99 protein-coding genes, 5 tRNA genes and 1 other RNA gene (2 of these 105 cut by a window edge) are annotated in these 115,343 nt (G+C 60.3%); 73 read left to right on the plus strand and 32 right to left on the minus strand.

Translation table 11 applies throughout. From position 1 onward, the window contains the following. From I6E58_RS07605 to I6E58_RS07615, 3 genes are all read left to right on the plus strand, one after another. Positions 1–16, plus strand: partial view of an ABC transporter ATP-binding protein gene (locus I6E58_RS07605; RefSeq protein WP_197131911.1) — the 3' portion only. It extends 827 nt beyond the left edge of the window; the window shows 16 of its 843 coding nt (coding positions 828–843); the start codon falls outside the window, past its left edge; its stop codon occupies positions 14–16. 155 nt (positions 17–171) lie between these two features. Continuing rightward, a complete protein-coding gene (locus tag I6E58_RS07610) occupies positions 172–675 on the plus strand; it encodes a DUF3145 domain-containing protein (RefSeq protein ID WP_129071550.1) in 504 nt (167 codons plus the stop codon). Positions 676–1,086: 411 nt separating this feature from the next. Then, on the plus strand, positions 1,087–1,827 hold the full coding sequence (locus I6E58_RS07615) for an SDR family oxidoreductase (protein ID WP_197131913.1): 741 nt from the start codon (positions 1,087–1,089) through the stop codon (positions 1,825–1,827). Between the two features lie 147 nt (positions 1,828–1,974). Here the strand turns inward: I6E58_RS07615 and I6E58_RS07620 are convergent, their stop codons facing one another. From I6E58_RS07620 to aceE, 6 genes are all read right to left on the minus strand, one after another. Next, positions 1,975–3,210, minus strand: coding sequence for a beta-ketoacyl synthase (locus I6E58_RS07620; RefSeq protein ID WP_129071548.1), 1,236 nt, complete (start codon positions 3,208–3,210; stop codon positions 1,975–1,977). A 113-nt stretch (positions 3,211–3,323) separates the two neighbouring features. Further along, positions 3,324–3,572: an acyl carrier protein gene (locus I6E58_RS07625; RefSeq protein WP_129071547.1), complete on the minus strand. Its 249-nt coding sequence runs from the start codon at positions 3,570–3,572 to the stop codon at positions 3,324–3,326. Between the two features lie 69 nt (positions 3,573–3,641). Then, positions 3,642–4,646 carry a beta-ketoacyl-ACP synthase III gene (locus I6E58_RS07630; protein ID WP_197131915.1) on the minus strand — a complete coding sequence of 335 codons (1,005 nt, stop codon included), beginning with the start codon at positions 4,644–4,646 and terminating at the stop codon, positions 3,642–3,644. Further along, positions 4,643–5,563: an ACP S-malonyltransferase gene (locus tag I6E58_RS07635; protein ID WP_197131918.1), complete on the minus strand. Its 921-nt coding sequence runs from the start codon at positions 5,561–5,563 to the stop codon at positions 4,643–4,645. The genes I6E58_RS07630 and I6E58_RS07635 overlap by 4 nt, the downstream gene beginning before the upstream one ends. Before the next feature lie 93 nt (positions 5,564–5,656). Then, positions 5,657–6,805 carry a CdaR family transcriptional regulator gene (locus I6E58_RS07640; protein WP_231595171.1) on the minus strand — a complete coding sequence of 383 codons (1,149 nt, stop codon included), beginning with the start codon at positions 6,803–6,805 and terminating at the stop codon, positions 5,657–5,659. Positions 6,806–6,856: 51 nt separating this feature from the next. After that, positions 6,857–9,583, minus strand: coding sequence for a pyruvate dehydrogenase (acetyl-transferring), homodimeric type (aceE, locus tag I6E58_RS07645; protein WP_197131921.1), 2,727 nt, complete (start codon positions 9,581–9,583; stop codon positions 6,857–6,859). 177 nt (positions 9,584–9,760) lie between these two features. Between aceE and I6E58_RS07650 the strand changes: the two genes are divergently transcribed. The 6 genes from I6E58_RS07650 to rnpB all read left to right on the plus strand — a co-directional run bounded on the left by I6E58_RS07650 (position 9,761) and on the right by rnpB (position 19,221). Further along, positions 9,761–10,234: a redoxin domain-containing protein gene (locus I6E58_RS07650; protein WP_197131923.1), complete on the plus strand. Its 474-nt coding sequence runs from the start codon at positions 9,761–9,763 to the stop codon at positions 10,232–10,234. 78 nt (positions 10,235–10,312) lie between these two features. Further along, positions 10,313–10,385: transfer RNA gene (locus I6E58_RS07655), tRNA-Val, on the plus strand. Between the two features lie 192 nt (positions 10,386–10,577). Continuing rightward, positions 10,578–17,219, plus strand: coding sequence for a cytosine permease (locus tag I6E58_RS07660; protein ID WP_197131925.1), 6,642 nt, complete (start codon positions 10,578–10,580; stop codon positions 17,217–17,219). A gap of 9 nt (positions 17,220–17,228) precedes the next feature. Next, positions 17,229–18,047: a Nif3-like dinuclear metal center hexameric protein gene (locus I6E58_RS07665; RefSeq protein WP_197131927.1), complete on the plus strand. Its 819-nt coding sequence runs from the start codon at positions 17,229–17,231 to the stop codon at positions 18,045–18,047. A 30-nt stretch (positions 18,048–18,077) separates the two neighbouring features. Beyond that, positions 18,078–18,818 carry a zinc ribbon domain-containing protein gene (locus tag I6E58_RS07670; protein ID WP_197131929.1) on the plus strand — a complete coding sequence of 247 codons (741 nt, stop codon included), beginning with the start codon at positions 18,078–18,080 and terminating at the stop codon, positions 18,816–18,818. Positions 18,819–18,850: 32 nt separating this feature from the next. After that, positions 18,851–19,221: RNase P RNA component class A (gene rnpB / locus I6E58_RS07675), an RNA gene on the plus strand. A 72-nt stretch (positions 19,222–19,293) separates the two neighbouring features. Here the strand turns inward: rnpB and I6E58_RS07680 are convergent. From I6E58_RS07680 to map, 3 genes are read right to left on the minus strand one after another with little or no spacing between them, the layout of a single operon-like run. Continuing rightward, positions 19,294–20,004, minus strand: a complete 711-nt coding sequence (locus I6E58_RS07680) for a VIT family protein (protein WP_197131932.1) — start codon at positions 20,002–20,004, stop codon at positions 19,294–19,296. 2 nt (positions 20,005–20,006) lie between these two features. Further along, a complete protein-coding gene (gene ppgK / locus I6E58_RS07685; RefSeq protein ID WP_197131934.1) occupies positions 20,007–20,753 on the minus strand; it encodes a polyphosphate--glucose phosphotransferase in 747 nt (248 codons plus the stop codon). 54 nt (positions 20,754–20,807) lie between these two features. After that, positions 20,808–21,674 (minus strand): type I methionyl aminopeptidase, encoded by an 867-nt coding sequence (map, locus tag I6E58_RS07690; protein WP_197131937.1) that lies wholly within the window; start codon positions 21,672–21,674, stop codon positions 20,808–20,810. Between the two features lie 49 nt (positions 21,675–21,723). On the opposite strand from map, the gene I6E58_RS07695 reads away from it, so the two are divergent. Beyond that, positions 21,724–21,891 (plus strand): methionine aminopeptidase, encoded by a 168-nt coding sequence (locus I6E58_RS07695; protein WP_129071535.1) that lies wholly within the window; start codon positions 21,724–21,726, stop codon positions 21,889–21,891. Between the two features lie 92 nt (positions 21,892–21,983). Here I6E58_RS07695 and gdhA read toward each other — a convergent pair whose 3' ends face one another. Both gdhA and panB read right to left on the minus strand, forming a co-directional pair. Continuing rightward, positions 21,984–23,333, minus strand: coding sequence for an NADP-specific glutamate dehydrogenase (gdhA, locus tag I6E58_RS07700; RefSeq protein WP_197131940.1), 1,350 nt, complete (start codon positions 23,331–23,333; stop codon positions 21,984–21,986). A gap of 45 nt (positions 23,334–23,378) precedes the next feature. Beyond that, the gene (panB, locus tag I6E58_RS07705) at positions 23,379–24,209 is read right to left on the minus strand and encodes a 3-methyl-2-oxobutanoate hydroxymethyltransferase (protein WP_197131943.1); all 831 of its coding nucleotides are present in this window, start codon (positions 24,207–24,209) and stop codon (positions 23,379–23,381) included. A 151-nt stretch (positions 24,210–24,360) separates the two neighbouring features. Between panB and I6E58_RS07710 the strand changes: the two genes are divergently transcribed. Together I6E58_RS07710 and I6E58_RS07715 are read left to right on the plus strand one after the other, a co-directional pair. Further along, on the plus strand, positions 24,361–25,698 hold the full coding sequence (locus tag I6E58_RS07710) for a glutamine synthetase family protein (protein ID WP_129073476.1): 1,338 nt from the start codon (positions 24,361–24,363) through the stop codon (positions 25,696–25,698). Between the two features lie 16 nt (positions 25,699–25,714). Beyond that, positions 25,715–28,648 carry a bifunctional [glutamine synthetase] adenylyltransferase/[glutamine synthetase]-adenylyl-L-tyrosine phosphorylase gene (locus I6E58_RS07715; RefSeq protein ID WP_197131946.1) on the plus strand — a complete coding sequence of 978 codons (2,934 nt, stop codon included), beginning with the start codon at positions 25,715–25,717 and terminating at the stop codon, positions 28,646–28,648. A gap of 146 nt (positions 28,649–28,794) precedes the next feature. Here the strand turns inward: I6E58_RS07715 and glnA are convergent, their stop codons facing one another. Then, positions 28,795–30,231: a type I glutamate--ammonia ligase gene (gene glnA, locus I6E58_RS07720; protein WP_197131948.1), complete on the minus strand. Its 1,437-nt coding sequence runs from the start codon at positions 30,229–30,231 to the stop codon at positions 28,795–28,797. A 137-nt stretch (positions 30,232–30,368) separates the two neighbouring features. Between glnA and I6E58_RS07725 the strand changes: the two genes are divergently transcribed. After that, positions 30,369–30,773, plus strand: a complete 405-nt coding sequence (locus I6E58_RS07725) for an RDD family protein (protein WP_197131950.1) — start codon at positions 30,369–30,371, stop codon at positions 30,771–30,773. A gap of 175 nt (positions 30,774–30,948) precedes the next feature. On the opposite strand, the gene I6E58_RS07730 is transcribed toward I6E58_RS07725, so the two are convergent. Continuing rightward, positions 30,949–31,665 (minus strand): DUF4191 domain-containing protein, encoded by a 717-nt coding sequence (locus tag I6E58_RS07730; protein ID WP_197131951.1) that lies wholly within the window; start codon positions 31,663–31,665, stop codon positions 30,949–30,951. A gap of 177 nt (positions 31,666–31,842) precedes the next feature. Between I6E58_RS07730 and I6E58_RS07735 the strand changes: the two genes are divergently transcribed. Beyond that, positions 31,843–33,345 carry a hypothetical protein gene (locus I6E58_RS07735; RefSeq protein ID WP_197131953.1) on the plus strand — a complete coding sequence of 501 codons (1,503 nt, stop codon included), beginning with the start codon at positions 31,843–31,845 and terminating at the stop codon, positions 33,343–33,345. Between the two features lie 11 nt (positions 33,346–33,356). On the opposite strand, the gene I6E58_RS07740 is transcribed toward I6E58_RS07735, so the two are convergent. The 3 genes from I6E58_RS07740 to I6E58_RS07750 all read right to left on the minus strand — a co-directional run bounded on the left by I6E58_RS07740 (position 33,357) and on the right by I6E58_RS07750 (position 38,066). Continuing rightward, on the minus strand, positions 33,357–35,045 hold the full coding sequence (locus tag I6E58_RS07740) for a 2-oxo acid dehydrogenase subunit E2 (protein ID WP_197131955.1): 1,689 nt from the start codon (positions 35,043–35,045) through the stop codon (positions 33,357–33,359). Between the two features lie 60 nt (positions 35,046–35,105). Continuing rightward, complete coding sequence (gene lpdA / locus I6E58_RS07745) at positions 35,106–36,479, minus strand: dihydrolipoyl dehydrogenase (protein WP_197131957.1); 1,374 nt, start codon at positions 36,477–36,479, stop codon at positions 35,106–35,108. 99 nt (positions 36,480–36,578) lie between these two features. Next, the gene (locus I6E58_RS07750; RefSeq protein WP_231595172.1) at positions 36,579–38,066 is read right to left on the minus strand and encodes a leucyl aminopeptidase; all 1,488 of its coding nucleotides are present in this window, start codon (positions 38,064–38,066) and stop codon (positions 36,579–36,581) included. 101 nt (positions 38,067–38,167) lie between these two features. On the opposite strand from I6E58_RS07750, the gene I6E58_RS07755 reads away from it, so the two are divergent. The 3 genes from I6E58_RS07755 (at position 38,168) to I6E58_RS07765 (ending at position 41,364) form a co-directional block, all read left to right on the plus strand. Continuing rightward, on the plus strand, positions 38,168–39,103 hold the full coding sequence (locus tag I6E58_RS07755; protein ID WP_129071525.1) for a proteasome assembly chaperone family protein: 936 nt from the start codon (positions 38,168–38,170) through the stop codon (positions 39,101–39,103). Positions 39,104–39,329: 226 nt separating this feature from the next. Continuing rightward, positions 39,330–40,658, plus strand: a complete 1,329-nt coding sequence (locus tag I6E58_RS07760) for an RNA polymerase sigma factor (protein WP_129071524.1) — start codon at positions 39,330–39,332, stop codon at positions 40,656–40,658. 7 nt (positions 40,659–40,665) lie between these two features. Continuing rightward, positions 40,666–41,364, plus strand: coding sequence for a coenzyme F420-0:L-glutamate ligase (locus tag I6E58_RS07765; RefSeq protein WP_129071523.1), 699 nt, complete (start codon positions 40,666–40,668; stop codon positions 41,362–41,364). A 31-nt stretch (positions 41,365–41,395) separates the two neighbouring features. On the opposite strand, the gene I6E58_RS07770 is transcribed toward I6E58_RS07765, so the two are convergent. Both I6E58_RS07770 and I6E58_RS07775 read right to left on the minus strand, forming a co-directional pair. Then, a complete protein-coding gene (locus tag I6E58_RS07770) occupies positions 41,396–42,397 on the minus strand; it encodes a sugar-transfer associated ATP-grasp domain-containing protein (RefSeq protein ID WP_197131959.1) in 1,002 nt (333 codons plus the stop codon). A 72-nt stretch (positions 42,398–42,469) separates the two neighbouring features. Then, positions 42,470–42,688 carry a hypothetical protein gene (locus I6E58_RS07775; protein WP_197131962.1) on the minus strand — a complete coding sequence of 73 codons (219 nt, stop codon included), beginning with the start codon at positions 42,686–42,688 and terminating at the stop codon, positions 42,470–42,472. Between the two features lie 218 nt (positions 42,689–42,906). On the opposite strand from I6E58_RS07775, the gene I6E58_RS07780 reads away from it, so the two are divergent. Then, the gene (locus I6E58_RS07780) at positions 42,907–44,985 is read left to right on the plus strand and encodes a type IIA DNA topoisomerase subunit B (RefSeq protein WP_197131965.1); all 2,079 of its coding nucleotides are present in this window, start codon (positions 42,907–42,909) and stop codon (positions 44,983–44,985) included. Positions 44,986–45,123: 138 nt separating this feature from the next. Here the strand turns inward: I6E58_RS07780 and I6E58_RS07785 are convergent, their stop codons facing one another. Continuing rightward, entirely contained in the window at positions 45,124–47,583 is a 2,460-nt protein-coding gene (locus I6E58_RS07785) for a DNA topoisomerase (ATP-hydrolyzing) subunit A (protein ID WP_197131968.1), read from the minus strand. A gap of 99 nt (positions 47,584–47,682) precedes the next feature. On the opposite strand from I6E58_RS07785, the gene I6E58_RS07790 reads away from it, so the two are divergent. Continuing rightward, positions 47,683–48,735: an alkaline phosphatase family protein gene (locus tag I6E58_RS07790; protein WP_231595173.1), complete on the plus strand. Its 1,053-nt coding sequence runs from the start codon at positions 47,683–47,685 to the stop codon at positions 48,733–48,735. A 63-nt stretch (positions 48,736–48,798) separates the two neighbouring features. On the opposite strand, the gene sepH is transcribed toward I6E58_RS07790, so the two are convergent. After that, complete coding sequence (sepH, locus tag I6E58_RS07795) at positions 48,799–49,806, minus strand: septation protein SepH (RefSeq protein WP_197131975.1); 1,008 nt, start codon at positions 49,804–49,806, stop codon at positions 48,799–48,801. A gap of 200 nt (positions 49,807–50,006) precedes the next feature. On the opposite strand from sepH, the gene I6E58_RS07800 reads away from it, so the two are divergent. Next, positions 50,007–50,300, plus strand: a complete 294-nt coding sequence (locus I6E58_RS07800; protein ID WP_100389298.1) for a DUF4193 domain-containing protein — start codon at positions 50,007–50,009, stop codon at positions 50,298–50,300. On the opposite strand, the gene I6E58_RS07805 is transcribed toward I6E58_RS07800, so the two are convergent. Next, the gene (locus I6E58_RS07805; protein ID WP_197131978.1) at positions 50,275–50,730 is read right to left on the minus strand and encodes a DUF3093 domain-containing protein; all 456 of its coding nucleotides are present in this window, start codon (positions 50,728–50,730) and stop codon (positions 50,275–50,277) included. The genes I6E58_RS07800 and I6E58_RS07805 overlap by 26 nt on opposite strands. Before the next feature lie 69 nt (positions 50,731–50,799). Between I6E58_RS07805 and dut the strand changes: the two genes are divergently transcribed. From dut to dxs, 5 genes are all read left to right on the plus strand, one after another. After that, positions 50,800–51,264 (plus strand): dUTP diphosphatase, encoded by a 465-nt coding sequence (gene dut, locus I6E58_RS07810; protein WP_197131981.1) that lies wholly within the window; start codon positions 50,800–50,802, stop codon positions 51,262–51,264. Then, positions 51,261–51,869 carry a DUF3710 domain-containing protein gene (locus tag I6E58_RS07815; RefSeq protein ID WP_197131984.1) on the plus strand — a complete coding sequence of 203 codons (609 nt, stop codon included), beginning with the start codon at positions 51,261–51,263 and terminating at the stop codon, positions 51,867–51,869. Before dut ends, I6E58_RS07815 begins: the two co-directional genes overlap by 4 nt. Next, positions 51,866–52,597: a DUF3159 domain-containing protein gene (locus I6E58_RS07820; RefSeq protein ID WP_197131987.1), complete on the plus strand. Its 732-nt coding sequence runs from the start codon at positions 51,866–51,868 to the stop codon at positions 52,595–52,597. Before I6E58_RS07815 ends, I6E58_RS07820 begins: the two co-directional genes overlap by 4 nt. Before the next feature lie 181 nt (positions 52,598–52,778). Then, positions 52,779–55,595 carry an aconitate hydratase AcnA gene (gene acnA, locus I6E58_RS07825; RefSeq protein ID WP_307842029.1) on the plus strand — a complete coding sequence of 939 codons (2,817 nt, stop codon included), beginning with the start codon at positions 52,779–52,781 and terminating at the stop codon, positions 55,593–55,595. A 142-nt stretch (positions 55,596–55,737) separates the two neighbouring features. Then, positions 55,738–57,684, plus strand: coding sequence for a 1-deoxy-D-xylulose-5-phosphate synthase (dxs, locus tag I6E58_RS07830; protein ID WP_197131992.1), 1,947 nt, complete (start codon positions 55,738–55,740; stop codon positions 57,682–57,684). Between the two features lie 104 nt (positions 57,685–57,788). Here the strand turns inward: dxs and I6E58_RS07835 are convergent, their stop codons facing one another. The 4 genes from I6E58_RS07835 to I6E58_RS07850 all read right to left on the minus strand — a co-directional run bounded on the left by I6E58_RS07835 (position 57,789) and on the right by I6E58_RS07850 (position 63,037). Further along, positions 57,789–59,912 (minus strand): 3-hydroxyacyl-CoA dehydrogenase NAD-binding domain-containing protein, encoded by a 2,124-nt coding sequence (locus I6E58_RS07835; protein WP_197131994.1) that lies wholly within the window; start codon positions 59,910–59,912, stop codon positions 57,789–57,791. Between the two features lie 2 nt (positions 59,913–59,914). After that, positions 59,915–61,111, minus strand: coding sequence for a thiolase family protein (locus I6E58_RS07840; RefSeq protein WP_129071509.1), 1,197 nt, complete (start codon positions 61,109–61,111; stop codon positions 59,915–59,917). A 77-nt stretch (positions 61,112–61,188) separates the two neighbouring features. Continuing rightward, a complete protein-coding gene (locus I6E58_RS07845; protein WP_197131996.1) occupies positions 61,189–62,448 on the minus strand; it encodes an HRDC domain-containing protein in 1,260 nt (419 codons plus the stop codon). Next, a complete protein-coding gene (locus I6E58_RS07850; RefSeq protein ID WP_197131998.1) occupies positions 62,441–63,037 on the minus strand; it encodes a DUF3000 domain-containing protein in 597 nt (198 codons plus the stop codon). Before I6E58_RS07850 ends, I6E58_RS07845 begins: the two co-directional genes overlap by 8 nt. A 78-nt stretch (positions 63,038–63,115) precedes the next feature. Between I6E58_RS07850 and I6E58_RS07855 the strand changes: the two genes are divergently transcribed. Beyond that, positions 63,116–64,312 (plus strand): S9 family peptidase, encoded by a 1,197-nt coding sequence (locus tag I6E58_RS07855; protein ID WP_197132000.1) that lies wholly within the window; start codon positions 63,116–63,118, stop codon positions 64,310–64,312. Positions 64,313–64,352: 40 nt separating this feature from the next. Here the strand turns inward: I6E58_RS07855 and I6E58_RS07860 are convergent, their stop codons facing one another. Both I6E58_RS07860 and I6E58_RS07865 read right to left on the minus strand, forming a co-directional pair. Next, complete coding sequence (locus tag I6E58_RS07860; RefSeq protein ID WP_129071505.1) at positions 64,353–64,790, minus strand: SufE family protein; 438 nt, start codon at positions 64,788–64,790, stop codon at positions 64,353–64,355. A 9-nt stretch (positions 64,791–64,799) separates the two neighbouring features. Further along, the gene (locus tag I6E58_RS07865) at positions 64,800–65,699 is read right to left on the minus strand and encodes a sulfurtransferase (RefSeq protein WP_197132002.1); all 900 of its coding nucleotides are present in this window, start codon (positions 65,697–65,699) and stop codon (positions 64,800–64,802) included. A gap of 138 nt (positions 65,700–65,837) precedes the next feature. Between I6E58_RS07865 and zapE the strand changes: the two genes are divergently transcribed. Next, positions 65,838–66,848: a cell division protein ZapE gene (gene zapE / locus I6E58_RS07870; RefSeq protein ID WP_197132005.1), complete on the plus strand. Its 1,011-nt coding sequence runs from the start codon at positions 65,838–65,840 to the stop codon at positions 66,846–66,848. Positions 66,849–66,936: 88 nt separating this feature from the next. Then, positions 66,937–68,016: an ammonium transporter gene (locus tag I6E58_RS07875; protein WP_197132008.1), complete on the plus strand. Its 1,080-nt coding sequence runs from the start codon at positions 66,937–66,939 to the stop codon at positions 68,014–68,016. Here the strand turns inward: I6E58_RS07875 and I6E58_RS07880 are convergent. Beyond that, entirely contained in the window at positions 67,936–68,769 is an 834-nt protein-coding gene (locus tag I6E58_RS07880) for an EI24 domain-containing protein (protein WP_197132011.1), read from the minus strand. The genes I6E58_RS07875 and I6E58_RS07880 overlap by 81 nt on opposite strands. Positions 68,770–68,846: 77 nt before the next feature. Further along, positions 68,847–68,922 (minus strand) — tRNA-Val (locus tag I6E58_RS07885). Positions 68,923–69,039: 117 nt separating this feature from the next. On the opposite strand from I6E58_RS07885, the gene I6E58_RS07890 reads away from it, so the two are divergent. The 18 genes from I6E58_RS07890 (at position 69,040) to I6E58_RS07975 (ending at position 86,011) form a co-directional block, all read left to right on the plus strand. Beyond that, positions 69,040–69,111: transfer RNA gene (locus I6E58_RS07890), tRNA-Gly, on the plus strand. A 40-nt stretch (positions 69,112–69,151) separates the two neighbouring features. Further along, a tRNA-Cys gene (locus tag I6E58_RS07895) sits at positions 69,152–69,222 on the plus strand. A 41-nt stretch (positions 69,223–69,263) separates the two neighbouring features. Beyond that, a tRNA-Val gene (locus tag I6E58_RS07900) sits at positions 69,264–69,335 on the plus strand. A 120-nt stretch (positions 69,336–69,455) separates the two neighbouring features. Beyond that, positions 69,456–71,300, plus strand: coding sequence for a glycosyltransferase (locus I6E58_RS07905; RefSeq protein ID WP_307842032.1), 1,845 nt, complete (start codon positions 69,456–69,458; stop codon positions 71,298–71,300). After that, positions 71,293–72,447: a hypothetical protein gene (locus I6E58_RS07910; RefSeq protein WP_197132014.1), complete on the plus strand. Its 1,155-nt coding sequence runs from the start codon at positions 71,293–71,295 to the stop codon at positions 72,445–72,447. The genes I6E58_RS07905 and I6E58_RS07910 overlap by 8 nt, the downstream gene beginning before the upstream one ends. A gap of 95 nt (positions 72,448–72,542) precedes the next feature. Then, complete coding sequence (gene thrS / locus I6E58_RS07915; protein ID WP_231595444.1) at positions 72,543–74,456, plus strand: threonine--tRNA ligase; 1,914 nt, start codon at positions 72,543–72,545, stop codon at positions 74,454–74,456. Positions 74,457–74,459: 3 nt separating this feature from the next. Continuing rightward, positions 74,460–75,023: an HIT domain-containing protein gene (locus I6E58_RS07920; protein WP_197132020.1), complete on the plus strand. Its 564-nt coding sequence runs from the start codon at positions 74,460–74,462 to the stop codon at positions 75,021–75,023. Between the two features lie 50 nt (positions 75,024–75,073). Further along, complete coding sequence (gene pdxS, locus I6E58_RS07925; RefSeq protein WP_197132023.1) at positions 75,074–75,976, plus strand: pyridoxal 5'-phosphate synthase lyase subunit PdxS; 903 nt, start codon at positions 75,074–75,076, stop codon at positions 75,974–75,976. Next, positions 75,966–76,577: a pyridoxal 5'-phosphate synthase glutaminase subunit PdxT gene (gene pdxT / locus I6E58_RS07930; protein WP_197132025.1), complete on the plus strand. Its 612-nt coding sequence runs from the start codon at positions 75,966–75,968 to the stop codon at positions 76,575–76,577. Before pdxS ends, pdxT begins: the two co-directional genes overlap by 11 nt. 18 nt (positions 76,578–76,595) lie before the next feature. Continuing rightward, positions 76,596–77,210, plus strand: coding sequence for a hypothetical protein (locus tag I6E58_RS07935; RefSeq protein WP_197132027.1), 615 nt, complete (start codon positions 76,596–76,598; stop codon positions 77,208–77,210). Positions 77,211–77,261: 51 nt separating this feature from the next. Beyond that, positions 77,262–78,020: a YebC/PmpR family DNA-binding transcriptional regulator gene (locus I6E58_RS07940; RefSeq protein ID WP_197132029.1), complete on the plus strand. Its 759-nt coding sequence runs from the start codon at positions 77,262–77,264 to the stop codon at positions 78,018–78,020. A 9-nt stretch (positions 78,021–78,029) separates the two neighbouring features. Beyond that, on the plus strand, positions 78,030–78,659 hold the full coding sequence (locus tag I6E58_RS07945) for a crossover junction endodeoxyribonuclease RuvC (protein WP_197132941.1): 630 nt from the start codon (positions 78,030–78,032) through the stop codon (positions 78,657–78,659). Further along, positions 78,656–79,273, plus strand: a complete 618-nt coding sequence (gene ruvA / locus I6E58_RS07950) for a Holliday junction branch migration protein RuvA (RefSeq protein ID WP_197132031.1) — start codon at positions 78,656–78,658, stop codon at positions 79,271–79,273. The genes I6E58_RS07945 and ruvA overlap by 4 nt, the downstream gene beginning before the upstream one ends. Then, on the plus strand, positions 79,273–80,307 hold the full coding sequence (ruvB, locus tag I6E58_RS07955) for a Holliday junction branch migration DNA helicase RuvB (RefSeq protein WP_129071492.1): 1,035 nt from the start codon (positions 79,273–79,275) through the stop codon (positions 80,305–80,307). The genes ruvA and ruvB overlap by 1 nt, the downstream gene beginning before the upstream one ends. 64 nt (positions 80,308–80,371) lie before the next feature. Next, positions 80,372–80,791 carry a preprotein translocase subunit YajC gene (yajC, locus tag I6E58_RS07960; RefSeq protein ID WP_197132033.1) on the plus strand — a complete coding sequence of 140 codons (420 nt, stop codon included), beginning with the start codon at positions 80,372–80,374 and terminating at the stop codon, positions 80,789–80,791. Positions 80,792–80,899: 108 nt separating this feature from the next. Then, on the plus strand, positions 80,900–82,636 hold the full coding sequence (secD, locus tag I6E58_RS07965) for a protein translocase subunit SecD (RefSeq protein WP_197132035.1): 1,737 nt from the start codon (positions 80,900–80,902) through the stop codon (positions 82,634–82,636). Next, on the plus strand, positions 82,636–83,652 hold the full coding sequence (secF, locus tag I6E58_RS07970) for a protein translocase subunit SecF (protein ID WP_129071489.1): 1,017 nt from the start codon (positions 82,636–82,638) through the stop codon (positions 83,650–83,652). The genes secD and secF overlap by 1 nt, the downstream gene beginning before the upstream one ends. A gap of 112 nt (positions 83,653–83,764) precedes the next feature. Beyond that, the gene (locus I6E58_RS07975) at positions 83,765–86,011 is read left to right on the plus strand and encodes a bifunctional (p)ppGpp synthetase/guanosine-3',5'-bis(diphosphate) 3'-pyrophosphohydrolase (RefSeq protein ID WP_197132038.1); all 2,247 of its coding nucleotides are present in this window, start codon (positions 83,765–83,767) and stop codon (positions 86,009–86,011) included. A 7-nt stretch (positions 86,012–86,018) separates the two neighbouring features. Here I6E58_RS07975 and I6E58_RS07980 read toward each other — a convergent pair whose 3' ends face one another. From I6E58_RS07980 to I6E58_RS07990, 3 genes are all read right to left on the minus strand, one after another. Beyond that, positions 86,019–86,582 (minus strand): hypothetical protein, encoded by a 564-nt coding sequence (locus I6E58_RS07980; protein ID WP_197132041.1) that lies wholly within the window; start codon positions 86,580–86,582, stop codon positions 86,019–86,021. Between the two features lie 82 nt (positions 86,583–86,664). Then, positions 86,665–87,894: a DUF349 domain-containing protein gene (locus tag I6E58_RS07985; RefSeq protein ID WP_197132044.1), complete on the minus strand. Its 1,230-nt coding sequence runs from the start codon at positions 87,892–87,894 to the stop codon at positions 86,665–86,667. An 83-nt stretch (positions 87,895–87,977) separates the two neighbouring features. Then, positions 87,978–88,772 (minus strand): peptidylprolyl isomerase, encoded by a 795-nt coding sequence (locus tag I6E58_RS07990; RefSeq protein ID WP_197132046.1) that lies wholly within the window; start codon positions 88,770–88,772, stop codon positions 87,978–87,980. Between the two features lie 152 nt (positions 88,773–88,924). Here I6E58_RS07990 and I6E58_RS07995 point away from each other — a divergent pair, with 152 nt between their 5' ends. From I6E58_RS07995 to coaBC, 27 genes are all read left to right on the plus strand, one after another. Further along, entirely contained in the window at positions 88,925–90,256 is a 1,332-nt protein-coding gene (locus I6E58_RS07995; protein ID WP_129071484.1) for a replication-associated recombination protein A, read from the plus strand. A 253-nt stretch (positions 90,257–90,509) separates the two neighbouring features. Beyond that, the gene (rpsD, locus tag I6E58_RS08000) at positions 90,510–91,139 is read left to right on the plus strand and encodes a 30S ribosomal protein S4 (RefSeq protein WP_010202678.1); all 630 of its coding nucleotides are present in this window, start codon (positions 90,510–90,512) and stop codon (positions 91,137–91,139) included. Positions 91,140–91,256: 117 nt separating this feature from the next. After that, positions 91,257–91,619 (plus strand): DUF948 domain-containing protein, encoded by a 363-nt coding sequence (locus I6E58_RS08005; protein ID WP_129071483.1) that lies wholly within the window; start codon positions 91,257–91,259, stop codon positions 91,617–91,619. Positions 91,620–91,676: 57 nt separating this feature from the next. Beyond that, on the plus strand, positions 91,677–91,901 hold the full coding sequence (locus I6E58_RS08010) for a hypothetical protein (RefSeq protein ID WP_129071482.1): 225 nt from the start codon (positions 91,677–91,679) through the stop codon (positions 91,899–91,901). A gap of 50 nt (positions 91,902–91,951) precedes the next feature. Continuing rightward, positions 91,952–94,606 (plus strand): alanine--tRNA ligase, encoded by a 2,655-nt coding sequence (gene alaS, locus I6E58_RS08015; protein ID WP_197132048.1) that lies wholly within the window; start codon positions 91,952–91,954, stop codon positions 94,604–94,606. Positions 94,607–94,609: 3 nt separating this feature from the next. Continuing rightward, positions 94,610–95,071: a Holliday junction resolvase RuvX gene (ruvX, locus tag I6E58_RS08020; RefSeq protein ID WP_129071480.1), complete on the plus strand. Its 462-nt coding sequence runs from the start codon at positions 94,610–94,612 to the stop codon at positions 95,069–95,071. 3 nt (positions 95,072–95,074) lie between these two features. Beyond that, positions 95,075–96,586 carry an endolytic transglycosylase MltG gene (mltG, locus tag I6E58_RS08025; RefSeq protein WP_197132050.1) on the plus strand — a complete coding sequence of 504 codons (1,512 nt, stop codon included), beginning with the start codon at positions 95,075–95,077 and terminating at the stop codon, positions 96,584–96,586. Then, complete coding sequence (locus I6E58_RS08030; protein ID WP_307842033.1) at positions 96,550–97,464, plus strand: shikimate dehydrogenase; 915 nt, start codon at positions 96,550–96,552, stop codon at positions 97,462–97,464. The genes mltG and I6E58_RS08030 overlap by 37 nt, the downstream gene beginning before the upstream one ends. A gap of 43 nt (positions 97,465–97,507) precedes the next feature. Beyond that, positions 97,508–98,713, plus strand: coding sequence for a chorismate synthase (aroC, locus tag I6E58_RS08035; RefSeq protein ID WP_197132066.1), 1,206 nt, complete (start codon positions 97,508–97,510; stop codon positions 98,711–98,713). After that, positions 98,703–99,212, plus strand: coding sequence for a shikimate kinase (locus I6E58_RS08040; protein ID WP_100388923.1), 510 nt, complete (start codon positions 98,703–98,705; stop codon positions 99,210–99,212). Before aroC ends, I6E58_RS08040 begins: the two co-directional genes overlap by 11 nt. Then, complete coding sequence (gene aroB, locus I6E58_RS08045; RefSeq protein ID WP_197132068.1) at positions 99,209–100,285, plus strand: 3-dehydroquinate synthase; 1,077 nt, start codon at positions 99,209–99,211, stop codon at positions 100,283–100,285. The genes I6E58_RS08040 and aroB overlap by 4 nt, the downstream gene beginning before the upstream one ends. 26 nt (positions 100,286–100,311) lie before the next feature. Next, positions 100,312–100,767: a type II 3-dehydroquinate dehydratase gene (locus I6E58_RS08050; RefSeq protein WP_197132070.1), complete on the plus strand. Its 456-nt coding sequence runs from the start codon at positions 100,312–100,314 to the stop codon at positions 100,765–100,767. Between the two features lie 71 nt (positions 100,768–100,838). Continuing rightward, a complete protein-coding gene (efp, locus tag I6E58_RS08055; protein WP_197132072.1) occupies positions 100,839–101,402 on the plus strand; it encodes an elongation factor P in 564 nt (187 codons plus the stop codon). Further along, complete coding sequence (nusB, locus tag I6E58_RS08060; protein ID WP_197132074.1) at positions 101,403–101,816, plus strand: transcription antitermination factor NusB; 414 nt, start codon at positions 101,403–101,405, stop codon at positions 101,814–101,816. It begins immediately after the preceding gene. A 91-nt stretch (positions 101,817–101,907) separates the two neighbouring features. After that, positions 101,908–102,729 (plus strand): ABC transporter ATP-binding protein, encoded by an 822-nt coding sequence (locus I6E58_RS08065; RefSeq protein WP_197132076.1) that lies wholly within the window; start codon positions 101,908–101,910, stop codon positions 102,727–102,729. Positions 102,730–102,777: 48 nt separating this feature from the next. Next, a complete protein-coding gene (locus I6E58_RS08070) occupies positions 102,778–103,818 on the plus strand; it encodes an aliphatic sulfonate ABC transporter substrate-binding protein (protein WP_197132079.1) in 1,041 nt (346 codons plus the stop codon). Continuing rightward, positions 103,805–104,656, plus strand: coding sequence for an ABC transporter permease (locus tag I6E58_RS08075; RefSeq protein ID WP_307842034.1), 852 nt, complete (start codon positions 103,805–103,807; stop codon positions 104,654–104,656). Before I6E58_RS08070 ends, I6E58_RS08075 begins: the two co-directional genes overlap by 14 nt. Positions 104,657–104,756: 100 nt before the next feature. Then, positions 104,757–105,284 (plus strand): bifunctional pyr operon transcriptional regulator/uracil phosphoribosyltransferase PyrR, encoded by a 528-nt coding sequence (gene pyrR / locus I6E58_RS08080; protein WP_197132085.1) that lies wholly within the window; start codon positions 104,757–104,759, stop codon positions 105,282–105,284. Beyond that, entirely contained in the window at positions 105,281–106,228 is a 948-nt protein-coding gene (locus I6E58_RS08085) for an aspartate carbamoyltransferase catalytic subunit (protein WP_197132088.1), read from the plus strand. The genes pyrR and I6E58_RS08085 overlap by 4 nt, the downstream gene beginning before the upstream one ends. A gap of 58 nt (positions 106,229–106,286) precedes the next feature. Further along, the gene (locus I6E58_RS08090; protein ID WP_197132091.1) at positions 106,287–107,612 is read left to right on the plus strand and encodes a dihydroorotase; all 1,326 of its coding nucleotides are present in this window, start codon (positions 106,287–106,289) and stop codon (positions 107,610–107,612) included. Next, positions 107,605–108,099 (plus strand): hypothetical protein, encoded by a 495-nt coding sequence (locus I6E58_RS08095; RefSeq protein WP_197132094.1) that lies wholly within the window; start codon positions 107,605–107,607, stop codon positions 108,097–108,099. Before I6E58_RS08090 ends, I6E58_RS08095 begins: the two co-directional genes overlap by 8 nt. Further along, positions 108,096–109,235, plus strand: coding sequence for a glutamine-hydrolyzing carbamoyl-phosphate synthase small subunit (gene carA, locus I6E58_RS08100; protein ID WP_197132103.1), 1,140 nt, complete (start codon positions 108,096–108,098; stop codon positions 109,233–109,235). The genes I6E58_RS08095 and carA overlap by 4 nt, the downstream gene beginning before the upstream one ends. Beyond that, positions 109,235–112,549 (plus strand): carbamoyl-phosphate synthase large subunit, encoded by a 3,315-nt coding sequence (gene carB / locus I6E58_RS08105; RefSeq protein WP_197132117.1) that lies wholly within the window; start codon positions 109,235–109,237, stop codon positions 112,547–112,549. The genes carA and carB overlap by 1 nt, the downstream gene beginning before the upstream one ends. Then, positions 112,542–113,384: an orotidine-5'-phosphate decarboxylase gene (gene pyrF, locus I6E58_RS08110; protein ID WP_197132119.1), complete on the plus strand. Its 843-nt coding sequence runs from the start codon at positions 112,542–112,544 to the stop codon at positions 113,382–113,384. Before carB ends, pyrF begins: the two co-directional genes overlap by 8 nt. Then, a complete protein-coding gene (gene gmk / locus I6E58_RS08115; protein ID WP_197132121.1) occupies positions 113,384–114,313 on the plus strand; it encodes a guanylate kinase in 930 nt (309 codons plus the stop codon). Before pyrF ends, gmk begins: the two co-directional genes overlap by 1 nt. Then, positions 114,306–114,566 carry a DNA-directed RNA polymerase subunit omega gene (rpoZ, locus tag I6E58_RS08120; protein ID WP_009772249.1) on the plus strand — a complete coding sequence of 87 codons (261 nt, stop codon included), beginning with the start codon at positions 114,306–114,308 and terminating at the stop codon, positions 114,564–114,566. The genes gmk and rpoZ overlap by 8 nt, the downstream gene beginning before the upstream one ends. A gap of 11 nt (positions 114,567–114,577) precedes the next feature. After that, positions 114,578–115,343, plus strand: the 5' portion of a protein-coding gene (gene coaBC, locus I6E58_RS08125; protein WP_197132123.1) for a bifunctional phosphopantothenoylcysteine decarboxylase/phosphopantothenate--cysteine ligase CoaBC. 434 nt of this gene lie beyond the right edge of the window; 766 of the gene's 1,200 nt are visible here — the first part of the coding sequence; its start codon is at positions 114,578–114,580; the stop codon falls past the right edge of the window.

The raw sequence follows: 115,343 nt of genomic DNA on the forward strand, positions 1-115,343 counted from the left end.
TCTCAACCGGCTCTAATCGGCACAAATGTAGTTACATGCTTGTATTTTCTTGGATTTGTCAGGGATAATGTCCCCAAGCGGTTCGCCGCACAATTTAATAGCTTGACGTGCTGTCACAGGTACCGTTCGTGGGTCGATGGGGAAGTCGCACCCAAACGGAACGGAGATATCGTGACTGCACATAACGCTCGCGGAGTGCTCTACGTGCACTCTGCTCCTCGCGCGCTCTGCCCACACATCGAGTGGGCTGCTGGTCGCGCTCTTGAACGTGCCGTGAACTTCGATTGGGATAACCAACCGGTGCTCAGGGGATCGCAACGTGCCGAGTTTTACTGGGAAGGCCCGCAAGGCTCCGGTGCGGTACTCGCTGCGGCGCTTCGTGGCTGGGAACATCTCCGTTTCGAGGTGACCGAAGACCCCAGCCCCGGTTCCGATGGTGGTCGTTGGATGCACACGCCCGATCTTGGGATCTTCTTCGCGCAGACCGACAGCGTCGGCAATATGGTGATCCCCGAAGATCGTTTGCGCTACGCGATGGAAGCTGCTGGTTCTGATGCGTTCGAACTGCATCGCGAACTCCGTTTGGCTCTCGGCCAAGCCTGGGACGACGAGCTTGAGTCGTTCCGTCACGCCAGTCAAGACTCTGCAGTTGTGTGGCTTCACAAGGTAGGTTGATCATGATTTCCGAACGCACGCACACTCCTGAAGTAGCGGTTGACACGCGGATTCCACTGATTGAGTGGCAAGACTGTACCGACGTGGTTTTTGACGGTCGCGACTCGCCATTTGATGGTGAGTGCACCCTTCACGACGGATGCCGCTCCATTCTCTGAAGCGCTCCATTCTCTGAAGCGCTACCTCTTCTGGACTCAGCACTTTCGTATCAGCGCTAAAACAGCTATCTGCACATTTGTGTTGCTGTTTGTTCGCTGCGAGCGTGGCGCTCAGGTCGCATGCAGCGAACTCCCGGAGTAGCGTTGAGGCGTGGCCGGAAGTATTCGGGCACGGTTGCCACAATGGGCCGTCCTCGGGTCCTCGGACTATCTCCTTCCGGCTGAAACCAATTCAGTATTTGGAAGGAACACCATGTCTCGCTTTGACGGAAAAGTAGTTCTCATTAGCGGCGGCGCCCGCGGAATGGGCGAATCGCACAGTCGGGCTGTAGTCGCTGAGGGCGGCAAGGTTGTCATCACTGACGTCCTCGACGCCGAAGGCAAGGCGTTGGCGGATGAGCTGGGCGCGAACGCGGTTTACGCCCACCTCGATGTCACCAACGAAGAAGAGTGGAACGCGGCTGTGAAGCTTGCGGTCGACACCTTCGGTGGCCTCAACGTGCTCATCAACAACGCCGGCATCGTGAATTTCGGAACCCTGGATGGGTACACCGAGAAGGATTGGTCGCTGATTATCGGCATCAATCTCACCGGATCGTTCCTCGGCATTCGCGCGGCGGCTCCCGAACTCGTCAAGAACGAGACCTCGGCCATCGTGAACATCTCGTCGACCGCCGGCATGCAGGGCTTCGCCGCGCTACACGGCTACACGGCATCCAAGTTCGGACTCCGTGGTCTCACGAAGTCAGTTGCGATGGAGCTCGGCCCGCAGGGTGTTCGCGTGAACTCGGTACACCCCGGAAACATTCGTACGCCGATGACTGACGGTCTGGGCATCGACGAGACTCGCACCCCGATCCCTCGCTTGGGCGAAGCAGAAGAGGTCACCAAGATGGTGCTCTTCCTCGCCAGCGAAGACTCGAGCTACTCGACCGGCTCTGAATTCATCATCGACGGTGGAGTGCTCGCCGGCGAAGGCGCAGTGCCTCAGTAACCAACGCGCTGTAGCGGCGTGGGCACGGAGAAATCGTCTCTCGCCTCATCACACTCGTTAAGGACACATCGCCCGCCTCGATCTCATGATCGGGCGGGCGATGTTTCGTTATGCGCTCATAGGCATAGCCGCCGAGTGCGACGGAGCTTAGACCGAACGGAATGCTGCAACCGCGTTGTGGCCACCAAAGCCGAACGAGTTGCTGATCGCCAGCTGGGGACCTGAGCCGAGGTCGCGGGGCGTCGTCACGACGTCCAGCGGAATCGCGGGGTCCTGGTTGGTGAGGTTGATCGTCGGGGGAGCCGTGCGGTGGTGGAGAGCCAGGACCGTGAAGATAGCCTCGAGTGCTCCTGTGCCGCCCAAGAGGTGCCCGGTGGCGCCCTTAGTGGCTGAGACGGGGATGTTCGGCAGGTGGTCGCCGAAGATGCGCAGAAGCGCCTTGTACTCGGCGATGTCACCGACTGGTGTGCTCGTCGCGTGAGCGTTGATGTGGGTCACGTCTTCTGGCGTTGCTCCGGCAGCGTCGAGAGCGTCGCGCACAGCGCGTGCTGCGGCGGTTCCCTCGGGGTCGGGAGCCGTGATGTGGAACGAGTCACTCGTCACAGCGCCGCCAGCGAGTTCGGCGTAGATGCGAGCGCCGCGGGCGAGGGCGTGTTCTTCAGTCTCGAGAACGAGCGTTGCCGCTCCTTCACCCAGTACGAAGCCGTCGCGAGAAACGTCATATGGGCGTGATGCCGTCGCCGGATCGTCATTACGCTTCGAGAGTGCCTGCATCGAGGCGAAGGCGGCGATGGGAAGTGGGTGAACCACCGCTTCCGTTCCGCCGGCGATTACGACATCCGCAAGCCCGGCCTGAAGGTGGGCGTAGGCGTTAGCGAGCGCTTCGGTGCTGGAAGCGCAGGCCGAGACGTCGGTGCGAGCGTATGCACGCGACGGAATGGCCATGCTGATCGCGGCTGCAGCGGCGTTGGGCATGAGCATCGGAATCGTCATGGGTAGAACGCGACGCGGTCCCTTTTCGCGCAGGGTGTCCCACGCATCGAGGAGAGTCCAGAGTCCACCGATACCGGTGGAGTAGTCAACACCGATTCGTTCGGGGTCGACATCGGGTGAACCCGCGTCGGCCCAAGCTTCACGGGCAGAGATCAGAGCGAACTGGCTTGAGGGGTCGAGACGCTTGTACTCAACGCGTTCGAGAACCTCTTCAGGGCGCACTTTGGCCTGTGCAGCAAAGGTTACGGGGAGCGAATAGGTTTCTACCCATTCCTGCTCGAGAGAGCGGGCTCCCGATTCGCCAGCGAGAAGGGCGTTCCACGACTCGGTCGCGGTTCCGCCGATGGGCGTAGTGGCACCGATACCGGTGACAACGATCTTTTTGGTCATTTCACGTTCCTTTTGAGTGCATGGCTCAGAAAGCCCGCGAACGGCAGGCTTCTGGAGTGCTGCGCGGAGGCCAACCGCAACGAGTGCGGTTGGCCGTCCACGTCGAGCGGGTGTTACGCCTGAGCGGCGGTGATGAAGCTCACTGCGTCACCGACGGTCTTGAGGTTCTTGACCTCTTCGTCGGGGATCTTGACGTCGAACTTCTCTTCAGCGTTGACAACGATCGTCATCATCGAGATCGAGTCGATGTCGAGGTCATCGGTGAACGACTTGCCCATTTCAACAGTGTCGGTCGCAATGCCGGTCTCGTCGTTGATGAGCTCAGCCAATCCGGCCATAACTTCTTCAGTGGACAGTGCCATATTTTTTCTCCTTGGGATGTGAAATAACCGTTAGCCAGTGTAGGCCAGCAGCAGTGATTCTGAGGGGTACTACGGCAGAACGATTACTTGCGCGCCGAAGACGAGGCCCGCTCCGAAACCGATTTGAAGGGCGAGGCCGCCGCTCAGTTCGGGGTTCTCTTCAAGTAGACGGTGAGTCGCGAGCGGGATGGATGCAGCTGAGGAGTTGCCCATCTCGGCGACATCGCGGGCGATCACAACAGACTCGGGCAGCTTGAGCTGCTTCGCGAACTCGTCGATGATGCGCATGTTGGCCTGGTGGGGGATGAAGGCAGCGAGGTCGTCTGCGGTGATTCCCGCAACATCCAATGCTTCCTTCGCAACCTTAGCCATGTCCCACACTGCCCAGCGGAAGACTGTCTGGCCTTCTTGGCGCAGCGTTGGCCAGGCAGCATCACCTTCGCGGAAGTCGACGAGTGTCGCATTCATCTTGATGGCGTCAGCTTTCGAGCCATCCGAGCCCCACACGGGTGCGGAGATGCCGGGGGTGTCGCTTGGGCCAATGACAACTGCGCCCGCGCCGTCGGCGAGGAGGAAGGAAATGCTGCGGTCGGTGGGGTCAACGATGTCAGAGAGCTTCTCGGCGCCGATGACAAGGGCGTACTTGGCGGCACCCGAACGAATAAGGGCGTCGGCCTGCGTCACGGCGTAGCTGAAGCCAGCGCAGGCAGCGTTGATGTCGTAGGCCGCTGCAGGGTTAGCGCCCACACGGTCCGCTACGACGGCGGACATTGATGGCGTCTGCAGAACGTTGCTGATCGTCGCAATGATGACGAGGTCAATCTCGGCGGGGTCAATCCCTGACTTCTCGATCGCTTCGCGAGCGGCATCGGTAGCGAGATCGACCGCAAGAATGCCCGCTGATGCACGACGACGAGTGATCATGCCGGTGCGCTGCTGAATCCACTCGTCGCTCGAGTCGATCGCTTCAACGAGCTGGTTGTTGTCAACGACGAGGTCACCGCGGGCAGCGCCGTAGCTGTAAATCTTGGTGAACTGTGACCCGGTGGATTGGGTGAGGGTGGGTGCGGTCATGCGTTGGCCTCCATCAGGTCAAATGCTGCGGATAGATCGTCTGGGGTCTTGACAGCCACGGCAGGAATTCCGCGGAGGCCACGCTTGGCGAGGCCGGTTAGCGCGCCTGCTGGCGCAAGTTCGATGATGCCCGTGACTCCCGCATCCGCCAAGGAGTTCATGGTGAGATCCCAGCGAACCGGCGAGGAGACCTGACCGACGAGGAGATCAACGAAATGAGATCCGCTTTCGACGAGCGAACCATCGCGGTTCGTGTAGATCGGCAGTGATGGATCGTGCGCCGTGAGGCCAGCGGCGACTGTCTCAAGGTGAGCGACCGCGGGTTGCATGTAGCGGGTATGGAACGCGCCTGCGACCTGAAGCGGCACAACGCGGGTTCCCTTGAGCGGTTCTGCGGAGAGCGCGGCTAGCGCGTCAAGCGCTCCCGCGACGACGATCTGGCCGCCACCGTTGAAGTTCGCTGGTTGAAGGCCCAACTCGTCGAGACGCTCTAGGAGGGCAGCTTCGTCTCCGCCGATCACCGCGGACATTCCGGTGGTCTCTAAGGCAGCAGCGGCCGCCATGGCTGATCCGCGCTGCACGACAAAGCGCATCGCATCGTCTTCGGAAAGGATGCCGGCAGCCGCTGCCGCCGTGATCTCGCCCACGGAGTGACCCGCGACAGCACCAATGTGCTTGCGGCGGTCTCCGGCAGTCAGTGCGCTGAGCGTGAGAAGTCCCGCAGCGACGATAAGCGGCTGAGCTACTGCGGTATCGCGGATCGTGTCGGCATCAGACGTGGTGCCGTGGGCGATCAGATCAATGCCAGCCGCTTCGGAGATCGCGCCGAGCTGCTCGCGCAGGGCGGGGTCTTCGAGCCAAGGCTCGAGAAAACCGGGGGTCTGGGAGCCCTGTCCGGGCGCTACTACAACAATCACTTTGCTAGTCTGCCAATCTTTCGTCGGAATCGCTTGGATGACCCCACCAAAGCTCGACGGGATCGTTGTGTGAACTCACCAAAGGACGGAACGTTAGCGGGTGCGTCCAGGCTCGGGATCAGAAATTGAACCCACGATGAGGGCCGCCTGCAAGATCAACGCTTCGCGCGCTCCGGTCGCATCCCAGCCGATGACTTCGCTGACTCGCTTCAAGCGGTAACGAACGGTGTTGGGGTGCACAAACAGTTCCCGCGCAGTGGCCTCGAGCGACCGCCCGTTGTCGAGGTAGCACCACAACGTCGTGAGGAGGTCAGTGGAGTGAGCCTGAAGCGGTTTGTAGATCTTGTTGATGAGAGTGGAGCGCGCGAGGGGATCTCCTGCGAAAGCGCGTTCCGGTAACAGATCGTTCGCCAACGTCGGCCGGGGAGCGTTGCGCCACGAGCGCGCCACTGCGAAACCGGCTAGAGCTGCTTTAGCGCTCTTGGAGGCATCGACAAGGCTCGGCACTTCAGGGCCGAGCACGAGATGGCCGCTACCAAAGCCAGGCTCGAGTTGCTCCGCGATCGTAATGAAGGGTAGAGGTTGGTCGTCTTCGGCCTTCTCCGAGCGTGGAGCCGCACGGCCGATGACGAGCACCAGCCGAGAGCCTTGCACGCCAATGAGAACGTCGGCGTCGAGGTGACGCGCGGTACGACGCAATTGGTCGACGTCGAGCATGCGTGGGGAGGTGCCCACGAGCACGCAAACCTCGCCGTGACCGTTCCAGCCCAGAGCCGCAATGCGGCTCGGGAGTTCGTTGTCGTACTCACCGCTGAGGATCGAGTCGACGACGAGAGCCTCGAGACGTGCATCCCACAGTCCGCGCGCTTCAGCAGCGCGAGCGTACACATCGGCGGCAGCGAATGCGACCTCGCGCGAGTACAACAGAATCGCTTCGCGAAGTACGTCATCGTCAGCCTTGACTCGCGCTTCAACAACTTCGACCGCAATGCGGATGAGCTGCAAAGTTTGGAGCAACGACACCGACCGCAAAAGCTCGCGGGGGGCCGCGCCGAAAACGTCGGCCGCGATCCACGGGGTAGAAGTGGGGTCTTCAAACCAGCTAATGAAGCTGGTAATTCCGGCCTGAGCGACGAGCCCAACGGCGGAACGCCGCCCTGGTGGGATTTCTCCGTACCAGGGCAGCGTGTCCTCAAGACGCTTGAGCGTCGCCGTCGATAGTTCGCCCGAGATAACACGCAACCAAGCGAGCGTTTGCGCCTTGGTCTTCTGTACCGGGGGAATTGTTTTTGCCTAGCTTTCGCCGCCGGCAGAACCGGTGGTACCAGCGTTGACGTCGTGGAGGTCGTACTGCTCAATTGCTTGAGAAAGCACAGCCGGGTCCATCTCGCCGCGCTTTACGAGCGACTGCAAGGTGCGAACAACCAGCGAGTGGCTGTCGATCTTGAAGAAGCGACGGGCAGCTGCGCGGGTGTCCGAGAAACCGAAGTCGTCGGCACCCAAGGTCGCAAAGTCACCGGGAACAAAAGCACGAATTTGGTCGGGGACCGCGTGCATGAAGTCAGTTACGGCGACAAATGGTCCCTTAGCATCCGCGAGCTTCGTCGTCAGATAAGGAACACGAGCTTCTTCGTTGGGGTGGAGGAAGTTGTGTTCTTCTACAGCAAGCCCCTCGCGACGCAGCTCAGTCCAGGATGTGACTGACCACACGTCAGCGGCAACGCCCCAGTCCGTAGCCAGAATCTGCTGAGCTTCGAGAGCCCAGGGAACGGCCACGCCTGACGCCATCAACTGTGCCCGCGGGCCAGTGATAGTCGGCGATGACAGGTGATAGATGCCCTTAAGCGCGCCCTCAACATCGAAGTTCTCGGGCTCAGCGGGCTGAACGAGAGGCTCGTTGTACAAGGTGAGGTAGTACATAACGTTGGGGTCTTCGTGCTTGCCGCCATACATGCGTTCGATACCGGCGCGCACAATGTGGCCCAGTTCGTAGCCGTAGGCAGCGTCATAGCTGATGACCGCAGGATTGGTGGATGCCAACAGAATCGAGTGTCCGTCAGCGTGCTGCAGACCTTCACCTGTCAGTGTCGTACGACCGGCCGTCGCTCCCATGATGAAGCCGCGCGCCATCTGGTCGCCAGCAGCCCACATGGCATCGCCCGTGCGCTGGAACCCAAACATCGAGTAGAAGACATATACCGGAATCAACGGTTCGCCGTGAGTCGCGTACGAGGTGCCAACCGCGGTAAACGCCGCGAAGGCGCCCGCCTCGTTGATGCCGACGTGCACGATCTGACCCTGCGGGCTCTCCTTGTAGGCCAGCAACTGCTCGCGGTCTACCGAGGTGTAGTGCTGCCCGGCCGGGTTGTAAATCTTGGCGGTCGGGAAGTACGCGTCCATGCCGAACGTGCGTGCCTCATCCGGAATGATCGGCACGATGCGGTTACCGATCGACTTATCGCGCAGGAGGTCTTTCAGCAGACGAGCGAACGCCATGGTGGTGGCGATCTCTTGCTTTCCGGAACCCCTTTTGACGATGTCGTAGGTCTTCGCTTCGGGAAGCTCGATCTGCGTGTACTTGCTGCGACGCTCGGGAACGTAGCCACCGAGCTCGCGGCGACGCTCCTGAAGGTACTGGATGCCCTCGTCGTCGTTACCGGGGTGGTAGAACGGCGGCTGGTAGGGATCAGCTTCGAGCGCAGCATCCGTAATCGGAATGTGCATCTCATCGCGGAACTGCTTGAGATTAGCAAGCGTCATCTTCTTCATCTGGTGGGTCGCGTTGCGCCCCTCGAAGCTGGGACCGAGGCCGTAGCCCTTGACCGTCTTCGCCAAGATGACCGTCGGCTGGCCCTTGTGCTCACTCGCAGCCTTGAAAGCGGCGTAAACCTTGCGGTAATCGTGGCCACCGCGCTTGAGGTTCCAGACCTGGTCGTCGCTCAGGTGCTCGACCATCTTCAGCGTGCGGGGGTCGCGGCCGAAGAAGTTTTCGCGAACGTAGGCTCCAGACTCAGCCTTGTAGGTCTGGTAATCGCCATCGGGCGTGCGGTTCATGAGGTCGCGCAGGGCACCCTCATGGTCGTTGGCGAGCAGGTCGTCCCACTCGCGGCCCCAAATGACCTTGATGACGTTCCAGCCGGCACCGCGGAAGAAGCTCTCGAGCTCTTGAACGATCTTGCCGTTGCCGCGAACAGGGCCGTCTAGGCGCTGCAGGTTGCAGTTGATGACGAAGTTGAGGTTGTCGAGCTTTTCGTTGGCGGCCCATTGCAGGGCTCCGCGGCTTTCAACCTCATCCATCTCGCCGTCGCCAAGGAATGCCCAGACTTGCTTATCGGAGACATCCTTGATGCCGCGGTTGCTGATGTACTTGTTGTTCTGAGCCTGGTAGATCGCGTTGATCGGGCCGAGGCCCATCGAAACCGTCGGGAACTGCCAGAACTCGGGCATGAGCCGCGGGTGCGGGTAGCTCGAAATACCGTTCGGAGCCTGCGACTTCTCTTGGCGGAAGCCCAGAAGCTGGTTCTCGCTCAGGCGACCTTCGAGGAAGGCGCGGGCGTACATGCCGGGGGAGGCGTGACCCTGATAGAAGATCTGGTCTCCACCGCTCTCGTGGTCTGCGCCACGGAAGAAGTGGTTGTGGCCTACTTCGTAAAGCGCGGCAGACGACGCGTACGTCGAAATGTGACCGCCAACGCCGACGCCGGGGCGTTGCGCGCGGTGCACCGTGATTGCGGCGTTCCACCGGATCCACGCGCGGTAGCGACGTTCAAGCTTTTCGTCGCCGGGGAACTCGGGTTCATCATCCTTAGCGATGGTGTTGATGTAGTCCGTAGTCGGAACCATCGGGACACCAAGGTGCAAATCTTTGGAACGCTTGAGAAGACTGAGCATGATCTCGCGACCGCGCTCGTGTCCTTGTGCTGCAACGAGGGAGTCGAGTGATTCGTTCCACTCGGCGGTCTCCTCCGGGTCCTTGTCGGTGTTGGTTACCGAGTATGGGTCCTGGTCGTTTACCGTCACCGTTGACCTCTTTCGTGTAGAGAACAGAGTCGTGCGAGTCGAGGCACTACCGGGTTGCGGATGTGATGGGATCGACTACGCCCACCGATTCTAGTTGTCGAATGCGGCAAGATTCGAACCGGGGCTTTTTCTCCCGTAAACACAGGGCATTCGCTCAGTTTTCACGAAAGGTTGTGTATGTCGATTACGCCGGGGACGCGTGCGCCAAGCTTTGTGTTGCGCAATCAGCACGGCCAATCGATCGATTCGCGGGAACTTTTGACTCGTCGCGCCGTTCTGGTCGTGTTTCTGCCGTTGGCTTTCTCTCCTGTGTGCTCTCAAGAGCTTGTCCAACTCGATGACTGGCATGATGTGGCGGCCAGTGCCGGGGTCGAAGTCGTCGTGATTTCGGTGGATTCTGCCGCCACACTGCGAGCCTGGTCCGATGCCGAGGGCATCAGTCTCTCGCTGCTCTCAGATTTCTGGCCCCACGGCGCAGTCGCGCAATCATTCGGAGTTTTTCTCGACGAGAAGGGCTTTGCCCGCCGGTCGAGCTTTTTGATTGATATCAACGGAATTGTCCGCGACGTCATCTCGTCTCAATTGGGCGAGCCGCGCCAGTTTGCTGACTACCAGCGGGCAATCGAGCGGCTTTCATCTGAGCGTCGCTGACCGTTTGAGGGTGGGTGTGCAACCGCCGCTCAAATCCCGTGTAGCATTATCGAGCGCCGCTTCGCATTGCGTCGCTGCGGGCCTTTAGCTCAGCTGGTAGAGCGCCACGTTTACACCGTGGATGTCATCGGTTCGATCCCGGTAGGGCCCACCGCAACAGAAAACCCCCGTCACCGACGGGGGTTTTCTGCGTCCCGGCCTTGATCCGTCGTGCAGCACGGTCGCCTCGAACCCGCACGGCGTTAAGAGTTCCGCTCGGATCGCGAACCAATTTGTTGGGGTAACTGTGCTAATAACGGCTAGTCATACCCGCAAAGCATTGGTCTCACCTTAGAGTTTGTCTATGGCATTCCACGACGACGTTGACGACGCGAACGGTGCGAACGACGAAACGTCTTCAAATCATGAGTTCGATCTACTTTTCCCGCAGGCTGCATCCACGAAAAATTCCGATGCAGATCCGGCTGACAACCTGAGCGATGACGGTCGAGTCGACCTCAGCGAGGCCTCAGCCGACGGCATTATCGATCTCGATGCTGCCCTCAACGAAGAGCTAATCGACCCCGTCTCGACAAGTGACGGCTCAGAGGCACCAACCGCCAACACGCCACTTGGTGCGCCCTTCGATTTGAACGAAGAATTTCAGCGCTCTGACATTGCAGATGCGCTCAGCCAAGGAATGCCTCCCTGGGCGATGGCGCCAGCACCAGATCCCGCTCAAGCGGTCCCGCAACTCGATGCTCCCGAGTCACCAGAGATTTTGGATGCGCCCGTGAATGCTGAGGAGCCAGCTGCTGATGCCTCAGCCACTGCTTCGCCGGACGACGACGACCCTTACCGAATTCCTGCCGACTACACCACGCCCGACTTCTTTGCTTCGCGCATTTCTCGTCGGCGGACTCCCGCTGAGGCGGAAACAGAGAACGCGGCCGCGGCGGCCGCGGAACTCGCGGCCCTTGAGGAAGAAGCCATCGCGGCGGTTGACGCCACTGATGAGCAAGAGCCGTCGGGTGGTGCTTTCGACCTGAGTGCGGCCTCGACAGACGACGAGGCGTTCAGCTTTGAGTCACTTTTCGCGCCTGATGAGCCTCAAGCCACAGCGCCCACCGCTCCAGCATCGGCTGATGACTTCGATGAGACGATGTGGGCGACTCCTTCTTCTGAGGTCGCTGGCGATGCGTCCAGTTCAGATGAGGCAGCATCCGACGCCCCCGCGAATCACATTTGGAAACTTGGACCGCTCGAGCCTGAGGTAGGAACGCCTACCGCAACCGCAGCGCCGGCACCGGCGCCGGCCGAGCCGACGACGCCCAGCGAGCTCTCGGTCGATGACGCCGCTGCGCTTCCTGTTGAAGCGGTTGTTGAGGGTGCGCCGATGTGGAACCTTGATAGCAAGGAAACGCCCGCGGCCAACGAAGTGCCCCACCTTGGCCTCGATGGGCTTTTGTCACTCGACGCCGAGGAGCCGGCCGTTGCGGTCGAAGAAGCCGAGGCGGACGGAGACGCTGTCAACGCCGAAGGGCCTGTAGACGCCGTTGAGCACGATGGTGCAGATATCGCTCCCGTAGCCGACAACGCCGACAACGCCGACAACCACGACGGCGCCCCAGCGGATGCTTCCGCCGAGGTCGACGAGGCCGCAGCGGAGTCGCCGCTCGTCGAAAGTGTTTCGGCCTTCGACCTCGACGCCGCGTTCCGAGAAGCGAATAATCCTGCGACCTCGCTCGAATCCAGTGATGCTGATGCCGTCGAGGACGCTGTTGACTCCACCGCAGACGGTGTGGATTCCGAGGCCCCGGTCTTTGACTCTGCTGCAGCGGTCGAGAGCGGCGACGCCGATTTTGACTTCGTCGCTGCCTTCGCTGACGACTCCCGAGAAGAGGCAACCGCCGAGACCGTCGATGAATCCGCCGAGAGCGTCGATGAACCGAGCTCTCCTGCTACGGATACGTCGAGTTCGTTCAGCGTCGACGAGCCCGCCGATGACGCCCCGTTCGATTCCGTCGTGAATTTCTTCGCGGCACATGCCCCTGCACCGGCGACTCCTGCGCCCGGCGATGAGGCCCACGACGACCTCGACGCGCTCTCGCAATCCACACCACCTCTCGCCTCGGAGAATGAAGCCGCCGATGAGGATGCGTTGGAGTCCGATCGTGCTCTCGAGGAATCTCCAGACGTAACCGCGACCACACCGCCGCTTGCCCCATGGTCATTGAGCGCAGAGAACGCGATCGATGCGGATGAGGACATCGCGTCCGCCCTGAGTGTGGACGAAGAGTCGGTGCAGCACCATCTCCCTGACTCTGAGACCGTGGAACCGGTCGCGGCTAATTCCGTTAGCGACGATGAGGCCAGCGCCTTCCTTTCGCTTCCTCCAGAAAGCGCTGCCGCAGCAACGACGGACGCCGACACTGTGCATCCCGCTGAGTCCGAGAGTGTCGCTCCGGATGCTGCGGCTAGCCAGCCCGATGAACCAAGTGACTCAACGGATTCGGCTGCTGATTTAGACTTCCCGCTGCCCTCGTTCACCGCGCCAGCGGTCAGTGAAGAACCGGCCGATGTCGTGGCTGACGTGGCTGACAACGCTGACACGGCTGACGTGGCTGACACGGCTGGCATCGCTGATACCGCTGATACTGCTGGCATCGCTGACACGGCTGACACGGCTGACGTGGCTGACAACGCTGACACGGCTGACGTAGCTGACACAATGGCGGAGGATACAGCCCCTCCCGTAGTTTTCGAGTCGCCGTTCGCCCCGCGTCAGTCTTTCTTTGCTCCGTCGCCTGACGCCCCAGCTCCTCGCATCGAGGACCTGTTCCCGGCCGCTGAGGATGCTTCACCAGCCGAAGAGTCGCTCCCCGCCGCTCCGTTCGTTTCCAGCTTCGCTCCGCGGATGCCCGCAGCGCCGGCTGCTCCAGCAGCAGATGAAGCGATCGAGTTTCCGTCCTCCGAGTTCACGTCGGGTGTTGATGAGGCGTCGATGGTTGACGACGAGTCGACCATCGATGATGCTACGTCGGACGTTGACGTACCCGTCGCGGCCAGTACGCCATCCGCAGAAGACGAGGCGCCGACTGCCGGCGAACCCGCGGCTGAGATCTCGATCGAATCCGACGCGAGCGCTGCTGCCAGCGACGGAGATGACGCGCCCACTCCGCCCACTCGCCGCTCTATGGCCGACGAAGAATTGTTGACCTGGGCGGATAATCCCGCGAACCAGTCGACGGGAACCCTTAGCGTTATCGAAGTTCTCGAAGCGCAGTTGCGTCTGCGCGAAGAAGAAGCGCGCGAATATCGGGAGTGGGAGACCACCTTCCGTTCGCGTGGCGGTCCCGTTGCTGATCAGGTCATCGATCAAGTGCGTTCGGAGTTTGCCGACGTCGTCGACGGCAGCGTACCTGCTGCGGCGACCGGGCTTACCGCTGATGTTCCTGCTGCCAAGGACGCGCCGGAAGAGTTCGCTAGTGCTGCCCACGCCCCAGCCAGCGCCGGTGAAGCGCCTCTCGAAAGTGCAGCGGCGCCTGTGAACGCTGAGGCCGCTGAAGTGGCTGAGACTCGTGCTGTTGCCGAGGTTCCCGAGGTCGAAGAAATCCCTGCTGTCGCAGAGGCGCCTGAGATCGCAGAGGCGCCTGAGATCGCTGATGATCTGGATGCCGCCGAGGCTTCAGAGATCGCCGACGAACCTGAGGTTGCTGACCTTCTCCAGGTTCCTGCGGTTGCAGAGACTCCAGAGGTTGCTGACGAACCCGAGATTGCTGAAACTCCTGAGGTTACCGACGTGCCTGAGGTTACCGACGTGCCTGAGGTTGCTGACGTGCCTGAGGTTGCCAAGGCAGCTCAATTGCCCGCGTGGGATGTTCCGCCGCCCAGCGAGTCGTGGTCGCCTCCGGCCGATTTCGAAGACGAGATTCCGTTCGCTGCACACTCGGACCTGACGGGCGCGATCACGCTGCCCGTCATTGATGAGACCGCGGATGTCGAGGCCGCGACCGCGACCGCAAAAACTGCGGACTTTGCAGCAGCCACATCATCCTCCCTGACCGCAGACCGCGCTGACGCTGACGCTGACGCTGAAACTGGCACCGATCCTGTCGTCGATGCAGACGTCGAGGTAGAACCAACTCCCGAGGTCGAGGTGGCAGCCGTCGTTCCCGCCGCGGAGGAGTCCTCACTCGAGCTCGAGCCCGAGCTGCAGGTCAGCGAGGAACACGCTGCGCCCGCACCGTTATTTGATCCTGCATCCGGGTTGTTGAGCTTCAGTAGCGCAGCCCCAGAGGTTGCCGTGGCACCAGAAACGCAGGAAGCACCTGAGTCGCTTCAGGTGTCAGCAGCGTCAGAACTGCCGGAATCAACCGAGGTGCTGGAAACTGAAGCTCCGGCTTCAGACATCAGGGCAGAAGAAAGCGCAGCGTCGGCCGAATCAGACGGTGAAGCGCCCGCCGTTGCTGACGAGCCGACTCCTGCGCCGTTAGCATTCGAGGACCCCTTCGCGGCAGCGGCAGCGCCGGCGCCTTCGGCTCCCGCCGAGCCCGTCAGCTTCGCGGGACAGGCAGCTCCGGAGTTTCCTGCCGATGAAGACGGCGACTACGACGAACTGCCGTTTGCACCGCCGGCTCTCGTGCAGCCCGATGTGGCGCCACGCGTGCCGCGGGCTAATCTCGACGAGCAAGTCTCCTTCGGCGATTTCGGATTCGCTCCGCCCCCCGCTGATGTTTCGCCCGTAGACCTTCCTGAAGCGTCCGCTGACGAGGAGCAAATCGCCGCTCCCTTCGCCTTCGACCTCAGCGCCGACACTCACCTGCCCGACGCGTCAGCAGCCGATGGCGCTGGTTCGTTCGCTGCAGCAACTGAGGCCGATGAAATCCCGGCCCCCGCCAACGACGATGAGCTCGCTGAGGCAATCGATCCTGCGGTCGAACCGACTCCCGACGTCGCGACTGAGGCTGCTCCGGCGTTCAGCTTTGCGTCGACAGAGAACCCTCACTATGTTGCCTCCTCGCCGATCGACTTCGACGACCTGCTCAAGGCTGACGGCCTTGACGATGCCGACGTAGACGCCGATGAGCCTGAGACTGATCCCCTGCTTGCATTGTTGGCTAACGCCGCCCCGCCGATGCAGGGTGATCCTCTTTCCGAGCTTCAGACCGGTTCGATCGCGGTCAATCAGGTCACCTTCGAAGCAGAGTCTGATGACGCGGTCGATGACAGCGATCGCCTGACCTATTCGACGGATCTCTCCGCGGACGTCAGCGACGCTCCCGCCGCGAATTCAGTCCTTGATGACGACGAGATTCCATTCGCGACTGGTGCCCTAGGCGCAGCCGCGGCGGGAACCGTTGCTGCCGCTGCGTTGACCTCGCAGCCAGGCCCTGCGACCGAGGCAGCGCCGTTCCTCGTGCCCGCTGACGCTCCAGTTGCTGCGGAGGCTGCTCCGGCGCCCTCAGTTCCGCAGCCTGTAGCGCTCTCAACCGCCGTTGTTGCTCAACAGCCGCTCGGACTCGATGAAGTTGCGCCCACCGCTCAGAAGGTTTTCAGCCTCGAAGAGAGTGGTCTCGAGCCGACTCCCGTTGACCGTCGAATTGGCCACGCAGCTCGTCTATTCTGGCTGTGGTTCGCTGCCAATTCCTCGATCGTAAGTTTGGGGTTGGGAGCCGCCGTCTTCGCGGTAGGCATGAGCCTGCGCCAGTCGATCGTGGCTATCTTGGCCGGAGTGGCGCTGTCGTTCATTCCTCTGGGGCTCACAACCCTCGCGGGGAAGCGTAGTGGTCAGCCGACCATGGTGGTTTCTCGAGCATCCTTCGGAGTACTAGGCAATATCGCACCGTCAGTAGTAGCTCTCATCGCTCGCCTCTTCTGGGGTGCAGTCCTGCTTTGGGTTTTGGCCTCATCCGTCGCGATTGTTCTTGTCGGGTCCGGCCTGAACGGTGCGTTGGGTGACCGCCAACTTCTGCTCATCGCCCTTGCTCTGTCGTTCTTGGTCGCACTCGTCATCGCATTCGCCGGGTATCCACTCTTCGCGCGCATCCAGCTCATCCTGAGCATCATTTCGGGAGTTCTCGTCGTCGGCCTCATCGGCTTCACGGCGCAGTACATCGATATCTCTCAGGCGCTCACGACCCCCGACGGCTCGTGGTTGCTCACGATCACCGGCGCCGTGCTCGTATTCAGCTTCCTCGGCCTCGTCTGGGCGTACAGCGGTGCTGACATCGCCCGCTACCAGCGTCCGTCCTCGAGCGGTGGTGCTTCGATGCTCTCCGCTACGTTCGGCGCTGCGCTGCCCGCGTTCGCACTGATCGCTTACGGTGCGCTTCTCGCCGCATCCGACCCGGCGATTGCGCGTGGATTCTTGGCATCGCCGCTCGATACGCTGATGCTTCTGTTGCCTAGTTGGTACCCGATTCCGCTGCTTCTCGCAGCGGCGTTGAGCCTGCTTTCTGGCATCACCCTGAGTCTCTACTCGGGCGGGTTCGCCTTGCAAGCGATCGGTGTGCGCGTTCCCCGTCAATGGTCGATCGTGATCGTTGCCGTACTGCTCGGTGCTCTCGCCATCCTCTTCGCGTTCGGCGTCAATGGAGGGATCAACGAACTGTTCCGGGATGTTGCGACGACTCTCGCGGTGCCTACCGCAGCGTGGGCCGGCATCTTTGCGTCGGAGACTATGATCCGCACTCGCAAGCTGGACAGCGCAGCATTGCTTTCCCGCGGTGGTGTTTACGGCGATGTGCGCTGGGTCAACCTCAGCGCTTTCGTCGTGATCTCTGTGATCGGCTTCGCGCTCACCAGCGCGACGATCAGCTGGCTCTCGTGGCAGGGCTACGGCTTCACCGCTCTCGGTGTAGACCTCACCTCTGAACTCGCCGGAACTGACCTGGGCGTTCTTGTTGCTCTCGGGCTCGGACTCCTGACACCGCTCGCAGCGGGCATCCCGGCCATCCGTCGTCAAGAGGCTGAGCAAGCTGAGCGCGCTCCGCGTCCCGCCTAGACTGACAGCGTGTCTACTACTGTCGCTCACGTTATTGCCGCGGCTGAACAGCTCTGGCCCGTTTCTGGTGCCGAAGCGTGGGATGCCGTGGGCCTCGTCTCCGGTGACCTCGAGGCTCCGATGTCAACGATTTCACTCGCTGTTGACGCGGTTCTCGATACCGTCGACGAGGCAATTCACGCCGGCGCCGACATGCTCATCACGCACCACCCTCTCTTACTGCGGGGCGTTACTTCGGTCGCCAGCGACCGCTACAAAGGTGCGGTGCTCACCAAGCTGATCCGGGCCGAGTGCGCTCTGCTCGCTGCCCACACCAATGCGGATGTCGTAGAAACCGGAACATCAGGTCGCTTCGCCACCAAGCTGGGTTTGTCTTCCATCGCACCCATCGTCGCTGGCGAAACTCCGGATCGTGGCATCGGCCGCACGGGTCAACTGCCGCAGGCGATGACTCTCGGTCGTCTCGCTCGCCTCATTGGTGAGATTTTGCCCCCGACCGCAACAGGCATCCGTGTTGCCGGTGATTTCGACCAACTGGTTAACTCCGTGGCATTGTGCGGGGGAGCGGGTGACGCATACTTGAACGACCCGGCCGTGTTGGCGTCGGATGTGTACATCACTAGTGACCTGCGCCATCATCCGGCCTCTGAGGCTCGCGAGAATGCTCGGTTGCAGAACGGCCCGGCACTGATCGATGTGTCGCATTGGGCGAGCGAATGGTTGTGGCTTGACGCCGCGGCTGACGAACTGCGCGCTCTACTGCCCGACGTAACAATTACGGTGAGCGAACTGCGCACTGACCCTTGGGATTTTGCGGTTGTGCAGTAAGCGCACCGTTAGACAGAAAGAAGCATGACTATGGCGTTGACCGCTAGCCCCGCTGACCAAGCTTTACTCCTCGATCTACAGGCCTTCGACACGAAGATTGCCCAGTTGGAGCACCGCGCTAAGAAGCTTCCCGAGCACGAGCAGCTTTCGGAGCTTAAAAAGCACCGTGACAAGCTTCAATTGTCGATTCTTGAAGAGCGTGGAATCAAAGAAGACATCGAACTTGAGATGAGCCGCATCGAGTCGGACGTCAAGGTTGTTGAGGCGCGCATCGCGCGTGATACCGCACGCCTCGATGCGAGTTCCTCGCCGAAAGACGTTGCTGCCCTCGAACAGGAGCTCACGGCCTTGCGCACGCGGCTCAGCAACCTCGAAGACATTGAGCTCGCCGTGATGGAGAAGCTCGAAGCGCAGCAGAAGGTTGTCGACAACCTACTCGAGCAGGGCGGAAACCTTACAACTCAGGCGGCCGAGCTCGAAGCTAGCCGTGACGAGGCTCTCGCTGTGGTGGAAGCTGAACTCGGCACGACACGCACGGGGCGCACGGCACTTCAGGCCACGATCCCGGCAGACCTACTCGCGCTGTACGAACGTCAGCGTGAGCGTTATGGTGTCGGCGCCTCGATGCTGCGCGGTGGAGTGTCGCTAGCGTCCGGCGTGAAATTGCTGGAGAACGAAATGCAAGAGATTCGTGCGGCCGCTCCCGATGCCGTCATTATGTGCGCCAGCAGCGAGGGCATTCTCGTACGTACGAACGAGTCGGGACTCTAAGCGCTTCCTGAACGCTAAGCTAGACCGTTGAATGGGTCGGCAAGACGGTCGCGTTATCCGCAAGGATACCGAGGAACGTCCGGGCTCCGTAGAGCAGGATGGTGGGTAACACCCACCCGGGGTAACCCGCGAGAACAGTGCAACAGAAAGTAGACCGCCACAGATTTCGATCTGGGGTAAGGGTGAAACGGTGGTGTAAGAGACCACCAGCGGCCGGGGTGACTCGGTCGGCTAGGTAAACCTCGTCCGGAGCAAGATCAGACAGAAGACGCTAAGGCTGCTCGCCGAGTCTTCGGGTAGATCGCTAGAGGTGTGCGGCAACGTACATCGTAGATAGATGACCGTCCAGCACGGGATTTCGGTCCCGCGTGAACAGAACCCGGCGTACTAGCCGGCCCATTCCTTCATTTCAGCCCCATGACGTGTGTACCAGCGCAACGCATCCGTACGGCACACGCATCGCCAGGGTTGGCGGCTAGACGAGGCCGCTTGTTCCGAGCAGCGTGCCGATCACGAATGTGGTGATGAGCGCGAGTGCTCCGCCGATCACGATGCGCAGCGTAGGCCGCACCCAGTTATTGCCGCCGACCCGTGCCGAGAGCGCACCCGTGATGACGAGTGCCGTCAGTACCGCTACGAACGTAGCAAGAACTCGAATCGGTTCGGGAGCGATCAGAATCGCGGCCAACGGCAGCACACCGCCCACCGTGAACGCGAGAGCGGATGCCCCGGCTGCTTGCCAGGCACTCACGACGTCATGCTCGGTGATGCCGAGTTCTGCTTCGAGGTGCGCCGCCAGTGCGTCGTGCTTCGTGAGTTCTTCGGCGACCTGCTGAGCAGTAGCAGCGCTGATGCCCTTGGCTTCATAGATTGCGGCCAATTCGGCCAACTCTTCCTCGGGCATTTCCGCGAGCTCACGGCGCTCTTTCTCAATCAGAGCACGCTGGCTATCGCTCTGGCTGCTCACGCTCACGTACTCGCCCAGAGCCATCGAGATTGCCCCGCCGACGAGCCCGGCGACGCCGGCAGTGATGAGCGGCGCGATGGCGGATGTCGCACCAGCGACGCCCACGACGATGGCCGCGACCGAGACGATGCCATCATTCGCGCCGAGAACACCCGCGCGCAACCAGTTCAAGCGGCCCGCGAAATCGCCGGAGTGGGGCTCGTTGGCGTGGAAGCTCATCCCTACTCCTTAACGGCGAGGGCGGCGGCGCCCATGATCCCGGCGTTGTTCCGCAACTTCGCGGGAATGATGGGAGTGTTTAGCTTCAGCAGCGGCAAAAACTTCTCGTGACTCTTAGAAACGCCACCGCCAACGAGGATGAGGTCGGGGGAGAAGAGCAGCTCGAGGTGCGAGTAGTAGCGCTGCAGCCGTTTCGCCCAAGCCCTCCAGCTCAGTCGGCGACGTTCCTTTGCGGCGAACGATGCGCCTTTTTCTGCATCGCGACCGCCGATCAGCAGATGGCCGAGCTCGGAGTTCGGAACCAGCGTTCCGTTGTAGATCAGCGCACTGCCGATTCCCGTGCCCAGGGTGGTGAGCAGCACGAGACCGGGGACGCCTTTGGCGGCGCCGTAGCGAACCTCAGCAACTCCAGCGGCATCCGCATCATTGACGAAGTGGATGTCGCGACCGAGCGCTTTCTCGAACAGCTTCTCCGCGTCGAGCCCGATCCAATCTTTGGAAATGTTGGCGGCAGACATCGTCTTGCCGTTGCGAACGATGGCAGGAAAGCACACGCCAACCGGCATATCTTCGGGAATGCCACCGAGCTTTTCAATCAGCTCGACGACGACATCGACGATGGCAGCGGGTTTACCCGACTTCGGAGTCGCGATTTTCACCCGCTCGCTCACGAGTTTTCCGGTATCGGTATCGACTATGGCCCCTTTGATTCCGGTGCCGCCGATGTCGATTCCCAGTGCCTGAGTCATAGTGTCTACTTTCGCGTGCGGAGAGTTGAGTCAGATTTTATGCGAGCTAGCTCGTTAGGGGAGCGTCAGAATCTCGGTGCCGCGCTCAGTGACAACCATGGTGTGTTCGAACTGAGCGGTCAAGCTCTTGTCACGGGTGGTGACCGTCCAGTCGTCTGCCCAGAGATCCCATTCGTGAGTTCCCAGCGTCAGCATGGGTTCAATCGTGAAGACCATGCCCACTTCGATCACATCGTCAAACTGCGGAGCGGAGTCATAGTGGGGGATGATGAGGCCCGAGTGGAACGCAGCGCCAACTCCGTGGCCGGTGAAATCTCGAACGACGCCATAGCCGAAACGCTTCGCGTACGACTCGATCGCACGGCCGATTACGTTGACTTGACGGCCTGGTGCCACGGCCTTGATGCCGCGGTTGAGGGCTTCCTGAGTGCGCTCGACGAGGTTGCGGGCGTCCTCCGACACGTTTCCGACGAGGAACGTCTTATTGAGGTCACCGTGCATGCCGTCTTTGTAGGCAGTGATGTCGATGTTGATGATGTCGCCATCCTCGAGCACCGTGTCATCGGGGATTCCGTGACAGATCACTTCATTGATGCTGGAGCAGCACGACTTCGGGAACCCGCGGTAACCGAGAGTGGAGGGGTAGGCGTCGCGCTCGACCATGTACTGGTGGGCGATTACATCGAGTTCTGCCGTCGTGATGCCGGGACGGATGGAGGCGCCCACCGCTTCGACAGCGCCGGCAGCGATCTTTCCGGAGGCACGGATACGGTCGACCTCTTCAGCGCTATAGATGTCCGACCCGGTGAACGGGCGTGGCGCCGTCTTGCCGACGTACTCCGGTCGAGTTATCGACTTCGGCACAGCGAGTTGAGGTGGGATTACTCCCGGAACGAGGTGACCAGAATTATCCCGAGGCATTGCTCTAGTCTACCGGCGTAGTCTTACCGCGAACGAAAGGACGAACCACATGGAGCAATGGTGGTACAACCACAAGACTGGTGAAGTCGAAGAGGGGCCGCAATCATTGGCGGTCGATCGCGACGGGCCGTTCGACACGCGCGCTGAAGCTGAACGCGCTCCGCAGATTATTGCTGAGCGCGCGCGCAAGTGGGCTGACGAGGAGTCTGACGCCTAGAGCTTGTTTCAGCGGGCTGCGGCGTCGAACTGCTAGTCCGACGCCGCAGGGAGATCAAGCGCCCCAAGAAGATCAGGCGCCGCAAGAAAGATCTAGATGACTCCTTGCGCAAGCATCGCGTCGGCGACTCGCTTGAAACCGGCAGCGTTGGCACCGACGACATAGTCACCGGGGCGGCCGTAGAATTCCGCAGCCTCCCACGCGGAGGCGTGGACGCCACGCATGATCTCGTGCAGTTTGTCTTCGCTGGAGCTAAAGTCCCAGCGTTGGCGGGCTGCATTCTGGCTCATCTCGAGCGCTGACGTAGCTACGCCGCCAGCATTGGCGGCCTTACCGGGCGCGAACAACACATCTGCAGCTTGGAAGGTCTCAACTGCATCCGGAGTGCACGGCATGTTGGCGCCTTCTGCCACCAGTTGGAGACCGTTGTTCAGCAGAGTATGGGCGTCGGTGAGGGTGAGTTCATTTTGTGTGGCGCACGGAAAAGCCAGCTCGCCCGGCACATCCCACACGGAACCTCCCGTGACGTATCGCGCTGACGGGCGCCGTAGCGCGTACTCAGAGATGCGTGCGCGCTCAACCTCTTTCAGCTGTTTGAGCAGTTCCAAGTCGATGCCGCCCTCATCGATAATGTAGCCGCCGGAATCAGACGCGGTGATGGGCTTCGCCCCGAGCTGCTGAAGCTTCTCGATGGCGTAGATCGCGACGTTCCCCGAGCCAGAAACAATCGCTCGTTTTCCTTCCACGCTGTCTTTTCTGACACCCAGCATTTCTTGGGCGAAGAAGACGGTGCCGTAACCTGTCGCTTCAGTGCGAACCTCGGCGCCGCCCCACTGGATGCCCTTGCCGGTGAACATTCCAGATTCGTGGCGGTTGGTGAGTCGACGGTATTGGCCGAATAGAAAGCCGATCTCTCGGGCGCCCACGCCCATATCGCCCGCGGGTACATCGGTGTGCTCGCCGAGGTGTCGGTACAGCTCGCTCATGAAGCTCTGGCAGAAACGCATAACTTCGGCATCAGACTTGCCGTGGGGATCGAAATCTGAGCCTCCCTTTGCGCCGCCGATTCCCTGACCGGTCAGCGCATTCTTGAAGATCTGTTCGAACCCGAGGAATTTAACGATTCCGAGGTTCACGCTGGGGTGGAAACGCAATCCGCCCTTATAGGGCCCCAGAGCCGAATTAAACTGCACTCGAAACCCGCGATTGACGCGCACGGTGCCCGCGTCATCATGCCACGGTACGCGGAACATGATCTGGCGCTCAGGTTCCACCAGTCGCTCCACAATTCCGGCGTCGACGAATTCAGGGTGGTTCTCAAGCACGGGAGCGATGGACTCAAGCACCTCATGAAGTGCTTGGTGAAAGACCGGCTCGTGAGCGTTGCGCGCAATCGCGTCGTTATAGATCACTCGGAGGGCAGGGGAAAGTGACGAGGTCATTCAGGGCTTTCTCGATAGTGGTGAATCTAGAAAAAGGGTTGTGCCCTAGTAAGAGTGGTCCTCGGTCGGATAAGAGCCGGAGGCCACATCGGCGCGGTATTCGTCTACCGCGCCCGCGAGCGTCGCACGCAAGTCGGCGTATTTTTTGACAAATTTGGGGATGCGTCCCTTAGTCAGGCCAGCCCAGTCCGTCCAGACTAGGAGCTGTCCATCCACGTGCGGACCGGCGCCGACACCGATCGTCGGAATCGTGAGCGCTTCGGTGATCTTGGCTGCGGCATCCGCGGGAACCATTTCGAGCACGACCGCGAAGGCGCCCGCCTCTTCAACGGCGAGTGCATCCGCGAGCAATTGCTCGAAGCCGTCGCCTCGGCCTTGGATGACGTGTCCGCCGAGGCCATGTTCGCTCTGCGGTGTGAAGCCGATGTGAGCCATCAGGGGGATGCCGGCATCCACGATGCGTCGGATTTGCTCAGCGCTGCGCACTCCGCCTTCAAGCTTGACGGCGTGGGCTCCGGTCTCTTTCATGAAGCGGAACGCTGTGTGCAGCGCCTCGTCGGGGCCAGTTTCGTAGGAACCGAAAGGCATATCCGCGACGACAAAGGCACGCGTGACCGCTCCAGCAACAGCGCGAGTGAGAGGGATGAGGTCATCGATGCTCACCGGCAGCGTGGTGTCGTAGCCGTAGACGTTGTTGCCGGCAGAGTCGCCGACGAGAAGGAAGTCGATTCCGGATTCGTCGAAGATGCCGGCGGTCAGCTGGTCGTAACTCGTGAGCCCGACGATCTTGATCCCGTTCTCTTTCGCCGTCTGAAAATGGCGAGTGCGAACTCGTTTGAGCTTGGCTTGGGCCTCAGCGGCGGCGGGGTCAGTCATAGCCGCAAGTCTAACGACACTGGCGCTCGGTTCAATTGGGCTATTGCGGCGGCGAGTGCGCTGCAGAGAAGCCCCGGAGCAAGTAGCCTTAGAGCGGCAGAATCGATGTCGCAATTTCGCGGCAGGGCACGGATCGAGGAACTCAATGTCAATGGATAAGCAGCGCGATTTCGTTCTTCGTACGATTGAAGAGCGTGGCATCAAATTCGTCCGCCTCTGGTTTACGGATGTCGTGGGCACGCTCAAGAGCGTCGCTGTTGCTCCCGCAGAGATCGAGGGGGCCTTTGCTGAGGGCCTCGGCTTCGACGGTTCCGCCATCGAAGGCTTCACACGTGCTTATGAAGCAGACATGCTCGCGCACCCCGATCCCACTACTTTCCAGATTCTCCCGTGGCGTGGCGAGATCGATCCCACGGCTCGCATGTTCTGCGACATTACGACGCCCGACGGCCAGCCGGCAGCATCCGACCCTCGTAACGTGCTCAAGCGCACGTTGGAGAAGGCAGCCGAGCGCGGCTTTACGTTCTACACCCACCCGGAGATCGAGTTCTACTTGCTCAAGTCGAGCAAGCTCAAGAAGGGTCGCCCTGAGCCCGTTGACTCGGCAGGGTTCTTTGACAATGTTCCTGGCGGAACGGCCCACGACTTCCGTCGCCGTTCGGTGCGGATGCTCGAAGACCTCGGCATCTCGGTGGAGTTCAGCCACCACGAGTCCGGCCCCGGTCAGAACGAGATCGACCTACGCTACGCAGATGCCCTCACGACTGCTGACAACATCATGACCTTCCGCACCGTGATCAAAGAGGTCGCGATCGAGCAGGGTGTCTACGCGACATTTATGCCCAAGCCAATGTCGGGCCAACCCGGTTCGGGAATGCATACCCACATGTCACTCTTCGAGGGCGACCAGAACGCGTTCTACGACGCTAGCGGTCACTACCAGTTGTCGAAGGTCGGTCGTCAGTTCATGGCGGGTGTGCTCAAGCATGCTCCCGAAATCACGGCCGTCACCAACCAGTTCGTGAACTCGTACAAGCGTCTCTGGGGCGGCGACGAAGCTCCGAGCTTCGTTACGTGGGGCCACAACAACCGTTCCGCTCTCGTGCGCGTGCCGTTGTACAAGCCGGGCAAGGGTCAGAGCGCTCGTATCGAGTACCGCGCTCTTGACTCCGCGGCTAACCCGTACCTTGCTTACTCGTTGTTGCTCGCCGCAGGCCTCAAGGGCATCGAAGAAGGGTACGAGCTTCCCCTCGAAGCCGAGGATGCCGTGGGCGATCTCTCCGATCACGAGCGCCGCGCGCTCGGTTACGAGCAACTGCCGTCGAACCTCAACCACGCGCTGAGCATCATGGAGAACTCCGAACTCGTTGCCGAAACGCTGGGGGAGCAGGTCTTCAACTTCGTGCTGCTCAACAAGCGTCGCGAGTGGAAGGAATACCGCGCTCAGGTAACCCCGTACGAGCTCGAGAGCAGCCTAGAGATTCTCTAGACTCCGCGGTCACGTTATGTCGACGACTACCTACACTCTGACCGAACTTGCCAAGCTGGGCTTTCTCGAGCTCAGCGAGGCACGAGAACGCCTTGTTGCCCTCGATCGGCCAGAAGTGCCGGCCGCGTTGTTCTCCCGAGCGGCTGATCCCGATCAAGCGCTGCGCTTTGTCCTTGAGCTATCGGAGTCGGCTCCGCAACAGTTGGCGCCGCTCTTGCAGAACGACGATGCTGCGATTCGACTGGTGCAGGTCTTGGGCGCGTCATCCGGTCTTGGCGACTTTCTAGCTCGTCATCCCTCTGAACTCGACGCGATGTGCGTGCCGATTACGGCGCCAGCATCGCCCGAAGAATATGTCGAATCTCTCACCGCCGTCACGCGCGAACTCGCAGAAGAAGAAGCATGGGTCGCTCTGCGCGTTCGCTACCGTCGTGAGCTGACGAAGATCACGGCCTGGGATCTCTCTCAGGACGATCCGCTCGCTGCCGTCGACCGCGTGGCCATGGCTCTCGCCGACCTTGCCGGAGCCGCGCTTGAAGCCTCGCTTTCCGTCGCCCGTCGTTCAGTCAACTTTCCAGAGGCAGATGTCGCCGCAACCCGTATCGCCATCATCGGCATGGGTAAGGCGGGGGCGCGCGAACTGAATTATGTGTCGGATGTCGACGTCATCTTCGTAACGGAACCCGACGGCATCAGCGCCGACCGTGCGGTCACCATCGCAACGCCGCTCGCAGTGCAGACAATTCGTGGCATCCAAGACCTCACTATTGAGCCGGCACTGTGGGAGGTCGACACTAACCTCCGCCCCGAGGGTAAAGACGGCGCGCTCGTGCGCACCCTCGACTCTCACCTGGCTTATTACGACCGCTGGGCCGAGAGTTGGGAGTTTCAGGCACTCCTCAAAGCGCGTCCACTCGCGGGTGACCGCGAGCTTGGCGGCCGCTACATCGACGGTGTTTCGCCGCTCGTCTGGTCTAGTGCCTCTCGTGAAAACTTCGTGGCGTCGGTGCAGCGCATGCGCGAACGGGTCACCGAGAACATTCCACCCCACGAGCGTGATGTTCAGCTCAAGCTCGGCCCCGGCGGTCTGCGCGATATCGAGTTCACGGTGCAACTGCTGCAACTGGTGCACGGACAGAATGACGAAGAGGTTCGTCAAACCTCAAGCCTTCGAGCCCTCATCGCTCTGGCGGAGCACGGCTACATCGGGCGCATTGAGGCGGGCGAGTTCGCGCGAGACTATCGCTTCCTTCGTCTTCTTGAGCACCGCATTCAGTTGTCCAAGCTGCGTCGAACCCACCTCATGCCTCGCGACCCTGACGACTTGCGGGTACTCGCACGCGCCACCGGCATCGCTAAGAATGCCGCTGACCTCACCGAGCAGTGGCAGCGCACGAAGATCGCGGTGCGCCGGCTGCACGAGCGACTCTTCTATCGTCCGCTTCTCTCAGCCGTCGCGGCACTTCCCGAAGACGGCTTGGCGCTCTCGAGTGAGCAGGCTGCGGCGCGCCTTGCCGCGATCGGCTTCCTGGATCCCAAAGGTGCTCTCGCGCATATTGCGGCGCTTACCGGTGGAGTTTCGCGACGTGCCACGATTCAGCGCACCCTCCTGCCCGTCATGCTTCAATGGTTCTCCGAAGGCGCCGACCCTGATTACGGGTTACTCGCGTTCCGTCGGCTGAGCGACGCGCTCGGCGAGGCCTACTGGTTTTTGCGGATGCTGCGGGATTCGTCGGGAGCTGCAGAGCGGCTCACTCGCGTGCTCTCGGCATCCAAATATGTTGGTGGCTTGTTTGAGCGCATTCCAGAAGCTGCCGCCTGGCTAGAGCACGATAAAGAGCTTCGCCCTCGTACGCTCGCCGTTCTTCGCGACGAAGCTCGCGCAATTGTCTCTCGCCACAAGGGCCACGAAGACGCGGCAGCGGTCGCCTTGCGAACCGCTCGCCGTCGCGAGACGCTCCGTCTGGCGATCGGGTCCATCGTCGGCGTGATTTCCATTCAAGAACTTGGTCGGGGCTTGAGCGATGTCACCACGACAATGCTGGAGGGTTCGCTCGCCGTTCTGCGGCCCGAACCCGACGGTATCGAGTTCGGCATCATCGCGATGGGACGATATGGAGGGGCTGAGTCCGGGTTCGGTTCTGACACTGACGTGATGTACGTGTACCGGGCGACCGATGCGTCGGCCGAAGACGCTTCCAAGCGCGCCACGGCCGTAGCGAAAGGGCTTACGCGCATCACTGAGGACGTCAAGCTTCCCCTCGACCTCGACCTCGATCTTCGCCCTGAAGGTAAAAATGGTGCGATCGTGCGATCGCTCGAATCGTACGAGGCGTACTACGAGCGCTGGTCGCTCACGTGGGAGGCGCAGGCTCTGTTACGTGCTCGCGGCGTCGCAGGCGATGAGGGATTGCTTGCGGACTTCACAGAACTCGCCAACAGGGTGCGTTATCCCAAAGCTATTTCGCCTCAGGACGTTCGCGAGGTCAAACGGATCAAAGCACGGGTGGAGTCAGAGAGGCTTCCGCAAGCAGCCGATCCTTCACGTCACCTTAAGCTCGGTCGTGGTTCGCTGAGCGACGTCGAATGGTTCGTGCAGCTCTTGCAACTGCAACACGGAGCCAAAGTTGAGGGGCTTCGCACCACGTCGACACTAGACGCGTTAGATGCGGCGGTCGCTGAAAAGTTGGTGACCGCTTCGGATGCCGCTCGCCTGCGTGAAGCCTGGATTCTGGCCTCTCGTGCTCGCTCGGCGATCACACTGTGGACGTCGAGAACCTCGGATGTCCTTCCCAATGATCGCCTTCAGCTCGAAGGGATTTCTCGCATGCTCGAGTACCCGCCGGGCTCCGCGAGCGAACTAGAGGAAGACTACCTGCGTGCCACTCGTCGCGCGCGCCGCGTCTTTGAGCGGCGTTTCTATGGCGTGACGAATGTTCCGCGTTCCTAAAGTTCTTAGGCACCCACGCTCCCGCTGAGTGTCTCTCTAGCGGAGCGTGAGTTCTCGCGGAGACCGCGTGCTTGCTCAGAGCCACGGAAAGCGAAACGGGCCGCATCCCGAAGGATGCGGCCCACTTATTCAGCTGTGTTTAACGCTTAGACGCCGAAGTACAGTTCGTACTCGTACGGGTGCGGGCGCTGCGCGAACGGGAGAAGCTCGTTCGTGCGCTTGTAGTCGATCCACGTCTCAATGAGGTCCTTGGTGAAGACGTTGCCCTCCATGAGGAACTCATGGTCGGCTTCAAGGGCTACTAGTGCATCTTCGAGCGACGCGGGAACCTGAGGAATCAGGCGTGCTTCCTCGGGAGGCAACTCGTAGAGGTCCTTGTCGACGGGCTCGTGCGGCTCAGTCTTGTTCTTGATGCCGTCGAGACCAGCCATGAGCTGCGCAGCGAATGCGAGGTAAGGGTTTCCCGAAGCGTCAGGCGCGCGGAACTCGATGCGCTTGGCCTTGGGGTTCGTTCCCGTGATCGGGATACGGATGGAAGCCGAACGGTTTCCAGCCGAGTACACGAGGTTCACGGGAGCTTCGAATCCGGGGATCAGGCGACGGTACGAGTTGACCGTGGGGTTCGTGAACGCGAGCACAGCAGGAGCGTGCTTCAGGAGTCCACCGATGTACCAGCGAGCGGTGTCGCTGAGCCCGCCGTAGCCCTTCTCGTCATAGAACAACGGGGTGCCATCGTTCCAGAGCGACTGGTGGGTGTGCATTCCCGAACCGTTGTCGCCGAAGAGCGGCTTCGGCATGAACGTTGCGGTCTTGCCCCACTCGTTCGCCGTGTTCTTGACGATGTACTTGAACTTGAGGATGTCGTCACCGGCGTGAACGAGCGTGTCGAACTTGTAGTTGATCTCGCCCTGGCCAGCGGTTCCCACTTCGTGGTGGCTGCGCTCGACTTCGAGTCCAACATCGATGAGCTTCATGACGATGTCGTCACGGATGTCAGCGTGCTGGTCAACGGGGGAGACGGGGAAGTAGCCGCCCTTGAACGGCGTCTTGTTAGCGAGGTTTCCGCCTGCTTCGGTGCGCCCGCTGTTCCATGCGCCTTCGCTGGAGTCAACTTCGTAGAAGCTCTTGTTCGCGCTTACTTCGTAGCGAACGTCGTCGAAGATATAGAACTCTGCTTCGGAGGCGAAGAACGCGGTGTCAGCAATTCCGGTCGAGGCCAAGTACTTTTCGGCCTTCTTAGCAACCTGGCGCGGGTCGCGAGCATAGATCTCGCCGTTACGGGGGTTGTAGATGTCGAAAATGATGATCAGCGTGCGTTCGACGCGGAAAGGGTCGACGTAGGCAGTCGTGACGTCAGGGATCAGTTGGAGATCTGACTCGTGGATCGACTGGAAACCACGGATTGATGAACCATCGAAGAGCTGACCGACAGCGAAGAAGTCTTCATCAACTGCGGCGGCGGGAATGTTGAAGTGCTGCTGGATACCGGGCAGATCGGTAAACCGGATGTCGACGAACTTGACGTCAGTGTCCTTGATAAAATCAAGAACCTCAGACGAATTGGAAAACTTCGGATGAGACATTGAGTGGAACTCCAAGGGGTTCAGGTGATGATCGGCTGTCGTTACAACCATCTCTTAGGGTACAGAACTCGAGTTTCGCCGTCACGTCAGAAATGTTTCCGGCATGTTACGCGACCGTCATTCGTTAGGCTGGTGAAGTGAATCAGCAAGCAGCAACGTCCGACGATTGGCCGGGCAAAAGAATCGGGCTTCCCGCGGAGGGCCCGAGATCAATCGGCCGACTAGGGCGGCGGTTAGTAGCTCTCGCTATCGACTGGGGCTTCGCGGTCGTCGTATCGATTGCGTTTTTTGAGTACGAGGCGTTCGCTACTCTGGGCATCTTCGTGGCGGCTCAGGTCGTCTTATTGATCACCGCGAACGGAAGCTTCGGCCACCTCATTACTGGAATGCGAGTGGTCCCGGTAACGGGAGGCTTTCTGGGCATCTGGCGTCCGATCGTTCGCACCGTACTTATGGCACTCGTCATCCCTGCCGTGATTTGGGACGCTGACCAGCGCGGTATGCACGATCGAGTCGCGGGCACCTTGCTGGTGCGCCGGTAGGGTCCGAGCTGTCCCGAGGATGCGGCTCGAATGACTGTTTCGATTGTGGCTTTGCGGGAGCCAAGCCCTGTTACAAGCAACGCCGACAAGCGTGGAGGCTCATCGGCGTTGGCTGCGAAAATCTAGCGGCGTTAGATCTAGGCGCGCTGGGAAGATCTAGATGCGTTGTAAAGACCTACGCGCGTTGTGAACGCTGAGCGCGAGCCTTCATCGGGTCGATTCCCTTGGGGATCGGCAGACTATTTTTGTCGAGAGAGTTCAGGCGGTTAGAGATTGCGAGAATCTCGGGCTTGCGCAAGACATTCTTGAGTCGACCAAGTGTGGGGGCAAGCTTGTGGAGCGCCACTGAATCGGCGTCCGGGCCGACGTAGATAAAATGAACCGGAACGTTGGGCAAGAAGCGATTCATTTTGCGACGCTCATCTTCGAGCATCTTCTGCGTACGACTGCGCGGGCCTTCGCCAATGAGCGCGATGCCACCCTTGCCCACCGCGCGGTAGACAGCATCCTGCGTCTTCGGGCTGATCGCAACGGGCATTTCGCTCGCGGTCCAGCCGCGACGAAGTGAACTCTTCAACACGGCTCCCACAGCGCCGGGCTGACCAGCAATCTGGGAATATGCGGCACGTTCAGCGCGACGGCCTAGAACGATCAAGAAGGCGAGAAGTCCCGCCATGACGCCCGCCACGATATAGAGCACGAAGCCAAGAACGTTATCCGCCGACAAGAGGAAGGCCAGCGCGAGCCCGATAAGAATCGGCACGAGGAAGGCCAACAGGAAGAACCAGACTGCGAGGTTGTCGTACCGTCGCGTCATCTGGAAGACCTGATACATCTGCTTGATGCGACCGGGTTCTTTGGGAGCCTTGGGTGTCTTTTCGCTGCGAGCCATGACTCTAGGATACGGCCTTCTGGGCAGCTGTGAGTTCCTCCAGCAGAGAGATCACAGTGGAGTTGTCGGTCGCCTGCGAGTAGTCGTGCAACTCCTCCTTCCTTTCTAGTAACCGCGTCTGTCCCCAATGTCCCGCGAACATGGCCACGACAAAGCCGCGCAGGCGAGAGTTGCAGGGTGAACGAGAACACTATTGCGGGCTATCGCACTATTCGGTCAATGGGCGAGGGCCCGCGGTCTCAAACGATTCTGGTACGGGCGGAAGGCCGAGGAGCGGATGATGGTGTCGCGGGATTGCGACTCATCAAATGCTTCGAGCCTGAAGTCGCCGCAGAGCGCATTTTGAACGAGATTGAGTGTGCCACTCGGGCTGCGGGGGACCACGTTCAATCGATCGACGATCTAGCTGCGGCGCCAGACGGCAGGCCCGTCATTATCTTCGACTGGCAGAGCGCGGGCACCTTGCGCAGGCTCATGCGTGATCGCACTTCGTTGCGCGTCGGAGAGACGATCACGATTCTGGCTCCGCTGATTACTGCGTTGAATCAGTTGCATAGTGAAGGCATCGCTCTGGGGGCGGTCTCCGTAGATACTGTCCACTTTAACTCTGAAGGAAGCCCATTCTTTGCTGAGTGGGGTCACGCCAGCGTGACCGAGATACGCCCGACTCCAACCGCCCTTCATGCCGAGAACGCATTTCGTGAAGATCGTCTGCAGTTCGCGCTGGTCGCGTGCGGAGTGCTTTCGGCGATAACAGCCGAGCGGGAAAAAGAGGGGCAGATTACTGAGCTAGTGGCGTGGCTCAGCGACACGGAACAAGTCGGTAGCCACGAGTGGGAGCTTCAGTGCGAACGTCGGCTCTTCGCTCTCGGTGCCCCAGAGCCAGTGCTGCTTACCGCCGAGCCGGACGACCGTGCCGCACAATCGTTTCCCGGTCGTCTCGATGGATCACCTGCCGAGGCCCCGCTTGGTAAGGGCGCATCTACTGAATGGGGCGCTGTTCTTGCGCTTCCGGCCGGTGTGCAGCGTGCGTTGGAGGGTTTTCTCCGCCAAGGCCGTAATAGGCTGCGTATTGTTGTAACCGCGGCAAGGGCGTGGTGCGCTCCAGTTCGTAAGCGAACATGGTTTATCGCAGCGCTCGGTATTGCAGCTCTGGCCCTCGCGGCAGCGATCATCCTGGTCTCCGAGCAGAACGCGAGTTCGGAGCCGACCGTTGGCGTTGCAGGTGAAACGTTAGATGACGAGGCGATGTCGTCTGGCTCAGCCGGAGTAACTGGCGAGGCCCAACTGGGCGACGGTTCTGCTGCCGAGCTCGAGACGGACGACTCCGGTGCGTCACAGAGCGGTCTGGATGAAGACCCGGTGATAGCGCTAGCGGCTCTCTTAGCAGCACGAGACGACTGCCTCCGAGATCTCTCGATCGAGTGTCTCGCGGCTGTTTCTCGCAGCGATTCACCGGCCTTCGCCGCGGACAGCGCGGCTATCGAAGCAGTGCTTGCAGGCGCGGAGTTGTCGACGGATTCGGCGTTCGATGCCGCGACGGCGACGGTTACCCAACGCTTAGGGGACAGCGTTCTGTTTCAATTCGAAACACCTGATGGCAAAAGCGAACCGGCCTCGCTCCTTCTCGTGAAGGGCGAGGCCGGTTGGCGAGTCAGGAGCTATGTGCTCCCTCACTGATGCGGAGTGACTTAGATTCCCAGCTTGTCGGCGAAATCGCCGGCTTCGAGGCGCTTCTTCATGTCGACCAAGAAGCCTGCGGCATCTGCACCATCGACAATGCGGTGGTCGTAGCTCAGTGCGAGGTAAACCATTGATCGGATCGCAATTGCATCACCGTTGGCATCGCTCACCACGACTGGTCGCTTAGTGACGATTCCTGTTCCAAGGATCGCCGACTGGGGCAAGAACACGACCGGAGTGTCGAAGAGTGCGCCACGTGATCCAGTGTTGGTCAGCGTGAACGTTCCTCCCGAGAGCTCGTCCGGGGTGAGCTTGTTGTCGCGAGTGCGAGCAGCAAGATCTGCGATCTCGCCTGCGAGCCCTGCAATGTCAAGTGACGCAGCATCGCGGATAACCGGCGTGAGCAATCCACGTTCGGTGTCCACTGCGATGCTGATGTTTTCCTGGGCGGGATAGACGATCGCGTTGTCTTCGATGGTCGCGTTGATGATCGGGTGCGCGGTCAACGCTTCCGCTGCGGCCAGTGCGAAGAACGGCAAGAAGGAGAGCTTCGTACCGGTCTTAGCGAGGAAGTCATCCTTCACCGAGCTGCGGAAATTCGCCACAGCGGTGACATCAACTTCGACAACCGACGTCAACTGGGCAGATGACTGCATCGAAAGCACGGCGCGCTCAGCAATGACCTTGCGCAGGCGTGACATCGGAACTGTCGTTCCGCGCAATGGCGAAACTTCCAGCGGAGCGGGCGCGGTAGCGGTTGCTTCCGGCTCGGGGGTCGCGGCCTGCTCGCTTGCAGCGAGAACATCCTGTTTGCGGATGCGGCCGCCGACGCCAGTGCCCGTGATCGTGCTCACGTCGACGCCGCGCTCGTTCGCGAGCTTGCGCACGAGAGGAGTGAGGTAGCCGGCCTGTGAGTCGTCGCTTTCGTCCTCGTCGGATGCTGCAGCTGCAGCTTCCTCAGTGGGCGCCGCGGGAGCGGCTTCCTCAGGCGCTTCTGCGGCAACCGGGGCGGCCTCTGCGGGCGCCTCGGGGGCTACAGCGGGAGCCTGTTCGGTTGCGCTAGGCGCAGCCACTTCTTCAGCAGCAGGTGCTTCGGCAGCAGGGGCTTCTTCAGCAGCAGGTGCCGCTTCGGCAACGGGTGCTTCGGCAGCCGGTGCTGATTCGGCAGCGGGTGCTTCGGCAGCGGGCGCGGCGTACTGAGCCGGTGCTGATTCGGCAGCGGGTGCTTCGGCAGCGGGCGCGGCGTACTGAGCCGGTGCTGATTCGGCAGCGGGTGCTTCGGCAGCGGGCGCGGCGTACTGAGCCGGTGCTGATTCGGCAGCGGGTGCTTCGGCAGCCGGCGCAGCGGGCTGAGCCGGTGCTTCGGCGGCTGGTGCCGCAGCTTCAGCAGCGGGTGCCGCTGTTTCAGTTGGTGCTGCTTCGGCGGGCGTCTCTTCGGCAGGAGCGTCTCCGCCACCTGATCCATCACCGATCTTTACGAGCGCGGTGCCCACTTCAACTGTTTCGTCTTCGGCAACCAAGATCTCTTCGATGATTCCGGCGACGGGAGAGGGAATCTCCGTGTCGACCTTGTCAGTCGAGACCTCGAGCAGGGGCTCGTCAACCTCTACACGCTCGCCGACTTGCTTCAGCCAGCGGGTCACCGTGCCCTCGGTGACACTCTCGCCGAGTGCCGGAAGGTTAACGGATTCGCTCATCAGTACTGCTCCTTTGTGATGCTTGTCATCAATAGCTTAGTTCCGTGGTTAAGGCGGAGCCTAGACCGCGTGAAGCGGCTTGCCTGCCAGGGCGAGGAATGCCTCGCCAAGGGCTTCATTTTGGGTGGGGTGTGCGTGAAGCAGCGGGGTGATGTCTTCGGGGTGTGCTTCCCAGTTGACGATCAATTGTGCTTCGCCGATCAGTTCCCCAACGCGGGCACCGATCATGTGAACGCCGACGACAGGGCCATCAACGACGCGGACAACCTTGATCGAGCCGGCCGTGCCGAGAATAGCGCTCTTGCCGTTGCCGCCCAGGTTGTAGTCGTACGCCTTGACGTTTTCTGCGCCGTGCGCCTCGATCGCCTTGGCTTCGCTCAGGCCGACCGACGCTACTTCGGGGTCACTGTAGGTAACCTTCGGAATGTTGAGATCGTCGATCACGATCGGCTTGAGGCCAGCGATCTCTTCGACAACAAAGATTCCGTGTTGGAAACCTCGGTGGGCAAGCTGAAGGCCTGGAACGATGTCGCCCACGGCATAGACGCCGGGAACGTTGGTCGCGAGGCGCTCGTTGGTCAGGACGAAACCGCGGTCCATCTCGATGCCGACTTCTTCAAATCCGAGGCCTGCAGTGGAGGGGCCGCGGCCGACGGCAACGAGAAGAAGCTCGGCTTCAACCGTTTCGCCGTTTTCGAGCGTCACGATAACTCCGTCGTCGTTCTGCTCAACGCTCTTGAACCGAACGCCGGTGTGGAAGTTGATTCCACGGCGACGGAAGGCACGCTCGAACTGCTTGCTAACAGACTCGTCTTCGTTGGGAACGAGGTGGGGGAGTCCTTCGATGATCGTGACGTCGGTACCCCAGCTCTTCCAGACGCTAGAGAACTCAACACCGATAACACCGCCACCAAGAACGGCGACCTTCTTGGGCACGAAGTCAAGCTCGAGCGCCTGTTCAGAAGTGATTACTCGGCCACCGATTTCGAGACCGGGAAGGCTGCGAGAGTATGAACCAGTCGCGAGAATCACGTTCTTACCGATGACAGTGTCTTCGCCGACCTGAACGGTGTTGGGAGCGACGAGCTTGCCTTCGCCCTCGATTACGTTGATGCCACGCATCTTTACAAGTCCTTGAAGGCCCTTGTACTTGCTTGCCACGATATCTTGGCGGTACTTGGTGACACCAGCGATGTCGATTCCATCAAGCGTGGCGGCGACGCCGTATTTGGCTGCCTCACGCGTGACGTCAGCAACCTCGGCCGAGTGCAGGAGAGCCTTGGTCGGGATGCAACCAACGTGAAGGCACGTGCCTCCAAGTTTGTTCTTCTCGATCAAGCCAACGGTCATACCCAGTTCGGCGGCGCGCAACGCTGCTGCGTATCCACCACTTCCTCCACCAAGAACGACAAGGTCAAAATTGTGCTCAGCCAATACAGCAGCTCCTCTGTAAGGAATTTGTTCGCCGGAACGCATGGTGTGTAATCCGTGCGACCGGATGGTGCGGAAAGAATCCGCGTTTAAAAAACCTTACTACGGACGAGAAAATTCCTCGGCCAGTTCAATGAGTGTCCGCACACCAATTCCCGTCGCTCCCTTGCCGACGTATCCCCAGCCCCCGCCACGGTTGTCCGAGGGGCCTGCGATGTCGATGTGCGCCCAGGGGATCGTTTCGGTGCTGTCAGCGCGCTTCCCCACGAAGTCTTTAAGGAAAGCAGCCGCGATGAGCATTCCACCGGCTGTGTTGCCTGGTTTGATATTCGCGATGTCTGCGATGTCGGAGGCGAGCAACGGGCGCAGTTCAGGGCTGATGGGCATGGGCCAGAAGGGTTCGCCCACTCGATCAGCTACGGAAACAACGTGCGCAACTAACGCCTTATCGCCCATAGCTCCGGCGTAGCGGTTGCCGAGAGCCACGACTGCCGCCCCGGTGAGCGTGGCGATGTCGACTATGGCGTCTGGGTTTTCCTCGCTGGCGGCAACTAGACCGTCAGCCATAACTAGCCGGCCTTCCGCGTCAGTGTTCAGTACTTCGACAGTTTTTCCGCCACGGATTGTCAGGACGTCGTTCGGGCGAATGGCACTTCCCGATGGCATGTTCTCTGCCAAGCAGAGCCACGCTGTGAGGCGTACGTTCGTTCGGAGTTTGGCGCACGCTTCGAGAACCGCCATCACTGTCGCGGCGCCGCTCATGTCGAACTTCATGCCGATCATGGAAAGTCCGGGCTTGAGTGAAAGCCCGCCCGAGTCGAACGTAATTCCCTTACCGACAAGCGCGAGGTGCTTCGTCGCGTCATTCGGGGTATAGCTGATCTTGACCAGGCGCGGGCCGCGAGTCGATCCTTGGCCTACTCCGAGGATGCCCCCAAAACCGCCCTCTTCCAGTTCCTTTTCAGCGAAGACTTCAACTTCAACGTTGTCGAGTGCCGCTAATTCGCTCGCGCGATCTGCGAAGGTTTCAGGGTAAAGCTCGCGGGGTGCTTCGTTGACGAGATCACGAGTGACGTGCGTCGCATGGGCGATGATCTCTGCCCGCTCAATCAGCGAAACATCGGCAACAGGGCTCAGAACGGTAATGGTACTTGCGTGTTGCTTTGCGGGCTCGGGGGGAGTCGAGCGATAAGCGTCGTAGGAGTATGCGCCAATGGCCGCGCCTTCGAGGATGGCGAGAGTGTCTGCCGACGATTCGGCTCCGAGCGCTAGCGCGATGTGAGAAGCACCGCGCAGCTGACGTGCGGCGGAACCAGCCGCGTAGCGCAAGTTTTCCGTTGAGCGCGCGGCATCGCCGAGCCCGATGAACGCGACGGCGGGGGCAGCGATGCCGTTGGCCGGAATGCGGTGCAGCTCGTCTGCCGCGCCGGTAGCACCGATCACGCTCAGCGATTGCTCAAACGAGGCGAGTGCTGGTGACGCGTCAACGAGCTTCGGGCCAGATTCTGTCTTCACCACCCCAATCACGAGAACATCGGACGTGAGTTCGGAGGCGGGCGAGGTGGACAAGTGCAACGTAGCAACGGTCATATCCTCATGATAGCCAGCATCGGCCTGCATGTTCGCTAGGAGCATGACGCTGTGGAGGTGTTTCAAGAGGTTGCTGTCGCGCCCGCGATTAGAGTGGAAGCATGCGAGATCCAGCCGGCCTATACGACATCGACACCGATGTCGCGGGTGTGCCGCGCGGCCTGCCCCTTGTCGCCGGTCTCACTGGCTTCGCGGATGCTGGTGGTGCTGTCAGCCAGTTCAGTCAATATCTGCTCGATACTCTCGAACGCACGGTCGTGGCTTCGTTCGACAACGACGCTCTACTCGACTACCGCGCACGTCGCCCGACAATCTACTTTGACCAAGATCACTTGAGCGATTACCGACCCGCAAAACTCGAGCTCTACCTGGCTAAGGACGAGCTGGGGCAGCCGTTCCTCCTTCTCACGGGTTATGAGCCTGACTTTCAGTGGGAACGCTTCTCCGCTGCTGTTCTGCGGTTGATCTCGAAGCTTGACGTGAAATCCACCACGTGGGTTCATGCGATTCCTATGCCGGTACCTCACACACGAAGCATTGGCGTCACCGTGAGCGGAAATCGCTCGGAGCTCATCGACGCCTTCTCCGTCTGGAAGCCGCACACGCAGGTTCCGGCGAACGCGATGCATCTGATCGAATATCGACTGCAAGAGATCGAGCACCCAACCGCCGGATTCGTACTTTTGATCCCGCACTATCTCGCGGACACTGAATGGCCAACGGCGGCCGTTACGGCGCTCGAGAGTGTCAGCGCCGCAACGGGTCTTATCTTTCCCACCGATCGGCTTCGTGAAGAGGGCCGAGAGTTCGTCGCCAAGATCGATGGTCAAGTCGAAAGCAACCAAGAGCTTGCCAAGCTTGTAGGCACTCTTGAAGAGCGCCACGACAACTACATGGAGGAGAATCCGATGCGTTCGCCTCTGACGGATGAAGATGGCGAACTCCCGACAGCAGACGAGATAGCCGCAGAGTTGCAGAAATTCCTAGCGATCCGTCGCGCCGGTGACGACGATGGCGCATCGAATCATCCTCTGTAACCCGAGAAACCGCACCGCACTGAACTGACAGCATGATGCACACTCGTTGCATAGTTGCTGCCGACTCGGCAAGAGCGATCGTGTGATGGTGCAAAGCATCGAAAAAGCGTGGCATAATGGGTTTAAGACCCGGTCTTGTTTCTGGTTCTGTATTGCCGTGCGGTGATTCAGACGGAGACTTGACATGGGTCTTAGTACTGCCCGAAAACCTCGGAAAGGTGTTCACATGGCGACCCGAACTCAGACTGCGGAGACTGCATCCGCACCCAAGAAAGCCCCCGCGAAAGCGGCCACTAAGGCCGGAACGCGTGCTAAAGCTGCCGACGCAGTTGAAGAGCTAGCTACCGCCGCCGAAGGTGCAGCGAGCGCGCCCAAGAAGGCCCCCGCAAAGAAAGCAGCGACGACGAAGTCGCCTGCAGCTGCCAAGAAGCCTGCCGCAAAGAAGCCCGCGACGCGAGGCAAGAAAGCTGCCGCCGAAGCTGACGATATTGTCGAGGCTGACGGCGAAGAAGCGAAGCCCGAGGACGATCAAGACGAAAAGTCGAAGAGTAAGGATGAGGCACTGCCCACCGGCGCTCTCGTTCTTTCTCTGGTCGACGATGACGACGACGTCCCCGTGTATTCCGCCGCGATCACCGGTGCCACGGCAGACCCTGTCAAGGATTACCTGAAGCAAATCGGCAAGGTTGCTCTGCTCAACGCCGCTCAAGAAGTTGAGCTAGCAATGCGTATCGAAGCCGGCCTGTTTGCGGAAGACAAGCTTTCCGAAATGGCGCCCGGCGAAGTTCGTTCAACGCTCGGTCGGGAGCTCCAGTGGGTAGCTAAGGACGGCCAACGCGCTAAGAGCCACTTGCTCGGTGCCAACCTGCGCCTGGTTGTGTCTCTCGCTAAGCGCTACACCGGTCGTGGAATGCAGTTCTTGGACTTGATCCAAGAGGGAAACCTCGGCCTCATTCGTGCCGTAGAGAAGTTCGACTACACCAAGGGCTTCAAGTTCTCGACTTACGCCACGTGGTGGATCCGTCAAGCGATTACTCGGGCAATGGCCGACCAAGCTCGTACGATTCGTATCCCGGTTCACATGGTTGAAGTCATCAACAAACTCGCGCGTGTTCAGCGCCAGATGCTTCAGGATCTGGGTCGCGAGCCCACGCCAGAAGAACTGTCGCGCGAACTGGACATGACGCCCGAGAAGGTCGTTGAAGTTCAGAAGTACGGCCGTGAACCAATTTCGCTCCACACTCCGCTCGGTGAAGACGGCGACAGCGAGTTCGGTGACCTGATCGAGGATACCGAGGCTGTTGTTCCTGCCGACGCCGTTGGCTTCACCATGCTGCAAAAGCAGCTCGAGAGTCTTCTTGACTCGCTCTCCGAGCGTGAAGCAGGCGTTATTCGTATGCGCTTCGGCCTCGGCGATGGTATGCCGAAAACTCTTGACCAGATCGGCGATACGTTCGGCGTAACGCGTGAACGCATCCGTCAGATTGAATCGAAGACGATGGCCAAACTGCGCCACCCGTCACGCTCGCAGTCACTGCGCGACTACCTCGAATAGGCCAACAATGGGTGCTGAAGCGAACGCTGGTAAGAGTCTCACCGTCGAGGTCGATGGCGCCGTTTACGAACGGCTTCCCATCAAGACTCGACTGGTGGTTCGTGAAGACGACATCGTTCAGGTCGTCTCGGAGTACGCGGCAGATGTCGTGCGCGATGGAGACTTGCTCTTTGTCACGGAAAAAATTGTCGGAATCACGCAGGGGCGGGCTTACCCGATCTCTGAGGTAGAGCCGCGCAAGCTTGCGACCTTCCTTTCGAAGTATGTGACTAAGACATCTCACGGCATCGGCCTAGGCATGCCCGAGACGATGGAAATGGCGTTGCGTGAGTGCGGCACTCCTCGCATTCTGTTCGCAGCTGCTGTGGCCGCCGTCACGAAGCTCGTGGGGCGACGCGGTGACTTCTACCGGATTGCAGGGCCCAAGGCTCGAGCGATCGATGGGCCCACGAAAAACACAATTCCGCCGTACGACTCCCACGTCGTACTCGGCCCAGCCCGACCTGACGGTGTTGCCGCTGACATTGCGGCTGCGCTGGACCGCGATGTTCAGGTGCTCGTTGTGGATATCAACGACTTCGGCGGAAACATCCTCGGTTCGACAGCCGATCGGGCAACGAGTGATCTGGTATTGAAGGTCCTGAAAGATAACCCTCTCGGGCAGGATCACCAGAGCACTCCTCTTGGCGTTATCCGTCGGGCCTAACGCCACACGATCGCGCTCGTGTCGGGCACTGTTAGAAGTCGATTACCCGGCGGAACTTGGGGAGTAGCCCCGTCTTGATACCGGTAAGACTCGGCTTCATCTGGAAGACGCCGGTGTTGTAGTTGCCCTCGATGATGGCCGGTCCGGTGGTGGAGATCGCGACATCCCAGCCCACGTAGGGGATCTCCGGGATCATTCGGCCGACGGTATCGAGCGTGCGCAGAACTTCGTCGTAGAGGGGGACCTGAAAGCCTACAATCGGCGTTCCCGATTGTGGATGCACGGTAAAAGTGTTCGCATATTTGTCGAAGGCGCCATAGGGGGCGATGCCGGTTTTCTCGTCGAGCACCGTGTACATGCCGCCGCGACCGTAATTGTCGACGTCAGCACCGTTGCCCATTCTCAGGACGGCTTCCATAACATGCACATTCGTGCCATCGAAGAATGTAATCATCCGCAGGGAATTGACGCTGGTCGGGCAAAGAGCTGACATCTCCGCGTGCTGCTCGATGAACGCTTCAACGAGAAACTGCCGGCGCGAGAGGAGCTTTCGATACAGCGCTCTGGCGTCAGCCAGCTCAGGACCACTGTATTTTTCGATGCCAGCGCCGCTCATGCTATCCACGACTTTGACCATGATCGGGTCGTGGTTTCGCAGGAACTCAACGAAATCAGCTTCATCGGCGGTTCTCAGGTCGAGCCAGGCACGGCCGAGCCATTGATCGAAGGTCCGATTGAAGGTCGGCTTGTCATAAAACCGCTCACGAAAAGCGCGCTGGTTGTATTTGACCACGATGGAGTTGGCGTTGCCGCTGGTGATCCAGGTGCTCCGTTGAGAGGAGGACAGCGTGTTGAACTCGAATTCTTCGTAATCGAGGTAACCCGATTGATAGACGAGCGAACACCAGACCATGTCAAGAACAATGACGATCGTCGGGGTCGAGCTGCGTGCGCTAATTGCGCGCGCAACGCCGATCATATTTTTGACGTCGAGCGACACAAGACGCGACACATAGTGTCGGATGCGCTTCACAGTACTCCTACGAAGGTCACACCGACACCAGCGCCGGCAACGAACTAACTACTGCTCATGATAGCCGAAGCTCTACGCAGTGAGTCGGCTCGACTCGTCGTGCCACTTGAGCGCGGTGGGGAAGAGCTTGTCTTTGAACTTAGCGCCGTGGTGGGCGCAGAAGAGGAGGTCGCCACTGGTGAGGGTCGCGCGAATGTAAGCCTGCGCGCCACAGCTGTCACAGCGATCGATCGCCGTGAGGGTGTAGTCCATCTCATCGACTGGGGTGTCTTCTGTTGCAATGTTCGACATGGCCTACTCCTTCTTGATGCTTGCGGTTGTTATTCCGTACGCCTATACAAGCATGACCGCCTGCAAATTCTTCCTACATTGAGGGCATTTCGCTCAGCGCGTAGCCCGGTCGCTCAGTCGTTCCCTCATGGTGCTGATGGGTGTCGGTGAGAGGCGATGTCATGGCGAGACCGTAGTCTTGGATGTGGCCTACCGCTCTCAACCCCTAGGAGATAACTATGGCGAGCTCTGACTATTCAGCCCGTCACCTATCCGTGCTCGAGGGGCTTGAAGCCGTTCGCAAACGGCCCGGAATGTACATCGGGTCCACCGACTCTCGTGGACTCATGCACTGCCTCTGGGAGATCATCGACAACTCGGTTGACGAGGCCCTTGATGGCCACGGTTCTGAGATCAGCGTGATCTTGCACGCGGATGAAAGCGTTGAAGTAAGGGACAAGGCCCGCGGTATTCCCGTGGATGTCGAACCTAAGACCGGACTCACAGGCGTTGAAGTTGTTTTCACGAAGCTTCACGCGGGTGGAAAGTTCGGTTCTGGCTCGTACGCGGCGTCGGGTGGACTTCACGGCGTTGGTGCTTCGGTCGTTAACGCGCTATCCGAACGTCTTGATGTCGAAGTCGATCGCAATGGCAAAACGTATGCGATGTCGTTCCACCGCGGTGAGCCCGGTACGTTCGCTGATTCGGGGGAGCCGACTCCGGATGCGCCCTTCACGCCGTTCGTTTCGGGTAGCGAACTTGCTGTTATTGGCAAAGTGCCGAAGGGGCGCACGGGTACTCGTGTGCGCTACTGGGCTGATCGCCAGATTTTCACGAAGGGCGCGACGTTCCAGTCTGACGGGCTGATCGATCGCCTCCGCCAAACGGCCTTTCTCGTGCCCAATCTCACTCTGAACGTAACGGATGAGCGGGGCGAGGAGCCTCGTCACGAATCGTTCGCCTTCGAGGGCGGAATTTCGGAGTTTGTTGAGCACCTCGCCGTAGACCCGCCGATCACGGATGTGTGGCGATTGACCGGATCTGGTGGCTTCACCGAAAGTGTGCCCGTTTTGCAAGAGAACGGTCATATGGTCTCGACTGAAGTGTCCCGTGATTGCGTTGTGGATGTCGCGCTGCGCTGGGGCACCGGTTACGACACGGTGATAAAGAGCTTCGTGAACATCATCGCGACGCCAAAGGGCGGAACACACCTCGCTGGATTCGAGCAGAGTTTGCTCAAATTCCTGCGGGCGGAGGCTGAGAAGAACTCCCGCCGTCTGAAGCTTGGCAACGACAAGCTGGATAAAGATGATGTGCTCGCTGGGCTCACCGTGGTGCTGACCGTTCGGCTGCCTGAACCTCAATTCGAGGGACAGACTAAGGAGATTCTCGGCACGCCCGCCGTTCGAGCGATTGTCGCCAAGGTAATTGCGGCAGCGCTTTCTGAACGCTTCACCTCGACGAAACGCGATGACAAGTCGCAGGCGGCACTCGTGCTCGACAAGGTTGTTGCCGAGATGAAGTCGCGTATCTCTGCTCGAGCTCACAAAGAAACCCAGCGCCGCAAGAACGCCCTCGAGAGCTCCAGCCTCCCGGCCAAGCTCGTCGATTGTCGTTCCAACGACGTCGCGAACAGTGAGCTCTTCATCGTCGAGGGTGACTCTGCGCTCGGAACAGCAAAGTTGGGGCGCGATAGCGAGTACCAAGCATTGCTTCCGATCCGCGGCAAGATCCTGAACGTTCAAAAGGCGTCGATCAGCGACATGTTGTCCAACGCTGAGTGCGCATCCATAATTCAGGTCATTGGAGCGGGCTCGGGGCGCAGTTTCGATCTGTCAACTGCCCGTTACGGCAAGGTCATCATCATGGCTGATGCTGATGTCGACGGTGCCCACATCCGCACGCTGCTGTTGACGCTCTTCTTCCGCTACATGCCCGACATGATTCGAGATGGGCGCGTCTACGCTGCTGTCCCTCCGCTTCACCGAGTGGTGGTGATCAATCCTGGTTCCAAGCCCAACGAGACGATCTACACCTACTCGGAAAAGGAACTCAACGGGGTTCTTGCCGGCTTGAAGAAGTCCGGTAAGCGCTACCAAGACCCGATCCAGCGTTACAAGGGCCTCGGTGAAATGGATGCCGACCAGCTCGCGAGCACCACTATGGACCGCAACAATCGAGTTCTACGACGTGTCAACATCGCGGATGCCGAGAATGCTGGCACGGTCTTCGAACTCCTGATGGGCAATGAGGTGGCTCCGCGCAAGGAGTTCATCATCCAGGGCCAGGGTCTCGATCGCGACCGGATCGACGTCTAGCTCGGGATCGTCGTGGGCGTTCACCGCCCGTGAGAGACGTCACGTGTAATTGATCTTCAACGACTGAGGGCCGTTACCTGAATTGTTCAGGTAACGGCCCTCAGCCGTTAAATCGCGGTCGTGCGCGATTGGCTCTGGCTACGGAGTGAACCCAATCGATCCGATCACGCTGTCGAGCGGCATGCCTGAACCATCACGCTTGGTTCGTTCGGTTGGAAGCTGCCGAACAGCGCCATCTGGTCCGACAGCTGTTGCGGGAACTCGTCCGACCCACGCGAGCGTGAGCACATCCTCGCCCTTGAGCAAGGAGTGAGCGCGCACACCGCCGGTGCCGCGACCCTTGGCCGGGAACTGGGAGAACTCGCTGAGCTTTACACGCCCCGGATCGGTGCCGGGGATCGTGACGCTCGACCCCGAAACCGTAACCGCTACGTTTTCAGAGTCGGCATCCACAGCATCGAAGAAGATAACTTCTGCTCCTGAGGCGACTCGGATGCCAGCCATACCGCCGGCGCTGAGCCCTTGCGGACGCACTGCCGCGGCAGCGAAGTGCAGCAGTTGGGTGTCCGAAGTGACGAAGGTGAGCTCGTCATCGTCTGCGCTGTGTGCCGCTCCTACGAGCTCGTCTCCGGCTTTGAGGGAGATGATCTCGAAGTCTGGCTTCGACGGCCAGACGCCCGGTGTGATGCGTTTGACGATGCCCTGGCGGGTTCCGAGAGCAATCGGTTCCTCGCTATTGAGCGACACGATGGCGAGAACATGTTCTTTCTTGTCGAGAGTGAGGTACTCGCTGACCTTCGCACCGGCCCCCAACTGAACCGAACTTGTCGGAACACTCGGCAAATCTACGGCGGTGAATTTTATGAGGCGGCCGCGGTTCGTGATCGCACCGATCTCGGTACGCGTCGTAGTGGTGACACGCGAACGGATCGCGTCGTGCTTCGAGCGCCGAGATGCCGCCAGCACGGTGTCACCATCGCTAATACCTACGCGAATGATTCGACCAGTCGTGGAGAGCAGGACGATGCACGGCTCATCAGCGATCTCGAGGACAGCCTGATTCTTGCGTGCCGCTGCTCGCGACGTAGTGGCAATCGAAGCAGGTGCCTCAGTGAGCAGCGTGCGTCGCGGGGTTCCAAATTTTTCAGCGACCGCGTCGAGTTCGTCTGAAACTAGAGCGCGAATGAGGTTGTCGTCTGAAAGCAGCGCTTGAAGGCGTGCGATCTCCGCGCGCAGCTTCTCGGCCTCGGCCTCGAGCTCGATGCGGCTGAACTTAGTGAGACGCCGCAGGCGAAGCTCAAGGATGTATTCGGCTTGCAGCTCGCTGAGGTCGAACACTTCCCGTAGGCGTGTTCGCGCTTGATCGCTGTCATCGCTCTTGCGAATGACCTGAATGACCTCGTCGATATCGACGATGGCGATCAGCAGACCCTCCACGAGGTGCAGTCGTTCGAGATGCCGCGCCAGACGGTATTTGCTGCGACGCGTAACCACCTGCAGTCGGTGCTTGAGAAAGACCTCGAGCAAAGGCTTAAGTCCGAGAGTCTGTGGCCGACCGTCAACGAGAGTCACCGCGTTGATGCTGAAGTTATCTTCCAGCGGGGTGAGGCGGTACAGCTGCTCGAGCACGGCATCCGGGCTGAAGCCGGTCTTGATACCGATGACGAGGCGCAGGCCGTGGTTGCGATCGGTGAGGTCGGTGACATCCGAGATGCCGACGATCTTCTTGTTATTGACGCCGTCTTTGATCTTCTCGATGACGCGCTCGGGGCCGACCAGATAGGGAAGTTCGGTGACGACGAGGCCCATCTTGCGGGCGGTGATCGACTCGACGGCGACCGTGGCGCGGGTCTTGAACGCGCCGCGACCGTTCGCGTAGGCATCCTTCACTCCGGCAAGCCCCATGATCTTTCCGCCGGTGGGAAGGTCGGGTCCCGGCACGAACTGCATGAGTTCTTCAAGCGACGCTTCGGGGTTCGTCAGCAAGTACTGCGCGGCGCCGACGACCTCAACGAGGTTGTGGGGAGCCATGTTGGTCGCCATACCCACGGCGATACCACTCGCACCGTTCACCAGGAGGTTCGGGAATGCCGCCGGCAAAACCTCGGGCTGCGTAGTTGAGTTGTCGTAGTTGGGGACGAAGTCGACGACGTCTTCGTCGAGGTCATCCGTCATCGCGATCGCGGATGCCTGCAAGCGAGCTTCGGTATACCGCGGAGCAGCGGGGCCGTCATCCAAAGAACCGAAGTTGCCGTGACCATCGATCAGCGGCACCCGCAGGATGAAGCTTTGTGTCAGGCGCACCATGGCGTCGTAGATGGAAGCGTCACCGTGAGGGTGAAGCTTTCCCATAACGTCGCCGACGACGCGCGACGACTTGACGTGGCCCTTTTCGGGTCGCAGGCCCATCTCACTCATCTGGTACAGAATTCGACGCTGCACCGGTTTGAGGCCGTCGCGAGCGTCGGGAAGCGCACGCGAATAGATCACGGAGTACGCGTACTCCAAGAACGAGCCCTGCATCTCGGTCGTGACATCGATGTCCTCGATGCGTTCGCCGGCGGGGGAGTCTGGGGTGGGTTTTGTGGGAGTAGCCATAGGATTGCCCTAATGTTACCGGCGCTCAACCCAGACTCAGCGAACCTTACCGATGTGTTGTCAAGTTCATTTCAGGCAATATCGGGCGAGGCGAACTGCTTGAGCCTGCCTCCCGTGCGTCACGCGGTTGTACTTCTCGTCGACGGCATGGGGGCTCACAACCTCAAGGCCAGGCTGGGACATGCGCGCACGCTTGCCGGTGCATTTTCCAAAGCTGCGGTTATTCAATCGGGATTTCCGACGACGACGGCCGCGGCAATCGCGGGTCTCACTACAGGCCAACGCGCGGGGCAGCATGGTCTGGTGGGGTACAGCGCGTTCGACCCCGTCAACGATCGTGTTTTTCAGCAGCTTTCGGGCTGGGATTCCCGCACCGACCCTGCAACCTGGCAGCGAGTGCCGACGATTTTTGAGCTCGCTTCGAAGCGTGGCTTTACAGCGGTCACGGTGGGAGCGGCGCGTTACCGTGACTCGGGCTTCACGAAGGCAGTTTTGCGCGGCGCGCGTTACCTCGTTGCGGGCTCGCTTGCTGAACGGGTGCGAGCTGCGGTAGAAGTTGGGCACACGAGCGATCAACCATCGCTCACTTACGTCTACGCCCCGGAACTCGACATGGCCGGTCACGCCAATGGATGGCAATCATCGCAATGGACTCACGCGCTCGAAGCGCTCGATGCTGCGCTTGCCGCTTCGGTCCCGCTCTTGGCCCCTGACCAAGGACTCCTCGTTACCGCTGACCATGGAATGATCGACATTCCTCGCGAGTCGCATGTCTTGTTTGATTCCGCTCCCGAGCTGCTCGAGGGCATCGCGCACATCGCCGGTGAGCCACGTTGCCTTCAGCTTCATTTCCACACAGGCGTCGATGCAGATCTCCGTAGCGCCGTTCTCGAGCGCTGGCGGGAATCCGAAGGCGGCCGAGCGTGGGTCGCTAGTCGCGATGAAGCGATTGATGCAGGATGGTTTGGCGAGGTTGCCCCAGATGTTGTCGCTCGTATCGGTGACATCATCGTCGCCGCCCGCAAGGCAATCGCCTATTACGATTCTCGGGCGGCCAACGACAAGGGACGCAACATGATCGGCCAGCATGGATCATGGTCAGACGAAGAACTGCGGGTACCGCTGCTGCGTTACGGAGCATTTGCCCTCTGACCCCGGGTTCCTCGGGGCCGAGTCGCGCAGTGGGCGCGGGGTATGTCGTGCGGTGAGCGAAGGCTAGGCCGGGTCGTCGTCGGGCTTGGTTCCGAAAACGATGTCGTCCCAGCTGGGCATGGCGACCCGTCGTCGTCGTGCCTTTGCGGTTGGTTGAGGTGCTGTTGCATGGGGCGGCGCAGGGGCGTCCCGACGTTCGTCCGCAGCGGGAGGATCAAGCAGTCGCATCGAGGGCTCGGGGTTGATCGTCGGAGCAGGCTCTTCTTCAGGCTCAAAAGTTGCGGGTTCGCGTTCGCCGCGGCGACGACGTAACGCGTCGAGCAGATCAGCAGTCTGGTTACCGACGCCGGCTTCCGCACTTCGATCGCGCATGACGGGCAACTCTGCTGGCCGGATGGGAGCGGGTTCGGCCGAGAGGTCGTCGATGTCGAATGCCCCGCTATCGAAGCGCGCGGCATCCGGAGCCCCCTCTGTCGGTGCTACGGCGCGGAGGCGCGGAATGAGCGCCCCGGTTACCTCGCCCTGCTGCGACAGGGTCTTTGCCTCGTTGTTGAGGGGAGCAAGAGCTTGGCGTTTGGGGTCGTACTGCCACCGCGCGTCATGATCGATAGTGTTCGCGCTGAACGATAGCTTGACGATCCACCCAGACTCTGGGTCTTTCCAACTGGCCCAGCGCTCATTGGCCGCGTGCATGTCGACAAGTCGTTCGCGGATAGCGGAACCGAAAGTTCGGGTCGAAGTGAGGGTGTCAGTTTCGCCGGCGACGTGAACGGGAACAGCGAGAGCTGACTTGACGACGAACTCGCGCTCGGCGACGACTGGTCCCTCGAAGCGCTCGATGTACTCCAAGTCGGCACCGGTGAGGTTGGCAACGTCCTGTGCGGACATGCCAGCCCGAATGTGGGCCTGAATCTCGCGGGGAGCAAGCTTGGGGCCGGTCCCCGAAAGGGCACGGCTCTGACGCAATCGAGATTGCAAAACGCTGTCGACCGCGAGGCGATATCTCGTGCCGTCGTTACTCGACACGATCAGCGCACCGTCTTGTACTTCGATTACCCGAAGGTCTTCCATAGTGAACTTCTCCAGCCGTCAAGATTCACCATTAGGTTCGCACGCCTTGAGTGCTTTTCCCGGGAATAACACGCCTCCGTGAACAGTTGTCACAGGCGCTGCACAGTGATGCAGAATCGACGGTTTGCAATTCGGCTCGCTTTCATGGAGACTGTGCCCGCCGATTCCGGTGATTCAACGTAAAAAAGAAGTGGATGGGCATGGCCACCGACTACGACGCACCTCGTAAGACCGACGACGACTCCGAGTCGATCGAGGCTCTTAAAGAGCGTGTTCCTGACAAAATGTCGGGCTCGGTTGACGTCGACGATTCAGACAACCCGGCGAACTTTGAGCTTGCCGGCGCAGACCTTTCTGACCTGGACCTCGATGTGGTCGTTCTGCCTCCTCAGGCGGACGAATTCACTTGCGTGAGCTGCTTCCTTGTGAAGCACCGCTCGCAGGTCGACCACACAACCAAGCTGGGCGCTATTTGCCTGGAGTGTGCAGCTTAACCTCTGCGATTGCTTCAGCAACCAATTCGGGAGTGCGACTCGACAACAACCAATACGGTGTCGGGTCGCTCTCATCGAGTAGCTCAAGGCGCACGACGGGCGACACCCAGCCTCGTATCATTAGCCACGCCCGAGCATCCAGCCGTTGTCCGCGCTCGAGCGTCGCCTCGGCGCCGTCGAACGTAGTTACCTCCCCGATAATTTCTAGCGGAAGCCTGGCACTGCCAGCGCGCAATTCTTTCTCGTCAATAGTGATGAGCGGCGCCGACCACAGCAGAAAGCCAACAATCGCCAGATAAAGCACGGCGGCAGTGATGTAGCCGACGGTGATGTTGATCGGCAAGAACACCAAGATGCTGGCCGGAATAATGAGTGCGGTGCTGATGTAGAGCCACGCGGTGGGCCACAAGCGTTCACGGTAGTAAGTCACTCATCCATTACACACTGATTTTGGTGGCGGCGTTTCGGTGAGTTGTCTCTTCTGCACTAGCCTCGACTCGTGATTGACAACGTTGAGGTCCTTATCTCCTCCGGCCAAACCCCGACCTACGCGCACCCGGGGGACGCGGGCGCCGATCTTTATTCGGCCCAGAGTTATTCGCTTGCGCCCGGGGCGAGAGAAACGGTAGCGACGGGAGTGTCGATCGCTCTTCCGGCGGGGTATGTGGCTTTCGTCGTTCCCCGTAGCGGGCTGGCGTCTCTCCACGGCATCACCGTCGTCAATAGTCCCGGCACTGTGGATGCAGGCTACCGAGGTGAAATTCGGGTTACGTTGCTCAATACTGATGCTTCGTCCACTTTCGATATCGAGCCGGGCGATAGAATCGCGCAATTGATCGTTATGCCAGTTTCCCGAGCTCGATTCATTCCCGTCTCGACTCTTCCTGGCAGCCATCGCGGTGAGGCGGGCTTCGGCTCGACCGGATTCCGCGCAGAGTCAACACAACAAGGAGCCACGTCGTGAGCGACACTACTGAGACCGAGCAGCCGCAGGATCACCCCAAGTCGGCACCGGAGAATCGTGCCACTGCTGGCCCGCTCGACGAGAGCGAGGCAAACGCCGTTCGGCCGTATGTGGACTTGGGCGGAGTGAAGATCCTTCCGCGCCAAGAGCTGCACTTGCGACTCGAAGTTGAAGAGGCGAGTAAGCGAGTTGTTGCCGTCGGCCTCGACTACGCAGGCTCAACACTTCAAATTCAGCCTTTTGCTGCACCCCGTTCGAGCGGCCTGTGGCACGAAATTCGCCAGCAGATCATCGGCCAAGTAAATACTCAGGGCGGAACGACCACGGTCTCCGAAGGGCCTTTCGGTCCTGAAGTCTTTGCTGAGATTCCCGTTGCCGGAAAGCCGGGTGAGAAGCGCATTGCTCGTTTCGTCGGTGTCGACGGCCCACGTTGGTTCCTGCGCGGGGTCATTGCCGGTGAGGCGCTCACGAGCGCGGATGCTGCTACGAAGATTGAAGACCTGTTCCGTTCCATTGTGGTTGTGCGAGGAAGCACGCCCATGCCGCCGCGCGACTTGATTCCGCTGCACATGCCTGCCACGGGTGACAAGGAAGCCACCGCGTGAGTTTGGCCGACGAACACGCGGGGGAGTCCGACTCGAATCAGCCGGGCGTCGACCCTAGTGTTCGTGAGGCCTTAGCTGCGGCCGCACGTCGTTCCGCTGTCGGGCATGTCGCCCCCGGGGAAGCTCCCACATCAAGCGCTCTGTTGGCGGCGATGGGCGGAATCCGCGGCCTCGTGGAGTCCATTCTTCCCGGGCTCGCGTTTTTGGTCATCTTTACGATCACGCAGGAGCTCGTGGCGTCTGTCGTGGCTCCGGTTGTCGTCGCTCTGGGTTTCGTGGTCGCTCGAGTTGTTTCGCGCACTCCTGTGTCGTCGGCGCTGGTGGGGGTCTTGGGCGTGGCGCTCTCCGCTGGTCTTGCACTGATTACGGGGCGAGCCGAGGATAATTTCGTTCTCGGTTTCGTTATCAATTCGCTCTTTCTCATCGCGATCCTCGTGAGCGTGATCGCGCGACGTCCTCTCGTGGGGCTCATCGCAACGTTCCTGGTTCCGAGTGCGGCCGACTGGCGAGAAGACAAGGCTAAATTTCGGGTTGCACTGATCGCGACCGTTCTCTGGGCGGCACTTTTCGCGCTTCGTCTTGCCGTCGAATTGCCGCTGTACTTCGCAGAAGCTACGCAGGCTCTCGCTACGGCGAAGCTTCTTTTGGGAGTTCCGCTCTACGCCGGCGTGCTCTGGGTGACGTGGCTGTTGATGCGCACGGCCTATGGGCGAAGCGAGTCCGCGTAGTTCGCGCTCCTCGCCGTGGCAACGTGAAGGCGCCACGACCATGGTGTATATTTATCTCGACATCAAGATACTTTTGGTAGAAGTCGCAGCGCAGGTACTGCGATTCAGTCTTAGGCTTGCCTTGCTGGATGCAGCACACGCTCCGCGCAAGGATTGAAGAACCGTAGCAAGGGAGATGACAGTGTCGACAGTCAATAGTTTTGGGTCGAAAGACACCCTCACAGTCGGTTCGTCCGACTATGAAGTGTTCCGCATCGACAAGGTAGCGGGATACGACAAGCTACCGTTTAGCCTCAAGGTTTTGCTCGAGAACCTCCTGCGTACTGAAGACGGAAAGAACGTCACGAAGTCGCAGATCGAGTCCCTCGGATCCTGGGTGCCCAGTGCAGACCCCGATACCGAGATTCAGTTCACCCCCGCCCGCGTCGTTATGCAGGACTTCACCGGCGTGCCATGCATCGTTGACCTTGCCACCATGCGCGAGGCGGTCGCCGAGCTCGGTGGAGACCCCACCAAAATCAACCCCCTCGCGCCGGCAGAGCTCGTGATCGACCATTCGGTCATCGCCGATCTCTTCGGTTCAGACAACGCTCTTGAGCGCAACGTCGAGCTTGAATACGAGCGCAACGGGGAGCGCTACCAGTTCCTTCGCTGGGGTCAGAGCGCGTTCAATGACTTCAAGGTTGTTCCTCCCGGAACCGGAATCGTTCATCAGGTCAACATTGAGCACCTCGCCCGTGTCACCTACACCCGTGAGGTTGACGGCAAGACTCGGGCGTTCCCCGACACCCTCGTTGGCACCGACTCGCACACCACGATGGTCAACGGCCTCGGAGTGCTCGGATGGGGCGTTGGCGGAATCGAAGCCGAGGCAGCAATGCTCGGCCAGCCCGTTTCGATGCTCATCCCCAAGGTCGTCGGTTTCAAGCTCAACGGCACGATCCCTGCCGGAGTCACCGCGACCGACGTTGTTCTCACAATTACGCAGATGTTGCGCCAGCACGGCGTCGTCGGCAAGTTTGTCGAGTTCTACGGAGAGGGAGTCGGCGCAGTGCCGCTCGCCAACCGCGCAACCATCGGAAACATGAGCCCCGAGTTCGGTTCCACCGCTGCGATGTTCCCGATCGACGACGTGACCCTTGACTACCTGCGTCTCACCGGCCGCAGCGAAGAGCAGGTCGAACTCGTCGAGGCATATGCCAAGCTCCAGAAGCTCTGGCATGACCCGAGCGTCGAGCCCAACTACAGCGAGTACATCGAGATGGATCTCGGTACTGTAGTTCCCTCGATCGCTGGACCGAAGCGCCCGCAGGACCGTATCGAGCTCACCAAAGCCAAGAGCCAGTTCGAGATCGACCTCAACAACTACGCGGCAATGGATCACACCAAGGTCGACGACGTCGTTGAAGACTCCTTCCCGGCGTCTGATCCCAGCGGAACCACCCCGCAAGACGAGGACTGGGCTCATGTGCCCTCAACTGTCCACGCCAGCCACCCGCCGGTGGCCGCATCGCAGCCGACCGCTGTAAATGTTGAAGGTGGAGAATCGTTCACGATCGACCACGGTTCCGTTGCAATTGCCGCGATCACGTCGTGCACCAACACCTCAAACCCCTCCGTCATGCTTGCGGCTGGCCTCTTGGCTCGCAACGCGGCCGCAAAGGGACTCAAGTCAAAGCCGTGGGTCAAGACCACTCTGGCTCCCGGTTCCAAGGTCGTCACTGACTACTACGCCAAGTCGGGACTCGATGAGTCGCTTGAAGCTCTCGGCTTCTACACCGTCGGTTATGGCTGCACCACGTGTATCGGTAACTCCGGTCCGTTGGAAGACGAAATCTCCACCGCGATCAACGAGAACGATCTTGCGGTCACCGCGGTTCTTTCCGGTAACCGTAACTTCGAGGGTCGCATCAACCCCGACGTGAAGATGAACTACCTCGCGAGTCCGCCGCTGGTTATCGCGTACGCCCTTGCCGGAACGATGAACTTCGACTTCGACAACGACGCGCTCGGCCAAGACCAGGAGGGCAAGGATGTCTTCTTGAAGGACATTTGGCCCGACGCGGCTGAAGTTCAGGCAACGATCGACTCGTCGATCGACCGTGAGATGTTCACCCACGAATATGCGGGCGTCTTCGACGGCGACGAGCGTTGGCAGAACCTGCCCACGCCCACCGGTTCCACTTTTGAGTGGGATGACGAGTCGACCTACGTGCGCAAGCCCCCGTACTTCGAGGGAATGACTATGGAGATTACTCCGGTCAGCTCGATCACGGGTGCCCGTGTTCTTGCGAAGCTGGGTGACTCGGTTACGACCGACCACATCAGCCCTGCCGGTTCGATTAAGGGTGACAGCCCCGCCGGAATCTACCTCGCTGAGCACGGCATCGACCGCAAGGACTTCAACTCCTACGGTTCGCGTCGCGGAAACCACGAAGTGATGATTCGCGGAACCTTCGCGAACATCCGCCTTCGTAACCAGCTTCTCGATGGAGTTGAGGGTGGCTACACTCGCGACTTCACCACGCCGGATGCCGTGCAGTCGTTCATCTACGACGCGGCGCAGAACTACGCAGCGCAGGAGACTCCGCTCGTCGTTCTTGGTGGCAAAGAGTACGGTTCCGGTTCGTCGCGTGACTGGGCGGCCAAGGGAACGAGCTTGCTCGGAGTGAAGGCCGTCATCTGCGAGAGTTTCGAGCGTATTCACCGCTCCAACCTCATCGGAATGGGCGTTCTACCGCTGCAGTTCCCTGAGGGCCAGAGCTGGGAGTCGCTGGGACTCGACGGCACCGAGAGCATCAGCATCTCGGGCGTTGAAGAGCTCAATGACGACCGCATCCCGAGCACGCTCCACGTAGTAGCTGTGCCGACTGCGCACTCGCCTGAGGGCAAGTCAACGGTCGAGTTCGATGCAAAGCTTCGCATCGATACTCCTGGTGAAGCTGACTACTACCGCAATGGTGGAATCCTCCAGTACGTTCTGCGTTCGCTGGTCTAACTAGCGCGTGCGCACGAAGCGCGCGGTCGGGAGCTAAGGCTCGCGCCGCGCGCTTTTTGCGTTGTTGCAGCAGGCTGGATGGAGGTTCACAGTCGCGTGTTTTCTTGTTCACAAGGCAATCGAAGAAGCCTAGACTGGAGCAATGAACATACTCGAGGGAATCAATGGTCCCCGAGATCTAGACGGTCTCTCCACTCAGCAACTTACCCAGCTAGCGCAAGAGATTCGCGAATTTTTGATCGAGAATGTTTCTCGCACCGGTGGGCATTTGGGCCCTAACCTTGGCGTGGTCGAGCTGACGACGGCGATTCATCGGGTGTTTGACTCGCCGCGGGACGCTGTGGTGTTTGATACGGGCCACCAAAGCTACGTACACAAAATCTTGACCGGACGTAAAAACTTCACAAAGTTGCGTTCCGAGGGAGGGCTTGCGGGTTATCCACAGCGCTCGGAGTCCGAGCATGACATCGTGGAAAGTTCCCATGCTTCGAGCTCACTGTCGTGGGCTGACGGTATCTCTCGAGCATTCGAGATGACGGGCCAGAGTGATCGCCACGTTGTTGCTGTAGTCGGTGATGGCGCACTCACGGGCGGTATGACCTGGGAAGCCCTCAACAACATCAGCGACGATAACAGCCGTAATCTGGTGATCGTTGTTAATGACAACGGTCGCTCTTACGCGCCAACCATCGGCGGAATGGCCCACTTCCTGAACAGCGTACGCACGCGACGTTCCTACCGATCCCTGCACGGGTCGAGCGAGAAGTTCTTCGGAGCTTTCGGTGGGCCAGGTCGTGCTCTGTACCGCGGCATTCGCGGTGGAGCTCACGGTTTTCTCTCACGCTTCAGCAACAACGAAGCGCTGTACTCAAACCTCGATATTAAGTATTTGGGGCCGGTACACGGGCATGACATCGGAGCGCTCACGGAGGCTCTTGAACAGGCCAAGTCCTACGGAGCTCCGGTCATTGTTCATGCAATCACAGAGAAGGGGCGTGGCTATGAGCCAGCCCTTGCTGATGTCGCTGATCAGTTTCATGCGGTTGGTCAGATCGACCCTGCTACGGGGGAGTCGACCACGAGTGGCGGCGCTGCATCGTGGACATCAGTGTTCTCTGAAGAGATCGTGATGCTTGCGGATGAGAACCCGCGTCTCGTGGGGATCACAGCGGCGATGCTTCGTCCGACAGGTCTCCACCGCTTCGCTGAGAAGTATCCAACTCGCGTTCACGACGTCGGTATCGCTGAACAGCATGCGGTGACATCAGCGGCGGGTCTCGCTTTCGGCGGACTTCATCCGGTAGTAGCCCTCTATGCCACCTTTATCAACCGTGCGTTCGACCAAGTCCTTATGGATGTCGCGCTGCATCGTGCTGGCGTTACTTTCGTGCTTGATCGAGCTGGTGTAACTGGCCCCGACGGTGCGAGTCACCACGGTATGTGGGACCTTGCGCTTTTGCAGGTCGTGCCGAACATTCGTATCGCTGCTCCACGAGACGCTCCTCGCCTGCGTGAAGAGCTGGGCGAGGCCGTGGTGGTCGACGATGCACCGACAGTGATCCGTTTCGCCAAGGGCACTGTAGGAACCGAGTACGACGCGCTTCGTCGCACTTCGGACGGGGTCGATGTGCTCCGGGAGGACGACCAGCGTGACGTTCTCATTGTCACGGTGGGTTCGATGGCCAAGACAGGTTTGCAGGTCGCAGAGCTTCTCGCAGCCCAAGGAATCGGTGCGACCGTTATCGACCCTCGCTGGGTTGTTCCCGTTCCCAAGAGTGTGATCGATTTTGCCGCTGATTATCGTCTCGTGATCACGATCGAAGACGGTGTGCGAGTTGGCGGAATTGGAACACGGATTCGTCAAGACATGCGTGCCGCCGGTGTAGACACGGCAGTCACCGAACTTGGCCTGCCGGACAAATTCCTGGATCACGGCAGCCGTGACTACATCCTCGATCAGGTCGGGCTGACCCCGCAACATATCGCTCGCGACGTCGTGGCTCAGGTTCTTGGCAGCAAGATTCCGATTGCACGCCCACTGACTGATAGCGACTCCGACGAATATCGTCTTCCCGCTGAGCGCAGCTAGCGGCAACGGTACACCCCACCGCGTAACGCGCGTTAACGTCTCGAGGCCCTGTTCAGATCTTCTCTGAACAGGGCCTCGGTCGTAGCGCTAGTGGAGCTGTGCGCCTACTGAACGCCGCGAATGAGCGGAGTGTGGAAGGTGCTGCCGAACGCTCTCTCCGACGCTCCAGCGCGGTCGAGGTACGGAGTTACTCCACCCATCTGGAAGGGATAGCCCGCACCGAGAATGAGACAGAGGTCGATGTCCTCAGCGGCTGCGACCACTCCGTCTTCTAGCATCCGATGAATTTCGTCGGCGAGACCATCTTCGATGCGGATCTGCAGCTGTTCCGCCGTCATTGGCGTGCTTCCGCCCTTGACGATCTCGACAGCCTTCTTTGAAACGCCCTTTGACTTACCCTTGTTGTCGCGGTCGAAAATGAATCCGAGCTCGGCAAGTTTGTGCAGGTTTTCGCTCTCGAAGAAGCGCTCAGGGAACGCAGCGTGGTGAGTATCGAGCACATGCGCGCCGACCTTGAGTCCGACGAGTTCGAGTAGCTCGAACGGCGTCATCGGTAGACCGAACGGACGCGTCGATTCTTCTACGACCTCGAACGGCGTTCCGGTGTCTACGGCGTGCATCGCTTCACCGAGCACCTTGGCGAGAATGCGGTTCACAACGAAACCCGGGGTATCCGTAGTGATGACGGCGTTCTTGCGCAGGTTCTTGGCCGTGACCATCGCCGTAGCGAGCGACTCGTCGTTGGTGTGTGGCGTCTTCACAACCTCGATCAGTGGCATGACCGCCACAGGGTTGAAGAAGTGGAAGCCGACAACCCGCTCCGGGTGCTTGAGCTTGGCTCCGATTTGCTCCACAGACAATGACGAGGTGTTGGTCGCGAGGATCGTTTCGTCAGAGATGTACTGCTCAACCTCAGCGAAGACAGCCTGCTTGGCGCCCAATTCCTCATAGATAGCTTCGATGACCCAGTCACAGTCAGCAAAATCAGCCTTGTCGGTGGTGCCAGTGACTAGCGCCTTGAGACGGTTGGTGTCGTCCGACGAGAGGCGACCCTTCTCGTTCAGCTTGTCGATCTCGGCGTGGATAGCAGCTACGCCAGCATCCGTTGCGGCCTGGTCGAGGTCAGTGATGACGACGGGGACCTGCAAGCGGCGCACAAAGAGCAATGCGAACTGGCGAGCCATGAGCCCGGCACCAATAACGCCAACCTTGGTCACCTTGCGAGCGAGCTCTTTGTTAGGCGCCCCTGCCGGGCGTTTCGCGCGCTTTTGAACGAGGTTGAAGGCGTAAATGCTCGCCTGGAACTGGTCACCCGAGATCATGTCGGCAAGAGCGTTGTCTTCGGCTTCAAAGCCCGTCTTCTTGTCGGTGTTCTTGGCAGCCTTGAGCAGAGCCAGAGCGGCATAGGGCGACTTAGCGACGCGACCGATGCGGCTAGCCAACATCTTCTCTGCGATGCCGATCGCAACATCCCACTTCACGGTGCGTTCGATCTTGCCCGGCTCGTTCTTGCGCTTCACCTTCGTAGTGCCAGCAATGACCCCGTCAGCCCAACGAATTGAGTCTTCGAGGAAGTTCGCCGGACCAAACATGGCGTCGGCGATGCCGAGTTCGAAAGCCTCAGGGCCCTTGAGCATCCGGTTGTTTTTGAGCGGGTTCTCAATGACGACCTTCAGGGCATTCTCGATGCCGATCAGGTTCGGGAGCAACCACGCACCACCCCAACCGGGGATAAGGCCAAGGAAGACCTCGGGGAGGGCAAACGCCGGAACCGAGCTGTCAATAGTGCGGTAGTCAGCGTTGAGAGGGATCTCTACACCACCGCCCAGAGCTAGTCCGTTGATGAAGACGAAGGACGGAACGCCGAGTTCGCTGAGCTTGCCCAGTGCCCAGTGACCCAACTGGGCCATCTGCTTGCCCGTCTCGCGGTCAGGAATCTCGCTCACCTTCGACAAGTCGGCGCCAGCGGCGAAAATGAACGGCTTGCCGGTTACGGCGACTCCGTGAATTTCTCCAGCGGATGCCCGTTCCTTTTGCTCGTCGAGCACCTTTGCGAACTCAAGCAAGGTCGCTGGGCCGAGAGTGTTCGGACGAGTGTGGTCCTTGCCATTGTCGAGAGTAATCAGGGCGAGCGTGCGGCCAGCAGTGAGGGGCACATCGCGAACAAAGGAGTGGGTAATTACCTCGTCTTTAGCGAGGTCTGAAAGACGTGCGAACTGCTCGGTCATGGTTACTTTGCTCCCTTGTAGTTCGGGTTTTCCCAAATGACTGAACCGCCCTGACCGAGGCCAACGCACATCGCGGTGAGACCGAATTGCACCTCAGGGTGCTGTTCGAACTGCGCGGCGAGTTGGATCATGAGTCGAACGCCCGACGACGCGAGCGGGTGGCCCATGGCAATGGCGCCGCCCCACTGATTGACGCGAGGATCTTCATCATCGATACCGAAGTGATCGAGCAGTGAGAGGACCTGAACTGCGAAAGCTTCGTTGAGCTCAAACAGGCCAATATCGTTGATCGTCAGGCCAGCCTTGCGGAGAGCCTTCTCGGTTGAGGGGATCGGGCCAATGCCCATGATCTCTGGTTCCACCCCGGCGTAGGCAAAGCTCACCATGCGCATCTTGGGCTTCAGGCCGAACTCGCGGGCGGCATCCCCGCTCGCGATGATGCTGGCGGTTGCCCCATCGTTGAGGCCGGAAGCGTTTCCAGCGGTGATACGGCCGTGAGAGCGGAACGGAGTCTTGAGGCCAGCGAGGCCCTCAAGCGTGGTTTCAGGGCGAAGGCCCTCGTCACGGGTAGCGAGTCCCCAGCCGGCTTCACTCTTAGTCGCGACCGGGATGAGGTCGGGCTGAATCTTGTTGGCTTCATAGGCGGCCGTCGCGCGTTGCTGGCTGCGAAGTGCGAATGCATCTGAGCGAGCCTTGGTGAGCTGGGGGAAACGGTCGTGCAGTTTCTCCGCCGTGTTGCCCATGTTAAGAGCTTCGGGATCGACGATCTTTTCCGACATAAAGCGAGGGTTAGGGTCAACGCCCGAGCCCATCGGGTGGTGTCCCATGTGCTCAACGCCGCCGGCGATAGCCAGGTCGTAGGCACCGAAGGCGATTCCGCCAGCCACATTGGTAACGGCGGTCATGGCACCAGCGCACATCCGGTCGATGGCATAGCCGGGGACGGAGGTGGGCAAGCCTGCGAGCAGCGCAGCGCTGCGGCCGATTGTGAGGCCCTGATCTCCGGTCTGAGTAGTTGCAGCGATGGCTACTTCATCAAAACGATCTTTGGGGATCTGGGGATTTCGCTCCAGAACTCCGATCATCGCCTTGACGACAAGGTCATCGGCTCTGGTATTCCAGAACATGCCCTTCTCGCCAGCACGTCCAAATGGAGTACGGACTCCATCTACGAATACAATCTCGGTTTCCTTGGCCACAATGCCTCCACTAAATCCTTGGATGTAGCACTGATCATAAGTGGCCGAGTTTAAGGTTAGGAATCCTTTGATTGTTCCTACGACTCTGCGTCGTCGGAGTCCTCGGGGGTTTGGTTGGCTTCGACAAAGGCTTGAGCGATTGACTGTGCAGATACGTCAAGTTGCCAGGGGCGCGCTCCGAGCGCAGTGAGGGCCTCGGAAATGCTCTCGGGCGAAACCTCCGCTGGCGGGTTCCAGGAGACGCGACGAAGATAGTCGGGCGTCAACAAGTTCTCGATCGGAATAGACAGCTCCTCGGAGAACTCCGTCATGAGAGCGCGAGCGGCTTTCAAACGGCGATCTGCTTCAGGGTTCTTATCCGACCACACTCGAGGGGGAGGTAATGTATCGCTCGACACTCGGGTGGCAGGGATGTCGGTAGAAGTAAGCCCGGCCTGGATAGCATCCCACCATCGATCGATCTGTGAACGGCTTGCACGGCCCCGGAACTCTTTCAGGCTTGAAAGCTGACGCTTCGATTCCGGAAGTGTCTTCGCCGCTGCCAATAAGGCGGAGTCGGGCACGAGGCGACCGGGGGCAGTATCGACTTCTTGAGCGTACGCGTCGCGTGCCAGCCAAAGTTCCCGCGCCACAGCTAGATTCTTACCGCCGCGAATCGAATGAACTCCGCTCAAGCGGCGCCAAGGTTCAGCCCGCACATTGCTGAGGTCGCGCGCGAGTACGGATTCGAATTCTTGGCGGACTATCTCGCTTTTGCCATCGTTGTCGAGCAGTGCGCCGAGCGCTTCGCGAAGATCAACGAGAAGTTCGACGTCTAACGCGGCGTAGACCAGCCATGACTGCGGGAGGGGACGTGTTGACCAGTCCGCCGACGAGTGTTCCTTGGCGAGGTGAATGCCCAAGAGGTGCTCCACTACCGTGCCGAGACCAACGCGGGGAAGGCCCGCGAGGCGGGCTCCCAACTCAGTGTCGAAAAGGCGGGTGGGGTGCAGGCCAACCTCACGCAAGCAGGTGAGGTCTTGAGTAGCCGCGTGAAGGATCCACTCTTCTTCAGCGATGACATCGTTCAGCTCTGTGAAATCGCCAATAGCGGGCGGGTCGAAGAGGAAGGTGCCGGCTCCACGACGGAATATCTGGATGAGGTATGCACGTTGCGAGTAGCGGTAGCCGCTGGCGCGTTCAGCGTCGATGCCGATCGGGCCGTGACCGGCGGCGATGGCCTCGACTGCAGCGAGATATTCTTCCCGGTCGTCGATGACGTCGACGGGAACGTGAGGGGCTTGGGTGGCGGCGTGCGACTCGCCCTCGGGGGCTGCACTCTCGGAGGCGTTACTCACGCCCAGCTCTACGGGCCGACAACATAGTGACTCCTTCAATAGTGGGCGGAAGTCCGGCAAGCATGCAGACTAACTCGCTCCAGCCTTCCACATGAGCGGCAATATCAAGGTCCTGGGGGCTCCAGGAGGCCCGAAGTTCGATTTGTGCGCCATCCGGCTGCGACTCAAGTTCCCCGAACCCGGTCGAGAGGATGCGTGTTGCTGTTCCGGAAACCTGGTCGTACTTCGCGCCCCGGCTATCGAGAGCGTCTACTAGCCAGGACCAGGTGACCGAACTCAGGAATTCGTCGACGCCGATGTCTGGTTCAAGTGGCGCTTGGGCGAAGCAAATGATCCGGAACTCGCCCTCCCAGGCGTCAGGAGATTCGGGGTCATAGAGCAGTACGAAGCGTCCGGTGCCGAGGTCGGAATCTTCGCCGTGACGATTCGGCGTGACATCCGCAGCAAGGGCGAACGACCACGGAGCGATCTGCGTTGGTGCTGAAATCTCAGTGACAGCGAGCTCGGGGCGCAAAGTGGCGGCACGAAGGGACTCAACCGCAGACGCAAATACCGCGGGTGGCGTTGGTCCAACTGGCGATTCAGGCACGTCAGAAGATTAGGCTTTAGCTGAACGATCGCTAGTGAGGCACGCCGCGCTCTGACGGCTGCACGATGGAGGTTTTAGATGCCGGTGTCGGATCGAGTGCGAGTTGCCTTAGGGGTTATCGGTGGCGTGGCCGTTGCTTCAGCGGCGGTTGCTGGCGTTGCGTTAGTCAGCGCAGCGGCGCTGTCGGTTTATTTCGCGCGCAGAATCGTGACGCCGCCGGGACGCGCGGACAGCACTTTGCGCATCCTTGCTATTGGCGAATCGACGATCGTTCTCTCATCCGCCATCGAAAGCCGTGCGCCAGGCCGCTTCAGCCTGTGGTTCGCTGATGAGACCGGGCTCGCTCGCATCGGGCCCGTGGTGTCGCAGGGGGCTCAGTGGGTTGCCCGAGAGTTGATCGAGATTGAAAAGGGCGTGCCACGACCCGGCGACAACGCTCGGTCTAGCGGCTGGTTCTATCTGACCCCGGCGGGGCTGGGACTCGAATATTCGGAAGTCATGGTGCCAACTGAGCTCGGGCCGGCCCCAGCGTGGCTGATTCCAGCGGCGCACCCGTCAACGATCTGGGCGATTCACATCCATGGTCGAGGCGTACAGCGTCCCGAGACTGTTCGCGCACTAGGCGAGTTCTATGACGCCGGCGTCACGTCGCTCGCCGTGTCATATCGCAACGACACGGAGGCGCCTGACTCGGCAGACGGCCGCTATGGACTCGGTTCGACTGAATACCGAGACGTCGATTCGGCGATCACGTACGCTCTTGCAGCAGGCGCACAACAGATTATTCTCATGGGCTGGTCGATGGGGGGTGCGACCGCACTTCATACGCTGGTTCGGTCTGCCAATCGCGAGAAAATTATCGGGCTAGTACTGGATTCACCCGTGATCGCGTGGGGGCCGACTATGGAACTGCACGGCGACCTCAACCGTATCCCCAGCTCGGTCCAGCGCGCAGCCCAGATCGTCTTGAATAGCGAACAGGCCCGTTTCTTAGTCGGGATGGAGAAACCACTCGACATCGCGGAGCTGAACTTCGTCGATCGCGCCTCCGAACTCGATCGACCGATCTTGCTGATGCACAGTGAAGATGACGGCTACGTACCTGTAGAACCGTCGCGGGCTCTTGCCGCGGCGCGTCCTGACCTCGTGACCTACGAAGAGTTTGACACCGCTGGACACACTCGCTTGTGGAACTACGACAGCGAGCGCTGGCTTCTCTCCATACGCACCTGGCTGGCCGCGCTTATCGCGGAGAATCTCGCATCCGCTGAGTAGGGGACAGGGAGCCGAGTACCGAGGCGATTGCGGCAGAAAATCAGACCGCGGTCTTGAGCCGAATCTGACGCTTAGCGCGGGCGAGCATCCCGGTCATCCCTCGCAGTCTCAGCGGACTCACCGCCTGCGACAGCCCCAGGGACTGCGGATAGTCATCCGAGAGCTCGAGGACTTCAGCGCTGCTGAGACCTGACAGGCCCTGCACCAAGATGGATGCGAACCCTCGCGTAGTCGGAGCCTCAGGCGGCGCCGTCGCGAACATCTGAACAATGTCGTTTTCGACTTCGATGAAGATGAAAACGGGGGACTGGCACTCTTCTACTCGCTCGAAGAGATCGGGGTGGTCGGCGTAGCGCGCCGGAAGATCGGGGAGTTCGTTAGAGAACTCAAGCAGGAGCTGCAGCCGATCCCTCAGTTCGAAGCCAAGAAAGTCGTCTCGGATTTCGGCCAATTGACTGGGGATCTGCTGCTCACTCACCGCTTTAGTCTATCGCGAAGGAACGTCACCCGGCTCAGTACCCAGCGCGATGGGCACCTTGACCAAGGAGCCCCACTCGGTCCACGAACCGTCGTAGTTACGCACGTTCGGGAAGCCCATGAGGTAGTTCAAAACGAACCAGGTGTGACTGGAACGCTCACCGATGCGGCAATAAGCGACGATGTCGTCACCGTCTTTCAGCCCCGCACCCTCTCGGTAGATCGTGTTCAGTTCGCTGAGGGGCCGGAAAGTGCCGTCATCGGCAACGGCCTTTGACCACGGCACGCTTTGCGCGCTCGGAATGTGGCCGGCGCGAAGAGCGCCTTCTTCCGGGTAGCCCGGAACCGTGGTGCGCGCTCCGCTGTATTCCTCGGGCGAACGGACGTCGACCAAGGGGTTACCGAGGTGCGCGAGTACGTCATCTCGAAAGGCACGAATCACGGCGTCGGTTCGTTCGACGATCGGGTACTCCGTCGGAGTGGGGGACGGAACCTCGAGCGTGTACTCGCGGCCATCCGCTTCCCACTTCGCTCGCCCGCCGTCCATGAGCCGCACGTCTTCGTGGCCGAAGAGAGTGAACACCCACAGGGCGTACGCAGCCCACCAGTTGGTCTTGTCGCCGTAGATCACGACGGTGCTGTCGCGCGAGATACCGCTACGAGACATGAGCTCCGCGAACCCTTCGCCGTCGATGTAGTCGCGAGTTACCGGGTCATTCAGGTCTGTGTGCCAGTCGATTTTGACGGAGCCCCGGATGTGGCCGGTCTCGTAGAGAAGAACGTCTTCGTCGGATTCGACGACGACGAGTCCGGGTTCGCCAAGGTGATCTTCAACCCACTGAGCAGACACCAGACGTTCAGGGTGAGAGAACTCAGCAAATTGGGGGGCTGGGTCGCGTTCGATAGTCATAACTACCTCCGATTGTGGGTGGAAAAACTGGCGCGGGCTTCAAACTAAGCTTGATGGGTCCCTTGCCCAAGAAATTACGCATTCGCCGCTGATTACACCGCGTTGCCGTAACACTGCGAAAAATAACCGAGGCTGAGAATGAGCGCTAGTGCGCCTACGACTCCCGAGCGTCTAGTCGATCGTATCCCGTCGTTGACCGGAGCGCAGATGCTGGCCGAACTGGTGCCTCCGCGGCAGTTCACCGGTGCGACTTTGGACTCGTATCGACCCGATCGGGACTATCCGTCGCAGGGCTCCGCTGTGGCCGCCATGCGCCACTTTCTGACGAGTTCGCAGAAAACCAAGCTCTTCTCCCGAAAGAAAGCTCCGGTGGCGAAGCCGGGGGTATACCTCGATGGCGGATTCGGTGTTGGTAAGACTCACTTGCTGGCGGCGCTCTGGCACCAGACCGCCGGCCGCAAGTATTTCGGCACCTTTATCGAATACACGGCGCTCGTGGGTGCTGTCGGGTATGCGCCTGCTGTGCAGTTGCTCAGAGGCGCGACTCTGGTGTGTATCGACGAGTTCGAGCTCGACGATCCGGGTGACACCCGCTTGATTTCCCGACTTCTCTCAGAGCTGGTCGCCTCAGGCACCAAGATTGCCGCGACATCCAACACTCCGCCTAACGCTCTCGGGGAGGGGCGCTTCGCCGCTCAAGATTTTCTGCGCGAAATCGACTCGCTGTCGGCGAAGTTCGAAACGATTCGCATCGATGGCCTCGACTATCGTCGTCGCGACACGGGAGCACATGCCGTCACTGTTGATGACGTCGCGGCGGCGATTGCAGCTGTGCCTGGAGTGGCAACCCTTGACTCCTTTGATGAAGTACTCAAGCACCTCGCGGGTGTTCACCCCTCACGCTATGTGAAATTGATCGAAGGAATCGACGCCGTTGGACTTACTGGTGTTCACGAGTTCGCGAACCAAACCGACGCCTTGCGGTTCGTAGCCTTCGTCGACCGGCTCTACGACGCTCAAATCGCCGTCTACGCAGATGGCACCGCGCTGGATGCAGTGTTCCCCGACGACATGCTTGCTGGCGGATACAGCAAGAAGTATCTTCGAGCGGTGTCGCGGCTTATTGCTCTCACCTCGAATAAAGCCTGAGCTAACTATTCAGAACCACTCGCAGCGTTTCGCATTGAGTGTTGTGCACTGACTAAAAGGGCATGAAACTGGAGCGGGGAAGGCAACGGTGACAGGAGATTTCGCGGCGGCGGCGCTAGGAGTGGCCGCGTTGGTGCTGTTGTTACTAGCGCTCATCGTGCTCTACGCGAGCACCTTGCCCGTCGCGACGTGGCGCACGCTTATTCTCGTTTCGCTCACGTGCGCTGCTCCCGGCCCCCTCGCTTGGTTGCTCCTGGCTCCGGCCCTGTCGGTCGATTTGCGCTCGGTGATGATGCCTTCACTCGCCGCTCTGGGGGCGGTCTGCTGTTTTCTCGTCACGCTCGTGTCGAGGAGTTCTGGCGCGCCCCTGTGGCGCAGCGTCTCCTACAGCGCGGTGTGGGGTGTTGTCGTGTATGTGCCCATTGCAGTGCGCACGTTCGAGTCTTTTGGGGCGGGGGCGCCGCTAGGTCTCAGTCCGATCGATCATGGCGGTGCGTTGGTGATGAGCGTCGCTGTCGGCGCCAGCATGCTGGCGGTGCTCGTCGTGGAGCGGCGTTCTCTCATCCGAGGCGCCCGTAAAGTCGTTCCCGTTCCTGTCGGCGTCACTGCTCTCGTTCTCGCTGTGTTGGCGTGGCTAGTGTGGCTCGTGGGCGCCGAATTCGCTTTCGACGACGTCGTGGCTCTGATTCTTGCCAACGGCGTTGTGAGCGCGATCTTTGGTGCGTTGGGGTGGTTCATCGTTCAGTTGATCAATCACGGCGCAATCAAGCTCAAGTCGCTTGCTGGTGGCCTCATCAGTGGCCTCATTGCGGTGACCGCAGGCGCGCCGTTGTTCACTCCGGTGTCCGCTGCCGTCGCAGGCTTCATCGCGGGCGCCGTCGCGTGTGCGTTTACCGTGCGCAAAGGATCGCCCTTGGGAAACCAGCTTCGGTTTCTCGTTAACACTCACCTCATTGGTGGGAGCATCGGCGTTGTATCGCTTGGCGTGTTGGCAACAGGTTCAGGGTTCCTCTTCACCGGTCAAACGTTCATTTTTGAACAGCAGTTTCTCAGCGTGCTCGCCTCCGCGGCTTTCGCGTTTGTCGTCTCATCGCTCGTGTGGTGGCTCCTTGGCCTTCTCGGTCGTCGTAGCGAGAGTGCTGAGCCGCGCATCCTCGCCAAGAACTGAGCGGGTCAACAGCGTCGCGCCGGCGACGGCCGCGGGCATGGCGACCACAGCCCCCAAAGGAATCAAGAAGACGACATAGGTTGCCGCCCCCAGGCCAAGAGCCCGCGCGCGTGACCCGCGCAGGGTGCGCCGGCGAGCGGTGAGGTGGAGGCCACGGGACTCGAACGGGATGTTGCTGAGTTCAACGACGAGCAGCCAGCCTCCCAAGAGCGCGCCAGCACTTGCTGCGATGACTCCTCCGGCAACGGGGATGAATCCCAGAGCGAACACGAGGACTGCGAGTCCCACGGTCGGGAGTAACACCCGCAGTCCTTCGGCGATTCCGCGCCGGAGGTCGCGCCAGAAGCCCTGTGACTGTTGTTCCGGGGGAGCGCCGTGTACGGCATCCACATGGGCGGCGATCAAGCGATAGAACGAGTCGCCCACCATCAGAGTGACCGTGGTGTACGTGTTCACGATGACGAGGATGCTCGCAACGATCAGCGCGAGGCCCGCCGCGAAGTGCGTGGCGGCCTGCGCCACCTCGCTCCATTCGCGGGCGAAAGGAGTGATTGACGTGGCGATGACCTCGATATTAACGATCAACGCAACGAGGACGGCAATCGCAGCGAGGCCCACGATGGCCGCCGGGATCATTCCCAGCAACATCAAGCGCGGTGCTGTGACCCAAATTCGAAACCCGCGAAAAAGAAATCCGACACCCGAAAAGAATTCGCGCATAGCGCTAGCGCGGCGTGGAGTTGGAACTGTCATGGACCAAGGTTATCGGGCTAGCAACTCCCAACAGCGCCCGAAAACCGGGGATCTTCGCCAGTGCTGAAGCGGAATACTGGTGGGCGATACCGGACTCGAACCGATGACCTCTTCCGTGTGAAGGAAGCGCGCTACCAACTGCGCCAATCGCCCTGCAACCTCAATATTGCCATATCTCGACGACACGCGAGCAGCCGAATTGGAACTTCGCGCACTCTTCGTATACAGTCATCTAGCACGCGAAAACGGGTAACCGAATAGCTTGTAAATGCGGATGTGGCGCAGTGGTAGCGCATAACCTTGCCAAGGTTAGGGTCGCGAGTTCGAATCTCGTCATCCGCTCGAATGAGAAGTGTCAGCCTCGTCGGCACTTCTCATGTGCGGTGGAGTGGCCGAGAGGCGAGGCAGCGGCCTGCAAAGCCGTATACGCGGGTTCAAATCCCGTCTCCACCTCGTAACGAGTGTTTAGAGCAGTTTCTATAAATAAATAGCATGAGCGATTGGCGCAGCGGTAGCGCGCTTCCCTGACACGGAAGAGGTCGCTGGTTCGATCCCAGTATCGCTCACAGATGAAGCCCCGGTTCGCCGGGGCTTCTGCTTTTAACGGATGCCGCCCGGCACACGCCCGCGTGGCGCGTGCTTGCAGCTTGAGAATGAGCCACGATGACCCTATGGGGAAAACCGGGGTGCCGTCCAAGCAGAGCGAAGCATTCGTGCAGTTGTTACTCGACGAAGGTCTCGCTACGCCAAGCCAGATCGAGGAAGCTCGTCGCGTCAAAGCGCGCTCTGGCGTGCACATCGATCAGACCCTTGCCAGCCGCGGGCATCTTGACGACGCCACATTGGTCGACGTTATTTCGCGCGTGTGGAACATCGAACGAGCGCAGATGTCCGAAGTCGATGGGGACTTCGCCCGCCAATGGAGTGGGCAGCTCTACATCGCTGAGAACTGGATGCCGCTGCGCGAACTCGATGATGGTCGCGTTCTGGTGGCCACGGCTCGAGTTCCGGACGACGAGCGCAGTGAGCGTATCTCCACTGCTCTGGGGCGTGACGTCGTTTTCGTCGCCGCGACATCCGCCCAAATCTGGCATTCGATTCTGGACGTCTTCGGGCCAGCGATCGCCGATCAGGCTGCAAACCAGCTCTGGAACCGTAATCCCGTTCTTTCCGCGCGCACCGTTGCGTCACGCGGCCAGAAAGTCGGCCTCGTTATCCTTCTGATCGTCATGATCATCGCCTTGGTGTTGTGGCCGGCAGCGACGGTGATTACTCTCATCGCCATTACGAGTCTGGTGTTCCTGGCCGGAACGGCGTTCAAGTTTTTCATCTCCTTGCGGGGAGCGCGATTCGACCTCGTCGAGCGGGTCTCTGACCGCGAAGTCGAAGCGCTGAACGATGATGAGCTCCCTCGTTACACCGTGCTCGTGCCTGTTTTCAAGGAAGCGAACATTGTCGCTCAACTGGTCAAAAACCTAGGCGGTATCGATTGGCCCACCAACCGCCTCGAAGTCTTTGTGCTGATCGAGGAGTCCGACGACGAAACGCGCGCGGCGTTCGAGGCAAGCTCGCCGCCTGATCACTTTCAGATCATCACGATCCCGGCCGGGCATCCGCAGACAAAACCTCGAGCTTGCAATGTCGGGCTTTTCTTCGCGACCGGCGATTACCTAGTGATCTTTGATGCTGAGGACACTCCGGAGCCGGACCAGCTCAAGAAGGCGTACATCTCGTTTCAACGCGGTGGCGAGAAGACCGTGTGTGTCCAAGCCGCGCTGAACTATTTCAACGCGCGGGAAAACGTGCTCACCCGGATGTTCTCTCTCGAGTACGGCTACTGGTTCGACTACATGCTGTCTGGCCTCGATTCGCTTGACCTTCCGATCCCACTCGGCGGAACGTCCAATCATTTCCGCACTGAGGCGCTGAAGAGCCTCGGAGGCTGGGACCCCTACAACGTCACTGAAGACGCCGATCTGGGCATCCGCGCGAGCGCGCTCGGATACCGGGTTGGCGTAGTGAACTCAGCCACGATGGAAGAGGCGAACAAGTCGATTCCGAACTTCATTCGCCAACGGAGCCGCTGGATTAAGGGCTATATGCAGACCACCCTGGTGCACGCCCGCCGACCAGTGGCGTTGATGCGCGAGATCGGGTTCTGGCGATTCTGCAGTTTCGTATTGCTCATCGCAGGAACCCCGGCGACCTTTTTGGGCGTACTGCCGTTCTATATCCTGACGGTGCTTTCTCTCGTGCTGCCCACCGAGTGGATCGGCCAATTCTTCCCGGTCTGGCTTCTGTGGGTCTGTTTCCTCAACTTCATTATCGGCAGTTCGATCATGGTGTACCTCTCGATGATGGGTCCCTATAAGAGAGGGACGTTTGCTCTCGTTCCTTGGGCGCTGCTGAACCCGTTGTATTGGATCCTGCACTCGATCGCGTCGTACAAGGCGCTTTGGCAGCTCATCACTAAACCGCACTACTGGGAGAAGACGGAGCATGGGCTGACGACCCAAAGCAATCATGAGTGAACCGTTGACGAACACTCGCGCGCTTCACATCGCGAAGCGCCCGCCACGAACCCGTCTGGATGTCTGGCCGCGCCGAACTCCTCGTCGCTGGATGCTGCGCGGTATCTTCGCCCTGCCTTACGTGATCTTTGCGCTGGTCGTGTCGGCGTTAGGTGCGACGGAGTCGCCCAACGCAACCCTGGTAGAGCGGGCAACCCGCATCGATTGGGACCGCGCGGATGCGCAATGGCTCGGCGATATTTTTCCGCCCATCAGCACTCTGTTGGCGGGCTTTGTGCCGGGTGGTGCGCTCTCGCTTTCGATCATCGGGGCGTTAAGCGCCGGTGTGTTCTTGCAAAAACTTATCGAAATTATGGTGCAGCGACGGTTCGCGCGCTCAACCATCGTGATCTTGATGATGGCCCTCGCGCTCAACCCGCTCTTCTTCTACAACGCGACTCAGAACTATTCCGCGTTTCTGGGACTGCTGCTCTTTGGCTTGGGCCTGTCGCACATCGTCCGGTTCGTGACGTGGGGCAACACTGAATCAGGCTTTCGAGTGGGGCTCTACTTCATGGTCGCTGTTCTGACAGACGTCACTGCGCTCGTCTATGTGACTGCGGCAGCGCTCTCGGCCCCGTTCTTGCGTCATCGTCGTGAAGGGGCGAAAGGCGCTCGGCGTGCGAACGCGCTCGTGATCCTCTACCCCGCGGCGTCAGCGCTCGTGTCGCTGGCGGTTCTCAATTCGCTCTTCCTGGGGCGCCCGTTCGCGGGAGCGACCCAGTCTGCGTTCACTGGCTTTGGCGATCGGCTTGTCATCGTGGGGGAGTTCTTCTCGACCGTGGAAGGCGTGATTGTGATCGCGCCGCTGATCAGCGCTTGGCTGATCGCGCTGATCGTTCGTCGGCCAGGAGCGATCATTATCTCCACCCTGGTGTTTGGGGCTTTCATCGTCGGATTCGCGCTCGGGCTACTGCCGAGCGGCTCGACCGGAAACATCTTCATGAGCCTGACGCTGCTGGCTATTGCCTTGATTCCCACGGCGAGAACACGCAACGGCACGGTGATGATCTCGTCGGTGGGGGTGTTCCAGCTGCTCATCGGATGGGCCACCGCGCTGACCAGTACGGCGTTCGCTCTGTGGGCAAGTCAAATGTTTGTCGGCTAGCGAGCCGCGTGACATCCAGTTTCTCCGAACGCCGCTAAAGTTGTTCTGTGAGTAACACTGGATTTGAGCTATTTACCGACCGCAACGTCGTCGCCATGCGCGTCAACGGTGAGCTGAAAGATCTCGCCGCGACAGTAACTGACACGGATGAGGTCGAGGCTGTCACGATCGACTCGCCCGATGGGCTGAACATTCTCCGTCACTCGGCCGCCCACGTCGCGGCTCAGGCTGTTCAGACGATCAACCCACAGGCGAAGCTCGGCATTGGCCCGCCCGTCACCGATGGTTTCTACTACGACTTCGACGTCGAGGAGCCCTTCACTCCGGAAGACCTCAAGGCCATCACGAAGGCGATGGACCGCATCATCCGTCAGGGGCAGCGCTTTCAGCGTCGTGTCGTGACCGAGGCAGAGGCTCGCGCGGAGCTCGCTGATGAGCCTTACAAGCTTGAGCTGATCGGTCTCAAGGGCTCTGTCGCTGACAGCGAAGTTGATGGCGATAACGAGTCTGTTGAGGTCGGTGGCGCCGAACTAACGATCTACGACAACGTCGACGGCAAGACTGGCGAGGTTTACTGGAAAGACCTGTGCCGCGGGCCTCACCTTCCCAACACCCGCATGATCGGCAACGGATGGTCGCTCACGCGCACCGCAGCCGCCTACTGGCGTGGCTCGGAGAAGAACAAACAGCTTCAGCGCGTGTACGGAACGGCCTGGCCGACCAAGGACGAGCTCCGGGCATACCAAGCCCGTCAAGAAGAGGCGCTCAAGCGTGACCACCGCAAGCTAGGTGCCGAGCTCGACCTCTTTTCCTTCCCCGACGAAATCGGCTCTGGGCTCGCGGTATTCCACCCCAAGGGCGGCATCATTCGCCACGAGATGGAAAACTACTCGCGGACACGGCACTTGCAGGAGGGGTACTCGTTCGTTAACACTCCTCACATCACCAAAGAGGCGCTGTTCGAGACCTCAGGCCACTTGGGTTGGTACAAGGACGGCATGTTCCCGCCGATGCACCTCGATGAGGCTCGCAATGAGGAAGGCGAAATCACTCGCCAGGGCGCTGACTACTACCTCAAGCCCATGAACTGCCCCATGCACATCCTGATTTACAAGTCCAGCGGTCGCTCGTACCGCGAACTTCCGATGCGCCTCTTCGAATTTGGCACGGTGTACCGCAACGAAAAGTCGGGCGTGATTCACGGTTTGACCCGGGTTCGTGGTCTGACGATGGACGACGCCCACATCTTCACCACGAAGGAGGGAATGAAGGCGGAACTCACCAGCACCCTGAACTTCATCCTTTCGTTGCTGCGTGACTACGGTCTTACCGACTTCTATCTCGAGCTATCGACTAAAGACCCAGAAAAGTACGTCGGCGACGACGATATCTGGGACGAAGCGACTCAAACCCTCGCCGAGGTTGCTGAAGAGTCCGGGCTTGAGCTCGTGCCCGACCCGGGCGGAGCGGCGTTCTACGGCCCTAAGATCTCGGTACAGGCACGCGATGCCATCGGCCGTACCTGGCAAATGTCGACCGTTCAGCTCGACTTCAACCTGCCGGAGCGCTTCGAGCTCGAGTACACGGCGGCGGATGGCTCACGCCAGCGCCCCGTCATGATCCACCGTGCGCTCTTCGGGTCGATCGAGCGCTTCTTCGGCGTACTCACGGAGCACTACGCCGGCGCCTTCCCGGTCTGGCTGTCGCCGGTCCAGGTCGTCGGTATTCCCGTCGCCGAGGCGTACGAGGAGTACCTCGCTGGTGTTATCGACCAGCTCAAGGCGCTCGGTGTTCGTGCCGAATTGGATGCCTCGAGTGAGCGTATGCAGAAGAAGATCCGTACCCACACGAAGTCGAAGATCCCGTTCCAGCTCATTGCTGGCGAACAGGATCAGGCTGCCGGTTCGGTCAGCTTCCGTTTCCGCGATGGAACTCAGGAGAACGGCATCCCGATTGCCGATGCTGTCGCCCGCATCACTGACGCGATCGCGACGCGAGCGCAGGTTTAGTTCGTGCACGACTACGACGGTTCTGAGCTGCCCGCGGGGGAGTCAAGCGCTGACTTCGCCGCGGTCCCCGATGCCTTCCAGCGTTTGTGGACGCCGCATCGCATCGCTTACATCACGGACCAAACGCAGCCGGATAAAGACGATTGCCCGTTTTGCGTCGCGCCCACGCTCGATGACAAGAAAGCTCTCATCGTGGCGCGCGGAACGCACGCCTACGTGTTGCTGAACTTGTTTCCTTATAACAGTGGCCACCTGCTGGTGTGCCCGTATCGTCACGTGCCGCTGTACGACGAGGCGACTGACGAAGAGACCGCTGAGATCGCGTCTCTCACGCAGACTGCTATGCGAGTGCTGCGTGAGACGTCGAAGGCTCATGGCTTCAATATCGGGATGAACCAGGGGGCTCTGGCGGGCGCTGGTATCGCCAATCACTTGCACCAGCATGTTGTACCGCGGTGGGCTACGGACTCGAACTTCTTTCCGATCGTGGCCGGCACGAAGGCTATTCCGCGGCTGCTCGGCGAGGTTCGGGATGAGGTAGCGAAAGCCTGGCCCACGAACCACTGAGTTCAAATTGGCTGCATTCTTTTCGCGGCTCCGGTCTTAGCGTTGAAGCTATGAGCGAGAACACTTCATCCAACGAATCGGGTACGAACCGCGTCAAGCGCGGACTGGCAGAAATGCTCAAAGGTGGCGTCATCATGGACGTCGTGAATGCTGAGCAGGCAAAGATTGCGGAGGATGCCGGCGCCGTTGCCGTCATGGCCCTCGAGCGAGTTCCTGCCGACATCCGTTCGCAGGGTGGTGTTGCTCGCATGAGTGATCCCGATCTCATTGACGGCATTATCGCCGCGGTGTCGATCCCCGTAATGGCTAAGGCTCGCATCGGCCACTTCGTCGAAGCTCAAGTTCTTCAGGCGCTCAAGGTCGACTACATCGACGAGTCCGAGGTGTTGAGCCCCGCTGACTACGTGAACCACATCGACAAGTGGAACTTTGACGTTCCCTTCGTCTGCGGCGCGACCAACCTGGGCGAGGCGCTGCGTCGCATCACCGAGGGTGCAGCAATGATTCGCTCGAAGGGTGAAGCGGGCACCGGCGACGTCTCTGAGGCCACCAAGCACATCCGCACCATCAAGGGGCAGATCAACGAGCTCCGCTCGAAGTCGGTCGACGAACTGTACGTCGCGGCGAAAGAACTGCAGGCGCCGTACGAACTCGTTCGCGAGGTTGCCCAGAGCGGCAAGCTTCCCGTCGTTCTCTTCACCGCTGGTGGAGTAGCTACGCCGGCCGATGCCGCGCTCATGATGCAGCTCGGCGCCGACGGCGTCTTCGTCGGTTCGGGAATCTTCAAGTCGGGTAACCCGGCTCAGCGCGCCGCGGCCATCGTCAAGGCGACGACTTTCTACGATGACCCCAACGTAATCGCCGAGACCTCTCGTGGTTTGGGCGAAGCAATGGTGGGAATCAGCGTGTCTGATCTGGCAGCACCGCACCGCCTCTCTGAGCGTGGCTGGTAACGCCTCCGTCGACCAGCTTCCCATCGGGGTCCTTGCCCTTCAGGGTGACTTTCGTGAGCACCTGCAGGTGCTCCAGCAGCTCGGAGAGGCCGCGGTAGCGGTCAAAACTCCTCAGCAGCTGGAGCACATTGCCGGTCTCATAATTCCTGGCGGTGAGTCGAGCGTGATTGACAAGCTCTCGCGTCTGTACGGGCTCTTCGAGCCGATCCGGACGGCTATCCGCTCGGGACTTCCCGTTTACGGAACCTGCGCGGGGCTCATCATGCTGGCAGACACCGTGCAGGATTCCATCGAGGGTCAGCAATCCTTCGGTGGTCTCGATGTGGTTGTTCGTCGAAACGCGTTCGGCTCTCAGACCGATTCGTTTGAAACCGATTTGAGTATCCCGGAGCTGGGGGAGAAGCCCGTGCACGCTGTCTTCATCCGAGCTCCTGTCGTAGAGAGCGTCGGCGCACTGGCACGCGCACTTTCGACGCTGGATGACGGCCGCATCGTTGCGGTAGAGCAAGGCAACCTGCTCGGCACGTCTTTCCATCCCGAAATGACCGGCGACACCCGGTTCCATGAGTACTTCGTGAGTCGGGTCCGCGCCGCGCAGTAAATCCTGCATCATGGGGGAATGCAACTGTATGCCGACCAGCCCGCGCGTCGAACGCGGCAGATTGCTGCTGACCTGATCTCCGTCGGGTTCATCGTGATCTGGATTGCTCTCGGTGTCTGGGTGTACCAACTCATCGCCGCCTTCCAAGAGCTTGGCGTCCAGATGCAGGCCGCAGGCGCTGGGTTCGAATCGACGATGGTCGAACTCGGCAACACCCTTGGCTCCGTACCCTTGATCGGGTCGGGCATCCGAGCACCGTTCGACGGTGCGAGTGAGGCTGGGGCGGCGCTCGAGTCTGCCGGGCAAAGCCAACAGACTTCGGTCGAAGCCGCCGCCACTGCCTTGGGACTGTTCATCGGAATCGTACCTGTGGCCCTTATTCTTCTCATATGGCTGTTGCCGCGCCTCCGTTTTGCGGTGCGGGCGAGCGAAGCCAAGAGGGTCTTGGCGACGCCGGGTGGGGCAAATCTGCTCGCGCTCCGTGCATTGTCGACGCTCAGCCTTACTGTCCTAGCGCGGGTCTCGGACGATCCCGCCGCTGAATGGCGAGCGGGCAACGGTGCGACTGTCGCGAGACTCGCGCAGTTGCAATTAACGGAGTTAGGCCTCCGCAGCTCGGTCGAAGAACGCTAGCGCGGGGATTCGCGCAGTCGAGCGAGTCTCGAACGCATTAGAATGTTCTTTATGTCAGGGCACTCTAAATGGGCAACTACCAAGCACAAAAAAGCGATTACGGATTCGCGTCGCGCGAAGGCGTTCGCGAAACTCATCAAGAATATTGAGGTCGCCGCCAAGATTGGTGGCGCTGATCTTTCGGGAAACCCGACTCTTGTCGACGCCATTCAGAAGGCGAAGAAGACGTCTGTTCCCAACGACAACATCGATCGTGCGGTCAAGCGTGGCTCAGGCCAACTCGGTGACGCCATTGAGTACCTCAACATCATGTACGAGGGCTACGGCCCCAACGGTGTTGCGCTCATGGTCGAGTGTCTCACCGATAACAAGAACCGCGCAGCAGCCGACGTTCGCACGATTATGAGCCGCAACGGTGGCTCGCTGGCAGACCCCGGCAGCGTTGCCTACAACTTCGAACGCAAGGGCGTTATCTCGATCACGAAGACCGAGGGCGTCTCAGAAGATGACATCCTCATGGCTGTGCTCGATGCTGGCGCCGAAGAGGTCAAGAACCACGGTGAGGGCTTCGAGGTCATCACTGACACAGCGCACCTGGTCGAATCTCGTAATGCGCTGCAGGCTGCGGGCATCGATTACGACTCGTCTGAGGCAGAGTTCGTCCCGAACCTCAAGGTTGAGGTCGACGCCGACACTGCGCGCAAGGTTTTCAAATTGATTGATGCTCTCGAAGAGTCTGACGACGTTCAGAACATCTACTCGAACTTTGACATCAGCCCCGAGGTGCAAGCCGAACTCGACGAGGACTAGTCGATGACCCTGCGGGTGATCGGGATTGATCCTGGTCTCACGCGCTGTGGTGTCGGAGTTGTCGACGTTGCTCCGAATCGGCGAGCAACGCTTGTCTATGTCGGGGTCGTTCGTACGCCTCCAGAGATGGCACTTGAAGAACGATTACGGCTGATCGGTGATGGCATCGACGCGGTGATTGGCGAGTATGCGCCGACTCAGCTCTCCCTTGAGCGGGTTTTTGCCCAGAACAACCTCAGTACCGTCATGGGCACTGCGCAGGCCAGTGGCGTCGCTATGTATGTCGCCGCACGCCGGGGGCTCGCCGTCTCGCTGCATACTCCCACCGAAGTGAAGCTTGCGATCACTGGTTTCGGTGGAGCTGATAAGAAGCAAGTAGGAACCATGGTTGCCCGCGTTCTCGGTCTTGCCGAAGCGCCCTCACCGGCGGATGCCGCGGATGCGTGCGCCCTAGCGATCTGTGGTGCGTGGAAGAGTGGGCCGGGATTTGCAGCCTCACCCCGCGCGACCGCGGCCGATACGGGCGGCGGCGCTGCTGGAGCAAGACGAGCATCACCAGTCGGTTCCGGTCTCACCCCGGCACAGGAGGCGTGGCGGTCGGCAGAGAAGTCAGCGGGTGCTCGTAGGGTGAACCTATGATTTCATCCCTTCGCGGCACGGTTCTCGCCGCGGTCGGAACCTCACTCGTCATCGAAGTCGGGGGAGTGGGGCTCAGCGTGAGCGTTACTCCCGAACACGCGCTCTCGGTACGAGTAGGTTCTGAAACCCAAGTCAATACCGCTCTCATCGTGCGAGAAGACGATCTCGCCCTGTATGGCTTCCGGTCAGCTGAGGAGCTTGAAGTATTTAGCCTCTTGCGAGGCGTCACTGGAGTTGGCCCTAAGAGCGCGATGGGTGTTCTCGCCGCGCTCACGCCCGATGACGTTGCCCGCGCTGTCACCGAAGAAAATGACTCCGCTTTCCGCAAGGTCTCGGGTATCGGCCCCAAAACCGCCAAGCTCATTGTGCTCAACCTTGCGGGTAAGCTTGTGGTGTCGACGCGAGGGCCCGGGGTTACCTCGGTACGTGCCAACTCGGTCTCTGAACAAGTATCGATGGCGCTGCAGGGTTTGGGCTGGCCCGAAAAGCTCGCGCAGCCCGCCGCAGAGAGCGCTCTGCGCGACGCAAGCGAAGCAGAGCTTAACGACGTTCAAGCGATTCTTCGCCGGGCCATCTTGCTTGTGGGCTCGCGCGGCGGCAAGGCCGGCTCCTAATGTTCAACAACAGCGACGAAGAAGTAGTTAACCCCACCGTCGAGTCGGATGCCGAACTCGCATTTGAGGGAGCGTTGCGACCAGCTTCGCTCGCGGAGTTCGTTGGCCAGACGAAAGTTCGGGGTCAGTTGCAGCTTCTGTTGCGTGCTGCTGCGATGCAGAACCGAACCGCTGATCACATCCTCCTCGCAGGTCCTCCTGGTCTGGGCAAGACGACGCTGGCGATGATCGTGGCTCACGAGAGTGACCGACCTCTGCGTCTTTCGAGCGGGCCGGCTATCCAGCATGCGGGCGATCTTGCCGCAGTACTGTCTTCACTTCTCCCCGGCGAAGTGCTCTTTATCGACGAGATTCACCGCATGGCGCGCTCGGCGGAAGAGATGCTTTACCTTGCGATGGAAGATTTCAGAATCGACATCATGGTCGGAAAGGGAGCCGGAGCGACATCCATCCCGCTCGATATCGCACCCTTTACCTTGGTAGGTGCGACGACCCGCTCAGGGCTGCTCCCCAACCCGCTTCGCGACCGCTTCGGGTTCACGGCTCATCTTGAGTTCTACGACGAGGCTGAGCTGGAGCGCGTTATCGCGCGCACGGCACGCATGCTTGATCTCGAGATCGACCACGAAGCCGTTGCTGAGATTGCCGGACGATGCCGGGGTACTCCGCGAATCGCGAACCGATTGCTGCGCAGAGTCCGCGACTACGCGCTCGTGAACGATACGGCCGCGAGCAAGGATGCAGTGCGGGCCGCGCTCGAGCTTTACGATGTTGACGAGCGGGGTCTCGACCGTCTTGACCGCGCCGTAATGATGACGGTCCTCGAGCGTTTCGACGGGGGACCGGTGGGTCTCAGCACTTTGGCAGTGTCGGTCGGTGAAGAGGCTGAGACCGTAGAGTCCGTGGTCGAGCCGTTCTTGGTGCGCGTCGGATTGCTCACGCGAACGCCCCGAGGACGAGTTGCGACACGAGCGGCGTGGGATCACTTCGGGATGACCGACCGGGATTCGGCCGCCGCTACCGATGAACTATAGTTTGACTGGCTAAACACGCGCCTCAGCTTGAGCGCCAGGCCCACAGACCACCGAAAGGTACCTCATGGATCCTCTTTCTATTGCGATGCTCGCCATTCTTGGCGTGCTCATCTTCTTCATGTTCCGCAACAGCCGTAAGCGCAAGGCTCAGCAGGAAGAACTGCGCGAGCAGATGGTGCCCGGCGTAGAAGTGATGACGAACTTCGGTCTCTTCGGAACGCTTATCACGATGGACACGGCGAAGAACGAAGCCGAGATCGAAATCAGCAACGGCGTTATCGTCAAGGTTCACAGCCAGACGCTCGCCAAGGTAGTCACTGAAGAAGCCGTGGAAGACGGCGCTCCTCGTTCGGTCGAAGAAGCCATGGAGATCGCTAACCGCGAAGCTGCGGAGCGCGAAGCTGCCACAGACGCTTCCACTGATTCTGAAACACCGGAATTCGGCGAGCTCTCCGACTCGAAGGACGACAAGTCCTCAAAGTAGAGGAACGTCGCCCGTAACCCACTAGTGTTGAGAGTCGTCCTACCCGAGGGTGACTGTCCAACGGCGTGCGATTCTGCACTGCTCTGTCAAGAAAGCTGAGTCAAATAGGTGGCAAGAACAACCCCTGTGAAGAACGCCTGGCGGGCCATAGTCTGGCTCACAGCAATCACGGTGGGATTCACCGTCTTAGTTGGCGCTGGCTCCATCTTCGGTACGGCATCGTGGGCTCCCAAGCTTGCTCTTGACCTTCAGGGCGGAACGCAAATTGTTCTCGCCCCGCAGCTAGAGAGCGGACAAACCGTGTCGGGCGAGCAACTCGCTCAAGCGGTGTCGATCATTCGCGACCGTGTCGACGCCAGTGGCGTATCGGAAGCGGAGATCACCACTCAGGGCGCAAGCAACGTCGTGGTCTCCATTCCCGGAACCCCGGACGACGAAACACTCGCGCGTATTCAGGCGTCGGCCAAGCTCGAGTTCCGGCCGGTTCTCTACACCGAGGTCGCGACCACCGCTACCGCGGAAGAAACTCCGGACCCGGCGTCGACGGATGCTCCTGATGAAGAGACGGCGACTCCCGAGCCCACCCTCGCGACGACGCCTACTGCAGCGCCGACAGATGCCAGCGACTTGAACTGGATCACCGAAGCTCTGTTCGATGAGTACACCAACTTTGATTGCTCGTCGCTCGATAACTTCAGCGTCGCGCCTGCAGACGAAGCGCTCATCACGTGTGAAGCTGATGGTTCGTTCAAGTACATTCTTGGCCCGGTCGAGGTCGAAGGAAGTACCATCACCGACGCATCATCCGGCCTCGTCTCGAGCTCACAGGGCGTCAGCACCGGCCAGTGGGGCGTCTTCCCGACGTTCGACGCCGAGGGCACTGCTGCAGTCCGCGAGATGACGACCCGCCTGTTCGGGTTCGACAACACCGACCCGCGCAACCGTTTCGCGATTGTTCTTGACGGTCAGGTCATTTCGGCGCCGACGACTCAGGGCATCATCACTGGCGGTAACCCGCAGATCTCGGGGAGCTTCACTCAAGAATCTGCAACCATTCTGGCGGACCAGCTGAAGTTTGGTGCTCTCCCCATCGGCTTTGAGGTTCAGAGCAGCGAAAACATCTCGGCCACGTTGGGAACTACCCAACTGAATTCGGGCATCATCGCCGGCCTCATCGGACTGCTGCTGGTGGTCATCTACTCCCTCTTCCAATACCGCCTTCTGGGTCTGGTTACCGTGGCATCGCTCATCGTTGCCGGCGTGTTGACGTACCTCGTGATCGCGTATCTCTCCTGGCGTCATGGCTACCGACTCTCGCTAGCTGGTGTCGCCGGATTGATTGTCGCTATCGGTTTCACCGCCGACTCGTTCATCGTGTATTTCGAGCGAATCCGCGATGAGCTTCGTGATGGCCGCTCGCTGACTGGCGCGGTCGAGGCCGGCTGGAAACGTGCTCTGCGCACGATCTTCGCGGCAAAGGCGGTCAACCTTCTGTCGGCGGTCGTGCTCTTCGTTCTCGCTGTCGGTAACGTCCGTGGATTCGCTCTAACCCTCGGGTTGACGACAGTCATCGACGTGCTGGTCGTGGTGTTGTTCACTCACCCGGTCCTTCAGCTGCTTGCGACTACGCGATTCTTCTCCAGCGGTCACCCGCTGAGTGGGCTTGACCCCAACGCTCTCGGCGCCGTCTACCGTGGTCGTGCGCAGTTCCGCACCCCGGTTGCTACGAAGAACAACACGGGCGCGAGTCGCGAAGCTGCTCGCCGCCAAACAATCGCCGAACGAAAAGCTGCTGAGCTGGCTGGCACTGCTAAAGATTCCGGCTCAGATGGAAAGGACTCCTGATGGCTAGCTTCTCTAAGTTTGGCAACGATCTCTACACCGGCGATGTCTCGATCAACTTCATCGGTCGCCGGAAGGTGTGGTACACCCTCGCTGCGGTACTGATTGCAATTTCAATCGTTGTGCCGGCACTTCGCGGCGGTTACGTTTTCGGCATCGAGTTCACTGGTGGATCACAGTTCCAGATTGATTCGGTCCAAGCGCTCTCGGATTCAGATTCCAGTGCGGAGGCTCAGAATCTCGCGTCTGACACGGTTGTCGGCATTGTTGGCGATGCTGAGCCCAAGGTGACGGTCATCGGAACTAGCTCGCTCCGCGTGCAGACCGAACAGCTCGAGACAGAGGAATCGAATGCTGTGCGCGATGCTCTCGCCGGTGCGTTCAATGTCGACCGAGAGCTCGTCGCCGCGTCATTCGTTGGACCGTCGTGGGGCGCCGACATCACGAGTTCCGCGCTTCGTGCGCTTCTCGTGTTTATCGCGCTAGCCGCCGTGATGATGGCGATCTACTTCCGCACGTGGAAGATGTCGATCGCCGCAATGATTGCGCTGCTTCACGACATCGTGATTACTGCCGGCGTCTACGGAATCTTCGGTTTCGAGATCACGCCCTCTGCCGTGATCGGATTCCTCACGATCTTGGGATTCTCGCTGTACGACACCGTCGTAGTGTTCGACAAGATTCGAGAGAATACGTCGGAAGATGGATCGGAATCTCGTCGTACCTTCGCTGAGTCTGTGAACCTAGCGGTCAATCAGACCTTGGTGCGTTCGATCAACACTGGAGTCGTCGCCGCGCTTCCCGTCGCGGCGATCCTCTTCATCGGTGCCTACGTCCTCGGTGCCGGTACGCTGCGTGATATCGCGCTGGCTCTGTTCATCGGTATCGTCGTCGGCACGTACTCGACCATCTTCATCGCCGCTCCGCTCTACGCGCAGTTCCGCCAAAACGAGCCAGCCATCCTTAGTCGCACCAAGCGATTGACTGCTGCTCGTGCCGCGGACAAGGGCAACAAGTAACCACAATGGGCGAACGGCAGTGTGTGCGTTCGCAGGCGGCTGAGTCCGCCCTGAGCGACTGTGTCTTCGCTCATCCCGAACACAACCTAGAATCAAACTAGGGGGTAGAGGGATGAGCGAAGCGCAACAGTCATCGGCTTCTTTCCGCGCGCTACTTCCGCGGCTGTTCTCGCGAGCTCAGCCAGCGGGCTCGGTCGAAAAGCTTCTGCGCACCGTAAAGACGACCCACCCCAAGGCAAACCTCGCGCTGATCGAACGCGCCTACGCCGCGGCATTTCGGGCCCACGATGGCCAGAAACGCAAGAGCGGCGAGCCGTACATCACTCATCCAATCGCCGTGGCCCAGATTCTTGCGGAACTGGGGATCGGCGAAAAGACGATCGCCGCAGCACTTCTACACGACACCGTAGAAGATACGGCGTATTCGCTCGACGAGCTCCGACTTGAGTTCGGCGACGAGATCGCGATGCTGGTCGACGGCGTAACCAAACTCGACAAGGTCAAGTACGGCGATAGCGCTCAAGCCGAGACCGTACGCAAGATGATCGTCGCGATGTCGAAAGACATCCGGGTTCTGGTCATTAAACTCGCCGATCGCCTGCACAATGCCCGCACGTGGGGGTTCGTTCCTCGAGAGTCGGCGTCACGCAAGGCACAAGAGACCCTAGAGATCTACGCGCCGCTTGCTCACCGCCTCGGTATTCAGGCAATCAAGCTTGAACTTGAAGACCTCTCGTTCGCGGTGCTGCATCCGAAAATCTACGTCGAAATCGAGAGCCTCGTCACGAAGCGGACTCCTCAGCGCGACGAGTTCGTCAAGCAAGTCATCGCTTCCGTGAAGGATGACCTGCGTACGTCGCGCATTAAGGGCTCGGTTGCGGGTCGCCCGAAGCAGTACTACTCGATTTACCAGAAGATGATCGTGCGCGGGCGTGAATTCGATGAGATCTACGACCTCGTGGGCATCCGGGTTCTCGTCAATTCTGTGCGCGACTGTTATGCCGTTCTTGGGTCGATCCACGCCCGCTGGAACCCGATCCCTGGTCGCTTCAAGGATTACATCGCCACGCCGAAGTTCAATCTGTACCAGTCGCTTCACACCACTGTCATCGGGCCTCAGGGTCGTGCCGTGGAAATTCAGATTCGCACGAACGAAATGCACCACCGCGCCGAGTTCGGCGTCGCGGCGCACTGGAAGTACAAGGATCGCACGGCCGGCAAGGCTGTCGAGTCTGGCCCGGCTGACAACGACATGGCGTGGCTTGCTCACATCACAGACTGGCAGGCCGAAACATCTGACCCGAGCGAGTTCCTGGAGTCTCTGCGCTTCGAAATCGGAGCCAAAGAGGTCTACGTTTTCACACCGCAGGGCAGGGTCATCGGTTTGCCGGCCGGTGCAACCCCCGTCGACTTCGCTTATGCAGTGCACACTGAAATCGGGCACCGCACGATGGGCGCGAAGGTCAATGGACGTCTCGTGCCGCTGGAGACGGTGCTGACCAGCGGCGACTCCGTGGAGATGTTCACTTCTAAGAGCCCCGACGCTGCTCCGAGTCAGGACTGGCTCGGTTTCGTGAAGAGTACTCGGGCCCGCAACAAGATTCGTGCGTGGTTCACCAAGGAACGGCGCGACGAAGCAATTGAGCAGGGCAAGGACGCAATTGCCCGTGCAATGCGCAAGCAGAACATGCCGCTCCAGAAACTCATGAGTCAAGAGTCGTTCGCCGAGCTCGCCGCCGCGATGCGCTACGAAGACGTGTCGGCGCTGTATGCCGCTGTCGGTGAAGGTCACATTTCAACGCAGTCGGTAATCGAAAAGCTAGTGGGGTCTCTCAGCACCGGTACCGAAGAGGATGAGGGAGAGCTTTCCTTCCCTGCGGCAGGCAAGCTTCGCCCGTACAAGCATTCCGACTCTGGAATCCTGGTTCGTGGTGCACCCGATATTTTGGTGAAGCTCGCGCGCTGCTGCACACCGGTCCCCGGTGACGGCGTTGTCGGCTTCGTCACGCGCGGTGCGGGCGTCTCTGTTCACCGCGACGATTGTAAGAACGTTCAGTCGTTGCTGGACGAACCGGAACGGATGATCGACGTCGAGTGGGCGCCAACATCGAAGAGTCTCTTCTTGGTTCAGATTCAGGTTGAGGCTCTTGACCGTGCCGGATTGCTCTCCGACATCACCAAGGTGTTGAGCGAAACGCACGTCAATATCTTGTCGGCGACAGTGAACACGTCAACTGCCCGGCTTGCCATCAGCAAGTTCGTATTTGAGATGGGGGATACCACTCATCTCGACCGTGTACTGAATGCGGTTCGCCGCGTGGATGCGGTGTACGACGTCTATCGCGTGAACAGCGGGTAAGACGCTGTTAGGCGGTAGCGGAGCGCTCACAGAGACTTTCTAGTCGTGTGAGGGCGAGTCGCTTCTGCGGCAAGTTTCGCCGTGCGTTGAGGACGGCGGCGCACTCCTCGTAACCGAAAGCGCCGTCTGCCATCAGCGTGGAAACTGCTGCGCTTTCGCGCGGTCCGAAGGATTCGCTGAAGCGAGCGAGGTCTATCACCGTTCGCAGCCTCGATGTGACACTCACCCCGGAGATCGTATCGATGTCGTCCGCGTCGATCACCACTTCTCGCAACACCGCGCGAAGGCTGCTGGGCGGGCGGGTGCGGGCACCGATCGCCACACACAGTTCGTGGTTCACTGGGGGATGGAGCGTAGCCGCCCAGACCCACGCGGCCGTCATCCGTTCGGCAATGATTCGCGGATCGAGAACGACCGCCAGAGCGCGAGCACGCAGGTGAATAGTGTCAAACTCATCGATCGGGCAGAAGCAACTATCTAATGCGTAGAGCTCGCCGTCGAGCGCAGCACACTGCAATTCAGCTAGAGGTAAGTCGTAGGCGCTGAGTACTGAAGGCAATCGTGGTGTCATACGTCAATGGTGCAACCACTGACGACAGATCATGCGCACAGAGTCTGATTCAGTGGAGAACCAGAACCCTGTGGACAGATGATTACCGAAGGGCGCCCAACCATGCCTTGCGGGCGTCGAGAGCGTCTTGTGCGGCTGCGATCTTCTTTGCGTCCTTTGTTGCCTGAGCTTCGGTAAGTTCCGCTTCCAGCTTCTGGATTGCTTCGTTGAGCTGGCCCAGGAAGCCTTCGGAACGCTCTTGCCGCTCAGGGTTGTTCTTGTTCCAGTGATCTTCGTCAAGCGTGCGAACGGCCGTTTCAACCTTACGCAGGCGGTCTTCAGCGACCTTGACCTTGTCGCGAGGAACCTTGCCGATTTCATCCCAGCGCTTCTGGATCGAGAACAGAGCTTTCTTGGCCTGTGCTCGGTCCGTGGCGGTCAGTAGCGGCTCGGCTTCCTCAAGAAGCGCCTTCTTGAGTTCCCAGTTGGCAGTGAACTCGACATTATCCTGAGCGTCAATCTCTGACTTCGCAGAGTAGAGAACGTCACCTGCCTGCTTGAACTTAGCCCAGAGAGCATCGTCGAACTTCTTGCCCGCGCGGCCGGCGGCCTTCCACTGGTCAAGCAAACGACGGTAGGTAGGGATGCCGTCCACGCCTTGAGCAACGAGCGCTTCTGCCTGGTCGACGAGGGCTTGCTTGTCGGCACGAGCCTTCTTGTGGGCAGAGTCGAGCTCGGCAAAGAATGCTCGACGGTGGGTGTCAATGGTGCTGCGGGCAGCACGGAATCGCTTCCAGAGCTCGTTGGCCTCGTTCTTGGGAAGTCGAGGACCATCCGTCTGGTGCGCCTTCCAGCGCGCGAAGATGTCATCCATCTGCGCAGTGACCTGTTTCCACTGAGCTTTGGCGGGGTCGGCAGCGGCGAGAGTCTCGGCCTCCACGACGAGTGCGGTCCGCACTGTGATCGCTTCCGCCAGCGCTGCTTTTGCCTCTTCGCTTTGCTTCTCGGTCAGCTTAGAGACGGAACCGCTCAGTGCTTCGACGCGAGTGTGGAGCGCGGCGAGATCGCCGACGGCGTTGGCCGTCGTGATCGACTCTTTGAGTGCCTTGATGGCTTTAGCGACGTCGGACGCCGGAGCACCGTTCTTGACCCGCTGCTCGAGCAGGGTCACCTGACCAGCCAGCTCGTGGTACTTGCGGGTGAAGTAGGCCAGGGCCTCTTCGGGAGTTCCGTCAGGATACTGGCCTACGGCGCGTTCGCCGTTGGCCTCTCGGACGAAAACGGTACCCGTCTCGTCGACGTGTCCCCACTCGTTCTGCTCTTGTGTAGCCAATTACTTCACCTTGCTGCTTGTGCCGGAAGTCGCTGCCGGGTTACCCAAGCTTAGAACAACCACGCTATCGGTCGCTGACGCTGTTATTGGATCGTGAAGCCGGTGATGCTTGTGGCAGTCACCGGTGCTCCGTCTTGGGCATCATCCACAATGCCGCCAGCGACGATCTCTGATTGGAGAGCGTCGAGTCCTGACACGACCTGGCCAACAATGCTGTAGCCGCCGGCGTTGTCGTCAGGAATGATTGCATCGTCGTAAACGATGAAGAATTGTCGGCCGTTGGAGAACGCATCGTCGCCTGTGCGGGCCATAGCGATGGTGCCCGCGGGATAGAAGCCGCCTACACCGGCATTCTCAATGGGTCCGTAAGAGTAGTTGGGATCGCTGGCCCCTGTGCCATCGAGTGAACCGCACTGGATGAGCCCGGCAGTCTCGGTGTCAACCAGTCGGTGGCACGTGGTGCCTTCGTAGTATCCCGAGGACGCGGAGTCAACGAGAGACGATACGGCCTGAGGTGCGGCAGCTCCATCGAGTTCGATCCCGAGAACGACGTCGTTCAGAGTCAGTTCACCGGTCCAGGTGCGAGCCTCCGCCAGCGCGAGGTCGGGTACGTCGCCGACGTTTCCCGGTTCGGTTGCTTCCGCTTCAGGCGTGAAAGAGGGGGCTGGTTCCGGAGTGCCGGGGCCGGAAGAGAAGTAGAAAACCTGCGCGGTAGCAACGAGTGCGATGATGACGAGCCCAACGCCAATCGCCAGCACGTTATCGCGCTTACGGCGTGCAATGGTGCTTTCATGCACCGAGGCTCGAGCTGTGTACTGGCGCAGCCGTTCCCGCGCTTCTCGTTGCTCGCGTGAATGCTTCTTGCTGGATGCCACCATTACTCCTTGAAGAATTGCGGATTTCGCCGCTGTCGTAGGAACGCCACAATGAACCTTACGGTCTGGTGCGAAGCTCGGCCAAACGCCACGACGGGGAGCAGTGAACAGCGAACGCTGTGTCAATGGTCGGTACAGCCGATTACGATTGGATTATGAACGGTTCCGCCACTCTGCACAGCGGAGCAACACCCCTCGCGGTGCGCATGCGACCCCTCGTCATCGACGAGATAGTCGGCCAGAAGCATTTACTGCAGCGCGGGTCACCGCTGATGAGTTTGGCGTCGGACGTCGAAGGCAGTCACGGTTCGGCATCCATTATTCTCTGGGGACCGCCTGGCACCGGCAAGACCACCATTGCGAAAGCGATCGCCCGCGGCTCCCAGCGCAAGTTTGTGGAACTCTCGGCAGTAACAGCCGGAGTGAAAGATGTTCGCCAGACGATGGAAGAGGCGCTGACGGCGCGTGACCTTTACGGAGTCTCGACGGTGTTGTTCCTTGACGAGATTCACCGGTTTACGAAGGCCCAACAGGACGCGCTGCTCCCGGGCGTGGAGAACGGTTGGGTCATCCTGATCGCGGCGACAACCGAGAACCCGTCGTTTTCGGTAATTTCACCTCTGTTATCGCGCTCCTTACTCTTGACGCTCAATCAACTCGACGACGACGACTTGGGCGAACTCGTTGACCGCGCTGTGAGCGATCCACGGGGCCTTAAAGATGCTGTTGTCTTAGAACCCGAGGCCCGTGCCCTACTCATTCGTTTGTCGTCAGGAGATGCGCGTCGTGTACTGACCGCACTTGAGGCCTCGGCCGTTTCCGCAGCAAATGACGACGATGCGGCGTCGCCCGCCGTGGTCACCGCCGAACACGTCGCGAACGCCGTCGATCGCGCGCTCTTGCGGTACGACAGGCAGGGTGATGAACACTACGACGTGATTAGCGCGTTCATTAAGTCAGTGCGTGGTTCAGACGTCGACGCGGCACTGCACTACTTAGCCCGCATGATCGAAGCGGGGGAGGACCCGCGCTTTATCGCTCGACGGGTCATCATTAGCGCTGCAGAAGATGTCGGTGTCGCTGACCCGCAGGCACTCGTCATCGCTGTCGCCGCCGCCGATGCAGTTCAGCTTATTGGTATGCCCGAGGGGCGAATTCCGCTAGCCGAGGCCGTCGTTTATCTCGCGACCGCGCCCAAGTCGAATGCTGCCTACTCTGCTCTGGATGCCGCCATCGCCGATGTGCGGGCAGGCAAGATCGGGCGAGTCCCCAAGCCCCTTCGCGATGCCCACTATCCGGGCGCTAAGCGCCTCGGGCATGGAAAGGGCTATCGCTACTCTCACGATTCGGAGTTTGGGGTTGTGAAGCAGCAGTACCTTCCCGATGTACTGAAAGGCACCGAGTACTACACGCCAACCAATAACGGCAACGAGCGCGAAGTCTCGGCGCGACTAGCCAAATTGCGCGAGATTATTCGAGGCGAGTAAGCCCGTGCAAGGCGGCACCGCTGAGGCGTGGCGATTCGTCGCTTGACTGGACTCGGCGTGTTAGAGTTATATGTCCCAACGATACGGTTTCGGCGCGCGGCTGCAATGAAATCGAATATCGCGGAACACAGGTCTGTAGCCGACCAGGTTCCCTAGGGTCATCCCTCTTCTTTCGTCTGGTGTGTTGCGCACGCGCGTTCGCGTGCGAGTGATCACCAGATTGTTCTTACTTGAATCAATCGAAAAGGATCCTGTGTCTACTAAGTCACGTACCCGTAGCAAGACTCGCCTTTCGCGTGCTCTGGGCATCGCCCTCACGCCGAAGGCCGCAAAGTACCTCGAAAAGCGCCCCTATGCTCCCGGTGAGCACGGCCGCACCAAGCGCAAGCAAGACAGCGACTACGCCGTTCGTCTTCGCGAGAAGCAGCGTCTGCGTGCCCAGTACGGCATCCGCGAAGCTCAGCTGAAGATTCAGTTCGAAGAAGCGCGCAAGACTGCTGGCCTGACCGGTGAGAACTTGGTTGAGCAGCTCGAAATGCGTCTCGACGCTCTGCTCGTTCGTTCGGCAATCGCTCGTACGACCGCTCAGGCTCGTCAGATGATTGTTCACCGCCATATCTTGGTTGATGGCCAGCTCGTCGACCGTCCGTCGTTCCGCGTCAAGCCCGGGCAGCTCATGCATGTCAAGGCTCGCAGCGAAGGCATGGAAATTTTCCAGGTCGCAGCAGCAGGCGGACACGTTGATGTTCTTCCCAAGACTCCCGGCTACCTCGAGGTAGAAATCGACAAGCTGCAGGCACGTCTCGTACGTCGCCCGAAGCGCGCCGAGGTCCCCGTGACCTGTGAAGTTCAGCTTGTTGTTGAGTACTACGCAGCACGCTAACTAGCGAAAGAAAGGGCCGGGGCTTTTGCTCCGGCCCTTTCTCGTTTCTGGGCGTAGTTCGTCATGAATGTCGAATAACGTGTACTTGTACCATTTCTGAGGATGATCGGAGTAGCCATGACTGGCGGAGATATCGCAGGGCTCATCGCGGCCGGAGTGTTCGCAATTCTGGTCGGTTTGTTAGCGGTTCCACTGCTGAAGCTGGGCAAAGTGTTCGACGAAACGAGCACAGCCATTCGTGGAGTGAGCGACAGCCTCGATCCGATGCTGACCGAAGCGACGACGACTATTTCGGAAACGAACCGTCAGATCGCACGCGTCGATGCCATCACTCGCAATGTCGAGGAGACGACAGGCAATATCTCAGCGCTCGTAGCGCTCGGTGCTGCGACCGTTGGCGGCCCCCTCATCAAGATCGCTGGCTTCAGCGCCGGCGTTCGTGCGGCGGTTCTGGGACTTCGCCCGAAGCCCCGACGCTGAGCACGCTCAAGCACCTAAACTAATACGGTTCGAGTATCGCCAATCCGAAGGAGAATCATGAAAGGCGCAGTCCTTTTCGTCGTAGGAATTGCCGTGGGGTTCGTGGCAGCACATCAAGTAGCCAAAACCCCTGAGGGCAAGCAGTTCTTCTCCGATGTCGACTCCAAGGCTCGCGAGTTCACGGGTGCCGTCGTCGATGGTTATCGTGAACGTGAAGCAGAGCTTCGTGACGCCGTAGCGGATGTCGAAGAAGCTGTGTCTGAGTTCTCGAAGCGTTCCTAGCACCACTATCAGGGCCCTTGGGCCGTAGTACTTAGTTCCCCGGGGATCCCATGCAAACCGCAGAAATTCAGAATCGTTGGCTGACCTATTTTGGTGAGCGCGGCCACACCATCGTGCCGTCGGCATCGCTCGTCAGCGACGATCCGACGTTGCTGTTTACCGTGGCAGGCATGGTTCCTTTTGTTCCTTACCTGACGGGCCTTGTTCCCGCGCCGTACGATCGCGCCACCAGTGTTCAAAAGTGCATCCGTACCTTGGACATCGAAGAGGTCGGTAAGACGCCACGGCACGGCACCTTTTTTCAGATGAACGGCAATTTCTCGTTCGGTGATTACTTCAAGAAAGAGGCGATTCAGTTTGCCTGGGAGTTCCTCACGAGCGCCGAAGATAAGGGTGGCCTCGGTTTCCGGCCAGAGGACCTCTGGGTCACGGTCTATGAAGACGACGACGACGCTGTGGCGTACTGGAAAGAGACTGCTGGATTGCCGGATGAACGCATCCAGCGTCTAGGAATGGACTCCAATTATTGGTCTACCGGGCAACCCGGGCCGGCGGGCCCCTGTTCGGAGATCTTCTTTGACCGCGGACCGGCCTATGGGGCTGACGGCGGCCCGGCCACGGATGACGACCGTTACGTTGAAATTTGGAACCTCGTTTTCATGCAGTACCTTCGTGGCGAAGGCAAGGGTAAGGACTTCTCGATCCTGGGGGAGCTGCCTAAGCAAAATATTGATACCGGTATGGGTCTTGAGCGCGTTGCGTTCTTGAAGCAGGGTGTCGAGAACATGTACGAGATCGACCAGGTTCGCCCGGTCCTCGACAAAGCCGCTGAGCTTGCCGGTCGCACGTATGGCGCCGACCATGAAGCAGACGTTCGCCTGCGAGTTGTCGCCGACCACGTCCGCTCAAGTCTCATGCTGATTTCGGATGGCGTCACGCCGAGCAACGAAGGTCGCGGCTATGTGCTGCGCCGTCTATTGCGGCGCGCTATTCGCGCCATGCGATTGCTCGGTGTTGAAGGCGCAACCTTCGCAGAACTTTTTCCGCAGTCGCGCGATGCGATGAAGGCTGCTTACCCCGAGGTCGAAAAAGACTACGACCGCATTTCGCGCATCGTGCTCGCGGAAGAAGATGTCTTCCTGCGCACTCTCGCGAGCGGAACGACGATTCTCGACACGGCGGTAGAACACACAAAGCAATCGGGACTCGCTGAGCTTCCCAGCGACACCGCGTTTCTCCTGCACGATACTTTCGGATTCCCGATCGATCTGACCCTGGAGATGGCCGGTGAGGCGGGGCTGAGCGTCGACCGTGACGCCTTCGACTCGCTCATGAAGCAACAGCGCGACCGCGCCAAAGCTGACGCGAGTTCAAAGAAGCAGCACTTGGCTGACCTTTCCGTTTATGGTGCGTTCCGTGCTCTGGGCGAGACGACGTTCACGGGGTACGAGGCGCTCGAGACTGAATCCAGCGTGATCGGCATCATCGTTGATGGGGTTTCTGTCAATCGCGCGACAACGGGGCAAACCGCCGAAGTAATTTTGGCTGAAACCTCCCTCTATGCAGAGTCCGGTGGTCAAGAGGCGGATGCGGGAGCCATCGTTGGAGCGAGCTTCCATCTCGAGGTTCTCGACGTTCAGCGTCCGGTGAAGGGGCTTATCAGCCACAAGGTCACTGTGACGGCTGGCGAAGTCGGAGTCGGGGATCCAGCGAGCGCGCTCGTGGACGCGGATTGGCGTCGCGGCGCGACGCAGGCGCACTCTGCGACCCACGTCATCCACGCGGCACTGCGTCAGATTCTGGGAAAGGATGCGCACCAGTCGGGTTCGTACAACAAAGCTGGCTACATGCGCCTCGACTTCTCGTGGTCGCAAGCCTTGTCTGCAGAAACTAAGACTGAAATCGAAGAGGTTGCCAACACCGCGGTGCGCGACAACCTCGAAGTCTCGACGCGCATCATGGCTCTCGACGACGCGAAAGACCTCGGCGCAATGGCCCTGTTCGGCGAGAAATATGGCGACTCTGTGCGTGTTGTCGAAATTGGTGGCCCCTGGTCACTCGAATTGTGCGCGGGAACACACGTTGCGCGTTCCTCCGAGATCGGGCTTATCTCGCTTGTCGGGGAGTCATCGGTTGGTTCGGCCAACCGGCGTATCGAGTCCCTTGTGGGCATGAATGCGTTCCGTAACTTCGCCACCGAGCGCGCCATCGTGAATGAACTCACCACCAATTTGAAGACGCCCCGCGAGCAACTACCCGACCGCATCTCGGAGCTTCTTGCCAACCTCAAGGCCGCCGAACGAAAAATTGCACAACTCGAGGCGGGCCAGCTCTCGCAGCGCGTTCCTGCGCTTGTCGAAACGGCTCAGGTCGCAGGGGCGGTCAAGGCCGTCGTTGAGAACGTGGGCGATCTAGCCTCTACTGATGACCTGCGCGGTCTCGTTCAGTCGGTACGCGAACGTCTGGGTTCAGAGGCCGCGGTTGTTGCGCTGGCGGCGACCATCGGCGGTAAACCTGCCGTGATCGTTGCGACCAACGATGCGTCACGTGCCCACGGCTTTGCCGCGGGTGCCCTGGCGAAGGCGGCGGCGGGTGTGCTGGGCGGTGGCGGAGGCGGTAAGCCTGACATTGCCCAGGGCGGCGGCGCGAACCCTGCGTCCATCCCGGACGCTCTCGCTCTTATCTTGTCGACACTTTCGGCGTAATTGATGCGTTCGGGTACCCGAATCGGCGTTGACGTCGGAAAGGTGCGTGTGGGGGTCGCGCGAAGTGATCCGCATGGAATGCTGGCCACCCCGGTAGAAACGGTGCAGCGGGCCAAAGCGAGCATTAAGCGCGTGCTCAAGTTCGCCAATGAGTACGAGGCAGTCGAAATCGTTGTGGGCCTTCCGATCGCGCTCTCTGGGCGAGATACCGCCTCTACCGGTGACGCTCGTGATTTTGCGCAGCAGCTGGCGGACCGCACGGAACTGCCAGTGCGATTGGTCGACGAACGGATGACGACGATGTCTGCACAGACAGCTCTTCGCGCATCCGGTCGTACGACGAAGAACTCGCGGTCGGTCGTCGATCAGGTTGCCGCCGTTATAATTTTGCAACATGCCCTCGACTTCGAGCGTTCGGCGGATCGACCGCCGGGAGAGCTCGTAGGACCGACGCAAGGATCGTGAATCATGGCCGATGAGCCGAGCTGGGATGAGATCTTCAGCGACCATGCTGCTGCGGGCGCGCCCAAATCGGCACGCGACGCTGCGGCTCATGGCACGGATCTGCCGCTCGAGTCAGAAGTCACTCCGTCCTCCGACACCGCAGAGTCGAGCGGCCTCAGCGTCGAAGCGGCGTCATTACCTCCGGCAGAGGCATCCGCCAGTTCGGGTGACCGGCCAATGACTCGCCGCGAAGCTCGAGCCGCTCAAGAGGCCAGTGACGCTCAACGTACCGCGGCTGCGCAGCTTTCGGCAGTCACCCAAGCCGCGCGTGAAGCAGACGCACTCGTAACATTTGAAGAGTTGACCGCGGGAACGGCTTTGGACTCGGGCGGCGACGATGCCGGCACCGGCTCATCCACCAGCGGGGGAGACGGCGGTCGGGAGGATCCTCCGCGCCGGAAGCGTCGATTAGGCCTGATTGTTGGCTTGCCACTGCTCATCATCGCTCTACTGGGTGCAGGGGTCGCAGCGTATGGCTGGATTAACTATGAAGACAACATCAGAGAGGTTCTGGGGTGGGAACTCGAGAACGACTTCGAGGGATCCGGCAACGGCGAAGAAGTAGTAGTCGCTGTGAACTCTGGAGACATCGGTCTCGATATTGCCCGCAGCCTCAACGTCGCGGGCGTCACGATGTCCTTTGACGCGTTTTATGACCTGCTTCTCGCCCAGGAATCCGACCCCGCGTTTTTCCCCGGCAACTATTCGCTCCAGAAGGAAATGAGTGCGCAGTCGGCGCTCGATGCTTTGCTCGATCCTGAGAACAAAGTCACCGACCGTTTGCTGATTACCGAAGGCACTACGCTGCCGGATGCGCTCGAGATCATCTCCGAGACGACGGGAATCCCCTTGGCTGAGGTGCAAGCTGCTTCGGAGGACCTCGAACACTTCGGGCTCCCCTCGGAGGCCGTGAGCCTGGAAGGCTACCTCTTTCCGGCGACCTACGATCTCGACGGTGGACAGGACCCCTACGTTGTGCTCGATCTCATGGTCGATACGATGATCGAAAAATTGGACGCTGCTGGCGTCGCCGCCGACGACCGCTACCGGATACTCACCATGGCGGCGCTCGTGCAGCGCGAAGCGGGGCCGAATACAGACGACTTCTATAAGATCTCTCGCGTTTTTTACAATCGTCTCGACCAAGACATGCTGTTACAGTCCGATGCCACTGTCGCCTACGGCACCGGTAATTTGCACACGGTGTGGACCACGGATGCCGAGCGCGCGGATGCGAGCAACCCCTACAACACTTACGCGAACCCCGGTTTGCCGGTGGGGCCGATCGGCTTGCCGGGCGAACTCGCCATTGACTCAGCGATTAACCCCGCAGATGGGGATTGGCTGTTCTTTGTGCCGATCAACCTTGCCACCGGGGAGACAGTCTTCACGACCAACGTCGATGACCATGAAGCTGCCGCTCAGCAGCTGCGCGACTGGTGTGCCGAAAGCGACGAAAATGGAAGCTATTGCTAGACAGTTCTGATCACGGTGCCGCGTCGTCCGAGCGGTCGCGGCTAGCAGTATTGGGGTCGCCGATTACTCACTCGTTGAGCCCGGCGATTCACCGTGCTGCGTATGCGACTCTCGGTTTCGACTGGGAATATGACGCTGTCGAGTTGTCGGGGGAGTCCTTGCCCGCGTTCATGGCCGCTCTCGACGGCCGGTGGCGCGGACTCTCCCTCACCATGCCGCTCAAGAGGGATGTCGTGCCCTTGCTCGATTGGGCAGACCCGCTCGTCGAGCTCGTTGGTGGAGCCAACACGGTTGTCGTGACCGATGCCGGGCTTCGGGGGTACAACACGGACGTTGAAGGCGCGATGCGCAGCTTTCTCGATGCCGGTCTCGCCCCCCTCGACAGCGTCTGGATCCTCGGCGCTGGCGCGACGGCGGCGTCACTGCTCGTCGCGGCTATCCGAATGGGAGCGACGACGGTCACGATCTTTGCTCGCACCCCGCAGAAGGCGGAGTCGCTGCAGCAACTGGGAACATCTTTGGGCGCTTCCGTGAGCATTCGGCCCTGGGTTGAAGCCGAGGCTGAAACCCAAGCGCCGACGATCATCATGACGACTGTTCCCGGGGGAGCGATGAACCTCAGTTTTTCGGAGAGCATCCGAACGTCTGCGGCTCTGTTCGATGTCGCGTACGACCCCTGGCCGAGCGTGGTGGCTCAAAGTTGGTTCGACGTGGGTGGCACGGTGATTTCTGGCCATGACCTTCTTATCAATCAGGCGATCGCTCAGGTGCGAATTTTTGCTGCGGGTTCCCCCGATGTTCCGTTGGCGCGCGAAGCCGACGCCATCGATGCGATGCGCGCCGCAATCGAACCCGTTTCGGAGCACGACCACTCGTAATCGCGCGCACGAGCCGACTCCGCTGATGTGGGAGGATTGTGGAATGCTTCGATGGTTAACGGCCGGGGAATCGCACGGCCCCGAATTGGTTGCAATTCTTGAGGGGATGCCCGCGGGCGTCCCCATCTCTCCCGAACAAATTCAGGCTGACTTGGTGCGTCGCACTCTGGGCTACGGCCGTGGTGCCCGCATGAAATTCGAGCAGGACGAACTCGCTCTCAGCGGTGGTATTCGTTTTGGTCTCACGATGGGCAGCCCCGTTGCGCTGCGCATCGGCAACACCGAATGGCCGCGCTGGGTCGACGTAATGAGTCCTGTGCCGGTCGATCCGGAGACGCTGCCGAAGGGCCGCGGTGCTGCGTTGACGCGCCCACGTCCCGGGCATGCCGACCTGGTCGGCATGCAGAAGTACGACTTTGCCGAATCTCGCAACGTTCTTGAGCGCGCTAGTGCGCGAGAGACCGCTGCACGCGTTGCCCTTGGCGCCGTAGCCCGAGCCTTTCTCGAGGGCCTCGGTATCCGCTTGGTCAGCCACACGCTCTCGATCGGTACCGTGCGATCGCCCGAAGGTAGCGCGTTGCCTGCTCCTGACGATGTCGTGACGCTGGATGCTGATCCGCTGCGGTGCTTTAACCCCGAAACCTCCAAGCGCATGGTCGCTGAGGTAGACCTTGCGCATGAAGACGGTGACACCCTCGGCGGCGTCGTCGAAGTTCTGGCTTATGGCCTTCCTCCCGGATTGGGTTCGTACACCCACTGGGATCGTCGTCTCGATGCTCAGCTTTCGGCGGCACTCATGGGCATTCAAGCGATCAAGGGCGTCGAAGTCGGAGATGGCTTTGAGACAGCTGGCCGCCGTGGTTCAGTAGCGCACGACGAGCTTGTTCAGGGCGAAGACGGTATTTCCCGTCTGAGTGACCGTGCTGGTGGAATCGAAGGTGGCATGACCACCGGTACCGTTCTGCGGGTTCGTGCTGCGATGAAGCCGATTTCTACGGTTCCGCGTGCTCTGCGCACGGTCGATGTTGCGACGGGCGAGGCTGCTGTTGCTCACCACCAGCGTTCTGATGTGTGCGCGGTGCCGGCATCCGGTGTTGTGGCTGAAGCCATGGTGGCGCTGACGCTCGCCAACTCGGTTCTCGAGAAGTTCGGTGGCGACTCGCTCGGTGAGACCAAACGCAACCTCGACGCGTACGTCGCAGCCATTCCTGACTCGCTCAGCACCACTCCGGCGTCTCGTGCTGAATGACGGTGGCGCCCTCGTGGTGATCATTGGCGCGCCCGGCTCGGGTAAGACGAAGGCGGGTAAGAAGCTTGCCAAGATTCTGGATGCGCCGCTTATCGACACTGACAAGGTCGTCGTAGCCTCGCACGGTCCCATCCCCGAGCTCTTCGCTGAATTCGGCGAAGAATATTTTCGCGAACGGGAACGCGAAGCCGTTGCGAATGCCTTGCTTGAACCCGCGGTCGTCACCCTCGGCGGGGGAGCGGTACTCAATCTCGAGACCCGTGCCGACCTTGCGTCCCATCGCGTTGTTCAACTCACGATGTCTAAAGCAGCTGCTCGCCTCCGCATCGCGGGCACGAAGCGTCCCCTCGCTAAGAACGCGGACGAGTGGGAAAAACTCGTGGAAGCACGACGCCCGATTTACGACGAACTTTCGTCGCTCACGATCGACACCTCACTGAAGCCAATGGAAAAAGTCGCGCGTGAGATCGCCGACTGGTTGGGAACCCAACAGCAATGACTGAAACCACGATCATCCCGGTCGCCGGCGCGAATCCTTACGACGTTCTTATCGGGCGGGGCCTGTTGCCGCAGCTCTCGGAGCAGCTTGGCCCGCGTGTGGCCAAAGTGCTCATCATCCACGCACCGACGCTGGGCGCCCGCGCTAATGCGCTTCGAGAGTCGCTCTCCGAGAAGTACGAAGTTCTTCTCGCCGAGATACCGGATGCCGAAGATGCGAAGCGCATCGAAGTCGCTGCCTTCTGCTGGCAGATCATGGGGCAGACCGACTTCACTCGCACGGATGCGGTAATCGGTTTTGGTGGCGGAGCAGCGACAGACCTCGCAGGGTTTGTCGCCGCAACCTGGCTGCGGGGCGTGAAGCTCATTCAGTGCCCGACGAGTGTCGCGGGCATGGTCGATGCTGCCGTCGGCGGCAAGACAGGCATCAACACCGCAGAGGGCAAGAACCTTGTGGGCGCATTTTACGCGCCGAGCGCCGTCGTTGCCGATCTCGATGTACTCGAAGATCTGCCGCGCAACGAGATTTTGGCTGGGTTCGCGGAGATCGTCAAGTGCGGTTTCATCGGTGAACCCGAGATCCTCGATCTCATTGAAGCCGATGTGGATGCGGTCACCGATCCTCATTCCGAATCGTTCCGTCGTGTCGTGGAGCTCTCGATCGGCCTTAAGGCTCGCGTCGTTGGCGAAGACTTCACCGAGACTGGCCTCCGCGAGACGCTCAACTACGGGCACACGCTGGGTCACGCGATCGAGCATGCCGAGCGTTACCGCTGGCGTCACGGCGCAGCAGTGTCCGTGGGCATGGTCTTTGCCGCCGAGCTTGCGCACCTCGCTGGTTCGCTGAGCTCGGAGGTCGTTGATCGACACCGCAGCATCCTGCAGTCGTTGAGCCTTCCCATCGACTACCCGCTCGGTCGCTGGAACACCCTGCTCGCCACTATGCAACGCGACAAGAAGGCCCGCGCCGGCATGATCCGTTTCGTCGTCCTCGACGCTGTGGGGCGCACGTCGATGCTCAACGGTCCTGACGAAGCCATGCTGTACTCCGCGTACCAGGAAGTCGGGGTCTAGCGGGCCTGTCTCGCTAGAGTGGAGCGGTGACTACAGTATTCGTGCTCAACGGGCCCAACCTTGGTCGGCTCGGCAGCAGAGAACCCGATGTGTACGGTGGCGGAACGCTCGTCGATCTTCAGGCTCAGCTTGAAGCCCACGTACAAACGCTGCCCAACGCAGCATCGATCACTCTCGATTTTCGCCAAACAGACAGCGAAACCGAACTGATTTCGTGGCTGCACGAAGCGGTGGATGCTGGCGCGCCCGTGATCATGAACCCGGCCGCGTTCACGCATTATTCCTATGCGCTTCGGGATGCGGCAGCTCAAGTCTCGGGTTCCGGGCTTCCGTTGATCGAAGTGCACATTACGAACCCTCACACCAGGGAAGAGTTCCGTCACACGAGTGTGATCTCGGGTGTCGCGACCGGCGTTATAGCCGGCTTCGGCTTTGAGTCCTATATTCTGGGCCTCGACGCGGTTGCACGGCGACTCAGTTAGACTCGAACGTTGGTTTTTTCACTTCGGTGTTTCAATCGCGCCTTTGCTCGTTAACAGAAACGGATTTACGAATGGCCTCTACCGCTGACATCAAGAACGGCGTCGTTCTCAACATGGACGGTGGACTGTGGTCCGTTATCGAGTTCCAGCACGTCAAGCCGGGCAAGGGTGGCGCCTTTGTGCGCACCAAGGTCAAGAACGTTCGTACGGGCAAGATTGTCGACCGCACGTTCAACGCAGGCGCAAAGATTGAGACTGAGGTTGTTGACCGCTCCGACTTTCAGTACCTCTACAAAGATGGCGAAAACTTCGTGTTCATGAACACGAGTGACTACGACCAGATCACCTTGAGCGAAGCCGCCGTGGGCGACGCCGCCAACTTCATGCTGGAGAACCAGAACGTCACGATTGCCCTCCACAACATGGAGCCGCTTTATGTTGAGCTCCCGGCATCCGTTGTTCTGGAGATCACCTACACCGAGCCCGGACTGCAAGGCGATCGTTCCACCGGTGGCAGCAAGCCAGCAACCGTCGAAACCGGCTACCAGATTCAGGTACCGCTCTTCATCGAGCAGGGCACCAGGGTCAAGGTCGATACCCGCGATGGCGGCTACCTCGGTCGCGTGAACGACTAAATGGGAGCTCGCACCAAGGCGCGTAAGCGCGCGCTTGACGTTATGTACGGCGCAGACGTTCGCGGCGAGAGCATCAATGCTGCTCTCGCGGCCGAGTCGCTGCGCGCAATGAGCGAACCTGCTCGGGCGACGGCGTGGGCTTACGCTCAAGACATCGTCGTGGGCATTACTGAGCACGGCGAAGAAATCGATGAACTCATCGAGACGTATTCGCAGGGGTGGCCTCTCAACCGAATGCCCGCCGTTGACCGTGCACTGCTGCGCATTGGTCTCTGGGAGATCATGTTCAACGCTGAGGTCCCCGCGGGCGTCGCGATCTCTGAAGCTGTCGAGTCGGCGAAAATCCATTCGACTGAAGACTCAGCCGGGTTCATCAATGGATTGCTCGGTCGCATCGCGGCTAGCCTCGAATAGTCAGGCTTATGTGACGTAGCGTTACGCGATTGCGTGACGCTACGTTACGACCTCGGTAGCCACCGTGTGATCCGGGTCTTAGCGTTCAGGGATGAGTTCTTCTTCCCTTCGCGCCAGCATCGCCTCTGACGCCCTTTCGGTCAGCATCCGTGGCCTCGCACGCAGTTTCGGCGAGCGCCGGGTGCTCAACGACGTCTCGCTTGAGATCGCTCCGGGAGAGATTGTCGCCCTCATCGGCCCGTCGGGTTGTGGAAAATCCACTCTATTGCGGCACATCGGGGGATTAGACACCCCGACTGCAGGTTCTGTCAGCATTGGCGACGCTCCAGTCGTGGGTTTAGATGCGCGGTCAGCGATCGCGTTCCAAGAGCCGCGGTTGCTTCCGTGGCGATCGCTCACGCGCAACGTTGAGGTGGGACTACCCCGCACGCGTCGCACCGTGAGTGACCGCGAGCGCGTCGGGCACCTTCTCGAGCTGGTCAAACTCTCCGGCTCCGCGCATTTGCGGCCTCGGCAGATCTCGGGCGGCATGGCTCAGCGAGTCTCTTTGGCGCGGGCTCTCGCACGCCAGCCCGGCGTGCTCCTGCTCGATGAACCGTTCGGCGCACTGGACGCTCTAACGCGGCTAGCGATGCAAGATCTCCTTCTGGAGCTCCACGCGGCAGAACCCGCGACCATCGTGATCGTCACGCACGATGTTGATGAGGCGTTGTACCTGGCCGACCGCGTCATCCTCTTGGGGTCTAGTACAGCGGATCCCCGCGATGCCGGTTCGAGTGTGCGATCTACCGTCACGGTCCCGGGGTATCGGCCGCGAGACCGGGGTGGCGCAGACCTTGCTGAGCTGCGGGCTGAACTACTCGAAGGCCTCGGCGTCGCCACCCACCATCTCACCATGGCTGACCGCAGCTAGCCCAGCCATTCGTTCTGCCCGTTCTCCCCACATCCCCTGAAGGAAATCATGTCTCGCCGTTCACTCTCATCACTTCTGACCGCAGGCGCGGTAGCGCTCACTCTAGGACTCTCCGGTTGCGTGGCGGGCGAAGGCTCAGCTCTCGCTCCCGAAGCAGCCGGCGATGAGGGTGGGTGGAGCAGTGACACTCTCGCGGTCGACTTCGCGACCTACAACCCGCTCAGCCTGATCATCAAGGAAGAGGGCTGGCTCGAGTCAACTCTCGGCGATGATGTCGAGGTCACTTGGCTGCAGTCATCCGGTTCCGCCGCCGCCAACGATGCCTTACGAGCCGGTGCCTTGGATGTCGGTTCCACTGCCGGCTCGGCGGCGTTGTTGGCTCGCGCTAACGGTTCGCCGATCAAGACGGTAGATGTGTACTCGCAGCCGAACTGGTCCGCGATCGTCGTTGCCGCCGACTCTCCCATTCAGTCGGCGGAAGATCTGCGCGGCAAGAACATTGCCGCGAACGCGGGCACTGACCCCTATTTCTTCCTGCTCCAGACGCTTGCCGAGTTCGACATCGGGCTCGATGAGGTTACGATCACTCAGCTGCAGCACGCCGACGGCAAGACCGCGTTGGAGTCGGGCGCGGTGGATGCCTGGGCTGGCCTTGATCCGCTCATGAGCGCATCCGTCGTGAATGCCGGTTCGCGCATCGTGTATGACAACCCTGACTTCAATAGCTATGGCTTTCTCAACGCCACGGAGACCTTCCTCGAGAAGTCGCCAGATCTAGCCCAAGTGGTTGTCGACGCGTATGAGAAGGCGCGCCAATGGGCCGCGGAGAACCCGGATGACGCTGCCGCGATTTTCGCGGATGTCGCCGGCATCGATCTCCCCATCGCGAACTCAGTGCTGCTGGAGCGCACGGACCTCGCGATCGACCCGGCTCCCGGGCAGAAGCAACTCGACGTGCTGAATGTCATCGGGCCCATTTTCGTGGACTCGGGCGCCGTGGCTGAGCAGTCGCAGATTGATGATGCTCTCGCCTCGCTCTTCGAAACGACCTACGTCGACAGTGCGGATCCCAGCCGTGTCGCTGAATAACCCGTTCGCGTTGCTGGAGCGGCCCGCCGTCACTGATGTCGCGGTTGCTCCGGCGCCCGTCGAGCCGGTTCGTTCGCCCCGCCGTCGCTGGATTCGCCCGGTTCTGCTGGGCGCTGTCCTCCCACTCACGGTGATTGCCCTCTGGCAGATCATCGCCACATCAGGTCTGGTTGCCAGCTACCGGCTGCCGACACCGCTCAGCGTGGTGGCGGCCGGTGTTGACCTCTACGAGCGCGGGGTGCTCTACCAACACGTGGCGATCTCCACCCAGCGCGTTCTCCTGGGGTTCCTGATCGGTTCGATCGTCGGTCTTGCGTTGGCTTCTGTCGTTGGGCTTTCCGCTCGGCTGTCAGAGTTTTTTGCTCCCACTTTAGGAGCTTTGCGCGCGGTTCCCTCTCTCGCGTGGGTTCCTCTTCTCGGGCTCTACCTCGGGTACAACGAAGACTCCAAGGTCGCGCTCATCGCTATCGGCGCTTTTTTCCCGGTGTACACGACAGTGGCATCCGCACTGCGTCATGTGGATTCCCATTTGGTCGAACTGGGCCGAAGCTACGGGTATTCGGGGCCGGCCTTACTCGGCCTCGTGCAGTTGCCTGCTGTCGTGCCAGCAGTAATCTCGTCGCTGCGCTTGGCGCTGGCCCAGGCCTGGCTGTTTCTGGTGGCGGGGGAGTTGCTTGGTGCTTCACTCGGCCTAGGCTTCTTGCTCGTCGATTCGCAGCAGAACGGACGTATTGACCGGCTGTTCCTCACGATCATCCTGCTGGGGGTTCTTGGAAAGCTGACCGATGCGGCGGTGGGGGTGCTCGAACGTTTCCTCCTTAAGCGTTGGGGCTCGTAACTCTCGGGCGGGGAGCGTGAACAGATCATGAAGGTGCGCTAGAGTCGTTGAAACAGATTTCCTTTAAATTCCGTCCAGAGAGGCGGGGAAGGAGGTCAGAATGTCTGTACGCACAGTCCTACAGCATGCTGATATCACCCGGGCGTTGACTCGAATTTCCCACGAGATTCTGGAGTCCAATCGCGGCTCAGACGACCTCGTCATTCTGGGTATTCCTACGCGTGGCGTCACGCTGGCGACACGCATCGCGGCCATCATCCACTCGGTCGATTCCGCGGCGATCCCTGCCGGGGCTCTTGACGTCACGATGTACCGCGACGATCTCGCACAAAATCCCACGCGGGCAACCCGACCGACCGACATCCCGAGTGGCGGTATCGATGGCAAGACCGTCGTGCTTGTCGATGACGTGCTGTACTCGGGCCGCACCATCCGTGCAGCGCTGGATGCACTCGGCGATCTCGGGCGACCTCGCGCCGTGCGTCTCGCCGTGCTCGTCGACCGTGGACACCGTGAATTTCCGATTCGTGCCGATTTTGTGGGCAAGAACCTTCCCAGCTCTGCGGATGAACGGATCAACGTGCGCCTCGAAGAAATCGACGGAATGGATGAGGTGACCATCGGATGAGAAACCTCCTCACCACCCAGGGGCTGTCTCGCGACGAGGCGATCGCAATTCTCGACGTTGCTGAAGACATGGCAAGCGTCTCGGAGCGTGAAGTCAAGAAGCTGCCCACGCTTCGCGGCAAGACAGTGATCAACCTCTTTTTCGAGGATTCCACGCGCACCCGCATTTCTTTTGAAGCGGCCGCCAAGCGACTGAGCGCCGACGTCATCAACTTCGCCGCCAAAGGATCGAGCGTCTCCAAGGGCGAAAACCTCAAGGACACTGCACAAACTCTGGCCGCGATGGGCGCCGACGCGGTCGTCGTGCGCCATTGGGCATCCGGAGCGCCGAAGACTCTCGCGGATAGTGGCTGGATCGACGCCGGAATCGTGAACGCCGGTGACGGCACGCACGAGCATCCGACTCAGGCTCTTCTTGATGCTTTCACGATTCGTCGCCGCCTTCACGGAACAGCTGCTCGCGGCAAAGGACTCGACGGAGTCAATGTCACCATCGTCGGTGACATTGTGCACTCGCGAGTCGCGCGATCGAACGTGTGGCTTCTCACGACACTGGGCGCTCACGTGACTCTCGTGGCGCCGGCCACCTTGCTTCCCGTCAACCTCAGCGGCTGGCCCGTCGACGTCTCGTATGACCTCGACCACGCCATCGCGCAGAATCCCGACGTCATCATGATGTTGCGGGTGCAAGCGGAACGGATGGCCGCGGCCTTCTTCCCCAATGCCCGCGAATACTCCCGCCAGTGGGGTCTCAACGACGAACGGATGGCCGCCCTGCCAGCCAGTAGCATGGTCATGCACCCTGGGCCGATGAACCGCGGCCTCGAAATCTCGGCTGCCGCCGCAGATTCGCCACAGTCAACAGTGCTTGAGCAAGTGGCGAATGGCGTCTCCGTGCGCATGTCGGTGCTGTATCACTTGCTGTCCGGAGCTGTGGAGCGGTGAGCGCGGGAATGCTGCCCGCCGCCCCTCAACGTGAAATAATCCAGAGAAGAGGACTCTCGTGAGTATCAGAATCGTCAACGCCACGCTGCCGAATGGTGAGCGCGGAGATTTCACGATTGAGCGCGGCGTCTTCACGGATGCCACCGCTGCAGACCGCACGATCGATGCAGCCGGTCTGCAGGCTCTCCCGGGCCTCGTCGACCTCCACACTCATTTGCGCGAACCGGGGTTCGAGCAGAGCGAAACTGTTCTGTCGGGTACGCGCGCTGCCGCGATGGGTGGTTTCACCGCCGTATTCGCGATGGCCAACACCATGCCTGTTCAAGACACGGCCGGAGTAGTCGAGCAAGTGCAGTCGCTTGGGCTCGACCACGGGTACGCCACCGTTCGCCCGATCGGCGCGGTCACTGAGGGACTCAATGGTGTGAAACTCTCCGAAATCGGTGCGATGGCCAACTCGCGCGCCAACGTGCGGGTGTTCTCCGACGATGGAAAGTGCGTGCATAACGCGTTGCTGATGCGGCGCGCGCTCGAATACGTCAAGACCTTTGATGGAGTCGTCGCTCAGCACGCTCAAGAACCGACGTTGACAGTCGATGCTCAAATGAACGAGGGCGCTGTCTCGAGCGAGCTCGGGCTCGCCGGCTGGCCCGCTGTCGCGGAAGAGTCAATTATCGCCCGAGACGTTTTGCTTGCCGAGCACGTGGGCGCCCGTCTTCACATCTGCCACTTATCCACCGCCGGTTCGGTCGACGTCATCCGCTGGGCAAAGGCTCGCGGGATCGCCGTCACTGCAGAGGTAACGCCTCACCACTTGCTTCTCACAGAGGAACTCGTGCGGGGCTACGACGCTCGCTTCAAAGTAAACCCGCCGCTGCGTCGCGACGAAGATGTCCACGCCCTGCGTGCGGCTCTCGCCGACGGCACGATCGACATCGTCGCGACCGATCACGCGCCGCACCCTCCCGAGGCAAAAGAATGCTCCTGGGCCGAGGCCGCGTTCGGAATGGTGGGGCTCGAATCAGCGCTCAACGTGGTTCAGCAAGCCGTCGTTGACACCGGCCAGCTCGACTGGGCGGATGTTGCGCGAGTGCTCTCGCAGAAGCCGGCAGAAATCGGTCGTCTTGACGGTTACGCAACGCCGTTCGCTCTCGGAGCCCCCGCCAACATCGTGCTGGTAGACCCGAGCGCTCGTTCGACATTCTCGAAAGAATCACTGCGCGGCAAGAGCGCGAACTCGCCGTACTTAGGGCGAGAGCTTCCCGGTCGGGTGATGACCACCATCCATAACGGCTACGAGACAGTGCGGGATGGCGAAGTCGTGGATGCTGTTGAGGTCGCTCAGCAGGCGCGCGCAGCCGGGAGCGAGGCAGGTCGTGGCTAAAGACATTCCGCTGCTCATTCTGGTCAGCCTTGCGCTGATTCTGCTGGCGCTGATGGTGTTCGGCTGGTACTCGCGCAAGCGACGACAAGCCCACATCGGCGCCCCGGTGACACCCCCTGCCGACCTTGATCCGACTGAACTCCGCTTCAGCGGAAAGTACGTTGCGACAACCGTCGCTGGTGATCAGCTCAACCGCATCAACGTCCATGGTTTGGGCTTCCGGGCGAACTGCCTCCTTGAAGTGCATCCCGAGGGCATCGTCGTTTCTCGCGCAGGTTCCCCTGATCTCTGGGTGTCTGGCTCGAATGTGCGCGGCTTTACGCGCGCAACCTGGACCATCGACCGCGTGGTCGAAAGCAACGGACTGCAGGTGATCGAGTGGAATCTCGATGGCACTGCAGTCGATAGTTATTTCCGAATGGATGACCCGGAGGCGTGTGAACGCGCTCTCGATAGTGTCGTCGGCAACGAAAGGCAGTCCCAGTGACCTTTGAACCCGCAGTGCTCGTTCTCGAAGATGGCTCGCGCTATCTCGGTCAGGCCTATGGTGCCCGCGGCCAGAAGATTGGCGAGGTCGTCTTTGCGACCGGGATGACCGGCTACCAAGAGACCATCACCGATCCCAGCTACGCGGGACAGATTGTCGTCATGACGGCACCCCACATCGGTAACACCGGTGTGAACTCCGAAGACCCCGAGTCCTCTCGCATTTGGGTGTCGGGCTTCGTCGTGCGCGACGCGAGTCGTGTCGTCTCGAACTTTCGTGCTGAAGAGTCGCTGGATGCTCAACTCATCGAGCAGGGCATCATCGGTATCAGCGGTGTAGACACCCGTGCGATAACCCGTCGCTTGCGCGATGCTGGCTCGATGCGCGGCGGCATCTTCTCCGGCGAGGCTGCCGACCTCAGCGTCGAAGAGCAGCTCGCGGCGATCACAGCAGCGGCCGAGATGGCGGGTCAGAGTCTGTCGTCTGAAGTGTCCACCTCTGAGGCCTACGTTGTCGAAGCGAAGGGGGAGAGCATTGGTCGGTTGGCCGTTCTGGACCTCGGCGTGAAGACCTCCACGCTCAACTACCTCGCCGAGCGCGGATTTGAGGTGCACGTGCTTCCGCAGACCGTCACCTTCGACGAGATGCTCGCGATCGAGCCCGTCGCCGTGTTCTACTCGAACGGCCCCGGCGACCCCTCCGCATCCGACGGTCACGTTGAGCTGTTGACCCAGGTTCTCAAGAAGGGCCTCCCGTTCTTCGGAATCTGCTTCGGCAACCAGCTCCTGGGCCGCGCGCTCGGCTACGGCACCTACAAGTTGCCGTTCGGTCACCGCGGTATCAACCAGCCGGTCATCGATGTGAAGACCTTGCGCACCGAGATCACCGCGCACAACCACGGATTCGCAGTCGACGCTCCGATTGGTGAGGTCAGCCAGTCGCCGGCAGGCTTCGGTCGCGTCGAAGTGAGCCACGTCAACCTCAACGACAACGTGGTTGAAGGCCTCCGGGCCCTCGACATTCCCGCGTTCTCCGTTCAGTACCACCCCGAAGCGGCCTCCGGCCCGCACGATGCCAATTACCTCTTCGACAGGTTCCGCGACCTTGTTCTCGAGACCGCAAAGGACGCCAAGTAATGCCCAAGAGAGACGACATTTCATCGGTACTCGTTATCGGCTCCGGCCCGATCGTTATCGGTCAGGCCGCTGAATTCGATTACTCCGGCACTCAGGCCTGCCGCGTGCTGCGTGAGGAGGGCATCCGTGTCATCCTCGTGAACTCGAACCCTGCCACGATCATGACCGATCCAGACTTCGCTGATGCCACGTACATCGAGCCCATCACGTGGGAAGTCATCGAGTCGATCATCGCCAAGGAACGTCCGGATGCACTGCTTCCGACTCTCGGAGGCCAGACTGCTCTCAACGCGGCCATCGAGCTCGACGCTCACGGCATCCTCGAGAAGTACAACGTCGAACTGATCGGCGCCAACCTCGAAGCCATCAACAAGGGTGAAGACCGCCAGATCTTCAAACAGCTCGTTCTCGACTGTGGAGCGGATGTCGCCAAGTCGCACATCGCTCACACGGTTGCTGAAGCGGTTGAGTTCGCCGAAGACCTGGGCTACCCGCTCGTTATCCGCCCCTCGTTCACGATGGGCGGCCTCGGCTCAGGCTTTGCGTACACCCCCGAAGAACTCGTTCGTATGGTCACCGATGGCCTTCACCAGAGCCCGACCACCGAAGTTCTTCTCGAGGAGAGCATCCTCGGGTGGAAAGAATACGAACTCGAGCTCATGCGCGACACGTCAGACAACACCGTTGTCGTGTGTTCGATTGAGAATGTCGACCCGGTGGGTGTGCACACGGGAGACTCGATCACGGTCGCTCCCGCGCTCACGCTGACCGACCGCGAGTACCAGAACCTGCGCAACATTGGTATCGACATCATCCGTGCTGTCGGCGTCGACACCGGTGGCTGCAACATCCAGTTCGCCATCGACCCGGCCAATGGTCGCGTCATCGTCATTGAGATGAACCCGCGAGTGTCTCGGTCGAGCGCGCTGGCGTCGAAGGCAACGGGCTTCCCGATCGCGAAAATCGCGGCCAAGCTCGCCATCGGCTACCGCCTCGACGAGATCCCGAACGACATCACCAAGGTGACGCCGGCCAGCTTCGAGCCGACGCTCGACTATGTCGTCGTCAAGGTTCCTCGCTTCGCCTTCGAGAAGTTCCCCGCCGCCGACACGCGTCTCACGACGACGATGAAGTCGGTCGGTGAAGCAATGGCGATTGGCCGTAACTACTCGACCGCTCTGCAGAAGGCACTTCGTTCGCTCGAGAAGCGCGATTCGAGCTTCCACTGGAATGGGGAAGTCGGCAACAAGGATGAGCTGCTCACGTTATCGTCGGTCGCTACCGACGGTCGCATCGTCACCGTGCAGCAGGCCATGCGTGCCGGTGCGACGTCAGAAGAAGTCTTCGACGCCACCAAGATCGACCCCTGGTTCATCGACCAGATCGCACTCATTAACGAAGTTGCAGCGGATGTTGCAGCGGCACCAGAGTTGACGGCGGCTCTGTTGACCTACGCGAAGAACCACGGCTTCAGCGATGTTCAGATCGCTGACTTGCGCGGACTGACCGAGGCTGAGGTACGCGACGTGCGCTGGAACCTCGATGTGCGCCCCGTCTTCAAGACGGTCGACACGTGTGCTGGCGAATTCCCGGCTCTGACGCCGTACCACTACTCGAGCTACGACTCCGAAACTGAGGTCGTGCCCAGCGACAAGAAGAAGGTCGTCATCCTCGGGTCAGGCCCGAACCGTATCGGTCAGGGCATTGAGTTCGACTACTCGTGTGTTCACGCTTCGTTCGCGCTGTCGGACGCTGGCTACGAGACAATCATGATCAACTGCAACCCCGAGACGGTATCTACCGACTACGACACGAGCGACCGCCTGTACTTTGAGCCACTCACTCTCGAAGACGTGCTGGAAATCATCCACGCCGAGAGCGGCAGCGGTGAGCTCCTGGGCGTCATTGTGCAGCTCGGTGGCCAGACGGCGCTCGGGCTTGCTCAGGGCCTCAAGGATGCCGGCATTCCGATTCTCGGTACCACTCCGGAAGCGATTGACCTCGCCGAGGAACGTGGACTCTTCTCTGCCATTCTCGACAACGCAGGCTTGCTCGCGCCCAAGAATGGCACGGCGACCAATCAGTCCGAAGCGATCGTGATTGCGGAGGACATCGGCTACCCGGTTCTCGTGCGCCCGTCGCACGTGCTCGGCGGCCGCGGGATGGAGATCGTCTACGACTCCGAAGCTCTCGCCGACTACTTCGATCGCGTTCGCGACCTCGTCATCATCTCGGAGAAATCGCCGCTGCTCGTCGACCGTTTCTTGGACGACGCCATCGAGATTGACATCGACGCCATCTACGACGGTAACGAACTGTACGTCGGCGGAATCATGGAGCACATCGAAGAGGCCGGTATTCACTCCGGTGACTCGGCGTGCACCCTGCCCTCCGTCACGCTCGGTCGCGACGTGCTCAACCGGGTTCGGGAAGCGACGCTCGCCATCGCCGAAGGAATCGGCGTGCGCGGACTGATCAATGTGCAGTTCGCGATCGGTCAGGGCATTCTCTACGTGCTTGAGGCCAACCCGCGGGCGAGCCGCACCGTTCCCTTTGTTTCCAAGGCGCTCGGCATCCCGCTCGCTAAGGCTGCCGCCCTGGTAATGGCCGGTTCCAGCATCCGCTCGCTCGTCGAAAGTGGACTCCTGCCGGTGCTTGATGGCTCGCAAGTGCCGTCGACTTCGCCGGTATCGGTCAAGGAAGCAGTGCTGCCGTTCAAGCGGTTCCGTACCGTCGAGGGCAACGTCGTCGACTCGGTTCTCGGCCCGGAGATGCGCTCCACCGGTGAAGTCATGGGTATCGATTCCAACTTCCCGAAGGCGTTCGCCAAGAGCCAGGAGGCTGCGTACGGCGGTCTTCCCGATGGAGGATCGGTATTCGTCTCTGTCGCTGACCGCGACAAGCGCGCTGTCATCCTGCCGGTTTTGCGGTTGAGCCAGCTCGGCTTCACCATTCTGGCCACCGAGGGCACCGCCGAGATTCTCGCGCGCAACGGCATCGAGGCTCAGGTCGTGCGCAAGTACTTCATGGGTCAAGAATTGGATGCGGCTGAGCCGTCGATTGTCGAACTCATCAATGATGGCAAGGTCGACGTTGTGATCAACACGCCAAGTGGGCGCAGTGCTCGCGCCGATGGCTATGAGATCCGTACGGCGACGGTTGCCGCAGATAAGCCGATCTTCACGACCATCGCCCAACTCGCAGCAGCAGTGGCGTCGTTCGAGGCGATCCGCGACGGCTTCGACGTTCGCTCGCTGCAGGACTACGCGCTCGACCGCGCTGCCGAGCTCGAGAAGGTAGCCAACAATGCCTAGTTTCGCTTCGCGACTGGCGCAGACCTTCGATGAGTTCGGGGGAGTGTGTCTAGGGATCGACCCGCATCCGTTCCTGCTCGAGACGTGGGGTCTCTCCAACGACGCTCACGGCGTTCGCGAGTTCGCGCTTCGTGCGGTGGATGCCGCAGCCGGCAATGTAGGAATGATCAAACCCCAGGTGGCGTTCTTCGAGCGCTTCGGGTCTGCGGGGTACGCGATTCTCGAGGAGTCATTCGCCTTGGCGCGCTCCGCCGGGCTGATTGTGATCGCCGATGTGAAGCGTGGCGACCTGTCGTCATCCGTTGATGCCTACGGGCAGGCCTGGCTCACGCCGGGCTCTCCGCTCGAGGCTGACGCGATGACGGCGGTGGCCTATCAGGGCGTTTCTGAGCTTTCAGGACCTTTCGAGTTGGCGCGGTCGGCGGGCAAGGGAATTTTCGTTCTTGCGGCGACTTCTAACGCAGCAGCGCGAAGCATCCAGACGGCTCGAATCGCTGAGGGGGAGCACGAGGGTGCGACCGTGGCGGCAAGTGTTGTTCGTGATGTGGCGGCGCTCAATACCGAAAGCGGACTGGGATCGTTCGGCGTGGTGATCGGTGCGACCGTCGAGGTCGCCGACTACGGCATCAAGAACGGCGAGCTTGTGGATCTGCCCATTCTGGCTCCCGGTTTTGGTGCCCAGGGTGCCCAGGTCGAGCAAGCTCGTGAGCTGTATGGCGATGCTGTAGCGAACACAATCGTGACGGTGTCCCGCAGTGTTTTGCAGGAGGGCGCAAGCCAGATTCCGGCTGAACTTCGATCGTTGCGTTCTCAACTCCGTGAGCAGGTTCGCTAATGGGCCCTCGTCCGACTCCTCCCGCTGTGGACCGCGCAGCGGCCTCACGCGCCGCGATTGCAGCGCGACGCGCCCGGGCTGCGGTGAAGCGAGAAGTCGCCGAACGCGCACGAACCGCGCTCAGCGTCGCACGCACCGCGTGGGCTCAGCCAGAAAGCGCTGAAGCTCGACTCTTAGTTCGAGAGCTGCTGATGAGCGTTCCTTCGCTTGGCCCGACCCGTGTCGAGTCGATCATGGCCGACCTCGCGATTGCCGACCGAAAGCGAGTGGGCGGGTTGGGTCCGAAACAGCGCCAGCGATTGACCGACTACTTGTCGAGCCGCCAAGGCCCCGAGCCAACACGACTCGTCGTGCTTGCGGGCCCGACTGCCGTCGGCAAGGGCACCGTGTCGAGTTTCATTCGGGAGAATCATCCGGATGTTCTACTCAGCGTTTCTGCCACTACTCGCAAGCCCCGCCCGGGCGAAATCGATGGCGTTCACTACTACTTCGTGACTGATGACGAGTTCGATTCGATGATTGGCAATAGCGAACTCTTGGAGTGGGCGGTCGTGCACAACTCCTACCGCTACGGCACGCCGCGGCCTCCCATCGATGCTGCACTGGCCGAGGGTAAGCGGGTTCTGCTCGAGATCGACCTTCAGGGTGCACGCTCGGTGCGCACCGTTATGCCGGAAGCGTTGTTGGTCTTCTTGCTGCCGCCCACGTGGGAAGAATTAGTGCGCCGCCTCATCGGCCGCGGCACCGAAGAACCCGCCGAACAGTCTCGCCGTTTGGAGACTGCAAAGGTCGAATTGGCGGCTCAGGATGAGTTCGATGTCAAGGTTGTGAACACAGAAGTAAGCCAAGCGGCTCAAGAAGTCGTAGAATTGATGGATGCGCCCGCTGGCGCGACCACTTCCGACTCCAAGGAGCACCCCTATGGTTGACAAGAACTCGGGCATCATTGATCCCCCCATCGACGAACTTCTGTCGAAGGTTGACTCCAAGTACCAGCTCGTTATCTTCGCTTCCAAGCGCGCTCGTCAGATCAACGACTACTACGCAGACCTTCACGAAGGCAGCCTCTTCGACAACGTAGGGCCTCTCGTAGACTCCACGATCGAAGACAAGCCCCTTTCGGTTGCTCTCCACGAGATCAACGAAAACAAGCTCGAACTCAAGCGACTCAGCGGCGAATAGAACGTTCCTCGGTGACCGCGCTCAACGTTGTCGTCGGAATTTCTGGCGGAATAGCTGCTTATAAAGCAGTCTCTGTTGTGCGCGAGCTTGTGCTTGCTGGCCACGACGTTCATGTCGTGGCCACAAGCAACGCCCTCAAGTTTGTGGGGCTACCCACTCTTGAGGCGATCAGTCGCAACCCGGTCCACACCGACCTCTACGAGGGCGTGGACGAGGTTCGGCACGTCGCTGTCGGTCAAGCGGCAGACGTCATTGTTGTTGCACCCGCGACGGCCAACACGATCGCGAAGATCGCCACCGGCCAAGCCAACGATTTTCTCGGCAACACCATCCTTGCCAGCACTGCTCCCGTGCTCGTCGCTCCGGCGATGCACACGGAGATGTGGCAGAACGCTGCCACGGTAGCCAACGTCGAGACACTTCGCTCTCGTGGCATCCACATCATCGGCCCCGAATCCGGGCAACTCACCGGTTCTGACAATGGACCTGGCCGGATGTCTGAGCCGAGCGACATTGTCGCCGCTGTGCTCGACGCTGCGGCCGCCACTCGCGATCTCGCGGGCCGCTCCGTGCTCGTCACGGCAGGGGGCACGCGCGAGCCCCTCGATCCGGTGCGCTTCATTGGTAATCGTTCGAGCGGTAAACAGGGCGTTGCTCTGGCGATGGCTGCGGCGTCTCGCGGCGCCGACGTCACGCTGATTGCCGCGAACCTCGAAGTTCCGCTGCCGTCGGGAGTGCGTTGTGTGCAGGTGGGAACAACGCGTGAACTGCAGACTG

The organism is Salinibacterium sp. SWN1162 (assembly GCF_015864675.1).
Taxonomy (GTDB): Bacteria; Actinomycetota; Actinomycetes; order Actinomycetales; family Microbacteriaceae; genus Rhodoglobus.

What these genes read in the sequence shown, in the direction of transcription:
- I6E58_RS07615 (WP_197131913.1), top strand. Translation starts at nt 1,087, where the DNA reads ATGTCTCGCTTTGACGGAAAAGTAGTTCTCATTAGCGGCGGCGCCCGC.
- I6E58_RS07620 (WP_129071548.1), bottom strand. Translation starts at nt 3,210, where the DNA reads ATGACCAAAAAGATCGTTGTCACCGGTATCGGTGCCACTACGCCCATC.
- I6E58_RS07625 (WP_129071547.1), bottom strand. Translation starts at nt 3,572, where the DNA reads ATGGCACTGTCCACTGAAGAAGTTATGGCCGGATTGGCTGAGCTCATC.
- I6E58_RS07630 (WP_197131915.1), bottom strand. Translation starts at nt 4,646, where the DNA reads ATGACCGCACCCACCCTCACCCAATCCACCGGGTCACAGTTCACCAAG.
- I6E58_RS07650 (WP_197131923.1), top strand. Translation starts at nt 9,761, where the DNA reads ATGTCGATTACGCCGGGGACGCGTGCGCCAAGCTTTGTGTTGCGCAAT.
- I6E58_RS07660 (WP_197131925.1), top strand. Translation starts at nt 10,578, where the DNA reads ATGGCATTCCACGACGACGTTGACGACGCGAACGGTGCGAACGACGAA.
- I6E58_RS07670 (WP_197131929.1), top strand. Translation starts at nt 18,078, where the DNA reads ATGGCGTTGACCGCTAGCCCCGCTGACCAAGCTTTACTCCTCGATCTA.
- I6E58_RS07680 (WP_197131932.1), bottom strand. Translation starts at nt 20,004, where the DNA reads ATGAGCTTCCACGCCAACGAGCCCCACTCCGGCGATTTCGCGGGCCGC.
- ppgK (WP_197131934.1), bottom strand. Translation starts at nt 20,753, where the DNA reads ATGACTCAGGCACTGGGAATCGACATCGGCGGCACCGGAATCAAAGGG.
- map (WP_197131937.1), bottom strand. Translation starts at nt 21,674, where the DNA reads ATGCCTCGGGATAATTCTGGTCACCTCGTTCCGGGAGTAATCCCACCT.
- I6E58_RS07695 (WP_129071535.1), top strand. Translation starts at nt 21,724, where the DNA reads ATGGAGCAATGGTGGTACAACCACAAGACTGGTGAAGTCGAAGAGGGG.
- gdhA (WP_197131940.1), bottom strand. Translation starts at nt 23,333, where the DNA reads ATGACCTCGTCACTTTCCCCTGCCCTCCGAGTGATCTATAACGACGCG.
- panB (WP_197131943.1), bottom strand. Translation starts at nt 24,209, where the DNA reads ATGACTGACCCCGCCGCCGCTGAGGCCCAAGCCAAGCTCAAACGAGTT.
- I6E58_RS07710 (WP_129073476.1), top strand. Translation starts at nt 24,361, where the DNA reads ATGGATAAGCAGCGCGATTTCGTTCTTCGTACGATTGAAGAGCGTGGC.
- I6E58_RS07715 (WP_197131946.1), top strand. Translation starts at nt 25,715, where the DNA reads ATGTCGACGACTACCTACACTCTGACCGAACTTGCCAAGCTGGGCTTT.
- glnA (WP_197131948.1), bottom strand. Translation starts at nt 30,231, where the DNA reads ATGTCTCATCCGAAGTTTTCCAATTCGTCTGAGGTTCTTGATTTTATC.
- I6E58_RS07730 (WP_197131951.1), bottom strand. Translation starts at nt 31,665, where the DNA reads ATGGCTCGCAGCGAAAAGACACCCAAGGCTCCCAAAGAACCCGGTCGC.
- I6E58_RS07740 (WP_197131955.1), bottom strand. Translation starts at nt 35,045, where the DNA reads ATGAGCGAATCCGTTAACCTTCCGGCACTCGGCGAGAGTGTCACCGAG.
- I6E58_RS07750 (WP_231595172.1), bottom strand. Translation starts at nt 38,066, where the DNA reads ATGACCGTTGCTACGTTGCACTTGTCCACCTCGCCCGCCTCCGAACTC.
- I6E58_RS07755 (WP_129071525.1), top strand. Translation starts at nt 38,168, where the DNA reads ATGCGAGATCCAGCCGGCCTATACGACATCGACACCGATGTCGCGGGT.
- I6E58_RS07760 (WP_129071524.1), top strand. Translation starts at nt 39,330, where the DNA reads ATGGCGACCCGAACTCAGACTGCGGAGACTGCATCCGCACCCAAGAAA.
- I6E58_RS07765 (WP_129071523.1), top strand. Translation starts at nt 40,666, where the DNA reads ATGGGTGCTGAAGCGAACGCTGGTAAGAGTCTCACCGTCGAGGTCGAT.
- I6E58_RS07775 (WP_197131962.1), bottom strand. Translation starts at nt 42,688, where the DNA reads ATGTCGAACATTGCAACAGAAGACACCCCAGTCGATGAGATGGACTAC.
- I6E58_RS07780 (WP_197131965.1), top strand. Translation starts at nt 42,907, where the DNA reads ATGGCGAGCTCTGACTATTCAGCCCGTCACCTATCCGTGCTCGAGGGG.
- I6E58_RS07785 (WP_197131968.1), bottom strand. Translation starts at nt 47,583, where the DNA reads ATGGCTACTCCCACAAAACCCACCCCAGACTCCCCCGCCGGCGAACGC.
- sepH (WP_197131975.1), bottom strand. Translation starts at nt 49,806, where the DNA reads ATGGAAGACCTTCGGGTAATCGAAGTACAAGACGGTGCGCTGATCGTG.
- I6E58_RS07800 (WP_100389298.1), top strand. Translation starts at nt 50,007, where the DNA reads ATGGCCACCGACTACGACGCACCTCGTAAGACCGACGACGACTCCGAG.
- dxs (WP_197131992.1), top strand. Translation starts at nt 55,738, where the DNA reads ATGAACATACTCGAGGGAATCAATGGTCCCCGAGATCTAGACGGTCTC.
- I6E58_RS07835 (WP_197131994.1), bottom strand. Translation starts at nt 59,912, where the DNA reads ATGACCGAGCAGTTCGCACGTCTTTCAGACCTCGCTAAAGACGAGGTA.
- I6E58_RS07855 (WP_197132000.1), top strand. Translation starts at nt 63,116, where the DNA reads ATGCCGGTGTCGGATCGAGTGCGAGTTGCCTTAGGGGTTATCGGTGGC.
- I6E58_RS07865 (WP_197132002.1), bottom strand. Translation starts at nt 65,699, where the DNA reads ATGACTATCGAACGCGACCCAGCCCCCCAATTTGCTGAGTTCTCTCAC.
- zapE (WP_197132005.1), top strand. Translation starts at nt 65,838, where the DNA reads ATGAGCGCTAGTGCGCCTACGACTCCCGAGCGTCTAGTCGATCGTATC.
- I6E58_RS07880 (WP_197132011.1), bottom strand. Translation starts at nt 68,769, where the DNA reads ATGACAGTTCCAACTCCACGCCGCGCTAGCGCTATGCGCGAATTCTTT.
- I6E58_RS07910 (WP_197132014.1), top strand. Translation starts at nt 71,293, where the DNA reads ATGAGTGAACCGTTGACGAACACTCGCGCGCTTCACATCGCGAAGCGC.
- thrS (WP_231595444.1), top strand. Translation starts at nt 72,543, where the DNA reads ATGCGCGTCAACGGTGAGCTGAAAGATCTCGCCGCGACAGTAACTGAC.
- pdxS (WP_197132023.1), top strand. Translation starts at nt 75,074, where the DNA reads ATGAGCGAGAACACTTCATCCAACGAATCGGGTACGAACCGCGTCAAG.
- I6E58_RS07935 (WP_197132027.1), top strand. Translation starts at nt 76,596, where the DNA reads ATGCAACTGTATGCCGACCAGCCCGCGCGTCGAACGCGGCAGATTGCT.
- I6E58_RS07940 (WP_197132029.1), top strand. Translation starts at nt 77,262, where the DNA reads ATGTCAGGGCACTCTAAATGGGCAACTACCAAGCACAAAAAAGCGATT.
- ruvA (WP_197132031.1), top strand. Translation starts at nt 78,656, where the DNA reads ATGATTTCATCCCTTCGCGGCACGGTTCTCGCCGCGGTCGGAACCTCA.
- ruvB (WP_129071492.1), top strand. Translation starts at nt 79,273, where the DNA reads ATGTTCAACAACAGCGACGAAGAAGTAGTTAACCCCACCGTCGAGTCG.
- yajC (WP_197132033.1), top strand. Translation starts at nt 80,372, where the DNA reads ATGGATCCTCTTTCTATTGCGATGCTCGCCATTCTTGGCGTGCTCATC.
- secF (WP_129071489.1), top strand. Translation starts at nt 82,636, where the DNA reads ATGGCTAGCTTCTCTAAGTTTGGCAACGATCTCTACACCGGCGATGTC.
- I6E58_RS07975 (WP_197132038.1), top strand. Translation starts at nt 83,765, where the DNA reads ATGAGCGAAGCGCAACAGTCATCGGCTTCTTTCCGCGCGCTACTTCCG.
- I6E58_RS07980 (WP_197132041.1), bottom strand. Translation starts at nt 86,582, where the DNA reads ATGACACCACGATTGCCTTCAGTACTCAGCGCCTACGACTTACCTCTA.
- I6E58_RS07990 (WP_197132046.1), bottom strand. Translation starts at nt 88,772, where the DNA reads ATGGTGGCATCCAGCAAGAAGCATTCACGCGAGCAACGAGAAGCGCGG.
- I6E58_RS07995 (WP_129071484.1), top strand. Translation starts at nt 88,925, where the DNA reads ATGAACGGTTCCGCCACTCTGCACAGCGGAGCAACACCCCTCGCGGTG.
- I6E58_RS08005 (WP_129071483.1), top strand. Translation starts at nt 91,257, where the DNA reads ATGACTGGCGGAGATATCGCAGGGCTCATCGCGGCCGGAGTGTTCGCA.
- I6E58_RS08010 (WP_129071482.1), top strand. Translation starts at nt 91,677, where the DNA reads ATGAAAGGCGCAGTCCTTTTCGTCGTAGGAATTGCCGTGGGGTTCGTG.
- alaS (WP_197132048.1), top strand. Translation starts at nt 91,952, where the DNA reads ATGCAAACCGCAGAAATTCAGAATCGTTGGCTGACCTATTTTGGTGAG.
- ruvX (WP_129071480.1), top strand. Translation starts at nt 94,610, where the DNA reads ATGCGTTCGGGTACCCGAATCGGCGTTGACGTCGGAAAGGTGCGTGTG.
- mltG (WP_197132050.1), top strand. Translation starts at nt 95,075, where the DNA reads ATGGCCGATGAGCCGAGCTGGGATGAGATCTTCAGCGACCATGCTGCT.
- aroC (WP_197132066.1), top strand. Translation starts at nt 97,508, where the DNA reads ATGCTTCGATGGTTAACGGCCGGGGAATCGCACGGCCCCGAATTGGTT.
- aroB (WP_197132068.1), top strand. Translation starts at nt 99,209, where the DNA reads ATGACTGAAACCACGATCATCCCGGTCGCCGGCGCGAATCCTTACGAC.
- efp (WP_197132072.1), top strand. Translation starts at nt 100,839, where the DNA reads ATGGCCTCTACCGCTGACATCAAGAACGGCGTCGTTCTCAACATGGAC.
- nusB (WP_197132074.1), top strand. Translation starts at nt 101,403, where the DNA reads ATGGGAGCTCGCACCAAGGCGCGTAAGCGCGCGCTTGACGTTATGTAC.
- I6E58_RS08065 (WP_197132076.1), top strand. Translation starts at nt 101,908, where the DNA reads ATGAGTTCTTCTTCCCTTCGCGCCAGCATCGCCTCTGACGCCCTTTCG.
- I6E58_RS08070 (WP_197132079.1), top strand. Translation starts at nt 102,778, where the DNA reads ATGTCTCGCCGTTCACTCTCATCACTTCTGACCGCAGGCGCGGTAGCG.
- pyrR (WP_197132085.1), top strand. Translation starts at nt 104,757, where the DNA reads ATGTCTGTACGCACAGTCCTACAGCATGCTGATATCACCCGGGCGTTG.
- I6E58_RS08085 (WP_197132088.1), top strand. Translation starts at nt 105,281, where the DNA reads ATGAGAAACCTCCTCACCACCCAGGGGCTGTCTCGCGACGAGGCGATC.
- carB (WP_197132117.1), top strand. Translation starts at nt 109,235, where the DNA reads ATGCCCAAGAGAGACGACATTTCATCGGTACTCGTTATCGGCTCCGGC.
- pyrF (WP_197132119.1), top strand. Translation starts at nt 112,542, where the DNA reads ATGCCTAGTTTCGCTTCGCGACTGGCGCAGACCTTCGATGAGTTCGGG.
- gmk (WP_197132121.1), top strand. Translation starts at nt 113,384, where the DNA reads ATGGGCCCTCGTCCGACTCCTCCCGCTGTGGACCGCGCAGCGGCCTCA.
- rpoZ (WP_009772249.1), top strand. Translation starts at nt 114,306, where the DNA reads ATGGTTGACAAGAACTCGGGCATCATTGATCCCCCCATCGACGAACTT.